The sequence below is a fragment of the Sphingomonas sp. GW821-FHT09B04 genome (genome assembly GCF_059418285.1).
Map to the genome: position 1 here is coordinate 297,934 of NZ_JBWKPO010000004.1, position 111,273 is coordinate 409,206.

Below are 111,273 nucleotides of genomic sequence, written 5' to 3' on the forward strand. Positions count from 1 at the left end.
GCCGAGCCGATTGCCGATACTTTACCGACCGCGCGGCGGTTCAACGTCACACCCATTCTCGAGCTGATCGTATTCGGGATTGCGGTTGGCATGATGCTGACCACCTATCTGGTGATCAGCGGCAATACCGGATCGCAGCGCCTGCTGACCCCACCGTTGGTGGCGCTGTTGCTGGTGGCGAATCTGGTTCCGCTCGTCGCCCTGATCGTGCTCGTCGGCCGCCGCATCGCGATGCGGCGTGCGGCGCGATCTCCGCTGGGCGGCCGCGCGCGACTGCACGTACGGCTGGTCGCGATCTTCTCGATCCTGGCGAGCGTGCCAACGATCTTCGTGTCGATCGTCGCGTCGCTGCTGTTCCAGTACGGCGTCGAGTTCTGGTATTCGGATCGCGCGCGGTCGATGCTGGAGAATGCTTCGGCCATCGCACAGGGCAGTTTCGAGGATCTCGGACAACGCGTCGGTGCGAATACCGAAGCGATGGCAATCGATCTCGCGCTCCGCCTGACCGAGGTCCCCATCGACAGTCAGGAGTTCATCAACACGCTGCTGGTTCAGACCACGCAGCGCGAGCTTTCCGAGGCCGCGATCGTCCGGCAGGCCGAATCGGGTGAATTGCAGACGCTGGCCATCCTCAACCCGTATGAGCGCCTGATCGAAGAGCAGGTCAGCGCCCGGGCGATCAACGAGTTGAAGGCCGGGAAGAAATCGGTCGTGGTGGAGGATGCCGGGGGCCGGATCCGCGCGCTGACGCGCTTTCCCAATAACCCGGGCACCTATCTCTATGCCGCGCGCGTTGTCGATCCTGCGCTGCTTGAGCGCAAAGCACGCGCGGAATCGGTGGTGCGGGACTATACCTCGCTGACCGAACGTTCGCGCAGCCTGCAGCTGCAGTTCAACATCGCGCTGCTGGTGCTGTCGTTGCTGATCGTCGGCCTCGCGGTGTGGGTCGCTCTGGAAATCGCAGACCGCCTCATCCGCCCCGTGGGCGATCTGGTGAAGGCCGCGCGCGACGTCGCCGAGGGCGATCTCGGCACCCGTGTGCCGACGCGCAAATCCGACGACGAACTCGGCATCCTCGGGACCGCCTTCAACCGGATGACCGACCGTCTGCAGGAACAGACCAACGCGCTGGTCACCGCCAACGCAGAGTCCGAAAGCCGGCGCGCGCTGATCGAAGCGGTGATGTCCGGCGTCACCGCAGGTGTGGTGTCGATCGACGCGGACCGGCGCATCCGGGTGATCAACAGCTCGGCGATGGTCCTGCTCAATCCGGGCGAGGCGCCGGTCGGGCGACTGCTCGGCGACGTTGCTCCCGAGCTGGAGGGCTTGCTCGACGGCGAGGCGCGCGAGGATATCGTCCAGCTCGCCAGCGGCGGCGAGGCGCGAACGCTGGCGGTGAAGGTCACCCGCGACGAGGGCGGACAGGTGCTGACCTTCGACGATATCACCCAGCAGCTGCTCGATCAGCGGCGTGCGGCATGGTCCGACGTCGCCCGGCGCATCGCGCACGAAATCAAGAACCCGCTGACCCCGATCCAGCTCGCCGCCGAACGGCTCCAGCGCCGGTACGGCAAGCAGGTCGATGCCGAGGACGGCACCTTCGCCAAGCTGACCGACACGATCGTACGCCAGGTCGGCGACCTGCGGCGGATGGTGGACGAATTCTCGTCCTTCGCGCGAATGCCGAAGCCCGTGTTCCGCGAGGAATCGCTGCTCGACATCGCGCGGCAGACGATGTTCCTGCACGAAGTGGCGAAGCCGGAAATCCGCTTCACCATGACGCACCCCGATCCGGTGCCGGCTTTGGTATGCGATCGGCGCCAGCTGGGGCAGGCGCTGACCAATCTGGTCAAGAATGCGACCGAGGCGGTCGAGGCGGTCGAGACCCGCAAGGACGGCGAACGCGGCGAGGTCGCGATGACGATCCGCGCGGGTGAGCCGGGACAATTGCTGATCGACGTCGACGACAATGGCATCGGCCTGCCCGCCGAGCGCGAGCGGATCGTCGAGCCCTATATGACGACGCGCAGCCGCGGCACCGGCCTTGGCCTCGCGATCGTCAAGAAGATCGTCGAGGAGCATTTCGGGACGATGACCTTTGCCGACCGTCCCGGCGGCGGCGCGCGCGTGACGCTGTGCTTCGACACCGCGGCACTTGAGCGGATGGAGGGAACCGGGGGCGGGGATAGCGAAGAACCCGGCGGGGCAGTGCCCACCGGACTCACCAGAACAAAGAACGGGTAAGGCGTATGAGCTTGGACATTCTGGTCGTCGACGATGAGCGCGATATTCGCGAACTGGTCGCGGGCGTGCTCGAGGACGAGGGCTATGAGACGCGCGGCGCCGCGGACAGCGATTCGGCGCTGGAAGCGATCGCCGAACGTCGGCCGAGCCTGGTGCTGCTCGACGTATGGCTTCAGGGATCGCGGCTCGACGGGCTGGAACTGCTCGATGAGATCAAGCGCCGCGACCCGTCGATCCCGGTGCTGGTGATCTCCGGCCATGGCAATCTCGACACCGCGGTGGCGGCGATCCGGCGCGGCGCGAGCGACTTTATCGAAAAGCCGTTCGAAGCCGAGCGGTTGCTGCTGCTGGTCGAGCGGGCGACGGAGACCGAACGGTTGCGGCGCGAGGTCGCCTCGCTGCGCGCGAGCGTGGGACGCGAGACCGACCTGACCGGCACGTCCGGCTCGATCAACGGCGTGCGCGCGACCCTGAAGCGCGTGGCGGCGACAGGCAGCCGGGTGATGATCACCGGCGGCCCCGGTACCGGCAAGGAAGTGGCGGCGAGGCTGCTTCACGAGTGGAGCAACCGCGTTGCCGGACCGTTCGTGATCGTGAGCGCCGCACGGATGACGCCCGAGCGGGTGGAAGAGGAGCTGTTCGGCGTTGAGGATGGCGATCTGGTCCATCCCGGCCTGCTCGAACAGGCGCATGGCGGAACGCTGTTCCTCGACGAGATCGCCGATATGCCAATCGCGACGCAGGGGCGGATCCTGCGCGTGCTGACCGAGCAGAAGTTCAACCGCGTGGGCGGGCAGCGTCAGGTGAAGGTCGACGTCCGCGTCGTCTCTGCCACGGCGCGCGACCTGATGGCGGAGATCGCCGAGGGGCGGTTCCGCGAGGATCTGTTCTACCGCCTGAACGTGGTACCGGTGGCGATCCCGCCGCTGACCGAGCGGCGCGAGGATATTCCGCCGCTGGTCGAGCATTTTGTCGCGCATTACGCCACCGAACGCCGCGTCCCGACACCCGAAGTCGCGCCCGATGCGATGGTCGCGCTGCAAAGCTATGAATGGCCGGGCAATGTCCGCCAGCTTCGCAACGTCGTCGAGGCGACGGTGATCCTCGCGCCGGGGGACCGGATCGGCCGGATCGACATCGATCTGCTGCCCAACGATGTGCTCGGACGGCGCAGCGGCGATGGCGATGGGGGCGGGGCCACCGCGATGATGGGCGCGCCGCTCAAGGAAGCGCGCGAGACCTTCGAACGCGAGTATCTGCGGATCCAGATCCGCCGCTTCTCGGGCAATATCTCGCGAACGGCGCACTTCATCGGCATGGAGCGTTCGGCGCTGCACCGGAAATTGAAGCTGCTCGGGATCCACGAAGAGCGCGAGGAGTAACGCCTGACGTTCGTCGAAAGGGGATGGCAGGCGGCAGGGTGGGCCTATGGACCTTGCTCTGCCGACCGCCTACATTGCGGCCACGCGCCGCGGGTGGCGCGTCTCCGACGCCGGGAAACGGCGCTCTCGCGGGAAAAATCCTGCCAAGAATAGTGGAAGCCGCATCGTATGGCCGACAAACAGACTTCGCTTCAGGACCTCTTCCTGAACGCGCTCCGCAAATCCAAGACCCCCGTCACGATGTTTCTGGTCAAGGGCGTGAAGCTCCAGGGGATCGTCACGTGGTTCGACAATTTTTCCGTGCTGTTGCGCCGCGACGGCCAGTCGCAGCTTATCTACAAGCACGCGATCTCGACGATCATGCCTTCAAGTTCGGTCGATGTCGCGTCGATCGTCGATGCGGTGCCCGAAGCAACCTCCAAGAACCCGGTTTTGCAGGAAGTTTTCCTGAGCGCGGTCAAGCGCCAGCAGGAAAATGTCACCATGTTCCTGGTCAATGGCGTGATGCTGCAGGGCGGGATCGCGGCGTTCGACCTGTTCTGTATGCTCCTGCAGCGCGACGGCATCTACCAGCTCGTCTACAAGCACGCGGTATCCACCATTCAGCCTGCACACCCGCTCAACCTCGCCGATGACGGCGAGGAAAGCTGAGGGACGAGACGCCTGAACGTATGAGTACCGGTTTCGATCGCGATTCTGACGAGTTCACGCGTGGCGTGCGCGCCGTGGTCGTCTACCCCGACCTCGGCGGCAGCACGCGCGACGCCGAGGCGCGGCTGGAGGAGACCGCAGGTCTTGCGCTCGCGATCGGCGTCGAGGTGATCGAGCGGGTCGCGCTGCGCATCCGTGCGCCCAAGCCGGGGACGCTGATCGGATCAGGTCAGGTCGAAGCGCTGGCGGAAACGGTGCGCGACAGCGAACTGGGGCTGGCGGTGTTCGACGCGGCGCTGACGCCGGTGCAGCAGCGCAACCTTGAGACCGCGCTCGGCTGCAAGGTGATCGACCGTACCGGCCTGATCCTCGAAATCTTCGGCGAGCGAGCACGGACTGCCGAAGGCCGGCTGCAGGTCGAACTGGCGCATCTCGACTATCAGGCGGGGCGGCTGGTGCGCAGCTGGACCCATCTCGAGCGCCAGCGCGGCGGCTTCGGCTTCCTCGGTGGCCCGGGTGAGACGCAGATCGAGGCCGATCGACGCCTGATCCGCGACCGGATGGCGCGGCTGAAGCGCGAGCTCGATTCGGTGAGCCGGACGCGCAGCCTGCACCGTGACCGGCGCCAGCGCGCGCCCTGGCCAGTGATCGCGCTGGTCGGCTATACCAATGCCGGAAAATCCACGCTTTTCAATCGCCTGACCGGTGCGGACGTCATGGCGGAGAACCTGCTCTTCGCGACGCTCGATCCGACGCTGCGACAGATCTCGCTACCCGGTATCGACAAGGCGATCCTGTCCGACACGGTCGGGTTCGTGTCCGAACTGCCCACACAGCTGGTCGCGGCGTTCAAGGCGACGCTGGAGGAGGTGGTGTCCGCCGATCTGCTGATCCATGTGCGCGACATCGCGCACCCGGACACGCAGGCGCAGAAGGACGATGTCGAGACGGTCCTCAAGGAAATCGGCGTCGATCCCGCCACTCCGCGGTTCGAAGCATGGAACAAGCTCGACCTGCTCGACACGGAACAGCGCGACGAGGTGTTCGGCGAGGCCGCCAAACGTGATGACGTGATCGCCGTGTCGGCACTGAGCGGGGAGGGCGTCGACACCCTGATCAGCACGGTCTCGGGCCTGCTTACCCAGGGACATCGGCGCTATACGATCCGGCTCGATCCAAGCGACGGGGCGGGCGCGGCGTGGCTGCACCAGCATGGCGATGTCGTCGAGCACTGGATGGATGGCGACTCCGCCGTCTATGAGGTTCGCATGGCACCCAAGGATTATGAGAGGTTCGAGGTTCGCAGCGTATAATGTTGGATCGGCGTGTTTTTCTTGCGTGTATTGCCCTGCCTCTCGTTTCGGCCGCGCCCCCGCCCGAACCATCGATCATTCGAGTGAAACTCGTCACCTCGGCCGGGGACATCACGCTGGCGCTCGACGCCGGACGCGCGCCAAAGACGGTCGCGAACTTCATGCTCTATGTCGATGACGGACGGCTGGAAGGCACCGAATTCTATCGCACCGCCCGCCGGGCAAGCGATCCGAAACTGGGCTTCGTTCAGGGCGGCATCGGCACCGATGCGCGGCGAATCCTGCCGGCGCTGCCGCTCGAGCCGACCAACCGAACCGGGATCAGGCACCTCGATGGCGCGATCTCGATGGCGCATGGGGCCGATCCGAACTCGGCGAACGGAAACTTTTCGATCATGGTCGGCGATAATCCCTCGCTCGATGCACGGCCGAACACGCCGGGCTTTGCTGCGTTCGGCAAAGTGACCGCCGGAATGGACGTTGTCCGGCGGGTATTGGCGATGCCGAGCGGCGGGGGGAGGGGTGTGATGCGCGGGCAGATGATCCTCAAGCCCGTCCGCATCATCCGCGCCGAGCGGCTCAATGGCATGGCAAGACCAAGCGGACGGCCGAAAACATGGCTGATCACGATGCCCTGGCACAAGAAATAGGACAGCTCGGCCCGCTTTTCGGAGCATCCCGACGATTCTCCTCTTGCTGCAACGCAACATAATCGCCAGATTGTTGCCATGGATACCGCTAACGGGGCCGAATCACCGGCCAACCCGACGCCCATCGTGCTGGAGGGGATTGTCAGGCAGTTGTGCCTGAACGCCATCTATAACCGCACGCGCATGGTGTTGGCGCCGCATATTCTCTACACCCGCGGCGGCGCGCTCTATATCGATGCGCAGGTCATCTCGCGCGATTTCGTGATCCCGCGCGAAGAGAAGATCGGCACCTTCAAGATCGACGGCCTCAAGAACCTGGCGCTCACCGAGCGCAGCTTCAAGATCAGCAAGCTGTTCGAGCCTGAAGCCGAGAAATATGCCGGCGCTACCCTGATGGCAGTGGAAGCCGCCACCGAAGCAGCGTGATCTTCGCGCCCTGCCATTGCCAACTCGCTTCAAAGAGCACAGCGAAAATGACGTTGCTCTGGTCAAACTCGTTTCAGCCAGAACCTGAATGCGCTTTACAAGTCGGTTAGTTAGAAGAACCCCTTGAACGCTCCGAGAGGCGTTCAGGCAGGAACCCGACCATGATCAAGATGAGCGTCTATTATCCGGCTGATGGCGGCTCGAAGTTCGATCACGACTATTATCATACCCGTCATATGCCGCTGATCCGGGAGCGGCTCGGCGATGCCTGCCTGCGCTACGAGATCGATCAGGGCCTTGCTGGCCGCGAAGCTGGAAGTGCGCCGGAGTTCGTCGCGGCGTGCCATGTATACTCGCCGAGCCTGGCGGTATTCGAGGAAGCGTTGACTCCCCACCGCGCGGAGATCGCCGCAGACGTTGCGAACTATACGGATATTCGCCCCATCGTGCAGATCAGCGAAGTTATTGAAGGGTAGGGGTTCCGCGCGTCAGGCATAGCGTCAACCTGCGCGAGATCGGCGCGATGCGCTTGTGACTCGATGACCTAGTCCGGTTGCGCTCGGCACACCAACGCGAGCTTGTTGCCAACCGGATCGCGTACATAGGCAGCATACCAGTTCGGCCCGTAATGCGGGCGAAGACCCGGTGCGCCCTCGTCGCTACCGCCATTGGCGAGCGCGGCAGCGTGGAAGGCGTCGACCTGCACACGATCCGCAGCAAACAGCCCGATCATCGATCCGTTGCCCGAATTCGCATCGCCGCCGTTGAAGGGGCGGGCGACCCAGATCGTGAAACCGTCGCCACTGCCGCCCTGCGAATAGGCGCGCCATCCCGGAAACTCCACATGGCTCGCCCAGCCGATCGCGCCCAGCACGGCATCGTAGAAGCGGTTGGACGCTTCGGAATCATTCGCGCCGATCGTGACATAGGCAGACATTTCAGATCTCCTCTTCGGGAGGGAAGGAGCCTAACCCGCCGATTGGAACGGAACAAGAACAAAATACCTAGCCGCGCTTGACCTGCTGCCAGAGTTCCTCCTGCGCATCGAGGCCGAGCGAGGCGAAGGTGTCGCCTGCCCGGGCTTCCATTGCGCGGAAACGGCCCTCGAACTTGGCGTTGGCGGCGCGCAATGCAGCTTCAGGGTCGATGCCCAGTTTGCGCGACCAGTTGACCGTCGCGAAGAGCAGGTCACCGATCTCCTCGATGCGCTCGGCATTGGTGGCGGCCGCCTCGACCTCAGCGAGTTCTTCATCGATCTTGGCGCGGGCACCCGAGGGATCGGGCCAGTCGAAGCCGGTGCGTGCGGCACGTTTCTGAAGCTTTTCAGCGCGGAGCAGGGCGGGGAGGCCGGTCGCCACACCGTCCAGCGCGCCCGCGACGCCCTTGCTGCCGCGCTCTTCGGCCTTGATTTGCTCCCAGAGGTGATGGCCGCCCTCAACCGCTCCGCGGAAGATATGGGGATGGCGGCGTTCCATCTTGTCGCAAATGCCACTGACGACGTCGGAGAGATCGAAATGGCCGGCTTCCTGCGCGATGCGGCTGTGGAAGATCACCTGGAGCAGCAGATCGCCGAGTTCGTCCCTGAGATCGGCCATGTCGGAGCGCTCGATCGCATCAGCGACCTCATAGGCTTCCTCGATCGTGTACGGCGCGATCGTTTCAAAGGTCTGGACGGTATCCCATTCACAGCCGCTCACGGGATCGCGCAGCCGCGCCATGATCGCCATCAACCGCTCGATACCGGGGGACTCGATCGCGGCGATTGCGGGGGAGTCTTCGCGGTCACTCATTTCGTGTTGCTGCATATCGATCCCATCGTGACCGCGCGGGACGACAGATCGTCGCCAGCCAACCGGTCGGACTTCAAGAGGGTCAACGTACCGCTTTCGCGCTGCGTGGACGGGTTATGTGGGCGAGCGTCATCATGCTCAGGCTCCGGCCATGGCCCTGCCGGATCTTCAGGTCACCCATGACATAGTCGTGATCGCTATAGAAACGGAGATCGGTCACCACCAACCATGTAGCGCGACTGGCACCCCGCGTCGCGGCATTAACCTCGCGCCAGCTCCTTGACCCACGCGCCGGCATGGCACTCCACAGCCATTGCTCCCAGCCCGCGATGCGAGGCGAACCATCCCGTCGACCAACGTGCCGTTGCGTTCCGGACCCGCCAAACACGGCCGACAGCTGTTGCGGCAGGCGACGATGTTCATCGCCGCCGATCACGACCATTGTGCAACGGCTTTCGGTCAGTCCGCCGGGCTTGGAAAGTCGCTCGGCCTTGAACAACAGCGTGCTGCCCTGGGATGTCGCTGTCAGGCCGAATGCCGGCACGTCCGCATCGGTGACGCCGAACTGTTGCCGCGCACGCGCGTCAAGCGGTTCCCAATCGGGATCGTCCGATGGCGGCGCAGGTTTTCCGGTCTTGCGGGTTGGTTCGTAGCAAAGGCGGCGGAAATAGTCGGCCGCATCCAGCCTGGGCGGTGACGCGTCCTTTCTGGCGGTCACCAAGATCTCATCGAAATCGTCCGCCGGTTGTGGCTCGGTCGCCCGGATCGCCTCGGTCGTTTGCAACGCCGCCGCGGGCTGAGCGCCGATCAGCAAGTAGGCGATTGAAGCAATGACGCTCATGGGCTTTCCCGGTCGAGGGGGAGCTATCGGAATCGGTGGTCAGAATGTTCGATAATATACATTATGTTAAATTTATCCTGCCACAGCTTTGGTCTGAGGCTCGAGGATCAGCACATTCCCTTCCACGCGCCAGGCCTTGAGACGCGACAGGAAATTCATGCCGAGCACGTCCAGATCCCCGAAGTTCGACGCGACGAACACGGTGAGATCGTCGGTGCCGAGCGGTCCAACCTGAACCCGCTGCGCACGTGCACGGCGCGCTTCCACCGTCCCATTGGCGGTCGACACGCTGACCGGCATGCCGCGCGTGAAATCGATGCCGGCAGCCTGCGCGGTTTCCTCACTGATCGCGCTGACGGTGGCGCCGCTGTCGATCAGCATGCGGCGCTCGACGCCGTTGATCGTCGCGCGCGCCCAGAAATGACCATCGGGCGAAAGCTGGATGCGGACCGCGTCGCCTTCGGCGACCTGCGGCGCTTCCGACACGCCGATCCGCGCGCCGATCGTATTGAGCTGATCGGCGATCGTGTGGCGATTAATGACGACGAGATAGATGAGACCAGCGATGACCGCCCAGCCGATCACGGTCTTGAGGATGAAGCCGATCCGCAACCGCCGGATGCTGAGCGAGCCCAGCACCAGCACCAGAAAGCCGAGCAGCGAAACCAGCTGAAGAATTTGCGTTTCGCTCAAACCACGATCTCCATGCCGTCATAGCCCGGCTCTACCCCCCCGGGCAGCTCAGCAAGCAGCGTCCTATAGTCCATCGTCTTGTCCATATGCACAAGGATAGTCCGTGGCGAACGGCATTTTCGCGCCCAGCCGAGCGTCTGCGCGAGATGCGGATGCGTCGGATGCGGCTCCCGGCGGAGCGCATCGGCGACCCACAGGTCGAGATCGGTGTAGAGACGCCCCATCTCGGGTGTAAACTCATTGAAATCAGTAGCATATCCGACTGACTTGCCGTCATGCTCAAAGCGTAATCCGGCCGAAATGATGCCGCCGTGCGGCTGATCCACGGCGCGGACCACAATATCGCCGATCGTCATGCCATCGATGAGCGGATCGATCGTCGCGGTGGCGCGATAAGGTCCCCCACCCTCGAAGACATAGCGGAAGCGCGCTGTCAGGCCCGCGATCGTCGCCGGCGGCGCGAAGCCCGGCACCGGCTGGCCACGCGCGTGCATCAGCTGACGCAGGTCGTCGATGCCATGGGTGTGATCGGCATGGTCATGCGTCCAGATCACCGCGTCGACATCGCCGACATCGGCAGCGAGCAGTTGTTCGCGCATGTCCGGGCTGGTGTCGACCAGGATGCGGGTCGTGGCGCTTTCGACCAGGATCGACGCGCGGGTGCGGCGGTTGCGCGGCTCGGCGGGATCGCAGTCGCCCCAGTCATTGCCAATCCTCGGGACGCCCGAGGAAGTCCCGGAACCGAGGATGCGAACCTTCACGCCCCGCCCCTACGCCAGCGTTTTCGCGAACAATTTGTGGAAGTTGGCGCGCGTCGCTTCGGCCAGTTCTTCGGCATCCACGCCGCGCAGCTGGGCGAGGAAGCGGCAGGTGTCGGCGACGAAGGCGGGTTCGCCAGTCTTGCCGCGATGGGGCACGGGGGCGAGGAAGGGAGCGTCGGTCTCGATCAGCAGGCGGTCGAGCGGGAGCCGTGCGGCGGTCTCCTGCAAGTCGCGCGCGTTCTTGAAGGTTACGATGCCTGAGATCGAGATGTAGAAGCCGAGCTCCATCGCCTTGTCGGCGAAGGCGCCGCTGGCGGTGAAACAGTGGATCACGCCGGGATAGGCGCCCTTCCCCATCTCGTCCGCGAGAATGTTGGCGGTGTCTTCCTCGGCATCGCGGGTGTGGACGATCAGCGGGAGGCCGGTTTCGCGGCTCGCGGCGATGTGTGCGCGGAAACTCGCCTGCTGCTGCGCGCGGTCACTGTGGTCGTAATAATAGTCGAGCCCGGTCTCGCCAATGCCGACGACGCGCGGATGCCGGGCACGATCGACGAGCTTGGCGGTGTCGATATGCGGATGCTCGTCCGCTTCGTGCGGGTGGATGCCGACCGTGGCCCAGACATCGGCCTCACGCTCGGCCGTCGCCAGCACCTCGTCCCACTCGCGTTCGCGCGTGGCGATATTGAGCATCGCCACCACGCCGCTTTCGCGCGCGCGCGCCAGTATTTCGGGCTGCTGCTCGCCCAGCCCCTTGTAGTTGAGGTGGCAATGGCTGTCAGCGAGCCTCATGCGGCGGGGTCCGCCGCCAGTTCGAGCCGCGGGAACAGCGCTGCCGGTTGTTCGATGCGGTAATCGCTCTCTGCGAGCGGCGAATACCAGTGCGAGCCGATCGCTTCCGGCGTGCGGAGCGCGGGATCGACACCCATGCGATCGAGCAGCGTCGTCGCACTGGTCGGAATGACCGGCAGGATGCCGACCGCAAGCTGGGCGATGCAGATGTAGAGCGTGGCGAGCACGGTCTGCATCCGATCCGGATCGGTCTTGCGAAGCGCCCAAGGTGCCTGCTCGTCGATATAGGCGTTGCAGGCGAAAACCGCCTGCATCCACGCCTCGACCGCCTGATTCAGCGCCAGCTCCTCGAATGCCCGCGGCATGATTTCGCGAACCGTCTGCCCGACCGTCTCGAACAGGGCATTGTCCGCTTCCGTGTGGCCGTGGATAGCCGGCAGATAGGCATCGCAGTTCTTGAAGATCTGCGCCAGCGTGCGCTGAGCGAGGTTGCCAAAGCTGTTGGCAAGATCGGCGTTGGCGCGGGTGACGATCGCTTCGTCACTGAAGCTGCCGTCGCTGCCGAACGCGACTTCGCGCAACAGGAAATAGCGCAGCGCGTCGACGCCATAGAGACGCGCCAGCTCGATCGGATCGACCACCGGCGGCTTCTCCATCAGCGCGAGCTGCGACTTGGAGATTTTCTCACCCCGGTTGAGGATGAAGCCGTGCGCGAACACCTGTTTGGGCAGCGCGATCCCGGCGGACATCAGGAACGCCGGCCAGTAGACGGTGTGAAAGCGCGTGATGTCCTTGCCGATCAAATGCAGGCTGGCGGGCCAGTAATGCGCGAGATCGCTGCCGGCGTTGGGATAGCCGATGCCGGTGAGGTAGTTGGTCAGCGCATCGACCCAGACATACATGACGTGGCCGGGCGAATCCGGCACCGGCACACCCCAGTCGAAGCTGGTCCGCGAGATCGAGAGGTCGACCAGCCCGCCCTCGACGAACTTGACGATCTCGTTGCGCGAACGCTCCGGCCGGATGAAATCGGGCTGCGCGGCGTAGAGGTCGAGCAACGGCTGCTGATATTTCGAGAGTTTGAAGAACCAGGTTTCCTCGGCGGTCCACTCGACCGGCGTGCCCTGAGGCGAGAGCTTGATGCCCCCTTCCCCGTCGGTCAGTTCCTTTTCCTCGTAAAAGGCCTCGTCGCGGACCGAATACCAGCCCTCATAGCGATCGAGATAGAGGTCGCCATTCGCCTCCATCGCCTTCCAGATCGCCTGGCTCGCGGCATAGTGATCGGCATCCACGGTGCGGATGAAGCGATCATATGAAATATTCAGATCGCGCGCCATGTCACTAAAATAGGCTGACATTTCGTCGGCAAGCTGGCGTGCGGTCAGATCGCGCGCGCGCGCGGTCTGGGCCATTTTCAGGCCATGCTCGTCGGTGCCGGTCATGAAGCGCACGTCGCGCCCTGCCTGACGCTGGAAGCGGGCGATCGCGTCGGCGGCGATCATCTCATAGGCATGGCCGATATGCGGCTTGCCGTTGGGGTAATGGATCGCGGTGGTGATGTAGTAAGGTTCGGCCATGCGGGCGCTCTAGAGCAAGCGCGCGCCGGTTTGAAGCGAAACAGATTATTTGGAAGGCCCTTCGACAGGCTCAGGGCGAACGGTTTGGTTTAGCGGGTGGCCAAGCGCGCGAGGATGCCGCCCATCTCGAACACCGTCGCCTGCGCGTCGAGCGACTGGGCGAGCGCGAGCGGACCGAGTTGCGCAGCCTGCTCATAGGCGGTGAGCGCGTCGGTGAGTGCCCTTCCCTGCCGGTCGCGCGCCTCGACCGCGATGAAGGCCGGGACACGGGCGAGGAACGCTTCGTAGCGTGGCTGTGCGGCCTTTGGCCCCAGCGTCCTGGCGAGGCGCGCGCGGATTGCATTGTCCGGATCGCCGCGGGTGGCGATCGCCGACATCTCGGTATCCAGAGTAGCGAGATCGAGACCGGCAAACCCCAGCGCCTTGCCCGGCGAGCCGCCACCGGCGCGAACCAGCGCGTCGATCTCCGTGGCGCTGGCCTCGGGCAGCTCCGCGCGCAAGATGGAACCCACCTCGGCATCGCTCAGCGGATCGAAGCGCAACAGGCGGCAGCGCGAGCGGATCGTCGGGAGCAGCCGGCCCGGCGAATGGCTGACAAGCAGGAAGATCGTTCCCTCGGGCGGCTCCTCGAGATTCTTGAGCAACGCATTGGCGGCGCCGGGGCGTTCGACATCGTCGATCGCGTCTATCACCACTACGCGGCGCGACGACATGCTCGGCTTGGTCGCGAACATCGGGTTGAGGCTGCGCACCTGCGCGATCGGGATCGAGCGGGCGAGATTCTCACCCGGCTTGTCGGCATCCTTGGGCAGACGCTCCATCACGCGATAATCGGGATGCGCGCCCGCCTCGATCATCCGGCGCGTGGGGTGATCTTCGGGGACATCAAAGTCACCGGCGAGCTCGCCTTTCCCCGACGCCTCAGCCAGCATCCGCATCGCTGCCTGCCGTGCAAAGGCCGCCTTGCCCACACCCTCAGGGCCCGTCAGCAACCATGCATGGTGCAGTTGAGCGCCCGACAGCGCGGCGCGGAATGCGGCCTTTGCCGCGGCATTGCCGGCAAGTGACGTCATGGCAGCAGATCGGCGAGCGCGTCGAGAAGTGACGTCGTGACGTCATCTTTCGCGCGCGAGGCATCGATCACGCGGACGCGGTCAGGCTCGGCAGCGGCGATGCGGCGGAACTGCGCCGCGACCGCAGCATGGAAGTCCGGCCCACGCGCGCCGAAGCGGTCATGCGCGCCACCATCGCGCGCATGAGCGCGCTCCGCCCCCGCCCCGTCGGGCAGGTCGAGAATGAAGGTTCGGTCGGGCAGCAGCCCCTTCGACCCGAAGCCGTGCAACGCGAGGATCGCGGCATCGTCGATATCCTGCGCGCCCTGATAGGCACGGGTCGAATCGATGTAGCGGTCGCAGATCACCCAGCTGCCGGCTTCGACCGCCGGCCGGATCAGCTTTTCAACATGGTCAGCACGAGCGGCAGCGAACAGCAGCGCTTCTGTATGCGCACTCCAGCGGTTGACCGCGCCCTGCATCAGCAAGCCGCGGATCGCCTCGGCCCCTTCGGTCCCGCCCGGCTCGCGCGTCAGCACCACCGGGATACCGCGTGCCTCCAGCGCCTCAGCGAGCCGGCGTACCTGAGTGGACTTGCCTGCGCCCTCCCCGCCCTCAAGGCTGAGGAAGCAGCCCCTCACGCGAAGAACGACATGAGACCGGCCCAGATGCGGCCGAAGAAGCCAGCTTCACCGACATCGGCCTCGGCGACCAGCGGCATCCGCTGCTCAGGCAGGCCCGGCGCGGTGATGACGAGATCGGCGATATGCGCGCCGGCTTTGATCGGGGCCTTGATCGGGCCCTGATAGGACACAGTGGCCTTGAACTGCGGGCTGGTTCCCGCAGGGATCGCCACGGAGAGGTCGCGCGGGGCAACAAGGCCGACTTCAGACGCGTCGCCGAGCTGAACCTGTGCGGCATCGACCTTGCGGCCCTTGCTCACCACCTTCTGCGCCGACCAGGCACGGAAGCCCCAATCCATGAACTTGACCGATTCCTCGATCCGCTGGTTGGTGCTGGTGAGGCCAGCGACAACCATGACGATGCGACGGCCATTCTGGTCGGCTGAGCCGGTGAAGCCATAGCCGGCCTCTTCGGTATGGCCGGTTTTGAGGCCGTCCGAACCCTTGACGCGGCCCAGCAGCGGATCGCGGTTCGCCTGCGTGATCGGCGCGCCGCCCATGGTCGTGCCGAAGGTGAAGCTCTCCCGCGAGTAGAAGCGCTTGTAGAGATCCGGATGGTTGGCAATCGTCGCCTTGGCGAGATGCGCGAGGTCGCGCGCCGTCACATAGGTGCGCCCCTCGTCCGGCCAGCCATTCGAGGTGCCGAAGCGGCTGTTATTGAGGCCGATTTCCTTCGCCTTCTGGTTCATCAGATTGACGAAGGCTTCCTCGGTCCCCGCCACCGCCTCGGCCAGCACGACGCAGGCGTCGTTGCCCGATACGACGACGATACCGTTGATCAGATTCTCGACGCTGACCTTCTGACCCGGCGACAGGAACATGGTCGAACCCGCTGTAGGACCATGCCATTTCCGCCAAGTCTCCGGACGAACATCGACCATCTGGTCGAGCTTGAGCTTACCCTGCTTGATGAGATCGAACGCCACATAAGCGGTCATCATCTTTGCCATCGATGCGGGCGGCATCCGCCGATCGGCATCCTTGGCATAGAGTACCGCACCCGACGACAGATCCTCCATGAACGCAACCGGGGCCACCGTCTCGTACGGCGGCGCCTGTACCGCCGCGCCACCGGCATTCTGAGCGGCGGTCGGCGCGATCACGGTTGCGAGAGCGGCGGCGGAAAGCAGGAACTTCTTCATGAGGCTTTTGGAGTCCGAAAATTGGAGATCAGGGAGTGGTGATGATGCGTGCGTCGCCATAGCCGCGTTTGGCGGCATCCGCACGCGCGCGTTCAGCGGACGCCCTGTCGGCGAACGGGCCGAGCTGGACGCGATGAATCTTGCCTGCACTGCGCACGCTGCCGCCGAGCTGATTGGCCAGCCCACGCGCACGCTCGGCGTTCGAGAGCGCCGCGACTTGAACGATCAGGTTACCGCGAGCGGCAACAGGCGCCGGTTTGGGTGCCGGCTTTGACGTCGGCTGAGCGGGTACAGCCTTCACAGGCTGCGGCTTGGTCGGCGCCGGCTTTGCCAATGGCGTTGCGGCCACGCGCGACGGTGTGGGCCTGACGGCTGCCGGCACGGGCTTGATCGCTGCGGGCGTTTGCTCCGCCAGCATCCGGCGCAGACCGACGAGCAGCGCCTGAGGTGCATCGGCGCGCGTCGGCGCCGCCTTTCCGGCGGACAGCAGTACCGTATCCTGCGGCGTCACGGTGACGCGGCGGATGCGGACCGGTGCGTTGTCCGCAACGCCAAGCTGAGCGGCGGCGGCCGGCGACAGTGCGACCAGTCCGGTTCCTTCGCGGACCTGCACAAGGATGGTCCGGCCAGTGTCGAGCGCGGTGACCTCGGTAAAGCTGCCGACGGCGAGTTCGCCGCTGAGCGCGAACGTTCCCTCGCCCTCCGCCAGCGTGATGCGGCCCACCCGGTCGAATCGCGCCTCGCCCGGACGGAGCTGAGACGAGCCCTGCGGCGCGGAGCTGGGCGGCGGTACGCCATAATCCGCACCGGCGCGCGGCGGTTCCTGTGCTGCGCTCGCGCTTGATGCGGCGAGCAGGAGCAGAACGAGACTAGTTTGCGACTTCATCGGCGAGCAACCCCACGGACAGCGCGTAGAAATTGGAGCAATTATAGTCGAGAATCACGCGATAGTTCCCGGTCAGCAAATAAGCGGTCCGCCCCGGGCCGTCCGGCTCGAGCAAGGTCGCCTGAATATTGGCGTCGGGCCAGTTGCCCGATTGCGGCGCGACCCCCAGCGCACGCCATTCGGCCATCGTCTTCCAGCCCGAATGCCGGTCGAACACACGCCCGCAACGTGGCGAGCGGGTACGATTGGCCACGCTGTTGCGGTTGAAGCCTGAGGGCACATTGACCGCGACGCCCCAGGGTTGCCCCGGCCGCCACCCGGCATTGACGAAATAATTGGCGATCGAGGCAAGCGTATCGGCCTCGTTCGACCAGATGTTCGCGACCCCGTCACCATCGCCGTCCCGCGCGAGGCGGAGGTAAATCGAGGGCAGGAATTGCGGATAACCGAACGCACCGGCCCAGCTGCCCTTGAGCCGTTCGCGCGGGACGCCGCGGTCGACCATTTTCATCGTCGCGATGAACTCGCCTGAGAACAGCGCGCGGCGGCGTCCTTCATAGGCGAGCGTGGCCAGGCTGCGGGGCAGATCGAAATCGCCGGTGTAGCTGCCATAGTTTGTCTCATGCCCGAAGATTGCGACCATGATCGATTCGGGGACACCCGTCTCGCGCTCGACCCGTGCGAGCTGCGGACGCAGGCGGCTATAGGTAGCACGGCCGCGATTGATCCGCGCGGCATCGACATGGCGCGCCTTGTAGGGTGCGAAACTGGGGATCGACGCTGTCGCGGTCGGCGGCCCGCCGGGCTGGGCGCGGTCAAGCTCGATCACGCGCGCATTGTAGGTGAGCGAGGGCAGTACCGCGTCGAGCGTGCGCGCGCTCACGCCCTCACGCAACGCCTGCTGGCGGAGCGGACCGTTGATGTAAGCTTGGAACCCCGCTTCATCCTGAGCCACCGCCGGGGCGTTTGCGAGCGTACACGCCGCAATCACCGTCCCCAACACACCGATACGCCGTACAAGGCCCTGAAAATTCCGCATTCGGCATCTGTGCCACAGCGTTTCGCAGGCATGAACCCCCCGCATCATGAAAACGCTGCCCTCTTGCAGAAAACACGGCGAACGCCCAAAGGCGCTGACCAGCGGAGAGGTGGCCGAGTGGTTTAAGGCAGCGGTCTTGAAAACCGCCGTGGGTTTACGCTCACCGTGGGTTCGAATCCCACCCTCTCCGCCAATGATCAAACAGGGTAAAGGCGGCGTTGACGAACCTGTCGCGCCGCGCCAGCCTCCGTTCCCGGGGGAGGCGTGGCTATGCGGTCGGCTGTTCTGGTGTTGGCGTGTCTGCTTGCGGGATGCGGTAGCAAGTCCGGCGGGTCTTCCGCGACACCGTCTCCGACGCCCACGATCACACCATCCCCATCCCCATCCCCATCCCCATCCCCGTCTCCGTCGCCATCCCCGACGCCGCGATCGGGCGCGGTGATACCGACGGGTGCCAATGATCCGATCCTGATCCACGGTACGACACCAGACGGGGTAAAGATCGAGGTGGTGGGCGAGCGAACGAACGCGGGTCAACCCGCGGTCGCGACCGCATTCACGGTTTCGGATGCCAAAGGCGCCGTGACCTTTCGGTATGACAGTAACGGCCGCCTCACCGGCTTCAGCGACGACCAGACGAGCTACGCGCTGAAATATGAGGGCGCAAAAATCTATACCGAGGTAAGGCTCGCGACCGGCGAGGTGACGCATCTCGAGTTCGACGCATCGACCATCGCGGCGGTCAGAGAGTCGCCGATGGCGGCAGCCCAGACCGTCGCTGCAGCGAACATACCCCGGACGGGCCGCCTCGCGACCATCCAGACGAGCGAATGCGGGCAGCCCGCAGATGCGCAGGTCGATGTTCAGATCTTTACCGGGGCCAGTGGCGTGGTGACCCGGACCATCCCGGCCTACCCGGTGGGAAACGGCGTTTATCAGGCACTCGTGCCGGTTTCCGAAACCTCGCTCAACGTTGATATTCGCGCGCAGGACACGCTGACCAATCTGAGAAACGTGTTTCGCCCGCTATGCGAATCGAGCACGCCCAACCGCCAGGCGGTCATGACCATCTGCTCAGCGCTGGCGATTGCGGCGAGCGTTCCCGGAATGCAGGCGTTCATCGCGCCAGCGGCGGTCTGCCTCGCGAGATACTCGCTGATGACCCTAGCCTGCTCCGTCCTGCAATCGGACCGGGTGTCCGACTGGGTGATCAACGCAGCTCCCGAAACCATCCCGGTCTATCGTCCCGACCTCTATGTGCGGGCACGGTGGATGGCATGGCCGACCTCGCGCCTCTCAGGCGTCTATGCGTTCAATGGTCCCGCCAGCTATTCCTTCGACATGAAGGGCAAGGCCAACTGCCCGACGCTGAAACTGATGAACCGCAGTAGCGCGGGCAGTTTCGAGCGGGCCGTGGGCGGCGTGGGAACGGTGTACATCCCGCCCATGTCGCTCGCCTATTATCTGAACGGACGCCCGATCGCGACGGTCGCCCCGGGGCGGACCGTCGACGTCAAGCTCACCGACTATCGAAACGGCGACCGGCTGGTCGCGCGCGGCGGCAGCGTATTCATCCGGACTTATTACGATCCGGTCGGCCAGTATAATGGATGGTGCCCATCCGCATCGCTGTCCGGACCGGCGATCTTCAGTCCGTCGATCTCACGCAACACGAGTTCGAAGGCGATCTTTGTCGCCGGTAACCCGATCTGCCAGAGCGGAAACCCCGGCACCTCCTTCGATCTCGGATCGATACATCCCGTGGCGGAATAGCCCGACGCCCGGAGGTCTTCGGCACCGTGAGCTACCCTTGTTCCAGCAGCCGGCGGTAGCTTTCGACCGATTGTTCGAGCGCGGCGGCGATGTCCGGCCTGCCCTCAACCACGCAGAGGAGTGCGGTGCCCTCGATTAATGCGAGGCAATGGTCGGCGATGGCCTCTGGAGGGAGCGCGGTGGAAAGGGTTCCCCGCTTCTGATCCAGCTCGGCGGCGGCGATGAGCCGCTTTCGGGTCTCCGTGATCTGGCTGCCGATGTGATTCTTCACCTTCGGCAGGATGGAGAAGACGAAGCGGTAATAGGCGGCGCGATCGGGCACGACCGTCGAGACCGTATCCATCAGATGGACATAGCCCGCGCACAGATCGTCAAGGACTACGCCCAGCCCCGCATCGGCTGCCGGGGGCTGCACATCCTCCCCGAAGAAGCGAAGGAAGAAATGCCCGATCGCCGCGTCGTGCAGCGCATCCTTATCCTTGAAGTGATGGTAGACGGCGCCCTTGGACAGCCCGGTCACGCTGACGAGGTCAGCCATGCTCGCGCCTTCATAGCCGCGCTCGATGAACAGCCGGAAGGCGCTTTCGACGATGGCTGCGCGCGTATCCTTCACACCGGCTCTCCAAAGGGCAGGAACATGCAATGGGCATGAACCCCGCCAAGGTCCAGCGACGCCGTCTTCCGAAACCCGCAGCGCTGGTAGAGGCCGACATTGGCTTCGTTCTCGGTATCGAGCGCGATCCCGGTCGCGCGCGGATTGCGACGCGTTCGTTCGATCGCGTCCTCGACCATCTTGCGCCCGAGGCCACGTCCCTGCGCCTGCGGCCGGACGCCGACCATGACCAGATAGCCATGCAGACTGTGCGGCGCCGCGGCGCGCGTGCGCTTTGTATAGGTGTTGAGAAAAGCAGTCGCGCGCGCGGGAAGCGTGCAGGCCACCGGGAGGAAACGGAGCGCGGAGGCAAATGCGCCGACAGCCGATGCCAGCCGCGAGACGGGAGGCTCGAGAAGCGCGCAGGCAGAGAGCCGCCCGTCGACGAACACGCCGCGCGGGGTTCCCCGCATCAGGCGGTTCATGTCGAACATGAAGGACAGGAACGCGGTGACGCGACGGTCCCAACGCGCTTCCCCGCGGATACCAAAGATCGCGAGGAACAGCGGGTCCGCTTCGAATGCCTGCGCCATGACCGCGATGAAATCGGCCCGATCGCTGGCCCGCAGGTCGCGAATGAGCATTGCGTCAGTCATGACGGTAATGATCGACCGCGAAGCTGAAGAGCACCTTCAGCATGAACAGCGCGCAGACGGCGGTCATGAACGGCGACAGGCTTGGCCACAGCGCGATCCCGGTCAGCCCGATCGCCAGCAGCAGCCCTCCGGCGAAGGCCTGCGACGGCCTTCCGGCGAGCAGGTTGACGAGGATTGCCCCGGCAATGGTGTAGCCCCAGACAAGGACGGGCGCGGTCAGGTCGGTGCCCAGCAGCGCGGCGACCGCGACGATATGGACGTGGATGGCGATGAAGACCCAGCGATTGCGAGGCCGCTCGGCATAGAAATCACTGGTTCCGCGCGTGAAGTTGGCGACGCACCCAGCTGCGATATCGAGCACGAGCAACAGTGCCGGCACGCTGCGCCATAGCGGCACTGACCTGATCAGCTCTGGCGTTGTCGCGGCAAGGATTACAGGCGCAGTGATCCCGAACGCGAGGATCGCGATCAACTGGCCTCGCCGCTGCGCCTCGCCGAACACATCATGCAGATGCCGGTGCATATGAACCACGCTCAACCTCACCTCCCGAATCAAACCGAACGGTCGGTTTGTGCGTAGACGCGGCACGCGCCCTGTCAATCCGCGCGAAGATCACCAACGAAAAACACCCCGGCCACGTGATGTGGCCAGGGCGTTCATTCTCGAATGCGAATACCCGGCGAGGCCGGGTCCGGATCAGCCGCGGCCGATCAGCCGCTTGGCGATCGTGTCCGCGACCTCGCTCGCCGGAGCGCCGATGCGGGCGCTTTCGTCCCACACCTCGTTGAGGCGATCGGGGATGCGCGCGATGCGCGCCTCGACCTCGGCGCGGTTGCCCATGCCGAGATATTCGAGACCGACATTGATGATACCGCCGGCGTTGATGACATAATCGGGCGCATAGAGAATGCCACGCGCGTGGACCCGGTCGCCATCGCCGCGGGTCGCGAGCTGGTTGTTGGCGCCACCCGCGACGACCTTGCAGTCGAGCGCGGCGATCGACTCTTCGGTCAGGATCGCGCCGAGCGCGTTGGGGCTGACGATGTCGGCGGGGACGCGCAGGATCGCATCAGCCGCGACGACATCGGCGCCAAGTTCCTTTGCGAGCGCCGCCGCCTTGTCCGCATTGACGTCGGCCAAAGTCAGCCTGGCGCCATCCGCCGCGAGGCGACGGGCGAGACCGCCGCCGACGCTGCCCACGCCCTGCACTGCGACGTGCACGCCAGCCATCGAATCGACCCCGAGCGCACGCTTCGCCGCGGCCTTGACGCCCAGATAGATGCCGAGCGCGGTGAACGGGCCGGGATCGCCGCCCGCTTCGCCGCCCTCGACCGGCAGGCCGGAGACGTGGCGGGTGCGGGTCGCGATGACCTTCATCCGCTCTTCGGACATGCCGACATCCTCGGCCGTGACATAGCGTCCGCCGAGCGATTCGACCGCGTCGCCGAACGCGAGCAACTGGGCTTCGGTGATCGTGGCGCCACGTTCGGGCGCGAGAACGACCCCCTTACCGCCGCCGAGCGGAAGTCCGGCCATCGCATTCTTGAAGGACATACCGCGCGACAGGCGCAGCGCGTCGGTGACTGCAGCAGCGCTGTCGGCATAGTGCCAGAAGCGTACGCCGCCCGCCGCCGGGCCAAGCTTGGTCGAGTGAATCGCGATGACAGCCTTGAGACCGCTCTGCGGATCGCAGATCAGGTGCACGCCCTCGTGCTCGTCAAAATCGGGAAGATCCCAAACCGCGCTCATTCCGCCTCTCCAATGACGCTAACAATATTTCCGGGGCGCGTAATATTGTTCCGCGCGCCAGAGCGCCAGCCCCAAATTGAGGGTGCGGTATAACCGTGTGGGAAAATGGGGCGACCGACGGGACTTGAACCCGCAACTTCCGGCATCACAAGCCGGTGCTCTAACCAATTGAACTACGATCGCCGTGGAGGGGCGCGCTTAGCGGCACCACGGGTCAACCGTCAAGCCAATCCCGGCCCACTCCTTGCGGAATGCAAAATATGCGGGTGGTTCGCGCCGACTGCCGGCCCGCCTGCGCTGGCGCGCGCAATGCGAATCGCTTCGTCGGCGGTAATCACACCCTCCCGCGCGAGGGTACGTGCCGACGCGGCGAGCGTCGGCGCGGCAAGAAAGGCCTGACGGGCAATCAGGGCGGTATCGGCATCTTTTGCAAGCAAACCGTGAAGCGGACCGTCCACGATGATCGATTCAAAGACCAGGGCGGTGCCGCCATAGCCGGTTCCGTCGCACGCGCCGCACCCCGCCGCGCGGTAGATCACCGTGCCGGGATCGATACCGAGCAACGCCGATTCGGACGTCTGGGCCTGTACCGGCAGGCGACAGTCGGGGCAGAGCCGCGGCGAGGGGTGCGCGGCGACGGCTGCGTGCAGCGCCGCTCCCAAAAGGTGCCGCTCGACCTTGAGCGCGCGTAGCTGCCCGATTGCGGCGACCGCGTTGATCGCATCGACCGCGATGACGATGCGCTGCCCTGCCCGCGCCAGATCCAGCGCCAGCGCTGCGGTCGCGCGGTCCGCGAGGCCGTCGATCAGGATCGCATCGCAATCCATCCGTGCAGCGGATTCGAGTGCATCGCGATCACCGGCGATCCACGGCGCATAGCTGGCGGGTGCGGCGAGCGCTTCGACGAGGTTGCGCCGACTGTGGGCCGAGCCTCCCGCCACAAGTACCGCGCCACCCGGACGACCAAGCGCGGTGTGGAGTTGCACGCGCATACGGCCCGGCATCCCCAGCCCGGCCAGCGAATCGCGCGCCACGCCATGCGCGTCGATTCGAATCACGATACGATTGTCGAGACGGGCCGCACCAGGGTGCCGATGCGCGCCGTCGAGCCATGGCGTCGTCACCTCGAACCGGCCCAGCGGCGCCAATGCCCGCCCCTGTCGCGCCATTGCGGCGACCGAGCGGCCCTCAAGGTGGAGATGCAATGCGGTCGCCCCGTCGCGGACGGCAGTGCCGATCAGGTCTTCGAGTGCGGGAACCGATGTCATGTGTCGCAGCTATGGCGAAGACATGACAAATCAGCTTCGTTTTGATGACAGTTTGAGGACGATCGGGACGGCTGGCGATGCCCCTGCGCTTCTGGCATCTACCCCGCATGATCGCACCATCAGGCTATCCCATCGAACCGGTCATCGAACGACTGTCTGCGCAGCCGGGCATCCAGAAGGTGCCTAGCCCGAAGCTGACGCTGTTCGTGCGCAAGAGTTTCCTTGAGCCCGAATTGTGCATCGGGTTGATGAAGCTGATCGACGAGAACCGCCGTCCTTCGCTGATCTCCGACTATAATGGCGATCCTGTCTTCCGGACGAGCGAGACCTGCGACCTGTCGAGCGACCTTGCCGTAACGCAAGAGGTGGACCGGCGTATCGCTGAGTTCGCCGGCCTCGATCCTGCGCATGGCGAGCCGTTGCAGGGCCAGCGCTATGAGATCGGGCAGGAGTTCAAGGCGCATACCGACTATTTCGAGCCGACGGGTGTCGACTTCGAGAAATTCTGCTCGGTCGCGGGGCAGCGCACCTGGACGGTAATGATCTACCTCAACGAGGTGGAGGCCGGCGGCGCGACGCGGTTCAAGGCGATCGACAAGATCGTCCAGCCGGAGACGGGCAAGCTGCTCGCCTGGAGTAACCTGCGCCCCGACGGAACGCCCAACCCGACGACGCTGCACCACGCGATGAAGGTACGGGCGGGGCTGAAATACGTCATCACCAAGTGGTTCCGCGAACGCCCCTGGGGTTGAGACGCGCGTTCGGGGAATGAAAAAGCCCCGGCCGCATAGGGGCGCGACCGGGACTTTCCCCCTTTTGTCCTGACCGGGGGGTACCGGTCAGAATCTCACATTCAGAATTTCGCGCTGGCGCCGACGCTGAATACTCGGCCCAGGCGATAGCGGTTGATGTAGACCAGCCCGTGGTCGCCGAAGTCCTGATATTCGTTGTATTTGGTGCCGGTGAGGTTGCGCGCTTCGAACTTAAGCTCGAACTCGCCGCCCGCCAATTTCACGCCCTGACGCGCGACCAGATCGAGACGAAAGCCGGGCTTCTCGATGATGTCGGGCAGCAGATTGGGGCCACGGTTGGTCACCCGCTCGCTGGCGTAGTTGACCAATAAGGTCAGCTGCGAGAGCGACTCGGTATCCTCGATCCCGAACTGGAAGTTGACGAGATGGTCCGACTGACCGGTCAGCGGCGCACCGTCGCGGAAGATCAGGTTGGCGGGCAGCATCACCGGGGTGCCGCTGCCATTCTGGATCGGGCTCGGCACCAGCGTGCTGTCCGCCTTAATCTTCGACTTGGTGTAGGTGTAGTTGAGCGAAAGCATCAGGCGGCGGGTCGAGAAGAACCCTTCCCCCAGCGTGTCGAGCGGGATGTACTTCACCGCCTCGAACTCGGCGCCATAGAGCTTTGCCGAGGGGGCGTAGGAAAAGCCGGTCTGGAGTGGCGATTCGTTGGTCGGGAAGAACGCGACCTGCTCGGTCGGGTTCTTGATGTCCTTGTAGAAGCCCGCGACCGTGATGCGCTGCCCCTTGGGCATAAAGAACTCGTAGCGCGCTTCGAAGTTCTTGAGCTCGGAGTCGCGCAGCTGCGGGTTGCCGAAGAACAGGCGATCCGATTCGAAGTCGCGATAGACCTGCGGCGCCAGCTCGCGGAACTGCGGACGGGCGATCGTCTTCGAACCGTGCAGGCGCAGCTGCATGTCTCGCGCGAAGTTCCACGTCAGCGTCAAGGCGGGAAGCCAATAGTCGTTCGAGATGGTGGTCCCAACGAACTGGGCCGAGCTGGTATTCACCGTCTGCCTGGCGTCCTCGTAGCGGACACCGATCGTACCACGCAGCCCGTCGGCCAGTTCGCCCTCGGCCTGCAGATAGCCGGCATGGATACGCAGTTTGGCATCATAGGCCGCCGCACCGTCCGCGCCCGAGACGTTGAACAGCCGGATACAGCCATCGCCAGCCGGATTGGCGCAGGCGTTCATGATCCCGTCCTGCGACAGGATCAGGTCGGGACGCAGATAACTCCACGGCGCCGAGATGCCGCCGCCCAGATACGAGCGGTAGCGGAAATCATAGCGGAACGAGTCGCGCTGCGTGTCGCTGTAGAAATAGCCGGCCGAGACGGTGATCGGACGCGCGGTCGGAAGCTTGTAGGCAACGTCCGCCTGCCCGCTCCACAGCTCTTCGTTCAGCTCACTGAACGCGATCGTGGCGGCCTCACCCAGACCATTGAGGCTGTTGACCCATGCGCCCTGCCCGCCCGCCGCGCCCTTGTCGAAACGGTAGCTGAAGTAGCGCTCATACGGGGCGTTGCGCTCGGTCTTGGCGTAGCTGCCGCGCAGGTCGACCTTGAAGTCGTCGAACTTGAACTCGCCGGTGAGCTGCGTGTTCATCAGCTGGCGTTCGAACCAGCTGGTGTTCTGCTGAAGCACCTGATCGCCGTTGCTGTTCGGATAGACCGTCGCCGCGCCCATCCGCGCCTGCTTGAGCGTGTCGTGGATGTAGACGTTGGTCCAGCGGATCTTGTGCTCGCCGAACTCGGCGCCAAGGCCGAGCAGGCCATTCACCACCGCGCGATTGTCAGTCAGCACCGTACGGAAGTCGCTGCGCAGCGCCCCGTTGGTGTCGGTCGTATCCTGCTGGGTGGCATCGCGGGTGCGGAAGCTGTTGCTGACGCTCGCCGATGCGATGACGCCGAGGCGGACTGAGCCGACATCGACCGAATGGCCAAAGTTGAGATCGCCGTTCCAGTTGGGCGGAATATGGTAGTTCGCCTCGACCAATGTGGTCTCCGCGTTGGTCAGCGAGGCAGCCTGGGCCGAGGTAAAGACCGGCGTGGTCAGCCCGCCAGCACGGATGAACGCCGGCACATCGCGCTCGCCGGTGTCGTAGCCGAGCGTGTCGAGGCGGCCGCCGTCATAGACATAGCCGAACTCGCTCGAAGTGACGGTGTCGAACGCCACCGACCCGCCGAGCTGGATGAAGCTTTCTTCCGGCACGGCGCGGGTGGTGAGGTTGATCACGCCGCCGCCGAACTCGCCGGGATAGTTCACCGAATAGGTCTTCTGCACCAGCGCCGAGCCGATGATCGAGGTCGGGAAGATGTCGAGCGGAACGGTGCGCTTGAGCGGCTCGGGCGACGGCAGCGGCGAGCCGTTGAGCATCGACGAGGAATAGCGGTCACCGAGGCCGCGAACGAAGACGAAGCCGTTACCGACGACGCTGAGGCCGGTAACGCGGGTCAGCGCGCCGGCGATGTCGCCTTCACCCGTGCGGGCGATGTCCTCGGCCGTCAGGACCGAGACCACCTGCGGCGTCGCGCGGATGACGTTGGGGATGTTGCGGCCCGTGACGACGATTTCCTTGCCGGCATCGGCATCGAAGCCGGGTGCGGAGACATCGACGGTCTCTTCGGCCTGAGGTTCGGCTTCAGGCTGGGCCTGCGCCGGAGCGGCAGGGGTCGACGCGGCGTCCTGGGCCAGCGCCGCCGGCGACACCAGCTGGGTCGAGACGAGGAGCAGGGTTCCAAATGCGAGGCGCTTGGTCATGGTCGCGGATCCGAAGTCTTGAGGTCTGTTCTGGTTGGACTTGTGCCGGGGCAGCGGATCAAACCGCCGCCCCGGCACGTGTCCGTCGGGTGCCTGGTGAAGATCAGGCGCCGTTGCAGGCGAAGTAGACCGAGTTGAACTTCGGCGGGCCTTCCTCCTGGAGCGCGGCATTGGCCGCGCGGATGGTCGACTTGCCGCCATTGGCGTCGGTGCCTGCGACGATGTTGAGGCACGGGACCGTCGACTTCACGATGCCGTTGACGAACGTGTAGTCGGCACCGCCGCGCAGGCGGATCGCCGCCGGAGCGTTCGCGGTCTGGATGAAGGTGAAGTTGGCGAGGCGGCCGAACTGACGCGGCAGCGCGTCTTCGTTGCCGTTCGAGTCGATCTCGGTCGAGAAGGAGTCGCTGGTTGCGCCGATGGTCTTCTGGATCACGATCGCGAACTGGATGAAGCCGCGCCAGCCCACATCGGTATCCAGGCCGTCGTCATCCGCGCCGGTGATCGCGAGATATTTGAGGTTGGTGGTGCCGCCGAAGATCTCGATGCCGTCGTCCGAGCTGTTGTGGACCTGGACATGGTCGATCACGGTGCCCGAGCCGGTACCGCCGAGCGTCAGGCCCTGAAGCTCGTTGCCGAGGCTGATCTCGGTGCCCGAGTAACGGATCTGGACATATTGGACGGTGCCGCTGCTATCGGCTGCCACGTTGCCGCCGTAGAGCGCGTTACCGGTGCCCTCGACCACGTTCTCGCAGGTGGTGCTGGTGCCGTCGGCGTTGTTCGAGCCGCTCGAGCAGTTCGAGATCGGCGCGCGGCCGGCCATGATGATGCCGCCCCACTGACCCTGGCTCGAATCCGAGGTGCCGGTCGAGCTGAGGTTCTGGGTCGAGGTGAAGATGATCGGCGCACTGGCGGTGCCGATCGCGTTCATCTTCGAGCCGCGGTTGACGACGAGGAAGTCGTTCGCCGCATCCCCATTATTCGCGACGAAGATCGCGCCCGCACCGATGTTCAGCGTCGCAGCTGCGCCGCCGGCGCCGGTCGCGCCGACATCCGTGCCAACATCGACGCGACCGTTGATCTGATAGGCTACGCCGTCGACCTTGTTGAGCGTGACGGTGCCCGAGACCAGCGCCGGAAGACGGCACAGGCGATAGTTGCTGCTGGTGCCCGCATCGGTGGTGCCCGCCGCGCACGCGCTGGCCGCCGGTGCCGCGGCGCTGCGCGCGAGCGAGGTGACGCAATGGTTGGTCGCGGGGATCGAACCCGCGCCGGTGAAGTTCGCGGTCGACGAGCTGCAGGTCCAGTCACGGAACGCAGTGTCGCCCGAACCGCCGATCGCGCCGATGAAGCTGGTGTTCACGAAGAACGAATTCAGCGTCGAGGCATTGAACGGGGTCACCGAAGCAGCCGCGCCCTGCGCGATCAGGCCGTTGAGCGGGTTCGAACCGGCGACGGCATTGTTGGTGCCGGCATTGAAGACGGTGAGCTGTTCGTCCTTGGTGACCGTGAAGCCGCTCTGCGTCGTTTCCGCGAACGAGGCGGTGGGCGTTGGGGTAGGCGAAGGCGCGGGGGTCGGCGATGGCGTCGGGGTCGGCGACGGGATCACGATCGTGCCCGGACCGGGCGACGCGACGCTCGACGCGCCGTCACAAGCGGCCAAAGTGGCGCCGGCGACGCTCGTCATCAGGATGAGGCTCAAACGCTTGAAGTCGGCCATGAAATTCTCCGTTCCGGTGATCCCGGGCTGTCAGGATTCGGGCGTGCGCCCCGGATCGACTCGGACATCCCCCTGCCGACCACGCCGGTCGCGCTAGGGGCGGCGCATGACGCGCGGATGGGATTTCGGAGAAACTTCGGTGACTCTGATGTTACGTTCTTGTGACGTTTGTTTCAGTGGCGTGAAATGTGGTGCTGCCGGTGGTGGAAGCGGCCGGAGCGCGGACAAGAAAAAACCCGCCAGACTGAACCTGGCGGGTTTTTGGGGTGGTGGGCGCGGCTGGGATTGAACCAGCGACCCCTGCGGTGTGAACACAGTGCTCTACCACTGAGCTACGCGCCCGATACCCTGGCTTGCAAGGCCGTTCCGGCGAACCGGAGCGCCCCGGAGTGGCCCGGGGAGCGGTGCCTCTAAAAGGACGGCACGGGCTTGTCCAGTCCCGCGCGGCCCAAAAGCATCAGATCAGTTGACCGCGTCCTTCAGGCCCTTGCCGGCCTTGAACTTCGGCTGCGACGACGCCTTGATCGGCATCGGCTCGCCGGTGCGCGGGTTGCGGCCGGTCGAGGCCTTGCGCTTCGAAACCGAGAAGGTCCCGAAACCGACGAGGCGGACCTCGTCCCCTTTCTTGAGTGCGGTGGTGACCGCGTCGAAGACCGCTTCCACGGCCTTGCTCGCATCGCCCTTGCTCAGACCAGCGGTGTCAGCGACCGTCGCGATCAGTTCCTGCTTGTTCATGCCCTTAGAACCCCTGCTCTTCTGTGGCTATGTGATGAGAAGACTCAACGGCGCCGAAACGCCGGTGGGGCAGCAAACAGGCTCGCGCCCCCGCTGTAAAGCGGAAAGCGCGCCAACGCGCCGAAACGACGCGAGAATCTGCCCTTACGCGATCTCAACCTAATGGCGAAGCGCGTCGCCACCCGTTGTGGTTACGGGGGGCTGCGCCGCCATCTCGTCCGCCTCGCTCCAGTCGATCGCAGCGAGCGGCCCAGTCAGCGCGAGCTTGAGCACCTCGTCGACATGCGCGACCGGGATAATCGTCAGCCCCTCGCGAATGTTAGCGGGAATCTCGGCCAGATCCTTCTCATTCTCCTGCGGAATCAGCACGGTGGTGATGCCCCCGCGGAGCGCCGCGAGCAGTTTTTCCTTGAGCCCGCCGATCGGCAGCACGCGGCCGCGCAGCGTAACCTCACCTGTCATCGCCACGTCCTTACGCACCGGCACTCCGGTCAAGGTCGAAACGATGGCGGTGACGATGCCGATGCCCGCCGATGGCCCGTCCTTGGGCACCGCCCCCTCGGGCAGGTGGATATGGATATCCTTACGCGCGAAGATCGACGGCTTGATGCCGTAAGCGGGCGAGCGCGCCTTGATGAAGCTAAACGCGGCCTCGACCGACTCCTTCATGACGTCCCCGAGCTTTCCGGTCGTCCGCACCGCGCCCTTGCCGGGCACAGTCACGCTTTCGATGGTCAGCAATTCGCCACCCACCTCAGTCCATGCAAGGCCTGTGACCGCACCGATCTGATGCTCCTCCTCCGACAGGCCGTGGCGATATTTCTGCACGCCGGCGAACTCGTGGAGGTTGTCCGGCGTGATTGTCACCGCTTCGGCCTTGCCCTCCAGAATGCGGCGCAGCGCCTTGCGGGCGAGCTTTGCGATCTCGCGCTCCAGCGTGCGAACGCCTGCCTCACGCGTGTATTTCTGGATCAGGGCGCGCAAGCCCTCGTCGGTCAGCGTGAACTCGCCTTCCTTCAGGCCATGGGCCTCGATCTGCTTGTCGAGCAGGTGCCCCTTGGCGATCTCGACCTTCTCGTCCTCGGTATAGCCTTCGAGCCGGATGATCTCCATGCGGTCGAGCAACGGCTGGGGCAAGTTCAATGAGTTGGCTGTCGTAACGAACATCACGTCTGAGAGATCGACGTCGATCTCCAGATAATGATCGTTGAACTTGCTGTTCTGCTCGGGATCGAGCACCTCGAGCAGTGCCGAAGCGGGGTCACCGCGGAAATCCTGACCAAGCTTATCGATCTCGTCGAGCAGGAACAGCGGGTTCGACGTGCCGGCCTTCTTGAGATTCGACACGACCTTGCCCGGCAGCGAGCCGATATAGGTGCGACGGTGGCCGCGGATTTCGGCCTCGTCGCGCACGCCGCCGAGCGACTGGCGGATGAACTCGCGCCCCGTCGCCTTGGCGATCGACTTGCCGAGCGAGGTCTTGCCAACACCGGGAGGGCCGACGAGGCACAGGATCGGCCCCTTGAGCTTGTTGGTGCGCGCCTGCACCGCGAGATACTCAATGATGCGGTCCTTGACCTTCTCAAGCCCGTAATGGTCCGCATCGAGCACCGCCTCGGCCTCGACCAGATCCTTTTTGAGCTTCGACTTCTTGCCCCAAGGGAGGCCGAGCAGCACGTCGAGATAGTTGCGCACGACGGTCGCCTCAGCGCTCATCGGCGCCATCGACTTCAATTTCTTGAGCTCGCCCTGTGCCTTGGTACGCGCTTCCTTACTGAGCTTGAGCGTGGCGATCTTCTGGGTCAGCTCGGCGATCTCATCGCCCTCGCCTTCCTCGCCCTCATTGCCCAGCTCGCGCTGGATCGCCTTCAGCTGCTCATTGAGGTAATATTCGCGCTGGGTCTTCTCCATCTGGCGCTTCACGCGCGAGCGGATCTTCTTCTCGACCTGAAGCACGCCGAGCTCGCCCTCCATGAAGGCGAACACCATTTCGAGGCGCTTCTGAGGATCGGTCTCGACCAGCAGCGATTGTTTGTCGGCGACCTTGACCGCGATGTTGCCCGCAACCGCATCGGCAAGGCGCGAGGCCTCCTCCAGTTCGCCGAGCTGGACCGCGGTCTCGGCGGGCAGCTTGCGGTTGAGCTTTGCGTAGTTCTCAAACTGATCGACGACCGAGCGCATCAGCGCCTGGACCTCATTGCCCTCGACCGCCTTCTCATCGACCGGCGAGACGGTGGCGGTGAGGAACCCGCCGCTTTCTTCCATCGTCTCGAGCTTGCCGCGCTCCTTGCCCGCGACCAGCACGCGGACGGTGCCGTCGGGGAGCTTGAGCAGCTGCATCACCTCAGCCGAGACGCCGATATCGTAGAGATCGTCGCGGCCGGGATCGTCCTGGGCGGGATCGAGCTGGGCGACGAGGAAAATCTCTTTGTCGTCGTTCATCGCCGCTTCGAGCGCGGCGACCGACTTGTCGCGACCGACGAACAACGGCACGATCATGTGCGGGAAGACGACGATGTCGCGAAGCGGAAGGACGGGATAGGTGGACTTCATGTGTACTCCAGTACCCGCCACAAAGGGCGGATTCGTCCAACTATATGGGGTGCAGGGGCGTCGCATCAATCGGCTGTTGGCCTCGGCACTGATTCTTCTTGCTTCCCCGGCACTTGCGCAGAAGGGCGAACCGCCGATCACGGCGGTGACGATGCGGTCGGGCGGCGAGATCGAGCCCGAGCGCGCGGCGCTGCGAATGGAACATGTCGCGCTCAATGTTTGGATCGCACCGGAACGCAAACGCCTCTCCGGAGTGGCAGAACTGACATTGTCGACAAGCCTCACGCAGACCCGGCTGCTGATCGACCTCGACAAGAATTTCGCCGTGTCGACGATCAGCATCAACGGCACGCCGCTCAAGGCCGGGAGCTGGCGTAACCCCGACGGACGGCTGGTGATCGATCTGCCCAAGCCAATTCCGGCGGGCGACAGGGTGGTGGCGAAGATCACCTATGCGGGTACCCCGCACGAGGCCGTAAATGCACCGTGGGACGATGGTTTCGTGTGGTCGAGCTGGCAGGGCAAGCCGTGGGTGGCGACAACGGCGCAGGGCTATGGCTGCGACCTGTTCTGGCCGTGCCTCGACTTCCCGGCTGGCGAGGTGCCGGAGATACGCATTTCGATCGGCACCACCAGCGGACTGTCGGCAATCGCCAACGGAAAGCTCGAATCCGTGACTCCGCCGCTGCACGGCACCACCGAATGGCGATGGGTCGCAAAGAACATCAACCCCTATCTCATCGCGATCAACATCGGCCCCTATCGTGAGATCAAGGGGAGCTATGACAGCCAGTATGGGAACAAGGTGCCGCTGCATCTGTGGCACCTGACCGGCAAGGACAAGCAGGCCGCGGGGCTGTTCGCCGAGTTCGCCCCGACGCTCGACTTCTTCGAGAGCATGATCGGCCCCTTCCCCTTCGCCGACGAGAAGCTGGGGGTGGTCGAGACGCCGCATCTGGGCATGGAGCACCAGACGGTGAACGCCTATGGCAACGACTATCGCAAGGACGAGACCGGGTTCGACTGGCTATTCCAGCACGAGCTGGCGCACGAATGGTTCGGCAACCAGATGACCGCGGCCAATTGGGACGATTTCTGGCTGCACGAGGGATACGGCCAGTACATGCAGCCGCTCTACGGCCAATGGCGCGAGGGCGAGGCGCGCTACGCCGCGATGATGGCGCACCAGCGCAAGTTCATCCTCAACGGCAAGCCGCTGGTGTCGGGCAAGGTCCGGGCATCCGAGGACGTCTATCAGGCGGAACGGGGCGGGCCGGGGCAGGATATCTACTATAAGGGCGCGTGGGTGCTGCACACGCTGCGCTATTTGATCGGCGATAAGCCGTTCTTCGATGCGACGCGGCGGCTGGTCTATGGCCGCCCCGATCCGAAGCCGGGGAATTTCAAGCCGCGCTTCACCTCGACCCAAGAGTTCGAGAGGCTGATGAACGCCGCGGCGGGGCGCGACCTGAGCTGGTTCTTCGACGTCTATCTGCGCGAGGCAGCGCTGCCCGAGCTGATCGAGACGCGCACGGACGGCAAGCTGACGTTGAGCTGGAGGACGCCGAAGGGCGTGCCCTTCCCGCTTCCGGTCGAGATCGCGGTGAATGGCGAGACGCGCAAGCTGGCAATGGCGGGCGGCAGCGAGACGATCACCGTGCCCGCGGGCGCGCATGTGGTGATCGATCCGATGGCCCGCATCCTGCGGCGGAGCACCGCAATCGAGGCGATGCAGCGGAAATGAGAATGCTCCTATCCTCAATCGCCATCGCGCTGGCGGCTGCCCCGGCCGCGGCGCAGGCGCTGGACCTTTCGGCGATGTCGGCGGAGATCGAAGCGGGCCAGTATCGCAAGATCGAGGCGATCCGGGTGATCCGCGACGGGCGGACGGTGTTCGTGGGCGATTATCGCGGCAACACGCCCGAGAGCCGGATCGACGCGCGCTCGAGTGGCAAGTCGATCACCGCACTCGCCATTGGCATGGCGATCGACGACGGCAAGCTGGCCAGCGTCGACCTGCCGGTGTTCGGCTTTTTCAAGGACCGCGCGCCCTTTGCGCATGACGGCCCGGCGAAACGCGCAATCACGATCCGCGACTTGCTGACCATGTCCTCGGCGCTCGATTGCGACGACTGGACCGACGCCAGCCCGGGCAATGAGGAGCGGCTGTACGAAACGCGCGACTGGACCCGGTTCGCGCTCGATATCCCGATCGCCAGGGATTACGCGCGCGGCGCCGGCGGGCTGGGCCGCTATTCCTACTGCACCGCCGGCGCCTTCCTGCTCGGCCGCATCGTCGAGCGCGCCACGGGCGAGCGGTTCGATGCCTATGTCCAGCGGCGGCTGTTCGATCCGCTGGGGATCACCGGCGCGCAATGGAAGACCTCGCCCAATGGCGAAATCCAGAGCGGCGGCCAGCTGAGCCTGCGCGCGCGGGATTTCGCGGCGATCGGGGAGATGATTCTGGATGGCGGCATGGCGGGCGGGAAGCCAATCGTTTCCCGCGATTGGCTGCGCGAGATGCTGACCGTCCGCGCCAAGGCCACGCCGATCGACGGCTATGGCTATCTGTGGTGGGTCCGCGACTATCGCGAGCCGGATAATTCCCGCCCCTGGCCGGGATTCTACATGTCGGGCAACGGCGGCAACAAGGTGGTGCTGTTCCCGACCCTCAAGACGGTCGTGGTGATCCTGAGCACCAACTATAACCAGCGCGACATGCACCAGCTGAGCAGCGCACTGATCGAGCGGCATATCCTGCCCGCGCTGGTGAAAGCCGAAGGACATGCCGCGACAGGCAAGAATCCCAAATGACGTTCACAGCCTATTTGGCGACTCTGTTCGCTGTCCAGTTCGCGATCAGCCTGTCGGCGGCCCTGATCTGGCGCAGACGCCCGGTCAGGGCGGTCGCGGGTGCGATACTGACCAGCTGTCTGCTGGTGACGGTCTACACGATCGTCTTCGCTCCTGACGCACAGGCGCCGATCGCCCTGTTGTACTTCTGCGTGTCTGCTGGGTTCGCCGGAATCCTTGTCCTCGGACTCTGCCATCTTGTCAGGACATTTTGCCGTCGGCTGGCCCCGAAACGCGGCTAAGGATATCCCGATCTGCAAACCGGAGGGGCAATGCCCCTCCGGCCCTTACTCAGTGCTTATGCTCTTCGGGCTTTCCGTCCCTAGGGCAGCAGCTGCAATCCTTCATGTCCTTGCAGCATTTGCATTCGGTCTTCGCACCACCGGCGGCGAAGGCGACAGAGGGGAAGGCGATGGCAATCGCCACCCCCAGAATGATCTTCTTCATAGGTTTAACTCCGTTTGATGCTTGAACGTCTGAAGTTCAGGCAGCGCGCGGAGGGGGGTAGTCGGGCGGGTCGCGCAGACCCGTGAGCGGCCGGACCGACTGGGGTGCGGCGAATTGCGGGATAGTAGCGAGTTCCGTCGGAGCGGGAATCGCGCCGATAACCAGCACGCAGGGCGCGCGGCAGATCGCGCCCCCCGTCTTCGCCTTGTCGGGCGTCGAATCGCCGGAGGGCATTCCGGGCATCGAGTCTTCGCATTCGCTCATGACCGGCGCGGCGGTCGCGATGCCGCACATCAGCCCGCTTGGACCCGACACCAGCAGAAAAAGCGGTGCGAGCAGGCGGAACCAGCGGGACAGGCTCAGCGAGAACATGGCGGGAGCTTATCCGCGAAGCACGCGCCGATGCAATCGCGGAGCGGCGTCGTCGGAATCCGACGGAAGGCGAGCGACTGGCCAGCGGTTCGGCGGCATTGCCCCGGGGCGGTGTGGATCCCCGCACTAGGCCGGGATGACGATTGGAGTGCGGTTCAGACCTGCGGACGGAGCATCGACCAGAAATGCGGGCCGCCCCCCGGGACATCCCACTCGTCGACAACGCGAAAGCCGAGGCTTTCGTAGAAGCCGAGATTCTTCGGCTTGGACGTCTCAAGATAGACCGGAGCATTACCGACGCGATCGAGGCCCGCCTGCACCGCCGCGCGGCCCAGCCCCTTGCCGTGATGCGCCGGATCGGCGCCGGCGATCTGAAGGTACCAGAAGGGTTGCGGTGGGAAATGCGCCTCGACCGCCTCGCCGACGCGCTTGAGGCGGAAGATCGCGCTGCCGGTCGCGCGCCACATCCGCCACGCTGCGCGCAAGCCGATCTCGCCGGGCGTGTTCGGCGCCTGCCACAGCGTTACCGCAGCGCAGTCAGGGGTGACGAGGCGCATCCCGGGCGGCGTGTTTCCCGCGAAGAACAGGTCGAAGACCTTCGGCACGGACCGCACGCGGGCAGCGGCATCGGGGAAGACCCAGTCGAAGACCGGATCCTTCTCGAACGCGCGGGCCAGGGTGGCGACGACGCGCGGCGCATCCGCCGGCGTGGCGTCGCGGATATCAATGGGCGTCGGCTTTTCCATGGATCAGCTTCCCGATGACGAAGGCGATGACGGCACCGACCGCGAGGCCGACAATGCCCGAACCGGTCGCGGTGACGATCCAGGTGACGACGCCATTGTGCGAGATCGCCTCAGCGGCGTGATGAATTACCTGCTCGGGTGCGTGCCAGCCAAGCTGGGCGGCGCCATGGACGAGGATGCCGCCGCCGACCCAGATCATCGCGGCGGTGCCGATGATCGACAGCGCGCGCATCACCACCGGCATGCCCTTGACCAGGCCGCGCCCGATCGCCTGGGTGAGCTGCGAGGGACGCCGCGCGAGATGCAGGCCGAAATCGTCCATCTTCACGATCAGCCCGACCACGCCATAGACCAGCACGGTGATGCCGATGCCGACGATGGCCAGCACCACGCCGCGTTCCCATAGCGGCTTGCTGGCGACGTCGTTGAGCGCGATCGCCATGATCTCCGCCGAGAGGATGAGGTCGGTGCGGATCGCGCCGGAGACCTTGGTGGCTTCGAGATGTGCGGGGTCGCCGATCGCCTCTTCCTCGGCACCGTGATCGCCGGCACCGAATGCCTCGATCACCTTCTCCGCACCCTCGAAGCACAGGAACGCGCCGCCGAGCATCAGCAGCGGCGTGATCGCCCAGGGGATAAGCCAGCTGAGCAGCAGCGCGCCAGGGAGCAGCAGCAGCAGCTTGTTGCGCAACGATCCCTTGGCGATCTTCCAGATGATCGGCAGTTCGCGGTCTGGCGAAAGGCCGGTGACGTAACGCGGGGTGACCGCGGCATCGTCAACCACCACGCCCATCGCCTTGCTGCCCGCCTTCCCCGCCGCGGCACCGACATCGTCGAGCGAGGCGGCGGCGAGCTTGGTGATGGCGGCAACGTCGTCGAGAAGCGCGGCGAGACCGGACGGCATGCGAATCCTTTCAGGCGAGTGAGTTGTGACTGGCTACGCGGCGCAGTGTGAAATGTCACATGCCCAGACGCAGTTCGCTCAAGACAATGTCACCGTCACTCCCGCGCAGGCGCGGGAGTGACGGGAAAGGCGGAAGTGGCGGGACAGCAGGGAGGTTCGAGCCGCCGGATCAGGCAGCCTTGGTAATCATCTTGCTGGGCGCATCCGCCGGGGCGCCGAGATAGAAGCCCTGGACTTCATCGCAGCCTTCGCTTTCGAGCATCTGGAGCTGGGCGGCGGATTCGACGCCCTCGGCCAGCACCGGCACGTTGAGGCTCTGTCCCAGCGCCAGCACCGCGCGGATGATCGCGCGCGCCTGGGGGCTTTCGCCCGAGCCAAGCACGAACGACTTGTCGATCTTGATCTTGTCGAACGGAAAGGAATGGAGCGTGTCGAGCGACGAATAGCCGGTGCCGAAATCGTCCATCGCGATGCTGATTCCCAGCGCCTTGATCCGGCGCAGCACCTGAAGCGCGCGGATCTTGTCGCTGATGATCGCGCTCTCGGTTATCTCGAGTTCGAGGCGGGACGGAGACAGGCCGGTTTCAAGCAGGATTTCGGTCACCCGCTCGGCAAGATCCGGCTGCATCAGCTGCACCGGGGAGAGGTTGACCGCGATCTTGATATTGCCCGGCCAGCGCCCGGCTTCGGCGCACGCTTCGCGCAGCACCCATTCGCCGATGCGGAAAATCTCACCGGTCTCCTCGGCGACCGGAATGAAGTCCGAAGGCGATATCCAGCCGCGGGTCGAATGGTTCCAGCGCAGCAGCGCCTCATAGCCGCTGAGCTCACCGTCGCGCAGCGAATGCTGCGGCTGGTAAGCGAGCGAGAACTCGCCGCGGTCGATCGCCTGACGCAGGTCGTTGGCGACCTGGCGACGGGCGCGCGCCGTCTCATCCATGCCCGGCTGGTAATAGCAGGTCGCCGCGGTGCCGATGCTCGCCTTGGCGCGGTACATGGCAAGGTCGGCGTTGTTGAGAATCGTCTCGCGATCGTCGCCATCGGCGGGCCAGGCAGCGACGCCGATGCTCGCGCCGACGAGGAAGCTCGCGTCGCGATTCTCGAATGGCGCGGCGAAGCAGATTTCGAGGCGCCGGACAAACGCCTCGAGTTCGGCGTCGCTCGCGAAGGTCTTTGCCGCCGCGAACTCGTCGCCGCCAAGGCGGGCGACCACCTCCCCTTCGCCCAGCGCAGCGCCGAGCCGGGCGGCGAGCGCCTCAAGCAGAAGGTCGCCGGCGGCGTGGCCGTGGGTGTCGTTGATCTCCTTGAACCCGTCGAGATCCATGACGACCACAGCGAGGCGCTTGTCCGTGCGCTTCACCTGCTCCAGCTCGAGGTCGAGCCAGAAGTTGAAGCGTGCGCGGTTGGGCAGGCCAGTGAGGCCGTCGTGCATCGCGAGGAAGGCGATCTTCTCCTCCGAGCGGCGACGTTCGGTGATGTCGTCGAAGGTGCTGACCCAACCGCCGTCGGGCAGCGCGCGGCTGGCGATCGACAGGACGAGGCTGTCGCCGATCTCGGAAATGACCGGGGCGGAATCGGGGTCGGCGAGGTTGACCGAGAGCGCACCGTGCATGCGTTCATACCAGTCCGGCTCAGCCGAAAGCGCATTACGCCCGCGCATCGCGGTGGCGGCAACCTCGCGCAAGGTCATGCCGGGCGTGCAATCGTCCTCGGTCAGGTTCCACATATCCAGGAAGCGCTGGTTGCGCAGGATCAGCCGCGCGTCGCGATCGAACAGGCACAGCCCCTGGTGCATGTTGGACAGAGCGAGGTCGAGCTGGACACGCAGCGCCGCCTGAGTCCGCCGCGTCACCAGCACCGCGGCGCAGGTCAGCAGCAGGATGCCGATGGCGCCCGCGGCGAGCGAGACCGACATAGTCCCCGACGAGAGGAGCATACCGGGCATAGCGTCACCCGGGATGGGGATGATCTTCAGCGCCGTCATCGCGGTGAAGTGGAGCAGCACGATCGCCAGCGTCATCAGCCCCGCCGCCGCCGCGCCGCGCCAGAGCTTGCCGCCGTCGAGCGTCAGCCCCAGCGCGGGATAGATCGGCAGCACTGCGAACAGCAGCGACATCGCGACATAGCCCGCATGCCATGAGAAGGTGCCGGGGAACTCGACCGCCGACATGCCGACATAGTGCATGGTGGCGATCCCGCCGCCGATCATGAACGCGGCCACAGCGCGACGAAACCGGTTACGGCGTTGAATTGCAAAGACAAAACCGGCGGTGGTCAGCGCCATCGCGATCACCAGCGACAACGCCGTGCGCTCAAGCTCATACCCGACGACGATCCCCGGATCATAACCGAGCATCGCGACGAAATGGGTGGTCCAGATGCCGAGTCCGGTGGTGATGCCGGCAACGATCGTCCAGTGGGTGCGCCCGCGCCCACCCGACACCTTGGCCTGACGCAGCAGCAGTACCGCCGATGCTGTCGATACGAGACACACGATCGCCGCCAGGACCACCAGCCGAAGGTCATGCTCGCCAGTGATGCAATAATAGAGATCGAACATGAACGCCCCTCGGAACAGCAGGGCTTCAAGCAACATTCGCGGTAAATATTTCGTCAAACAACCAGAATGGAGCAGACAAATCCGCTGGTTTTGCGACGAACCGAGGTTCCCGCTTACTGAGAATGAGAAACCATATCCATTCCGAGTAGAAGGCATGCGGAAGCCCTCGGACAGATGATCGCCCCGGCGCGCGGTGCTCGTTCGTCTTCAAGAACCCCTGACGCAGAACGGGCGCCGGTTCGACCCGACGCCCGTTCGCATTTCAAAACTGTCCGGCAGATCAGGCGGCGTCGCCCGTGGCCCCCGACTTCTTCTTCTCGGCATAGACGCGGATCGGCTCCTTGCGGCCCTCGACCACGTCCTTGTCGATCATCACCTCGTCCACGCCGTCCATGCTGGGCAGGTCGAACATGGTGTCGAGCAGGATGCCCTCGAGGATCGAACGGAGGCCGCGCGCGCCGGTCTTGCGCTCGATCGCCTTCTTCGAGACCGAAACCAGCGCGTCGTCGGTGAAGCTGAGCTTCACATTCTCCATCTCGAACAGCTTCTGATACTGTTTCACCAGCGCGTTCTTCGGCTCGGTCAGGATCTGGACCAGCGCCGCGATGTCGAGATCCTCGAGCGTCGCGACGACCGGCAGGCGGCCGACGAATTCGGGGATCAGGCCGAACTTGAGCAGGTCTTCCGGCTCGGTCTGGCGCAGCGTCTCTCCGGTGCGGCGTTCCTCGGGTGCGGCGACATAGGCGCCGAAGCCGATCGACTTGCCTTGGAGGCGGTCGCCGATGATCTTCTCAAGCCCCGAGAAGGCGCCGCCGCAGATGAACAGGATGTTGGTCGTGTCGACCTGGAGGAATTCCTGCTGCGGATGCTTGCGGCCGCCCTGCGGCGGGACCGAAGCGGTGGTGCCTTCCATCAGCTTGAGCAGCGCCTGCTGAACGCCCTCGCCCGACACGTCACGCGTGATCGAGGGATTCTCGGCCTTGCGGCTGATCTTGTCGATCTCGTCGATGTAGACGATGCCGCGCTGCGCCCGCTCGACATTATAGTCGGAGGCCTGGAGCAGCTTGAGGATGATGTTCTCGACATCCTCGCCGACATAGCCGGCTTCGGTGAGCGTCGTCGCATCGGCCATGGTGAAGGGCACGTCGAGGATGCGCGCCAGCGTCTGCGCCAGCAACGTCTTGCCGCAGCCGGTCGGGCCGACGAGCAGGATGTTGGACTTGCTCAGCTCGACATCGGCACCTTTGGCGCCGTGGTTGAGGCGCTTGTAGTGGTTGTGCACCGCGACCGACAGCACGCGCTTCGCGCGCGACTGGCCGATGACATAATCGTCGAGGACGTCGCAGATCTCCTGCGGCGTGGGGACGCCGCCGTCCTTCTTGCTGACCAGCGCCGATTTGGTCTCTTCACGAATGATGTCGTTGCAGAGCTCAACGCACTCGTCGCAGATGAACACGGTCGGTCCGGCGATGAGCTTGCGCACCTCGTGCTGCGACTTCCCGCAGAACGAGCAGTAGAGCGTGCTCTTCGAATCGCCGCCACTCAATTTCGTCATTCAATCACCTTTCGCACCAGAAGGGGTGCGTTCCTTTTCCGGGCGCATATCCTAACGCGCACCGGTAAACCCACAATAAAAATCCGGCAGCCCTAGCGAAGCGTCACGTCGTTCTGCCGCATCGCCTCGATATAGTCATGTGCTTCCTTAAGCCCAACCCCTGTCCGATCCCGCACCAGCTTGATCGCCATGATCGGATTGCCGGTGTGAATCAGCTTCCAAAGTTCCTGTTTCAATTCCTCAGGAACCTCGACCTGCCCGGCGGCTGCAGCCGCCGCCGGCGCATGCGATGGAGACGTGGAACGCGCCGATTCGGAGCGGGGCGGAGCGATGAGATCATTCCGCTCCCCTGCCCTCCGGCGCAGTGCCCAGAAGAACACCGCCAGCACGACAAGCGCGCCGCCGATCAGCAGGGGAAGCGGGATGTAGATCGCTCAGCCTCGCCGCTTACGCCGCGCTGCCCTCGCCTTCGGCCGGCTGCGGGCGCTTCTCGTAGACTTCGTCGACCAGACCGAAGGCCTTGGCCTCGTCCGCTTCGAGGAAGGTGTCACGGTCCATCGCGGCCTCGATCTTCTCGAGCGACTGGCCGGTGTACTTGACGTACAGGCCGTTCATCCGATCCTTGATACGCTGGATTTCCTTGGCCTGAATCTGGATGTCCGAGGCCATGCCCTGCGCACCTCCCGAGGGCTGGTGGACCATGATGCGGGAGTTGGTCAGCGCGACGCGCAGGCCCGGCTCACCCGCGGCGAGCAGGAAACTGCCCATCGACGCGGCCTGGCCGATGCACACCGTGCCGACGCGCGGACGGATATACTGCATGGTATCGTGGATCGCCATGCCGGCGGTCACCACGCCACCCGGCGAGTTGATGTACATCCAGATGTCCTTCTTCGGGTTCTCGGACTCGAGGAAGAGCAACTGGGCGGTGATCAGCGAGGCCATATGGTCCTCGACACCGCCGGTGATGAAGATGATGCGCTCACGCAGCAGCCGCGAGAAGATGTCGAAGCTGCGCTCACCGCGGCTCGACTGCTCGATGACGATGGGAACCAGCGCACCGGTGACGGGGTCGGCGGTCATCTGACCGATAAGGGGATGCATGTGCGGGAATCTCGTGCGTTTGTGTTTGCCCGCGGACTACATCGGCGCTCGGCAAGCCGGGCGCAAGGGGGCAAGGTGGTGAACGCGGCTGGTTCCGCCCCGCTTCACGCCCCGGCGCGCGGAAGGCGCACGCGGACGGTGAAGATATCGTTCTCGCGCTCGAAGCCGATTTCGCCGCCATGGCTGCGCACGGCGTCGCGACAGATGGTCAGACCGAGGCCGGTTCCGCCGGTCTCGCGCCCGCGCGAGCTTTCGAGCCGGACGAACGGGGCGAAGGCGCGCTCGGCATCCTCGGGCGAGATCCCCGGCCCGCGGTCGCGGAAGGCGATCGAGACCCAGTCTTCCTCTGCTTCCAGAACGATATGCACCGCCTCGCCATATTTGCAGCCATTGGCGATGAGATTGGCGAATGCACGCCGCATCGCGACGGGGCGGCAGCGAATGTCGAAATGTTCGGCCCCTTCATAGACCACGTCCTCACCCAGATCGTGATGGGTATCGGCGAGGCTGATGAGCATCGTCGCAAGGTCGACCGTCTTGGGCGGCTCCTGGTTCGCCTCCTCGCGCATGAAGGCGAGCGCTTCGGAAACCATCGACTCCATTTCGGCGACATTGGACCGGAGCTGGTCGCGCTGGTCCGAATCCTCGACATATTCGGCGAGCAGCCGCAGCCGGGTGAGCGGCGTGCGCAGATCGTGCGAGATCGCGGCGAGCATCTGGACACGCTCGTCGACGAACCGCTTGAGGCGTAGCTGCATCGTGTCGAAGCTGCTGGCGATCGCCGCGAATTCGGGCAGGCGCATGTCGCCGATCAGCGTCGGCTCGCGATCGCGCCCGAGCCGTTCTGCGGCACTGGCGAGACGGGTGAGCGGCGCGACGATGCTGCGCGCCATCCAGATCGAGAAGATCATCAGGATCAGGAAATTGCCGGCGAAGGTCAGCACCATTCGCATCTGGTGCCAGCGCGCATCGGTCGTCCGCCGGGCCGTGACGACCAGCCATTGCCCGTCAGCGCGGCGCACCGCGACCTCGAGCCGGCCCAGCACGCTGCTGCGGTTGCTAGCCAGTTCCTCCGCCGTCAGCAGCATCGGCACCTTGGGAATGATCGCGACGGCAGTGTCGGAGGAGCGCTCCCACGCATTGTCGCTGAAGGTATCCGCCCAGACGCGGATCTGCTCCTCGGGCCGCTCCAATGCCTCGGCCAGTGACGTTCGCAGCCCGCCGGCAAATGCCGCCCCGCGCCCGCCCTGCTCGAACGGGGGCGCCGTCACCGTCGCGAACACGAGATAGTCGGCGGCATCCGCCGGGCGCCTCGCTCCTTCGGGTGCACGTGCCGCGTCAGCGACGGTCCCGACCAGCCAGTCGCGCTCGACCATGAGGAAGGGCGGCGGCGGAATCATCATCCGCAGCGTCTGATCGAGCAGGAACGAGGCCAGCACCGCGAGGATGATCGCGATACCGAGCCGGACAGAGAGCTTGAGGCGGGGGAGCCGGGGCGTCATGCGACGGGTGCCGCTTCGACCGCGGCCGAGAAGAAATAGCCGCCGTTGCGCACGGTCTTGATCAGCTCCGGTGCCTGCGGGTCGGCCTCGACCTTACGGCGCAGGCGGCTGACCTGGACGTCGATGCTGCGATCAATATTCAGGCTTGAGCGGCCATGGACATAGTCGAGCAGCTGATCGCGGCTGAGTATCTGTTGCGGATGCTGGACGAGTGCGGCGAGCAGATCGAACTCGCCGGTGGTCAGCTCGACCAGCGAGCCACCCGGCGAGACCAGCGTGCGCCGGCCGGTATCGAGCACCCAGCCGGCGAAGTGAAAGCGATCGGCAACAATCTCCGGCGATGTGCTTGCGACCATCGCCGCGCGGCGCAACGCGGCGCGGATGCGGGCGAGCAACTCGCGCGGATTGAACGGTTTGGCGACATAGTCGTCGGCGCCGAGCTCAAGCCCGATCACGCGATCGGTATCCTCGCCGCGCGCGGTGAGCAGGATGATCGGCACATTGCTGCGTGCGCGCAGGCGCTGGCACAGAATGAAGCCATCGTCGCCGGGCATCATCACGTCGAGCACCACGACGTCGAAATTGAACTTGCCGATGAGGTCGGTCATCTGCCGGCCGTCCTCGGCCGCAGTCACGCGCAGGCCATTGTCGCTCAAATAGCGGGCCAGCATCGTGCGGATCTGCCGATCGTCGTCGACGACGAGAATGTGCGGGCTTTCCTGTCTTGCCATGACAACCGGATAGCGCCCGGCAAAAGCCAAGTCTGTAGCCGTAACAATCTGCAACAATCCGATACCGGCGCGAAATCGGGGGCGGCGGGGCGCGGCGTATAGCGCGGCTACCCCAATTCCCGGGTCCAACCCCTTGGCCCCAATCCCCTGGAGTATCCCCGATGCCCGTCATGCTTGCACTCCATTGCCGCGTCAGTCTTCGCAGTGCGCTGCCGCTGCTGATCGTTCCCGCCATCTGCCTGATCGCCACACAGGCGCGGGCGCAGTCCGCCGAGGGCCAGCAGGGCGACTGGCAGGTGATGCTGGGCGCGGGCGGGATCTATGCGCCCGATTTCGAAGGATCGGACGAGTTCGAGTTCCAGCCCTTTCCCTTCGTCTCGGTCGAGTATCGCGACCTTGCCTATATCCGCGGCCCCGAGATCGGGGTGAACATCATCCGCCTGAAGCCCACGGAGGACTTCGCGATCAAGGCCGGGCCGGTGGTGCGCTATCGCCGCGACCGGAAGGAGAAGCGCAACAAGGACCTGCGCGGGCTGGGCGATGTCGGTACCGCGATCGAGGCCGGCGGCGCGCTGTCGTTCGAGTATCGTCAGGCCTGGCTCCGCGTCTCGCTCGCCAAGGACGTCGCTGGCGGGCATGAAGGGCTGGTCGGCGAAGGCGAGGCCGGCATCCGCTTCAACCTGAGCGACACGCTGATCGCATCGGCAAGCGTCAAGGCGAGCTGGGCCGACAAGGACTATATGGGCACCTATTTCGGGGTGACCGCGGCGCAGGCGACGCGAAGCGGGCTGCCGGTCTATCGCGCCGAAAGCGGGCTCAAGGACGTCGGGGCGGGCCTTAACCTCAGCTACATGCTCAGCCAGAACTGGATGGTCACCGCGGTGGGGGGCTATTCGCGCCTGATGGGCGATGCCGCCGATGCGCCGCTGGTGGTGCGGCGCGGATCGCCCGACCAGTGGATGGGCGGACTGTTCGTCGCCTACCGCTTCTAGGAGCCGGCAAGCTCCTCCCTGCCTCCTCCTCCGCCGTACCCCGGCGGGGGAGGTTTTCTATTTGAGGAGCGGCCCCGGTACGGCGAGATAGGCGAGGCGCCGCATCTCGCGCCGCCCGCGCACCACCGTATCGAGGATCAGCCCCGCGAACAGGCTGAGCGCCGACAGGATGACGAGGCCGGTGGCGAGGATCGCCGTCGGGAAGCGCGGAACTAGTCCGGTTTGCACGTAAGTCAGCGCCAGCGGCACCGCCAGCACCAGCGCGAGCAACCCGAGCAGCGCGGCGACCCAACCGAAGAACAGCATCGGCTTTTCGATTCGGTAGAGCGTCAGGATGGTCCGCGCGATACGGAAGCCGTCGCGATAGGTCGAAAGCTTCGACGCCGAACCTTCAGGCCGGGCGAGATAGCGGGTCTCCACCTCCCCTACCGGCATCTTGAGCTCGAGCGCGTGGACGCTGATCTCGGTCTCGATCTCGAACCCTGCCGACAATACCGGGAAGCTCTTGACGAAACGGCGCGAGAAGACGCGATAGCCCGAAAAGATATCGGTGAAGCTGCGCCCGAACAGCCGCGCGAGCAGTCCGGTCATCATGCGGTTGCCCAGCACATGTCCGCGGCGATAGGCGTCGGCGGCTTCGTGGATGCGGGTGCCGACGACCATGTCGAGACCGTCGCTCAAAACCTTGTCGATCATCGCGGGCGCGGCCGTAGCGTCATAGGTCGCATCGCCATCGGCCATGACATAGATATCGGCATCGACATCGGCGAACATGCGGCGGACGACATTGCCCTTGCCCTGCATCCGCTCGCTGCGGACGATCGCGCCGGCCTCGCGCGCCACCGCGACCGTGCGGTCGCGGCTGTTGTTGTCATAGACATAGATGGCGGCGCCGGGGAGCGCGGCGCGGAAGGCCGCGACGGTCTGAGCGATCGCGGCTTCTTCGTTATAGCAGGGTAGAATAACAGCGATGCTGGGCGTCATGGCGATGCCATAGGGATCAAATCGCAAGGATTCGACTAATTTGTGATCCGGCGCCAGCTACGACGCTGATCCGTTGTTCACAGGGTGGGAGGGCTATGTATGAAGATCAGGGAACTCCGCTGGCTTGCGGTTGCTGTGCCGGTGTTGATGTTTGTAGAGGCAGCGAACCGCCCTCTCCTCTTGATCTGGATGCTTCTCGATCTTGAAGGCTATACGACCACGATAATTCCGAGCGCCGCCTATTTCGGCGCGGCAATCACCGGTTTGACACTCCTCACGGTCGTGATGTTCGGGCGCTGGATATATGTCGCCGGCTGCAATTTGCGTGCGGCGGGGATTGCCGGTCTGAAGTTCAGCCCGGCGTCGCGCATCTGGTGGTTTCTGGTCCCATTCGCAAACCTCGTCATGCCCTATCGCGGGATCCGCGAGTTATGGAACGCAAGCCACGGCCAACCCGATCTTTCCCGCCGCAGCGGACTTATCATCGCGTGGTGGGCTACCGCATTAGGAAATCTGGTCCTCGCCTATCTTGCAGGCAGGGTGGCGTGGCAGGATGGTGGCGTATTGCTGTTCACCGAGAGCTTTGCCGGACTCGCGTTGGCGGCGCTGGCCATCGCCTTGATTCGCATCGTCAGCGCCGCACAACACCAGCTTGGTACCGCGCCGCAACCGGCCGAAGTCTTCGCCTGAAACGAAGAACCCCGCCGCGCCGGGGTGGCGAGGCGGGGTCCTCATGTCGCTCGCGCGGGAGAGAGCCTTAGTCGGCCTTCTTCTTGGCCGGGGCCTTCTTCTTCGGTGCTTCCTCGGCCGCATCGTCGGCCTTGGCAGCTGCCTTCTTGGCCGGAGCCTTCTTCGCAGGCGCTTCGGCTTCCTCAGCCGCAGCTTCCTTCTTGGCGGCGGCCTTCTTGGCCGGCTTCACGTCCTCGGCGGCGGGAGCCTCATCCTTCTTGGCCTTGGCCTTCTTCGCCGGCTTGTGATCGTGGTCATGGTCGTGACCGCAGCCCGGGCCGTGCACGTGAGGAACGGCGCCCTCTTCGCTCTCGATCGCGGCTTCCAGCTCCTCGCGGGTCACTTCACGCTCGGTCACGTCGGCCTTCTCGAACAGGAAGTCGACGACCTTGTCCTCGTACAGCGGCGCGCGCAGCTGGGCAGCGGCCATTGGCTCCTGCTGGATATACTGGACGAAGCGCTGCTGGTCCTCGGGGCGGTACTGCTGAGCAGCCTGGGCGATCAGGCGGTTCATTTCCGCCTGAGTCACCTCGACGCCGTTCGCCTGGCCGATCTCCGACAGGAGCAGGCCAAGGCGCACGCGGCGCTCGGCGATCGCCTGATAGTCGCCCTTCTCGGCTTCGAGTTCAGCCTTGGCCGCCTCGGGATCTTCCTCGTGGCTCGCTTCATGCTCGAGCTGAGCCCAGATCTGCTGGAACTCGGCTTCGACCATCGACGGCGGGACCGGGAAATCGTGGCCCGCGGCAAGCTGGTCGAGCAGCTTGCGCTTCATATAGGTGCGCGTCAGGCCGCCGGTCTCGCTCTCGAGCTGACCCTTGAGGATGCCGCGCAGCTGATCGAGGCTCTCAAGGCCGAGATTCTTCGCGAAATCCTCGTCGACCTTGGTCTCGCCCGAGGTTTTCACCGAGATGATCTTGAGGTCGAACGTCGCTGGCTTGCCGGCGAGCGTGTCGACGCCATAATCCTCGGGGAAGGTCACTTCGATCTGCTTTTCGTCGCCAGCCTTCACGCCGACGATCTGGTCCTCGAAGCCCGGGATCAGACGGCCAGTGCCGATCTCGACCGCCATCGCCTCACCGGTGCCGCCGTCAAATGCAACGCCATCGACCTTGCCGACGAAGTCCATCGTGACCTGGTCGCCCTGCTTCGCCTTGTGCTTCGCGGGGGCGTCTTCCCATGCCTTTTGCTGGCCGGCGATCTGCGCGAGCTGTTCATCGATCGCGCTCTCGTCGACGGGGACGAGCAGACGCTCGAGCTTCAGACCCTCGATCGACGGGGTCGGAACCTCGGGGAGTACTTCGAGTTCGACCTTGACCTCGGCATCCTTACCGGGAGTGAAGTCACCTTCGAGGCTGACCGAGGGCTGCATCGCGGGGCGCAGCTTATGGTCGGCGAGCAGCTTCTGCACGCCCTCCTGAATCGTGGTGTTGAGCGCGTCCTGAGTCAGCGCTTCGCCGTGCATCTTGCGAACGAGGTTCGTGGGAACCTTACCGGGGCGGAAGCCCGGCATGCGGATCTGAGGCGCCACGCGCTTCACCTCGGCATCGACGCGCGAGTCGATATCCTTCGCGGTGATCTTCAGGGTGTAGGCGCGCTTCAGGCCCTCGTTCAACGTCTCGACAGTCTGCATTTCTTTCAGGCTTCCTGCTTTGGAAGTGGAATCGATTTCGCGGCGTCGCCATTCGCGCCGGGGCGGAGACTGGTGCGGGCGAAGGGACTCGAACCCCCACATCTTTCGATACTGGTACCTAAAACCAGCGCGTCTACCAGTTCCGCCACGCCCGCATTCAGGGACACCGCAGGTCGGCGCGCTCTATAGCAAGGCAGGTGGCGGGAGCAAGCGATGATGCATATGCGCTGTAACGGACGCAGTGCGTAGCGAGACGCGCATGGATGAACCAGCGCGCGACGTGATGCGTTGACCGGGGCAAAGGAGTTAAACCGATGCCCGTCGAGCCACCGATTCCCCCCGTGAAACCCAGCGTGCCGGCCCCTGAGGCACCGCCGATGCCCCAGCCCGGCCAGCCGACGCCCGGCGGACCTGAGATTCACCCGCCCCAGCCCGACATCGACGTGCCCGCACCGGTGCCGCAGGGCGATCCGCCCGCGACGCCAGTGCAGCCGGTGGCGTAGAACCACGCACGATGGAAACGGCGGACCCTCCGCCGGTCAGCCGGTTACCGCGAAATCATATACGGTCTCCTGCACGTCCTTCTTCCGGGCGGAGGCCGGTGCCACCACGACACTCAGAAATCCATATTGCCCGGGTTCGAGGTCGCGCGCCGGGGTCACGCGATACTGGCCTGGCGTCACCTCCTCGGTCGTGAACGGGATCACGGATTGCGAAACCCTCCCTTCAGGACCGGAGAATCCGCCAACAGCAGCCAGCGTCAATTGCCGCTGATCCCCCTGCACGTCAAAGCGGACCAGCTGATAATCCCGCGGCGAAATCCCCTTCGTAACCCCGACATAGTCGGACGATGCCCCATTGGCGGCTGCCGGTGCGGCAAAGCAGAACCGGAACGCAGGCCGTGCCACGGTCAGCCGGGTCGCTGCGCCCGCCCCGGCCACGACCGTCTTGACCTTCATCTTGTTGCCGCCCACCGGCCCCAGCAACATGCCACCCAGCATGCCCGTGACCTTACGATGGCTCGCCTTGACCAGCGGCAACGCGAGCAGCGTACCATCCGACGCGATGGCGTGGATGCCCGGCGCGCAGGCCGGTGTGACGTCCTGCTGGGGCGAGGCCAGGATCAAAGATTTCAGCAACATTGCCGGGACGAATGACATCATGCTCATTGTCCGGAGTCGATCGGCAGCGCCCGGTTCAGCAACTGACCGGCATGATTGCCGAACCGGGCAGCCACGGTGTAGCGCGCCGTTTCACGGGCGAGGCCACTCATGCCCGCCGGCAGGCTCATCGAATCGCGCCAGGGAAGTACCTGCATCGCTTCCGCCACGGTATAGGCGCGCTCCTCGATATCGGCGGTCGAACGCAGCGGTTTCAGGGCCGCCCAGGGAGAGGAACCGTTCTCCGGTCCGATATAGATCGTGCCCATATCCGTTATGCGGCCGGCGGCGACTTCGAACTGATAGCTGCCAAGGCAGAAGCAGGTCGTCGGTCCGCCCTGAATGACATAGAGACCCGGCGTGACGGCAACGAGATAGGTGCGAACATGATCGCTTTCCGCCACGAACGGCTTGTCGCCGATCGATACGGTGCGATCCGCACCCTTGGCGACGGGATTGGCCTTGGCCCGTCCTTCGCCGCGAATGTCCTGCAAAACCGGATCATAGGGTGCGATCCGCAGCATGTTCCACAGATCCGGCGCACGTTCGCCCATCCGCACCAGGATATAGCCGCTGGCGGGGTCAAGCGTGGCGGGCACCGTCTTCATCACGTTAGAGGCCGACGCGGTGGTAGCGACCGCGAGCAGCACAGCTAGCCCGAGCGCCTTCATGGTTCCATCCTTGTCATGCCGTCGGTCGAAGCGAGCGCGCGATCGGCGAGCTGTTCGCGCATCTCCTTCCATGAACCGGCATAAGTCAGCTTGGCCTGTTCCTTGGTCATCGGATAGCGGGCATAGCCCTTGACGCTCATGCACTTGCGCAACGCGGCATCGAACATGTGCCGTCGCTGGGCGCCCTTCATGAAACCTTGCAACAGACCAACTGCCGCCGCACCAGCCAGACCCTGAGAATAGACATAGCCCGGCTGCGGTGGCTTCACCCCGCTCGCCAGTTCGCGGCACTCGTCAAAGTCCGCCAGAATCTGCGCGCGCGATGCGGTGGGCTGGCTGAAGAAATTATACTTGTCGGCGTCGTCCGGCTCCTGCGTCTGGCCTGCAGCAGCCGGCTCCCGAGCCACCGCAATTCCCGGCAATATCGTCGACACGGCCACAAGCGCGGCGCAAGCACGACGCGCCAATCCACTGGATGGCATCGAGATCCTCCCCCTGTTCAAAGACTTCCCGCGATTCGTCGGGAGGCCGCCCCAAGGGGAGACTATCGCGCGTGCAGGTCCGCGCAAGCAGGAAACCCGAGGGCCGCGTTCGCGCGAACTAGCGCGTGCAGAAGGCGACGAAGCGCTTGATCGCCTGCTTGCCTGCCGCAGTGCCGGTCATGCCGGTCGTCTGCCCCAGCGCGGTCATGCGCAGCCAGCCATTGGCGGCAAAGGCACGGATGAACGGGGAAGCGCCGGGGATCTCCCGCGAGGTGAAATGCGGCGGCTCGTCCTCATTCGCCTCGGTCGTGCCGGGAAGGCGCAGGGTCTGCGGGCCCGAGCTGAGGACGATCCCGCGCAGCGCCGGATCACCGCCGGAAATGCTCGCGAAAATGCGGTTCCCGCCCTGTTCGCAGCTGAAGTTGAGCGGCTGATCGTCGGTGCCGTCGACCTCATAAGCGAGGATCGCGCTCGACACGCGGCCCTCGTCGATGCGGATCGCCCAGTCATAGCCGTCGCTGACCGGTGGCGGGGTGACACGTTGCGCCAGCGCAGGGCCAGCGAAGAGCAGGCCGAGCGCGGACAGGAACGACATCTGCTTCATCAACCGGCGAGCGCCTTCTTGAGCAGATCGTTGACCACGCCCGGATTGGCCTTGCCGCCCATCGCCTTCATCGTCTGGCCGACGAAGAAGCCGAACAGCGCCTCCTTGCCGCCGCGATACTGTTCAAGCTGGCCGGGGTTCTTGGCCAGGACATCGGCGATCACCGCCTCGATCGCGCCCGTGTCGCTCGTCTGCTTGAGGCCGCGTTCCTCGACGATCGCGGCGGGGCTGCCGCCGGTTTCGAGCATGATCTCGAACACCTGCTTGGCGAGGCTGCCCGAGAGGGTGCCGTCGGCGACGAGACCGAGCAGCTCGGCGGCCTGAGCGGGCGAAACCGGGCTGTGCTCGATATCCTTGCCCAGCTTGTTGAGCGCGCCGAACAGCTCCGAGGTGACCCAGTTGGCCGCCGCAGGACCCTTGGCGCCGGCATCGAGCAGCGCGTCGAAATAGCGCGCGGATTCGACCTCGGCGGTGAGCACGCCCGCGTTGTACGGGGTGATGTCAAGCGCAAGGTAGCGCGCGCGCTTGGCGTCGGGCAGCTCCGGAAGCGAGGCGCGGCAAGCGTCGAGGAACGCATCGTCGAGCTCGAGCGGGAGCAGATCGGGATCGGGGAAATAGCGATAGTCGTGCGCATCCTCCTTGGAGCGCATCGACCGCGTCTCGCCCTTGTCCGGGTCGAACAGACGGGTTTCCTGAACGATCTTGCCGCCGCTCTCGATCACGTCGATCTGGCGCAGCGCCTCGATCTCGACCGTCTGCATGACGAAGCGGACCGAGTTGACGTTCTTGGTCTCGGTACGGGTACCGAATTCCTCGCCCGGCTTGCGGACCGAGACGTTGACGTCGGCGCGCATCGAGCCCTGATCCATATTGCCGTCGCACGAACCGACATAGCGCAGGATCGAGCGCAGCTTCGACAGATAGGCGCCAGCCTCCGCAGGCGAGCGCATGTCGGGCTTGGAGACGATCTCCATCAGCGCGACGCCCGAGCGGTTGAGGTCGACATAGGAGAGGCGCGGATGCTGGTCGTGCATCAGCTTGCCGGCGTCCTGCTCGACATGGATGCGCTCGACGCCGATCGTCTTGGTGGTACCGTCGACTTCGATCTCAACCTCGCCCTCGCCCACCAGCGGATGGTAGAGCTGGCTGATCTGATAGCCCTGCGGCAAATCGGCGTAGAAATAGTTCTTGCGGTCGAACCGCGACCATTTGTTGATCTGCGCGTCGATCGCCATGCCGGTGCGGACGGCCTGCCGGATGCACTCCTGGTTCGGCACCGGCAGCATCCCCGGCATCGCCGCGTCGATCAGCGACACCTGCGTGTTCGGTTCCGCGCCGAACTCTGTCGCGGCGCCCGAAAAGAGCTTGGCGTTGGACGTGACCTGGGCGTGGACCTCAAGGCCGATCACGACCTCCCACTCACCGGTTGCGCCTTTGATGCGGTAGCTGCTCTCAGCCATAATCAATTGGTCCGTTTCGTTTCGTGCGCTTCTGTTCGCGCTTGAGCCGACGTTCCTCGCGACGTTCCTTCCAGAGGTCGTAGAAAAGCCAGCCAAAGAACTCGCCGATCGCGCCCACTACGAACTCGACCAGCAATCCCATCTTACCACCATTGCTCCGGCTGCGCCGTGAACCCGGCGCGCTGTTCGAGGGCCAGCGACGCGTTAAGCACGCCCTGCTCGTCGAACGGCTTGCCGATGATCTGAAGGCCGAGCGGGAGCCCGTCCTTGTCGAGCCCGCCGGGGACCGACATCGCCGGGATACCCGCGAGCGAGGACGGCACGGTGAAGACGTCGTTCAGATACATCGCCAGCGGATCGGCCGACTTCTCGCCCAGCGCGAACGCCGCCGAGGGCGCGGTCGGGGTGAGCAGCAAGTCGCACTGCGCCCAGGCCTTCTCGAAATCCTGCGCGATCAGCGTGCGGACCTTCTGCGCCTGCGTATAGTACGCATCATAGAAGCCTGCCGAGAGCACATAGGTGCCGATCAGGATGCGGCGCTGCACTTCCGGCCCGAAGCCCGCAGCGCGGGTCGCGGCGTACATTTCCTGCAGGTTCGCGCCATCGGGCAGGTCGCGCTGGCCGTAACGCACGCCGTCATAGCGCGCGAGGTTCGACGAGGCTTCAGCCGGGGCGATGATGTAATAGGCCGGGAGCGCGTATTTGGTGTGGGGCAGCGAGACCTCGACGATCTCGGCGCCCGCGTCCTTCAGCCAGTCGATGCCCTGCTGCCACAGCGCCTCGATCTCGGCCGGCATGCCATCGACGCGATACTCTTTCGGAATGCCGACCTTCTTGCCGCGCAGATCGGCGGAGAGGCGCGCTTCCCAATTGGGCACGGCCATGTCGAGCGAGGTGGCGTCCTTCACGTCGAAGCCGGCCATCGCCTCGAGCATGATCGCGCAGTCGCGCACGTCACGCGCCATCGGCCCGGCCTGATCGAGCGAGCTGGCGAAGGCGACGACGCCCCAGCGCGAGCAGCGGCCATAGGTCGGCTTGATGCCCGAGATGCCGGTGAACGCCGCAGGCTGGCGGATCGAGCCGCCGGTGTCGGTGCCGGTCGCGGCAGGGACGAGCCGCGCGGAGATCGCCGATGACGAGCCGCCCGACGAGCCGCCGGGCGCGAGCGCGGCGTTACCGCCATCCTTGCGCCGCCACGGGCTGATCACGTTGCCGAAATAGCTGGTCTCGTTCGACGAGCCCATCGCGAACTGGTCAAGATTGAGCTTGCCGAGCATGCCGGCGCCCGCGTCCCACAGTTTCTGCGAGACGGTCGATTCATAGACCGGGGTGAACCCCTCCAGCATGTGGCTGGCGGCGGTGGTCTGCACGCCCTTGGTGCAGAACAGGTCCTTCATGCCGATCGGCACGCCGGCCAGCGGCTTGAGCGTCTCGCCAGCGGCACGCGCGGCGTCGGCAGCCTTGGCCGCGGCGATCGCGTGATCGGGGGTCTCGACGATGAAGGCGTTGAGCTGCTTGGCGGCGCTCACCTTGGCGACGAAGGCGTCGGCGACCTCGACCGCGGAGAACTCGCCCGAGCGAACGCCGTCGCGCAGCGCGGCAACACCGAGGGTGGTAACGTCAGTCATTATTCGATCACCTTCGGCACGGTGAAAAAGCCATGCTCGGCGAGCGGCGCATTGGCGAGCACGTCGTCGCGGATGCCGCCGTCGGTGACGACGTCGTCGCGCAGGCGCAGCGTGTTGGGGATGACGGCGGTCATCGGCTCGACGGACGAGGTATCGACCTCGCCGAGTTGCTCGATCCAGCCCAGGATGTTGTTGAGCTCGGGCACGAGGCGCTCGGCGGCGGCATCGTCGATCGCGATGCGCGCGAGGCTCGCGACCTTCTTCACGGTGGCGGTATCTACGGACATGAAGGGCCGCCTAGCAGCGACGCCCCCATTGCATCAAGCGCGGTTATTCGAAGGGATCGCCGACGGGTTCACCGCCGACGAATATCTGGCGACGCTCGACCTTGCGAATCTCGACGGCGCCGGACTTGAGGCCCGCAATCGAACGGTCGCGCGCCGCCGCGTCAACCGCGGGCCTGGGCTGCTTGTCGCTGGAGATCCATTTGCCGCCCACCAGCACATAGCGGTCCGCGTAAGGCAAGGGGCAGGAGGTGGTGGCGGGCACGGACGCTACCTCAACCGGCGAACCCACCTCCGGCTTCGATGCCGACACCGGCGTCGGTGCGGGGGCAGGTCGGAAGCACGAATCGACGAGCAGCACCGCCTCGCGCCCACCCGGCAGGAAGGCGAGCGTGCAAGCTTCATCGTTGCATCGGAAGTTGCTCACGATCGGTGTGCGCAACTCTGGTGGCAACGGGGTCCCGGCGGGCAGGATGCGCAGCGTCTTGTCCAGCGCCTTCTCGCGCAGCAACGCCCGTTGCCCGTCTGCTACGTCCCAGTGGTCCTCGGCCGCAAACGCCGAAGCGGCGCTGGCGCGGATCGCGGCGTTAGGGGATTTCTTCAGCCGCTCGAGTTCGCGGCGCCCGGGTTCGCCGAAGTCGAAGGCGAGCGCGCGCCAGTCGAAGTCCTCGGGCGCAATCTTCCCCGACTCGAGCCGCGCGACCTGATCGCGGGTGGAAATGGCATTGAAGCTGGCGATCGGCGTTGCCAGCAACAGTGCGACACCGCAGGTGATCATCGCGAGATGCAGATTGGCGGGCCGCACGCGCTCCGCCCACTGCCCCCTGCCCCGGATCACGCTGACAAGATACGCGACCGTGGCGATGTTGGTGAGGATGACAAAGATCAGCGCCCAGAGCCGTTCCGGCGTGAAGCCATATTGGCCGATGCGAAGGCCCGTGGCGACAGCGGCGATCGCGGCGAGCGGGACGATCACCAGCGCCAGCACCAAAGCGGCCCAGCGCAGCACGCGGTTCCGCGGCACGTCGTCGGCGCCATTGCCGATCACCGCGTTGACCAGCAGCAGCGCGCCGACGACGCAGCCGAGCAGGATCGGGGTGGTGGACTTGGTCGCATCCCATAGCGGCTGAAGCCCGGTGAAGGGCAGGAAAAGCAGGAACAGGCCGAGGCCGATCGCCAGCACCGGCGCGAGCACGCCCAGCACCAGCATCACGACATTCTGAAGCAGCGAAACGATCCGGCTATGCTCGCGCAACAGCGCGAGGCCAACGCCGAAGACGAGTCCCACCGCACCCCGCCCGAACCACTCCTTGGTCAGCAGATTGCCCAGAAACTCGATCCCGATTAGCTGGAACAGCAATGCCAGCAGGGCGGACAGCAGGATCGTCACGGCGACGAACGCCCAGCCGAGACACCACAGGATCGCGTTGGTCCACGCGTGATCATAGGCGGCAGAGTAGGAAATCGGCCGGAAACCCGATTCGCGGCCCGCCTGGAACAGCGGCGCGGCGATTCCGATGGCGAGCGCAAGGCTGAACACGCGCCAGCCCTCGGTCTCACTCCAGCCCGATGTCGCGCCGTTGAAATAGAGGATCAGCGCCGCGACCGCGCCGCAGCCGAGCGCGAAGGCGATCGAGCGGCGCAGGTCTTCGCGGATCACGACGAAGCCGAAGACCAACGCCGAGACGCTGACGAAGCTGAGCAGCGCCAGACGGATCGCGCTGATATGCTGCCCCTGATAGACCGGACCGATGATCCAATGGGCGGCCAACCCGGTGGCGAGACCCAGCCCTGCCAGCAGGAACGGTAGCAGCGGCCAGCGTTCGTCCTGATCCTCGACGCGAATCGTCATTCCCCTGCCCCTCCCCGTCGGTGCCACGTCATCAAGGTTGCATCCTTCGCAACCATCGCGCAACGGAACGCGATTGCTGGGCAGCAAGTTATGCTGCAATGCACAACGGGAGCCCTGAGTGGCACGCAAGTTCCTCTATATTGTGGCGGTATTGATCGTGCTCGCGATTGCAGCAACCTTTGCCTATCGAATCTGGGGCGCCGAGCTACTGCGGCAGGCGATGGTGCCGGGCGGGCGATTCGAATCGCAGGCGGCTCTTCCCGCCGACAGCTACCAGCGCGCGGAAATGTGGCTCGCGCGGCCAGACGAGCCGGGCAATCCTGCGTTGTGGGTGCCCGCGGGCTATGAAGCGGCGAAGGACCCGGTGGCGGCGGTGTTCTTCATCCATCCGACTTCGTACCTCAATCGCGCGCACTGGAATGCGCCGCTGGAGGACAAGGAGGCAAACGACCGCGCCGTGCTGTTCCTGCGCGGACAGGCAAGCGCGTTCAACGGTGCGGGCGCAGTGTGGGCGCCGCGCTATCGTCAAGCGACCTTCGGCGCGTTCCTGACCAGCAAGGAAGATGCGCAGCAGGCGCTCGATCTCGCCTATCGTGACGTTTCGGCCGCGTTCGACCAGTTCCTTGCGGAGGCAGGCGAGCGGCCGATCATCCTGGCTGGGCACAGCCAGGGCGCGCTGCACCTGACGCGGCTGCTGCACGACCGGGTCGCGGGCCAGCCGCTCGCGAAGCGCGTGGTCGCGGCCTATGTCGTGGGCTGGCCGGTCTCGAAGACCGCGGATCTGCCGAAACTCGGCCTCGGCGAATGCACTTCGGCCGACCAGACAGGCTGTATCCTGTCATGGCAAAGCTTCGCCGAGCCGGCCGATCCCTCGCTGCTGCTCGATACCTTCGACGCCTCGAACGGCTTCACCGGAGCGAAGCGTGCGGGTACACCGATGATCTGCACCAATCCGATCACCGGCACGCCCGGCGTCCGCGCGGACGCCGCGGCCAATCTGGGAACCCTCATCCCCTCCGCCGATTTCTCGAGCGCCGTGCTCCAGAAGAATGCGGTGGGCGCGCGCTGCGAGGGGCGCGGCGTGCTGATGATCGGCAGCCCGCCGGAGGGGATCGGCGGGCAATATGTCCTGCCCGGCAACAACTATCATGTGTTCGACTATTCGCTGTTCTGGGCGAATGTCCGCGCCGATGCCGAGCGACGGCTGAAGGCGTACAAGCCATGATCACCACCGACCGCGACACGTTCCGCGAGGCGCTGCCGCAGGGCGGCCGGCTGCTCGGCCTCGACGTAGGCACCAAGACGATTGGGACCGCGCTGTGCGATGCGGGCTGGTCGTTTGCCAGTCCCGCGCACCTCGTCAAGCGGACCAAGTTCACCGCGGACAAGGCCGCGCTCGCGGTGCTGATCGCCGAACAGCAGGTGAAGGGGCTGGTGATCGGCCTCCCCCTCAATCTCGACGGTACCGACAGTCCGCGCACCCAGTCCACCCGCGCCTTTGCCCGCAATGTCGAGGACCTGGGCCTGCCGGTGCTGCTATGGGACGAGCGCTGGTCGACCGCGGCGGTCGAACGCCAGATGATCGCCGAGGACCTCTCGCGCGCCAAGCGTGCCGAGCGCGTGGACAAGCTCGCCGCAAGCTATATCCTGCAGGGAGCGATCGACGGACTGGCCACCGGCTGAAGCGGTTTCCCGAGTGACGATGTTGCGAAGTGCCGCCGGAACGGGCAGCGTCGCACGCATCCAGACTCGGGGGACATTCATGCGCCAGTTGCTTCTCGCCGCCACCTTCCTTGCCATGCCCGTTCTCGCGCAGGACAAGCCCGCTGCGCCCAAGGACGCCAAGGCCGAAGCCGAAGCCGCGCAGGTGCGCGCGCCGGTCGAGGAACAGAGCGCGGTGAGCAAGGGCAGCGTCACCGTGGGCGGGCAGCGCATCGCCTATACCGCGACCGCGGGCACGCTGACGATCCGCGACGACGAGGCGAAGCCCAGCGCGAGCTATTTCTACACCGCCTATACGAAGGACGGCGGCGGTAGCGATCGTCCGGTCACCTTCTTCTACAATGGCGGGCCGGGATCGCCGACGATCTGGCTGCATATGGGCAGCTTCGCGCCGGTGCGGGTGACCACCGCCAATCCCGAATATATCCGTCCCGCCCCCTATGGCTTCGGACCCAACCCCTATTCGCTGATCGACAAGAGCGACCTCGTCTTTGTCGACATGATCGGCGCGGGCTGGTCACGGCCGCTGGGCGAGAAGAGCGGCAAGGATTTCTGGGGCGTCGATCAGGACGCCGAGGGCTTTGCGCGGGCAATCAGCCGCTACGTCGCCAAGAACAACCGCTGGCGCAGCCCCAAAATCCTGTTCGGCGAAAGCTATGGCACGCTGCGCAACCCGGTGGTCGCGGCGAAGCTGGAGCAGGCGGGAATCAGCCTCAACGGCATGGTCCAGTTCTCCACCATCATGAACTACGGCGTGCGCCAATCGGGGTATGACCAGAATTACCTGACGCTGTTCCCGACGATGGCGGCGACCGCCTGGTATCATAACCGTCTGCCTAATCGCCCGGCGGATCTGCGGGCATTCCTTGACGAAGTACGCGGCTTCACCACCGGGGCCTACGCCGCGGCGCTTGCCAAGGGATCGAACATCCCGGTCGCGGAGAAGCAGTCGGTGGCAAAGCAGATGGCGGCCTATATCGGCCTCAGCGAAGCCTTCATCCTGCGCGCCGACCTGCGCATCGACCTGTCGCACTTCCAGACTGAGCTGCTGCGCGACCGGCGGCTCGCGGCAGGGCGGCTCGATTCGCGCTACACGCTCAACATGACCGATGCGAATGCCGACAGCCCGGGCGACGACCCGTCGTCGACCGCGATCTCGGGCGCGTTCGTCGCGACATTCCAGGATTATGCGGTGCGCGTTCTGGGGTACAAGACCGACCTGCCCTATCGCATGACCGCGCGCGGGCCGGGATTCAACTGGGACTGGAACCACCGCCCGCCCAATGCAAATCAGCCGCAGACCACGCCCAATTCGGGGCTGGATCTTGCCTGGACGATGCGCACCAACCCGTATCTCAAGGTGATGTTCGTCAACGGCTATTACGACTTCGCGACGCCGTTCTTCGGCGCGGAGTTCGATGCCTCGCATATGCTGCTCGACGAAGCGCTGCAGCGGAACATTGACTTCACTTACTATGAGGCGGGGCACATGGTGTATTTGAACCCGGACGAGCTGGCGAAGATGCACGCCGACCTTGGCCGCTGGTACGACAAGGCGCTAGCCGCCCCTGCCCGCCCCGCCCCGCGGGCGGCGACGCAACCGGGGCAATGAGCGCGCTTGCGCCCCTGCCCCGGCCTCGCTAACCGCAGGGTTTAATGCAACCGCCGATCGATCATCGCCCCGGCGCCCAGATTCAGGGGCGCGCCGTGTTTCCGCACGCGCACCTGACGGGTATTTCCGGGCTTCAGCCGCACGAGATACTGTTCCTCCTCGACGAGGCGGAACAATGGATCGAAGCTAATCGCAGCCGCGCCAAGAGTGACCACCGGCTCGCCGGCCTTACCCAGATCAACGCGTTCTTCGAGAATTCGACGCGTACCCTGCTATCGTTCGAGATCGCGGGAAAGCGGCTGGGTGCGGACGTCGTCAACATGCACGCCGCGCAATCGAGCGTGAAGAAGGGCGAAACGCTGATCGACACGGCGATGACGCTCAACGCGATGCGCGCCGACGTCATCGTCATCCGCCACATGTCGTCCGGCGCGGTGCAACTGATCGCCGACAAGGTCGACTGCCCGGTGCTCAACGCCGGCGACGGCAGCCATGAGCACCCGACACAGGCCTTGCTCGACGCGCTGACGATCCGGCGGCGGCGGGGCGAGATTGCCCATCAGCGCGTGGTGATCTGTGGCGACATCCTGCACAGCCGCGTCGCGCGCTCGAACATCCTGGCACTGACTGCTCTGGCCGCCGAGGTGCGGGTAGTCGCGCCTTCGACGCTGATGCCCGCGGCGATCGAGAAGATGGGTGTCACGCCCTTCACCGATTTCGATGCGGCACTGGAGGGAGCGGACGTGGTGATGATGCTGCGCCTGCAGAATGAACGCATGTCGGGGGCCTACATCCCCTCGACGCGCGAATATCACCTCAATTATGGGCTTACCCCTGAGCGGCTGGCGCGCGCCAAGCCCGATGCGCTGGTGATGCACCCCGGCCCGATGAACCGCGGGGTCGAGATCGACTCCTCGGTCGCCGACATGCCGGGCCGCTCGGCGATTACCGAGCAGGTCGAGATGGGCGTGGCGGTACGCATGGCGTGCCTCGACGTGCTGACCCGGCGCGCACGCGGTGTGGAGGGCTGGGCATGAACCTGATCTTCCGCAACGCCCGACTGGTCTGCCCCGAGGGCGGCGAGCGCGATGGCGAGCTGTTCGTCGCCAATCACGAGATCGTCGCCGATGCCCCCACGGACGCGCAGGTAATCGATTGCGGCGGCAAGCTGCTCGCCCCAGCCCTGATCGATCTCGGCGCCTTCGCAATGGACAAGGCGGCTTGCCGCGCGGGCGGGATCGCACGCATCGGGCTGATGCCCGACCAGTCGCCGGTGCTCGACGGCCCGGGTATCGTCCAGCGCGCCGCCGACATGGGCAAGCCCGAGCTGTGGGTCCATCCGATCGCCGCGGCGACACGCGGGCTGGAAGGCACCGACCTGGCCGAATTCGCGATCAATGCCGAGGCCGGCGCGCGCGCGGTATCGACCGGTCGGCACTGGATCGCCGATTCCGGGGTGATGCGCCGCGTGCTCGCCTATGCCCGCGACTGCGGCCTTACCGTCATCGCCCATGCCGAGGATGGCGGGCTGACAGGACAGGCGGTCGCGACCGAAGGCGAGACCGCGACCCGGCTGGGCCTGCCGTCCGCGCCCGCGGTCGCCGAAGCGCTGGCGATCGCGCGCGACCTGATGCTCGTGGAACAGACCGGCGCTTCGATCCATTTCCGACAGGTGACCACCGCCACAGGCTTTGACCTGATCCGGGCAGCCAAGGCGCACGGGATTGCCGTCACCTGCGGCATCAGCCCGGCGCACCTGCTGCTGTCGGATATCAACGTCACCGATTTCCGTACCTTTGCCCGCCTCTCGCCGCCGCTTCGCGACGAGAGCGACCGGCGCGCTGCGCTGGCGGCACTGACGGACGGGACGATCGACGTGCTCTGCTCAAGCCACGATCCGCGGGGACCGGAAGAGAAGCGCCTGCCGTTCGTCGACGCAACGCCAGGCATGGCGGGCGCGCAGACGTTGCTGACGCTGGGCCTGGGCCTTGTGCGCGACGAACGCGTCACGCTCGACCGACTGTTCGCACTGGTTGCGAGCAATCCTGCCAACCTGCTTGGAATCGAAGCCGGAACGTTGGCGACCGGGATGCCGGCAGACCTGATCCTGATCGACCCGGAAGCGCCGTGGCAGATCAACTCGGACCGGATGGCGGGCAAGGCGGGCAACACCCCGTTCGACGGCCTGCCGGTTCAAGGCAAGGCGGTTCGGCTGTTCAAGGGCGGCGCGGAGATCGCCTGAAACGGAAAAGGCCGGGCGAGATGCCCGGCCTTCCCCCTTGTTCCTGAAATCTGCTGGCTTAGCGCGAGGCGACCTGCACGCGCGACGGCCTGACCCAGCTCGCGGCCTTGTCGCCCCCACCCTGACGGACGAAGCAGTTGCCGCCGCCAGCGCGCACCTTTCGGCACAGCGTGTCCGCACCGCTGCGGTCGAAACCGCCCACGGCGAGCCGCTGGAAATTGCCCGCGCCGGTCGTGACGCTGGCGCTGGTCGGGGTCATTGCCTTGAGCAGCGGAGTCCGGCGAACCGCGCGGCCCCACGCATCCTGTGCGACGCCTGCGCTATCATAGGCGCCGAGCTGGACCGACCAGCTGCCCTTACCGGGCTTGAAGTCTTCGACCGGGGCCTTGACCGCAATCGCGAGCGGCTTGCGCGCGCCGACCTCGATGCGAGCGGGAGCCGGCTTGATCGCCGCAGCTGCCCTGACGGGGATCGCCTGGACGACCTCCTGCCGCGGGGCGAACACGATCTGGTTGCCACTGGGAGCGGTGATCGCAGGTGCGATCGGAGTCCCCGTCATCGCGGTATCGACCGCCGTGGCGGCGGGTGCAACCGCGGCGGCGACCGAGGTGGAGGCGCCGGTGTCGGGCATATAGGCCTCGACCGGATCGGCAACCTGCTGCGCAGCAACCGCTGTGGTCATCGAACGGGCGAGCGCGAGTTGTTCGGGCCGGCCGCGATCGTCAATCGGCGTCACGCCGAGCAGGGAAGCGACCTGATCATAGGCGTTCTGCGGGCGCGAGAAGCTGGCCCATTGCAGGATCCGCGCGTCGAGCTGACCGGGCGAGACGTCGAAGCTCGCGACTGCGCGTGCCTGCTGCCAATTGCCGGCAAGCGCCAGGCTGAGCGCAAGATTCTGGCGCGTCTTGGCATCAGCGCCGGGCTGGCGGGCAGCGTTGGTCAGGAGTTCGACCGCCGTGCCCGGATCGCCGGCCAGCGCGATGGCAAGGCCGCGGTCGCTGGCAGGAATGCTGCCGGCATGGGTCTCGAGCGTCTGACGCGCGGTATTCCAATCGCCGACCGCAATCTGCGCGAGCGCGAGATTGAGTGCGGTACGGCCATTGGCCGGGTCGAGCGACAGCGCCTCATTGAGCGCCTGTGTCGCCGAGACGAAGCGCCCGGCAAAGAGGTAGGTTTCACCCAGAAGCTGGCGATACTCGCCATTCCTGGGGTCAAATGCGACCGCCGCTTCGGCATGGGTCACGGCCTTTTGCGGGTTCCCGCCCTTGAGCGCCTTACGCGCCGACTGAGCTTCCTTCGCGGCCTTCAGCGTATCCTGCGCGACGGCGTCACTGGCGACAGCGAGGCCACCGATGAGCGACGGACCGCCGACAATCGGCGCGCCAAGCACCAGGGCCGAAACCCCGATGGTAAGAAAACGACGTGCGTTCATGGCCCAAATCCCCTTGATTCAGCGAGCCTTGCCCGCAGGGAGCCGGTCAGCCAGCGCCCCCACTTCGGGCAATGTGTCGAGAAATGCGTCGAGCGCTTCGGTGACGAGCAACTGGGCCGAGCGGCCGGACAGCGCCGAAGCGAGACGCAGCTTGAGATGACGTTCGGTGTCGAGCCGCAGCGTAAATGCGGCCTTCCCTTTCTTGGCCGAGACCTCGCGCCCGATACGGGCTGCGGTGGCGGTAGAGACCGGGCGCGATGCCGGTGCTTCGGCCACAGCCGCCTCGATCGGCTGCGCGACCGGAGCAGGCTGGACGACTGGCGCGGGCTCCACGACCGGTTCCGGCTGGATCTGCTGCTGTACGGCGACGGGCTGCGGTTCGGGATGAACCTGCGGCTGCGTCACTACAGGCTGCGGTTCGGGATGAACCTGAGGCGCCTGCGCGAACTCCTCGGCAAGCGCATGGCGCTGTGCGAGAACCTGCGGCATCTCATGCGACACCGGCGGCGCGGACTCGAAGCCCTCGAACCCCATGTCATTCCAGCCAAGATCGTCGAGCGACGTACCCGGATTGAGGCCGACGAAGCCCTGCGGGCGCATCGCGGGACGCGCCTGACCCTTACGAGCCAGCAGGCCCGACGAGAGCGAAGCGGTCGGTTTTGCGGAACCGAACATCAGCTCACCACCCGGCGGCCGAAGCCACCCTGTGTGCGGCCCGTGAACGCGACATGGGTCGCGGCGGGCGCAGTAAAGACGGTGCGGCGGAAATTCTTTTCGAGCCGGTCGCCGATATATTGCCAGAGCGCGGTGACCTCAGCCGCCGACTTGCCGTTCGGGTCGATCTCCATGACCGTACGGCCGTCAATCATCGACGAGGCAAAATCGGTGCGCTGATGGAGCGTGACCGGGGCGACGGTGCCGTGCTGCGACAGTGCGACCGCGGCCTCACTGGTGATCTTGGCCTTGGGCGTCGCGGCGTTGACCACGAAGATCAGCGGCTTGCCCGCGCGGTCGCACAGGTCGACTGTGGCGCCGACGGCGCGCAGATCGTGCGGCGACGGGCGCGTCGGGATGACGATCAGTTCGGCGACCTGGATCACGCTCTGGATTGCCATGGTGATGGCAGGGGGCGTGTCGATCACCGCGAGGCGGAAGCCCTGCTGGCGCAGCACCTCCAGATCGGCGGCGAGCCGGGCGACCGTGGTCTGGGCGAAGGCGGGAAAATCCGTCTCGCGCTCGTTCCACCAGTCCGAAAGCGATCCCTGCGGATCGATATCGATCAGCACGACCGGGCCATGGCCCGCGCGCTGCGCCTGCACCGCAAGGTGCCCGCTGAGCGTGGTCTTACCCGATCCGCCCTTTTGTGATGCCATCGCGAGTACGCGCATCTACCCCTCTGAAAATCCCGGTTGCCCAACACTGGGATGCCAGTGGGAAGCTAAGAAGCCGTTAATGAAGGGGTTAATGGCGAGGTGGAGGGATGCGGTTCGTTCCGGATGCGATCCGGAGGGCGTTTAACGCTTGTTCAAGCATTGCTTGGCCAGATGTTGGTTAACTGGCATTATCCAATGGATGCCGATGCGAACAGGGATTGGCGGTATGCGTAAGATTTCCTTGGCGATATTGCTGGCTGCAACGGTCCTTTCCGGTGCGCCCGCGCTGGCCGACGTGAAGGCCGGCGTCGATGCCTGGCAGCGCGGCGACTATAAGAAGGCGCTTTCCGAATGGCGCGGCCCCGCCAATTCGGGCGATGCCGATGCACAGTTCAACATGGGCCAGGCTTATAAGCTGGGCCGCGGAGTTCCGGTGGATCGCGCTATCGCGGAAGAATGGTATCGCAAGGCAGCGCTTCAGGGTCATCCGCAGGCTGAAGAGAGCTATGGCCTGACGCTGTTCGAGAACAACAAGCGCACCCAGGCCGAGGAATGGCTGCTGAAGGCCGCGGGCCGCGGAGAGCAGCGTGCGCAATACGTGCTGGGCACGATGTACTTCAACGGCGACGGTGTGGCGCGCGACTGGGTGCGCGCCTATGCGCTGACCGTGCGTGCGGCGGCGCAGGGAATGACGCAAGCATCGACGGCACAGGCGCAGATGGATCGTCATATCCCACTCGCCGATCGGCAGCAGGGGCTTGAGCTCGCCCGGAAATATGAACGCGAAGCCGGCAGGCCGCAGATTGCGGCGGCGATGCCCCCGCCTTCCTCACGTCCCGGAAATCCGATCGCGCGCGTTGATATCCCCGCGGGCCCGGTACCTGCATCACCCACCGTTCGCGAATCGCGGGTGGCAGAAACACACCCTGCCCCGCCAATCGTGCGGCCAGCACCACGTCCGACTGCGCAGCCCGCTGCAACCCGTCCGGCGCCGGTGCGCGATGGCGGCTGGAAGCTTCAGCTGGGCGCGTTCGGCGATCCCGGCAATGCCCGGCGACTCGGCGCACAGATGAGCGGGCGCTTCCCGGGACGGCAAATCTCCTATGTGAAGGCGGGTAACCTCACCCGCGTGCTGGTCGGCCCCTTCGCCTCCAATGCAGAAGCAAGCGGTGCGTGCCGCGGGGTCGGGTCCTGCGTGCCGGTGCGGAACTAGGCGCTCAGGCCACCCACTCGCTGCGCGGGATGCCCTGCGCATAGAGCAAGGCCGTCAGATCGTTGTGGTCGATCCGCGCACCTGCGGCCGCGGCGACGATCGGCTTGGCGTGATAGGCGACGCCGAGGCCGGCCTTCCTGATCATCGCGAGATCGTTGGCGCCATCGCCCACTGCCAGCGTCGCATCGGTATCGAGACCGAGTTCAGCCATCGCGCCGAGCAGAGTCGTTTCCTTGGTCCCTGAGTCGACGATCGGCTTGGTGACCGCGCCGGTCAGTGCATCGGCCTCGATCAGCAGTTCATTGGCGATCACCCGGTCGAAACCGATCTGCGCGCCCACCGGCCCGGCAAAGCGGGTGAAGCCGCCCGAGACCAGGATCGCGGTCGCGCCATTGGCCTTCATCGTCTGCACCAGCGTGCGGGCACCCGGCATCAGCTGGACGCGTTCAGCGAGGCAGCGGTCGATCGCATCCGCGCCGAGGCCCTTGAGCAGCGCCACGCGCGCGTCGAGCGCTTCGGCGAAGTCGAGTTCTCCGCGCATCGCCGCTTCGGTGACTTCAGCAATCTGCGGCTTGATCCCGGCGTAATCGGCAAGTTCGTCGATGCATTCGACGGTGATCATCGTCGAGTCCATGTCGGCGACGATCAGACGCTTGCGGCGGCCTTTGACGGGTTGAACGACGATGTCGACACGATCGAACGCACCTTCGAGTGTGGCACGCGCCTGATCGGGGTTCGCGGCAAAGGCGAGGTCGACTGCCTTGCCGGGTTCAAGCTCGGTTACGTCCGCCGGTGCACAACCCGCATCGCGCAGCTTGCTCTGTGCGGAGGAAATAACGCCCGCCTCAAGCCGATCCGCTGCTATCAGCGTAACGATGAACATGCCGCACTCCCACAAGCCAAGGGTGGCGCTCATTGCAGGGCCGACCGCCAGCGGCAAGTCCGCATTGGCGATCGCGCTTGCGCAGCGCACGGACGGGACGGTGATCAATGCGGATTCGGCTCAGGTCTATGCCGAGCTGCGGGTGCTGAGCGCACGGCCATCGCCCGGGGAAGAAGCGCAGGCGCCGCACCGACTGTTTGGGCATGTCGCGGGGATCGAGGACTATTCCGCCGCGCGCTGGGCCGAGGAAGCTAAGGCCGAGATCGCGGCGGCGGATGCACGCGGCAGCTTGCCGGTGCTGGCGGGCGGCACCGGCATGTATATCCGCACGCTGCTCGACGGGATCGCGCCGGTGCCCGAGATCGATCCGGCGGTTCGCGCAGAGGTGCGCGCGCTGCCGGTGGCGGAGGCGCATGACCTGCTCCGGCAGGCTGACCCGGACGCAGCGGAGCGGCTGAACGCTGCCGACACGACGCGCGTTGCCCGTGCGCTCGAGGTCGTGCGTTCGACGGGGCGGACTCTCGCTGACTGGCAAGCAGAGCGGGTCGGCGGGATCGGCGACGCGATCGAACTTACGCCGCTGATCCTGCTTCCCGACCGCGCCTGGCTCGCGGAACGTTGCGATCGTCGCCTAGGCGCGATGTTCGACGACGGCGCAATCGAGGAGGTCGAAAGCCTGCTGCAGTGCAGCGACATCGCCGCCAGTGCGCCGGTGCGCCGTGCCATCGGTGTTGCAGAAATCGCAGCGTTTCTAGAGGGTTCGCTCAGCCGGGAGGCGGCGCTTCAACGCGCGCAGGCGGCAACCCGGCAATATGCCAAGCGGCAATATACCTGGCTTCGGCACCAGCCGCCCGGACATTGGCCGCGGACTGAATCGACAGATATTACCAAACAAGTCAATCATTTTGCACGATTATTATAATCTTTATGCTTGACACGTAGTTTTAATACGCATAGCAGCGCCCTTCCCCAACTGCTATTGCAGTGCGGAAAAACCAGAGGAGACGACCAGTGGCCGAGAAGAGCGGAGCAGACATCCTGATCGAGGCGTTGAGCGACCTCGGTGTGGAAGTCATCTTCGGCTATCCCGGAGGCGCCGTACTTCCCATTTACGACGCGATCTTCAAGCAGAAGAAGATTCGCCACATTCTGGTCCGCCATGAGCAGGCGGCAACGCACGCAGCGGAGGGCTATGCCCGCTCGACCGGCAAGCCGGGCGTGGTGCTGGTCACCTCGGGTCCCGGTGCGACCAATGCCGTCACCGGCATCACCGACGCGCTGATGGATTCGATCCCGATGGTTGTCATCACCGGACAGGTGCCGTCGCATCTGATCGGATCGGACGCCTTCCAGGAGGCGGACACGGTCGGCATCACGCGTCACTGCACCAAGCATAATTATCTGGTGAAGGATCCGGCGCAGCTCGGCAGCGTCATCCACGAGGCGTTTCACATCGCCACATCAGGCCGCCCCGGCCCGGTGGTGATCGACATCCCCAAGGACGTCCAGATCGCCACTGCGCGCTACACCAAGTCCGGCCCGATCCAGCACAAGACCTATCGCCCGCAGGTGAAGGCGGACAAATCGCTGATCGAATCCGCGGTCGAGATGCTGGCCGCGGCCGAGCGTCCGGTCTTCTACACCGGCGGCGGGGTCATCAACTCGGGTCCGGGCGCGTCGCAGCTGTTGCGCGAACTGGCGAAGATCACCGGCGCACCGGTCACCTCGACGCTGATGGGCCTCGGCGCCTTCCCGGCTTCTTCCGATCAGTGGCTGGGTATGCTGGGCATGCACGGCACTTACGAAGCCAATTACGCGATGAATCAGGCCGACCTGATCATCGCGATCGGCGCGCGGTTCGACGATCGCGTGACGGGGCGGCTGGATGCGTTCGCCCCGCATGCGCGGAAGATCCATATCGATATCGACCGGTCGTCGATGAACAAGACGGTGCGCGTCGATCTGCCGATCGTCGCCGATGTCGGGCATGCGCTCGAGGATATGATCCGCATCTGGAAGGCACGGCAGCATCCCAAGCCCGACCTGTCCGAATGGTGGCGGCGCATTGAGGGCTGGCGTGCGGTCAAGTGCCTCGACTTCCCCGAGGACAGCAACGAGATCATGCCCCAGCGCGCGATCCGTGCGCTGTGGGAGGCGACCAAGGATCGGGCGCCGATCATCACGACTGAGGTCGGGCAGCACCAGATGTGGGCCGCGCAGCATTTCCACTTCGAAAGCCCCAACAAGTGGCTGACGAGCGGCGGTCTCGGCACGATGGGCTATGGCCTGCCCGCAGCGATCGGAGCGCAGCTGGGCAATCCGGGCGCGCTGGTGATCGACATTGCCGGCGAAGCCAGCATCCAGATGAATATCCAGGAGCTGGCGACAGCCACTCAGTATCGTCTGCCGGTCAAGATCTTCATCCTCAACAACGAGTATATGGGGATGGTCCGTCAGTGGCAGGAGCTGACCTATTCCAGCCGTTATTCCGAGAGTTATAGCGACGCATTGCCGGACTTTGTGAAGCTGGGCGAGGCCTATGGCTGGAAGGGAATCCGGATCGAGGGCAACGACGCGCTCGACGACGGCATCGCCGCAATGCTCGCGCATGACGGGCCGGTGATCGTCGATTGCCGCGTGGCGAAGCTCGCCAACTGCTTCCCGATGATCCCGTCGGGCGCCGCCCATACAGACATGCTGCTCCAGTCCGCCGAAGTTTCCGGCGAAATGGACGACGAAGCCAAGGCACTGGTCTGATGGATGAGAGCACGACGGTTACGGTAGGCGATGCCTATCGTGCGATGTTCGAATTCATCGATGCGTACTGGCGTCGCGGTCTGGAATCGGACGATCAGATCGCCAGCATGCTGGGCTCGATGCAGTTCGCAAGCGCGAGCCCTGTCAACACGATTGATCCCGCCCAGTGGCAAGACTGGCTCGAGGCGGTGAAGAAAGTCACCTGATGCACATCAAGGAAGAGAAAGCCGAACGGCATACACTTGCCGTGATCGTCGACAACGAGCCGGGTATTCTTGCCCGGATCGCAGGCCTGTTCACCGCGCGCGGCTACAATATCGAGAGCCTGACGGTATCCGAGATCACGTCGGACAAGGCGGTGAGCCGGATTACCATCGTCACCTCGGCGAGCCCCGCGACGCTCGAACAGATCGTCGCGCAGCTCGACCGGCTGGTGCCGGTGCACAAGGTCCATGACCTGACCGCCGAGGGCGACCATGTCGAGCGCGAGCTGGCGCTGGTGAAGGTCGCCGGCACCGGTGATCACCGGATCGAGGCGCTGCGGCTCGCCGATGTCTATCGTGCGCGCGTAGTGGATGCGACCACGTCGAGCTTCGTGTTCGAGGTGACCGGTTCGACCGAGAAGATCGACAAGTTCATCGAGCTGATGGGCGAAGTCGGCCTGATCGAGGTCGCGCGGACGGGCATCGTGGCCATCTCGCGGGGCAAAGAGGCGGCCTGACCGCTCTACAGATTAACTGTCGCCCCATCCGGGGGCGGATCGATTATGGCGCGGCGGAATGACGCCGTTCGCGCGGGAATGACGAAAGGGAATTTTCGAAATGCGTGTCTATTACGATCGTGATGCCGACCTGAACCTGATCACGGGCAAGAAGATCGCCATCGTCGGCTATGGTTCGCAGGGCCACGCCCATGCGCAGAACCTGCGCGACAGCGGCGTCAAGGATGTCGCGATCGCGCTGCGCGAAGGTTCGGCGACCGCGAAGAAGGCGATCGACGCCGGCTTCAAGGTGCTGTCGAACAAGGAAGCGGCGCAGTGGGCCGACATCGTCATGATCCTGGCGCCCGACGAGCATCAGGCGGCGATCTGGGAGAGCGATCTCAAGGGCAATATGAAGCCCGGCGCGGCACTCGCCTTCGCCCATGGCCTCAACGTTCATTTCGGCCTGATCGACCCGCCCGCGGATATCGACGTGATCATGATCGCGCCGAAGGGTCCGGGCCATACCGTGCGCAGCGAATATGTGCGCGGCGGCGGCGTCCCCTGTCTCGTTGCGATCCATCAGGATGCATCGGGCAACGCGCATGACGTCGCGCTGGCATATGCGTCGGGCGTCGGCGGCGGCCGTTCGGGCATCATCGAGACCAATTTCCGCGAGGAATGCGAGACCGACCTGTTCGGCGAGCAGGCCGTGCTGTGCGGCGGCATCACCCACCTGATCCAGGCCGGGTTCGAGACGCTGGTCGAGGCGGGCTACGCCCCCGAAATGGCCTATTTCGAGTGCCTCCACGAGACCAAGCTGATCGTCGATCTGCTCTATGAAGGCGGCATCGCCAACATGCGCTATTCGATCTCGAACACCGCCGAATATGGTGACATCAAGACCGGCCCGCGCATCATCACCGACGAGACCAAGGCCGAGATGAAGCGCGTGCTCGCCGACATCCAGTCGGGCCGCTTCGTCAAGGACTTCGTCCTCGACAACCGCGCCGGCCAGCCCGAGCTGAAGGCGAGCCGCAAGGCAGCCGCCGCTCACCCGATCGAGAAGACGGGCGCCGAGCTGCGCGCGATGATGCCGTGGATCAAAGCGAACCAGCTGGTGGACAAAGAAAAGAACTAAGTTCCGCGAATAAGTCCTGCAAAAAGGACGGAGAGGATGACGGGGCGGGGTTGGATTCCCCGCCCCGTCTTCATACACCGGGGCATGTTCCGTTCCGCCCTGCCCTTCGCCGCCGCGCTGGCATTGTTTGTGGGTGGGTGCGACACGCGGCCCGACGATGTCGCGGTGGTGGTGAGCGCAATCGGAGGCGACGCGAAGCTCGCCGATCCGGCGCGCAGCGACCTTGATCTCACCAACCGCCTGATGCTCGATTCCACGGCGCAGGGGCTGGTTCGCTTCGACGCGAGCGGCGGCATCGAGCCGGGGCTGGCCGAACGCTGGATCGTCACCGATGGCGGCCGCAGCTACATCTTTCGCCTTCGCGCAGCCGAATGGCCCGATGGCAAGCAGATCACTGCCGCCGATGTCGTGCGCAGCCTCAATCGTGCAATCGAGCCGCGCAGCCGAATCGCCATCGCCCCATTTGTCGCGGTGATCGACGAGGTGGTCGAGATGACCCCGCAGATCGTCGAGGTGCGCCTGAAACGCCCCCGCCCCGATCTGCTCAAGCTGTTCGCCCAGCCCGAGCTCGCGATCCTGCGCCGTCCCGCACTTGCGGGCTCGGGGCCCTTCCGCGTCGTGCCGGGCTCCGGTCCCGTACTGCTCCGTCCCGGCTTCGATCCGACTCATGCGGATGAGGCCCCGGAAGAACCCGATCCGGCAGACGATGTCCGGCTGCGCGGCGAACGGGCGGCGAAGGCGATCGTGCGCTTTGCCGCGCGCGAGTCCGATCTGGTGCTCGGCGGCACCTATCGCGACTGGCCGCTGCTCGCACCCGCCGAAATCGCACCGACGAACATCACGGTCGACCCTGCGGCAGGTCTGTTCGGCCTCGCCGTGGTCTCGCGCGAGGGGTTTCTGGCCAAGGCGGATAACCGCGCCGCGCTGGCCATGGCGATCGATCGGGTCGCATTGACCGCCTTGTTCCGCCCCGAATGGCAGTCGGTCGACACGCTGCTGCCCGGCAAACTCGATTCAGCGGCCGATCCGGCGGCTCCTGAATGGTCCGTACTGCCGCTCGACGCCCGCAAGGCGACCGCGCGCAACCGTGTCGCCGCCTGGCGCGCCGCCAATCCCGGCGCCTCGCTCGCGATCCGCGTCGCGCTGCCGGGCGACCCCGGCGCGACATTGGTGTGGAGCCGGATCGGACGTGACCTGATCGACATGGGGCTGAAGCCGGTCCGGGTGGCAGAGAGCGCCGACGCCGACCTGCGGCTGATCGACGCAGTCGCGCCCTATGACAGCGGCCGCTGGTACCTCGTTACCGCGTGCCGCGTGTGCAGCGCGCCTTTGACTGCGGCGATCGAAGCGGCGCGTGACGCCCCGACCCTGACCGAGCGCGCGCAGCGGATCGCGGATGCCGACATGGCGCTGACCGCCGAGGCCGCCTATATCCCGATCGCACAGCCGCTGCGCTGGTCGCTGGTCGCGGTGCGGCTGCGCGCCTTCCAGCCCAACGCCCGCGCCTGGCACCCGCTCACGCATTTGCGCGAGGCCGGGCAATGAAGGACGAGCCGATGACCGAAGCGACGCGCATGGATCAGGGACCCGAGACGGTGTCTTACACCGGCAACGATCCGGCTTCGGTGCGATATCGGATCGAGACGATGGAAAAGCTGCTCGAGCGGGTCATCACCGTTCCGGGCACGCGGCAGACGGTCGGCTTCGACGCCCTGATCGGCCTGATCCCGGTCGCCGGTGATTTCGTCGCGGCGGCGCTAGGCGCCTATATGATCTGGGAGGCGCGCAACCTGGGGATGCCCAGGAGCGCGATGGTGCGGATGGCGGGCAATGTCGGGTTCGACTGGCTGATCGGGCTGGTCCCCGGCGTGGGTGATGCAGCAGACTTCTTCTTCCGCTCGAACACGCGCAACCTCAAGATTATCAAGCGGCATCTCGACCGGCACCACCCCGGCACCGCGACGATCGACCGCTAGCGTCCGCGCCAGATTCGTAGCGGCGCGTGAGTCGGAAGGCCGCGCTGGTGCATCGGACAGGCGCGCGGGCGAAACCGGGTGTCGAGACATACCCAGACTTCATCGAGCCAGCGATCGCTGCCCGCCTGCACGCGGAGCATCGCCGGGGTCATCCCGGGATTGGCGCGCGCGACCGCCGCGGCAAGCTGTCCAGCGCTGAGGCTGGGACGGCGCGAGAGCGCGTCCATGTCCGGATAGCGGATCGCGGCATAGGCTTCGCGCGCGCGGTCGAAATAGGCTGCGGGCGGCAGACCCGAGCAGCTACCATGCTTGGCATATTGATAGCGCTGGAGCGCGGGCGAGGGCATCGCGCAGAGGTTGCGCCGCACCACCGCCTCGGGGATGCGCGGGGCAGCGGTGCAATATTGCGGCCAGTTCGCGCCTTGCCCATCGGGCCAGAGACCGTGGAGGACGAAGCCGAAACGGTTACCGGGATCGCACTGGAAACGCCCGCGATTGGCTGACTGGCGGCAGAAGCCGGGGTTCCAGGTGAGCGCCAGCGTATAGCCGCCAACGGGAACAACCCTGCGCGGGCCGGGGCGTCCCACTTGCTCCGAAGCCTCAGGCAGCTGCTCGGGCACCACGCAACGGTCGGCCTGCGCCGCCGCGACGCCGGGCACCGCCAGCGCGAAGGCGAACAGCGCAGCCCGACGGATCATTCGAACGGGGCGGTGTCCGGCTGCGCACCTTCGCCGGCGAACCAGACCTGCGCATCGGGCCGGAACAGCAGCCAGACTGCACAAGCGGTGAGCGCGAAGGTGCCGAGGCTCAGGACCGTGCTGAGTGCGCCGACCACCGGATAGGCCAGCAGCGTAAACGGGAGACCGATCACCGAAAGCCCGAATAATGCAACCAGCGCCCACTTCGCGACCACGCTCGCGCGGCGGGCAGTAAAGTACCAGAGCAGCAGCCACAACACGAGCATGGCGACCGTCGTACCGATCATCATCGTCTCGGCCAGTTGGGCCATTTGCGGGTTGCCGGCGAAGGCAGGGTTCGCGTTGACGGTGTCGAGGCGGGTCTTCCACCCGATTCCCAGATTCACGAGCCAGAGCAGGGTGGCTCCGAGATAGGCCTGCTCGAAACGGACGATCGATTGCGGTCGCATGTAAACTCTCCCCTGTCGCGACCAGCTACGGCTCAAGCCTGTGCGAAGTCCAGCCCGATATCGACCGCGGGGGCGGACTGGGTAAGTCGTCCAACGCTGATGTAGGTGACCCCCGTCTCGGCAATCGCGCGGATCGTGTCGAGCCGGACGCCACCCGATGCCTCGGTCGGCACGCGCCCGCCCACCAGCGTCACAGCGCCGCGCAGCATCGGCGGATCCATATTATCGAGCAGCAGGTGCGTGGCCCCCGCAGCGAGCGCCGGTTCGATCTGGTCGACACGATCGACCTCGACGATGATCCGGTCGATCCCGGCGGCAACGGCACGGCGCACCGCCTCCCCCACCGATCCGGCGACCGCAACGTGATTGTCTTTAATCATCGCGGCATCCCACAGCCCCATGCGGTGGTTCTGCCCGCCGCCCATCCGCGTCGCGTATTTTTCCAGTCGCCGAAGCCCCGGGATCGTCTTGCGCGTATCGAGCAGGGTCGCGCCGGTCCCGGCGATCTTGTCGACATAGCCGCGGGTCATCGTCGCGATTCCCGACAGATGCTGGACAGTGTTGAGTGCCGCGCGTTCGGCGGTGAGCAGCGCACGCGCATTACCGCGCAGCCGCATCAGATCGCTGCCCGTCGCGACGCGATCGCCTTCGTCCGCCAGCAGTTCGATCTCTACCGCCGGATCGAGTGCGCGGAAGAAGGCCGCAGCGATCGGCAACCCCGCAACGACAATTGCGTCGCGGCTATCCATTACCCCGGTGAACACCGCGTCCGCGGGAATCACGGCAGCGGAGGTAACGTCGCCCGCTCCCACATCTTCGGCAAGCGTTGCGGCGACGAACACCGGGAGATCGAAACCGTCGAGCTGGAACGAAGTCATACGCACATCCTTGGCGGGAAACCGTCGCGGCTATAGCCGATGCCGCCCGCGCGCGAAGCCCCCGGCGAAGCACATGACGAATTCTGCCGACCCGTTGCCATGCCGCCGCACCGAACCTATCTGCCAACCGGAACAATCAAGGGATTTTTAGGGATGACCACCTTCGACGATCGTGAACGTGCATTTGAGGCGAAGTTTGCGATGGACGAGGAGATGGCGTTCCGCATCACCGCGCGGCGCAACCGCCTGCTCGGCCAGTGGGCAGCGGCGAAGCTGGGCCTGACCCCCGAAGAGACCGACGCCTATGCAAAAGCGGTGGTGCAGGCCGATTTCGAGGAATCGGGCGACGAGGACGTGATCCGCAAGCTGGTCGGCGACCTGACCGCTGCCGGCATCGAGGTCGAGGAGGCCGAAATTCGCCAGGCCATCGAGGCACAGACCGTTGAGGCACGCCGCCAGCTGATCGAGGCGAAGTAATATGCCGATGGCGGCCGAAGAGATCGAGACGCTGATCCGTCAGGGCATCCCCGATGCCCGGGTCGAGATCACCGATCTGGCCGGTGACGGCGATCACTATGCGGCCCGCGTGGTGAGCGAGACCTTTCGGGGCATGCCCCGGATCCGGCAGCATCAGGCTGTCTATGCGGCGCTCGGCGGGCGCATGGGGGGCGTACTCCACGCCCTCCAGCTCACCACCGCCGTGCCCGCGAACAATGAATGACCTCGGAGCGAGTGACATGACCGACGAAACCCAAACCCATATTCAGAGCATCGTCGATGCCAACGACGTGCTGCTGTTCATGAAGGGAACGCCGCTGTTTCCGCAGTGCGGTTTCTCGAACCGGGCGATCTCGATCCTCAACCATCTGGGTGTCGCGTTCGAAAGCGTCGACGTGCTTCAGGATCAGGCCGTGCGTCAGGGAATCAAGGAATTCTCGGACTGGCCAACCATCCCCCAGCTCTATGTGAAGGGCGAGTTCATCGGTGGTTCGGACATCATGATGGAGATGTACGAGTCGGGCGAGCTGGCGCAACTTCTTGAAGAGAAGGGCGTTTCAGCCGCGTAACAACCGCGCGGTGTTTTGCGCGGTTTTGTAAAGGTAGCGTACCATGTTCGTACAACCTCTGGCTGCGGCGCCTGGCGCCGCGGCAAGGGACAGTGCGTCCCTGACGATTTGTGACCTGACACAAAGTTACTCGCCTGCGGGCGGCGGCGGAATCAGCACCTACCTTCGCGAAAAGCGCGACTATGTGCTCAACCATACCCCGCACCAGCTGCTCCAGATCGTTCCCGGCCCCGAAGACAGGGTGACGATCAACGGCCGGCATATCTTCGCCGAGGTGGGCGCCGGGCCGGTCCGTGGCAGCCCGAACTATCGCTTCATCCTGCGCACCGATGCGGTGCGCGATCTGCTCGCCCACTACCAGCCCGACATCATCGAATCGCTCTGCCCGTGGGTGCTGCCCTGGAGCGCGATCCGGCACCGCCGCGACTTTCCGGAAACGACATTGGTCGCAGGCTACCGCACCGACTTTCCGAATGCGCATGTCCATCGCGTCGTACAGGCCCAAGCAGGCAACCTCGCCGCACGCTTCATGCGGATGCTCGCTTATGGCTATGCCGAGATCACCTATCGCGAGTTCGACCGCGTCTACACGCTGAGCGAGGACGCGCAGCGGACGCTGGCGCGCAAGACGATCACGCGGACCGACGTGATGCCGCTGGGCGTCGATACGACGATGTTCGCGCCATCGAAGCGTGACGCCGGCTATCGCGCATCGCTCGGCCTGCCCGGCGACGGACCGTTGCTGATCTATGCCGGCCGCATCGACAACGAGAAGCGCGCTGACCGGCTGATCACAATGTTCCGCAAGCTACCCGGCGAGCTCGGCGCGGCCATGGTGCTGATGGGCGATGGCAAGCTGCGCGAGCGGCTTATCGGAGAGGCACAGGGGCTGCCGACCGCCTTTCCGGGCTTCGAACAGGACCGGATCGGGCTCGCCCGTGCTCTCGCCTCCTCCGACATCTATGTGTCGGCAATGGCGGATGAGACCTTCGGCATCTCGGTGCTGGAGGCGCAGGCATGCGGTTTGCCGATCGTCGGCGTCGCCAGCGGCGCGATGCCCGATCGCGTCCCCGAAGGCCTGGGTCTGCTCGGCCCGGTGGATGATACCAGCGCGATGGCGGCGAATGTCGTCAAGCTCTGGAACGAAGGCGCGCAACTGGTCGGCGCGCGTGCCCGCGCGATGACGGTCGAGACCTATGGCTGGCGCCGAACCTTCGACCGGCTGTTCAACGAGATCTATCCGGCCGCCCGTGCGCGTGCCGCGGAGCGACTCGAAGAGGATAGCGCGAAGGTCTTTCGCAGGCGCAAGCGCCGCGACGGTTTGCCGGTAATCTACAAGGCCTGAAAACGGGCGAGGCGGGCAGCCCGGTATGGTACTGCCCGCCCCTGAAGCGTTACACGCGCCTTTGTGAACAGCGGTGTGCCGGGAACGTTGCAGCTCGCGTGCCAGAATGGGTAACCCCCGGAATTCCGGCGTTTTCGTGGTTAACCGAATTTCACCAGTTCTCGAACTGTAAGAAGTTTCGACACTCTGACATTCGTTTCGCCCCTGAATACGTTCAGATAGCGTTCAGGCTATTGACTACAGATGTGGTCGAGACGATTACAGGCGTAGTCGAAGGGGAGTGAGATGACCGAACGGATCAGCGATGCCGAGCACGCCGTCATGGAAGTGCTGTGGGATGAATCGCCGCTCACCGCCAACGACGTCGCCGAGCGGGTGGCCCCTTCGCGCGGCTGGAGCGCCAACACGGTCAAGACGCTGCTCGGCCGGCTGCTCGCCAAGAATACCATCGGCGCGGAAGAAGACGGCCGCCGCTACCTCTACCGCCCGCTCGTCGAGCGCGGCGATTATGTGGAGGGCGAATCGCGTCGTCTGATCGACCGGCTGTTCGGCGGCAAGCTGACGCCGCTGGTCGCCCATCTCGCCGAGCGCGACGCGCTCACCGACGAGGACATCGCCGAAATCGAAGCGCTGTTGAAGGAGATCAAGCAATGATCGTCCCCTCAATGACTTGCTGGGTAATCGAGACCTTCGTCGCGACGACGCTGCTGATGCTGCTGGTGCTTGCGATCCGCAAGCCGGTGAGCCGCCATTTCGGCCCCAACATCGCCTATGCGCTATGGGCATTGCCGGTGCTGCGCCTCGTACTGCCACCGCTTCCCGAAAGCTGGCGCGCAAGTGCCGAGACCCCGGTCGCCGCGGCGAGCGAGGTCATCTATTATATCGTCGACCCGATCACCGTCCCGCAGGCGACGGCGACCACCCCTGCCACCGCCCTTCCGATGGAAGCCGCGCCGATCGACTGGCTGCCCATCATCGTTGGGATCTGGGCCGTCGGCGCCCTCGCCTTCCTCACCTATCACCTGATCGCGCATAGCCGCTTCTGCGCCCGGCTGCTGCGCCGTGCGAAGATCGAGCGTACCGTCGCCGAAGGGCGCGTGCACGTGATCGAGACCGATGCGGCCACCGGCCCGCTCGCCTTCGGCATCTGGCGCAAATACGTCGCCTTTCCGCGCGATTTCAGCGAGCGCTACGATCCGCTTGAGCGGAACCTCGCGCTCGCCCACGAGCTCGGGCACCATTTGCGGGGTGACCTGATCGCCAACTGGATCGCGCTGGTCGTGCTCGCGCTCCACTGGTTCAATCCGGTCGCATGGCGGGCGTTCCGCGCCTTCCGCGCCGACCAGGAGATGGCCTGCGACGCCCTGGTGCTCTCGGGCCGCGCACCGGCGCTGCGCCACGCCTATGGCCGCGCCATCGTCAAGTCCGCGCACGGGGGTGCGGTGTCGGCGGCTTGCCATTTGCACACCATAAACGAACTCAAGGGGAGGTTGAGGATGCTTTCCAAGCATAACCGGAAGTCGCGCACGCGGATCACCGCCGGCGTGACGGGCGCCGCGGCGCTGACGCTTGCCGGCCTGGCGCTCACCGCATCGGGCACTCAGGCTGCGGCGAACCTGCGCGCCGATGTCGGCGACGCGATCGGCGTTGACCTGCAGGAACCGCCCGCGGCGCCCACAGCACCTGAAGCAGCCACAGAAGCACCGGCTGCACCCGAGGCAATGGCAGCGCCCGCGCCGGTGAAGAAGATCCGTATCGTCACCCGCGACAAGGACGGGAAAATCACCATCACGCAGGACGGCGACATCAGCACCGTCCAGACCGGGCACAAGCGCATTGTCATCCGCGACGGCAGGGTCGTGAGCGGAGACGGCATCCCGGCCGACATGCCCACCGTGATCTCGGCGCGTTGCGGCCCGCCCAACGATGGCGACGTCAAGCTCGAGCGGACCGATGGCAAGCGCCGCTCGATCACCATCTGCACCGACCGGATCGAGGCGCGCACCGAAGCCGCCGTTGCCCGCGGTATGGCGGCACGCGACGCCGCGCTTGACCGTGCCCAAGCCTCACGCGAGGCGGCACAAGCCCGCGCGGAAGCGTCACGCGAGGCGGCACAGGCCCATGCGGAAGCCTCACGTCATGCAGCCATTGCCCGTAGCATGGCGTCGCGCGACGCCGCGATTGCCCGCGCCGAAGCGTCGCGCGAGGCCGCCGAGATCGCACGGGAAAGCCGCTCGATTGCAATTGCCAGCGCAAACATGGGCAAGCGCCACGCGATGCTGGGGCTCAAAATCGCGCGCAGGTCGATCGAAGAACAGAATAACCTGACCCCGGCACAGAGGGCTGCGGCGCTCAAGGGCATCGACGATGCGATGCGTGAGGTTGAGACCGCCAACAAGGATTGATCGCAACGGTCAACGAGATGGGAGGAGGAGAATCCGCGGTTATGCTGCCCATCGCCGCGGAGGGTGCTCCAACCGGGCCGGTCGCTACCCCTATGGCGGCCGGCCCAATTTATATGTGGCCTTGCCTAGCATGACCCGAGCCGCCATTTCGGCCTTATGACCGATCCCGAAACCGGTGAAGCGATCCGGCTCGAGCCGCTGGTAGCCCGCATCCTCGCGCCAAACCCCTCGGCCTTTACCTATACCGGCACCGAAACCTATCTGGTCGGCGCCAGCGACGTTGCTGTGATCGACCCCGGCCCTGACCTCCCCGAACATATCGACGCGCTTGCCCGTGCGATCGACGGCCGCCCGGTCGTGGCGATCCTGTGCACCCACACGCATCGCGACCACAGCCCCGCGAGCCGCGCGGTCAAGGCTGCAACCGGTGCGCCGATCATCGGCTGCGCCCCGCTCGCACTCGACGATCATGGCCCGCGCGCCGATGCGGCCTTCGACCGCGACTATCGGCCCGACCGCGTTCTGGCCGATGGCGAGCGGGTGACGGGCGATGGCTGGACGCTCACCGCAGTGGCGACCCCCGGTCATACCTCCAACCACCTCTGCTTCGCGCTCGAGGAGAGCGGCGCGCTGTTCACCGGCGATCATGTGATGGGCTGGTCGACCAGCGTGATTGCGCCGCCCGACGGCGACATGGGCGACTATATGGCCAGCCTCGACAAGCTGCTGGGCCGCGAGGATCGCGTCTACTACCCCGCGCATGGCGATCCGGTGGAACGCCCCCAGCGACTGGTGCGCGGCATGATGGGTCATCGCAGGCAGCGCGAAGGGCAGATACTACGCCTGCTGGGCAAGGAGATCGGGGAGATCCCGGCGATGGTCGAAAAGATGTATGTCGGCCTCGACCCGCGGCTCACCGGCGCAGCGGGCCGGTCGGTGCTCGCGCACCTGATCCACTTGCGCGAACGCGGGATCGTCACCGGGACGGAGGGTGGCGCGTGGCGGATGTCGTGAAGCGCGACAAGCTGATCCGCGGGTCGCTGATCGCGGCAGCGCTTCTGGTCGTCGTCGCGACCGGCTGGATCGCATGGGATCGCTATGCCGAGACCCGGATGGCGACGCTGCCCGAGGAGGGCGGCGCGCCGGTGACCCAGATCGTCACAGCCAAACTCGTGGGATCGGGCAAGCTTCAGGTGGCCGAGCTTTCGGGCATCGTCCAGGCGACCGCCTCTGACATTCGCGGCTTTGGCTGGTTGCGCAGCGACCAGGTCGTCAAGATGCCCTATTCGGTCGCCTATCACGTTGACCTTTCGGGTCTGCGCGACCGAGATCTGCAATGGAACGCGCAGACCAAAACGCTGATCGTCGACGCCCCCGATGTCATCGCCGCAGCACCCAATACCGATGAGGGCCGCCGCACGCTGGTCGACACCAGCGGGTTGTTCGTGACGCGCGAGGCGGCCGAAGCGCTCAGCCGGCGCACGTCGGTCCGTGCCGCCGATGTCGCGGGCCGCGAGGCGCGCAGCCCCGAACGCATGGCGCAGGCACGCGAACATGCCCGCAGCGCGCTTGCCCGCCTGCTCGCGCAACCACTGACCGCCGCCGGGCTGGGCGAGGTGCGCGTAGTCGTCACCTTCCCGCCGGAACGCGGCATCCGTGAGCATTGGGACGTCTCGCGCTCGCCAGAGCAGGTCATGAAGGACATCGAGGCACGCGAGAAGAAGTAGTTCGGTTCGCTGCCGATCGATGATAGCCTCCCGTCCGGACATTGTTGTGGGGGCACACGATGGCAACGGCAGCACAGACTTCGGATACTTCACACAGCGACGACGGTTTCTTCCTGTGGGGAGGCCTCGCCATGGCGGCAGTTATCGTCGCCGGCTTCGCCTTCTTCGTCGTCATGGGCATTTCCAGCTTCAACGCGCCGCTCGTAGTTCATGCACATGCGCTGGTCTTCTTCGGCTGGGTCACGATCTACATCGCGCAAACCTGGCTCGCGACGCGGGGCAGTATCGCGCTGCATCGCAAGCTCGGCTGGATCGGCGCGGGCTGGCTCGTGGCGATGGCAATCGTCGGCCCGCTGGTCGCGATCGAGGCGATCCGGCTGGGTCGCGCTGCTCCGGTCTATGAGCCCGCATTCTTCGTAGTGATGGCACCACTCGCCGTCTGGACCTTTGTCGGTCTGTCGACCGCTGCAATCGTGATGCGGCGGCGGACCGACTGGCATCGCCGCCTGCACTTTTCCGGCATGGCGATCCTCACTGGTCCCGGCCTCGGGCGCCTGATCCCCGCACCGCTGGTGATGCCGCACGCCTCGATCATCGAGGTAACGCTGATCCTGCTGTTCCCGCTGGCCGGCGTGCTGTGGGACCTGCGCACGCGCGGCCGCGTCCATCCGGCATGGTGGTGGGGAATCGGCACAATCCTGCTGGTGCGCGGGCTCACCAACCTGATCGCCTACAGCCCGATCGGGCTTGCGATCTTCGAGGCGGTGACCACCGGTCAGCCCGGAGGCGCGCTGGCGCCGTACGAATATCCGCCAATGCCATCGATGGGTTGAACCCGGACCCCGACAAGGCCATGTGGGGCCAAAGATAGAGGGTCCCAGAATGAACGCACCGAGCAACCTGTCCGGCGTTGATATCCGTGCCGAGATCGAGCGTCTGCGCAAGGAGCGCAACGCGGTGATCCTGGCGCATTATTATCAGAAGCCGGAAATCCAGGATCTCGCCGATTTCGTCGGTGACAGCCTTGAACTCTCGCGCAAGGCGGCAGAGACCGATGCTGAGGTGATCGCGTTCTGCGGTGTGCGCTTCATGGCGGAAACCGCCAAGATCCTGTCGCCCGACAAGACCGTCATCCTGCCTGACATGGATGCCGGCTGCTCGCTTGAGGACAGCTGTCCGCCCGAGCAGTTCGCAGCCTTCCGTGCCAAGCATCCGGACCATATCGCGCTGACCTACATCAACTGCTCGGTCGAGGTGAAAGCGCTCAGCGACATCATCGTCACCAGCTCGTCCGCCGAGAAGATTCTGAGCCAGATCCCCAAGGATCAGAAGATCATCTTCGGTCCCGACAAGCATCTGGGCGGATACATCAACCGCAAGATGGGCCGCGACATGCTGCTGTGGCCGGGCGTGTGCATCGTGCATGAGGCGTTCAGCGAGACCGAGCTTCTGAAGCTCAAGGCGCTACACCCTGGCGCGCCCGTCGCCGCACATCCCGAATGCCCGCCGCACGTGCTCGACCATGCCGACTATGTCGGATCGACCAGCGGGATCCTCGCGCTTGCCAAGGACTTCGACGGCGACACGATGATCGTCGCGACCGAGCCGCACATCATCCACCAGATGGAGAAGGCGGTCCCGCACAAGACCTTCATCGGCGCACCCGGCGCAGACGGTAACTGCAACTGCAACATCTGCCCGTACATGGCGATGAACACGCTGGAAAAGCTCTACATCGCGCTGCGAGACCTCGAACCGCGGATCGAAATCGAGGACGAGATCCGGCTCAAGGCCAAGAAGAGCCTCGACCGGATGCTGGCGATGGCGAGCGGCACTGTGGGCCTGGGTGATCTCGGCCCGCTCAAGGTGACCGGGGACTGAAACGATCGGTTTCCCCTGGCGGGATTGATCTGAACCGGCAGGCATGAAAGGTTTCACTTGCGCAACGGCGATCAGCCATTTGGCGCGCAAGGAGATTCAACCATGCCGATCCCTGCCAGCTGGTCCGACAAGCTGCTCGCCGTCCTGCGCATCGTCGCGGGACTTGCCTTCCTTCAGCACGGCACGTCGAAATTCTTCGGCCTGCCGCCCTTCCCCATGCCGCTCAATCCCCTGCTCTATGCAGCGGGCGCAATTGAGCTGATCGGCGGCGCGCTGCTGGTGATCGGGCTGTTCACCCGTCCCGTCGCCTTCATCGCGTCGGGCATGTGTGCAGTGGGGTATTGGCTCGCGCACGGATCGAAGGGCCTGTTCCCTGCGGCCAATGGCGGTGAGGCGATCCTGCTGTTCACCTTCATCTTCCTCTATCTCGCAGCAGCCGGCGGCGGCGCGTGGAGCCTCGACCGCAAGGCCTGAGCGTTCAGCGCCACTCCGGATGGATGGGGAGCGCGGGCGAGTAGAAGTTGACGTACTGCGCCATCCGGGGCCGCGCCGCGCGGTTCGGGCTGGCGCCGTGCGGCAGGTCCTGCCGCCAGATGACCAGATCGCCCGCGCCCGCCGGAATGGGTACCGCCTCCGCGTTCAGATCGGCCTGACGCGGATCGCCCCCGTCCAGTCCGTCCAGCCAGCGTTCCAGCCGATGATGAAGGCCCGGAACCAGCGTCAGTGCACCCTGATCTGCCGCAGTGTCGGTGAGATAAAGAATGCCCTGCGTCGCAAACGGGACGGGCAGCGCCAAGCTCACATCCCAGTGCAGATGCGGCCCCTGAAACGGGTGCCGGGGCGTCTCGGGCGGGTTGAAACTCATCCGGTCGATCGTCGTCCACAGGTCCGCGGTGCCCCAGAGCTGCGCAAACGCCTTGTGGATCCGCGGAGACGTGCGCGCGACATCGAGCGCGGGGTGCTGGAAATACTGCACCATGATCCCATTGCCGCGAGGGGCATACCAGCTGGCCGGGTCGGCCGGGTCGCCACCGACGGTCTGCCATAGCAACGCTTCCACCGCAGCAGCCTCTGCGGGGTTGAGCGCGCCGCGCAGCACGACCCACCCCTCACGGTCCCAATGCGCGAGGTCGTCGGCCTCGAATACCGGCGCCGCGGCATCGATCGCATCGATCCGCGCCTGAACGCTCTCGGGCAGCGGCGCGCCATCCAGCCATGCATGGTAGCGCGCGATTACCTCAGGATCGGGTGGCCCCGCAGTCGCCAGGATCCATTGCGCAAACGCGGCAAGCTCGGGCCGCTCCCAGCCGAGATACTGGATCGCCTGCTCCAGCCCCAGCCCCAGTGCGTCGAACAGCATCCGCTCGCTCTGGTCGCTTGGGAACTGCCGCGGCGCGCGGTGCGTGAACTGGGCCCAGAGATCCTCGAACCTGCGAATGTGGGAGAAGTCGATTGTCGGTTGCATTGCCGGCACCATCCGGCCTGCGGATTTCCGCGTCAACGGCGGATCTGCGAGGATCGACATCCCTCCGGATATCTTCGTCGCGCGCGGGCGTCTAAGCAGACGGCTCGGGCGCGCGATTTGCGTCGAGTGGGGCTTGTAACCGATGAGGAAATTTCTCGCGATCACGCTCGGTCTGATCGCCGGCACTGCAGGGGCGCAGGAGCCGCGTCCGCTCTGCGCGGACCGGCCCGGACTGGGTACGCCAGCCTGCACGGTCGATGCCGGACGCACCGTCGTCGAGCTTGGCGGCGCCGACTGGACGCTCGACCAGGACGAGACTCAGCGCAGCGACAGCCTGATCGCTGGCGGCCTGCTGATCCGTCACGGCCTGACCCCAAATCTGGAGGTGCAGGCGGGCTGGACCGCGTTCGGCACTGTCCGCACGCGCGACAAGGTGACCGGAGCCGTCACCCGCGATTCGGGGGTCGGCGATGTCACGCTCGCGGCGCGTTACAACCTGTCGAACCCGGACGGCTCGGGCTTCTCCGCGGCGATCATGCCCTACGCCACCTTGCCCGTTGGCAGCGACGCGATCGGTGCGGGTGATTGGGGTGCGGGACTGATCCTTCCGATCAGCTACGGCCTGAGCGATACGATCGGGATCGCGCTCACGCCTGCGATCGACGCAGCAGTCGATGGCGATCGGCAAGGCCGTCACCTTGCCTATGGCGCCGTGATCGGGATCAGCGCCGCGCTCAGCGATTCGCTGGGCGGAGCACTCGAACTCCAGATGACCCGCGACGAAGATCCCGCCGGGCACGTCACAGAAGCACTGGCGAGCCTGTCGTTCGGCTGGCTGGCGAAGGACAATCTCCAGCTCGACGCCGGTGCGGTCGCCGGCCTCAATGCCGCCAGCCCCGATATCGAACTCTATTTCGGAATCACGCGCCGCTTTTAGGCGGCGCGTGATCCGGTTCAGCGCGTGAGCTTCTTGTAGGCGAGGCGCGTCGGGCGGTCCGCCGCGTCGCCGAGGCGACGGCGCTTGTCTTCCTCATAGGCTTCGAAGTTGCCTTCGAACCATTCGACATGGCTGTTGCCTTCGAAGGCGAGGATATGGGTCGCGAGACGATCGAGGAAGAAGCGATCGTGGCTGATGACCACGGCGCAGCCCGCGAAATTCTCGATCGCCTCCTCGAGCGCGCCCAGCGTCTCGACGTCGAGGTCGTTGGTCGGTTCGTCGAGCAGCAGCACGTTGCCGCCCTTCTTCAACATCTTCGCGATGTTGACGCGGTTGCGCTCACCGCCCGACAGCTTGCCGACGTTCTTCTGCTGATCCTGGCCCTTGAAGTTGAACGCACCAACATAGGCGCGTGTCGAGGCGTCGTGGCCGTTGACCTTCATGTAATCGAGCCCGTCCGAGATTTCCTCCCACACGTTCTTCGACGGATCGAGGTGATCGCGGCTCTGATCGACATAGCCGAGACGGACCGTGGTCCCGATCTCAATCGTACCCGAATCCGGCTGCTCCTGCCCGGTGATCAGCTTGAACAGCGTTGATTTACCGGCACCGTTAGGGCCGATCACGCCGACGATGCCGCCTGCGGGCAGCGTGAACGAGAGGTTCTCGAACAGCAGCTTGTCGCCATAGGCCTTGGAGACGTTCTCGACCTCGATCACCTTGCCGCCGAGGCGCTCGGGCACTTGAATGACGATCTGGGCGCCGGTCGGCTTGCGGTTTTCCTGGCTGGCGACGAGCTGGTCGAACTTCGCGATACGCGCCTTCGACTTGGTCTGGCGGCCCTTCGTGCCGGCGCGGATCCACTCCAGCTCGTCCTTGATCGCCTTCTGGCGACCAGTGGCCTCGCGGTCTTCCTGCTCGAGGCGCTTGGCCTTCTTCTCAAGATAGGTCGAGTAATTGCCCTCGTACGGGAAATACTTTCCGCGATCGAGCTCGAGAATCCATTCCACGACATTGTCGAGGAAGTAGCGGTCGTGGGTGATCATCAGCACCGCACCGGCATATTCTTTGAGGTGATTTTCGAGCCACTCGACGCTTTCGGCATCGAGGTGGTTGGTCGGTTCGTCGAGCAGCAGGATCGACGGCTTCTGGATCAGCAGCCGGGTCAGCGCGACGCGGCGCTTCTCACCGCCCGAAAGACTGTCGACGCCCCAATCACCCGGCGGGCAACGCAGCGCTTCCATCGCGATCTCGAGCTGGTTGTCGAGGCTCCACCCGTCGACCGCATCGATCTTGGTCTGGAGATCGCCCATCTCTTCCATCAAGGCGTCGAAATCGGTGTCGTCCTGGGGATCGCCCATTTCGGCCGAGATCGCGTTGAAGCGCTCGACCAGATCGGCGGTCTCCCGCGCGCCGTCCTTGACGTTCTCAAGCACCGTCTTGCTCGCGTCGAGCTGCGGCTCCTGCTCGAGATAGCCGACGGTGATGTTCTCGCCCGGCCATGCCTCGCCCGAGAAATCCTTGTCGATCCCCGCCATGATCTTGATCAGGGTCGACTTGCCGGCACCGTTAGGGCCAACAATGCCGATCTTGGCACCCTGATAGAATTGCAGGTTGATGTTGCTCAGCACCGGCTTGGGCGCGCCGGGGAAGGTCTTGGTCATGTCCTTCATCACGAAGGCGTATTGGGCGGCCACGTGCGGGTCTCCAGTGCGATAGCTTTAGGGTCAGGAAGGTTGGCCGCGCATGTAGCGATGCGCCCGCCCGTTGGCAAACTTGTCGCTCGTCGAAAACCGCGCCGATGCGGGTTGCCGCATGCGGGATGCTTCCTCTACCCCTCGCCGCAACAATGTTTCAGCGGAGGATGCGAATGCGCGTGAAGACCCTGGCCCTGGCTGCCGTATTTGGCCTGCCCCTCCCCGCCCTTGCCCAGATCGATCCGGCGACACTGCGCGACGCAGCGCTCAAGGATGAGATCGCGTGGGACATCACCGAAGGCCTTACCACCGAGATCGGCCCGCGCCTTGCCGGGACCGAGGCCGAGGCCCGTGCGCGCGCCTGGTCGGTGAAGAAGCTGACTGCGCTCGGTTTCAGCAACGTCCGCAACGAGCCGTTCCAGATGAAGACCTGGGTCCGCGGCGAGGAGACGCTGGAAGTGCTGGCCCCCTTCCCGCAGCCGCTCCGCCTCACCGCACTGGGCAATTCAGGCGCGACGCCGGCATCGGGGCTGCGCGGCGAGATCGTCTATTTCAAGGATCTCGCCTCGCTCAACGCGGCACCAGACGGGAGCCTGCGCGGCAAGATCGCCTTTGTCAGCCATGACATGACGCGCACGCAGGACGGTTCGCAATATGGTGCCTATGGCGCGGTCCGCCGCAGCGGCCCCGCGGCGGCGGCACGCAAGGGGGCTGCGGCGATCCTGATCCGATCGGTCGGCACCGACTATCATCGCAACCCGCATGCCGGGGGTACCGGGTTCCCCGAAGGCGTCGCGCCGATCCCGGCAGCGGCCCTCTCGCTGCCCGATGCCGAGCAGCTTGAGCGCATCCTCAAGCGCGGCCAGCCGGTCAGCGTGAAGCTGACATTGACCCCCAAGCAGATCGGCATGACCGAATCGGGCAACATCATCGCCGAAGTGCCCGGCAGCGACCCCGCTGCCGGGCTGGTGGTGGTCGCCTGCCACCTCGACAGCTGGGATCTCGGCACCGGCGCGTTCGATGACGGCGCAGGCTGCGGCATCGTCACCGCGGCGGCCAGGCGCATCATGGACGCGGGCAAGCCGCGCCGCACCATCCGCATCCTCTGGGCGGGCGCCGAGGAAGTCGGCGTGTTCGGCGGCAAGGCTTATTTTGAAGCGCATAAAGGCGAACGCCACGCGCTGGCCGCCGAATCCGATTTCGGAGCGGACCGCGTCTGGCGGGTCGATTTCAAGCTGCCTGAGAGCGCGAAGGCTGTAGCGGACCGGGTCGCCGCCACGCTGTCGCCGCTGGGCATCAGCCGCGGACGTGATGCCGCGAGCGGGGGCGCCGATGTCGGCGCGCTGGTCGCATCCGGGGTTGCAGGCATCGACCTGCAGCAGGACGGAACCCGATATTTCGACCTGCATCACACCCCCGACGACACGCTCGACAAAATCGATCGGTCACAGTTGCGCCAAAATGTCGCGGCATGGACGGCAATGCTCGCGGTAGTCGCCAACGCGCCGGAAGAAATCGGTGCCACGCGATGACGCGCCGCGTCATTTCGGCCTGTCGCAAAGCTTGCTGTCAGATGAATTCCCATTGACGGCGGCGTAACGGGCGTTATTCCGACTAACTCGCACGGCAATCGGGCCGACGCGAAACGAATAATTTTGCTTGGGAGCAAAACGAATGAAGAAGGTCCTCATCGTCGCTGCCGCGACCGGCCTGATGTCGCTCGCAGCCTGCAACACCACGCCGGCTGCAAACAACACCGTCGAGAACGTTGTTGATTCGCTCGAGAACGGCGCTGACCTGCTGCAGAACGAAGCTGCTGGCGCGAGCAACGAAGCGGCTGCGATCCTCGAGAACACCGCCGACACGCTCGACAACGCGGCTGCAAACGTCGCCGAGTAATCGGACCTGTTCTTCCTGGGCTCGCAAGAGTCCGGTCGAATCGAAAGGGCGCTCCTCACGGGGCGCCCTTTTTCGTTGCCGGAAGGCGTGCGCGGAACGGCCTTCGTCGCCGACAATCGGTCGTTCGTCGTATCGAACGGTTCCGGTGGATGCGACGCCCCTTCTCGTCGAGCAGCGATAGCCCACACCGAACCGGGGGCGTAGCCGGGATCAGCGTTCGAACAGGACGCACCCCAAACCCCGGAGTGACCCATGTTGTCCAACCTCGCCCGCGCGGCCGCGATCGCCGCCGCGCTTATCGCTGCAGTCCCGGCCATTGCCGGCGGCGCGAAGTCCGTGAAGGTCTCCTACGCCGATCTCAACCTCTCCAGCACAAGCGGCAGAATGATGTTCGCCGAACGCATCGACGCTGCGGTTCAGCGCGTCTGCGGATCGGCGTTCCAGCGGGATGTCGCGACGGCGGCGGAAGCACGCCGCTGCGCCACCGCCACCCGTGAATCCACCGGCCCTGCCATCCAGCTCGCCCACCGTAACGCAGCCAACCGGCAGCTTGCGGCGCGGGACATGAGTGTCACTGTAGCACCCTGACATTCATACCAACTGCCCCGTCCGCCGCAGCCGGCGGACGGGGTTATTTTGCCATGATGGCTTTGGCGGCCGCCTGATAGGTGCGGCCAATCCTGACGAGGTCGCCATCGGCAAGCTCGGCGTGCCAGACGCCCAGGCCATCGTGTCGCAGCTTGGCGATGCGGTCCTTGCGCACGATCGTCGATCGATGAAGTCGGATGAAACGGTCGGGATCGAGCCGCCGTTCGAGTTCGGTGATCGTCTGATGAATCAGATAGCTGCGCCCGCCGACGCCCAGCCGCATATAGTCGCGCTCGGCATCGACACGCTCGATGTCGCCCGCGCTGACCCGCACCATTTCCGAACGGTGCGGCACCCAGAATTCCTCGATCCAGCGTGAACTTGCCACTTGCGGCTCCATCCGCCCCCGTCCCACCGCTTCGATCGCGCGGGCGATGGCGCGAGCAAGCCGCTCCGCGCTCACAGGCTTGAGCACATAATCCACCGCTGCCACGTCGAACGCCGCCACCGCATGTTGCTCGAACGCGGTGCAAAAAATCACTGCCGGACGATTGGAAACGTCAGCCAGCGCGGCCGCCACACCGATCCCGTCACGATGCGGCATTGCGATGTCGAGCAGCACCAGATCGGGATTGAGCGCATCGATCAGGCGCAACGCCGCCTCACCGTCGCTGGCAGTACCAATCAGGTCGATTTCGGAGATACCCGCGCACAGGATCTGCATCCGTTCGACCGCAAGCGGTTCGTCATCGACGATCAGCGTACGCAGCCGTTCAGCAGCCATTGGGCACCAGTGGAAGGGTCAGCATCGCGGTAAAACCGCCTTCGGCCCGCTTGCCGACAGTCAGCCAGGCCGCATCGCCGAACCGGGCGGTCAGCCGGTCGCGCACATTGCGTAACCCGACCCCGGTCCCGTTGGCAGCCCTGGCGCCATCGCCATCGTCGCTCACCGTCACCTCCAGCTTGTCGCCGTTCACGCGTGCGCGAACGCATATCTGCACCGGACGCCGCGCCGGTGCGACCCCATATTTGACTGCATTCTCGATCAATGGCTGCAGGATCAGTCCGGGCACGCAGGCGCCGGAGGCGGCGGGCTCAATCTCGAACGTGGTGCGTAACCGTTCGGGGAAGCGAACCGCTTCGATCTCAAGATAGAGTTTCTGGACGGCGATCTCGTCCGCCAGCGGCACATCGTCGGTGGGCTCGCTGGCCAGGCTTGAGCGGAAGAAGGTGGAGAGGTTGAGGATCATAGCCTCGGCATCCTCGCGCTTCCCTGACATGACGAGCGCCGAGATCGAGTTCAACGTGTTGAACAGGAAGTGCGGATTGACCTGATATCGCAGTGCCCTCAATTCCGCGGTCTGGGTCGCCGCGCGCAGCCGGGCCGTCTCGCGCTCCGACGCGCGCACTGCGCCCGCATAGGACAGCGCGAGGTAGAAGACCGACCATGAGACGAAGAAGAAATACCAGCCGATCGCATTCTCGGCGATCAGATTTGCTGGCTCTTTCTCCTTCTCCTTCGATTTGTCAGGCCGCTGCTCGCCCGCTCGCTTCTGCAGTTCGTACGGCTGCGGATCATATACGTAGAAGGACAGGTAGTTGACGGTCGAATAGGCCGTAGCAGCCACCGCTGAAAACAGGAACGCAGCCGCCACGCGAACACGCAACGTGTGATGGCAGAGCAGCCGCAGTGCCCGATAGAGCACGTAGGTGAAGCCGATCCCGAACAGCGAGACCCATGCCCGGTTGTCAAGCATGAACCAGAAACCTGGAAGGTCTATGATCAACGACCGCAGCGTGATGCTGACATAGTAGAAGACCCAGAACGCGATGATCGAGAGCACCGCGACCCGGTGCGGCACAGTAAAGGGCGTGGATTCCCGGTTATTTTCAACGGCCATTTGCGACCCTAGCGCGATGGTTGCTGAAGAAACCATGTGCCGCGATGCCATTGATCGAACGGCGTGGCACGCTCGTCGAAATGGTGACACAAAATGGTGGGGATGGTCGGGGAGACAGGATTCGAACCTGCGACATCCTGCTCCCAAAGCAGGCGCGCTACCAGACTGCGCCACTCCCCGACGCAGGGCGCGGTTAGGCGGTAATCCGCCGCCGCACAAGACCCGCCGGGGTAAAAGCTGTTTCTACAACCGATATCCGATCAATGAGGGCGACTTGGTTGCCGCCGGTATCGAGGATCATGCCGCTGCACACGACGCGCGAAGCGCTGAGTCACCACGCGAATGTATGAGGAAAAGCGCTGGTGGGCCCGGCAGGACTTGAACCCGCAACCTAGCCGTTATGAGCGGCCAGCTCTAACCAGTTGAGCTACAGGCCCCCAGCGCCTCTGCGCTTACGGGCGAACGCCGCGCCCGGCAAGCGCCGCGCGATCCAGCGCTGCAAGGATTTCGTCGTGCGAAGCGGGTGCGATACCGAGCTTCGCGAGCAGTCCAAACGCCGCTTCCCACCATGCGTGGAACGCGCGCAGATCGGCTGCGTCACGCACATAGGGAGTATAGCCGGGCGCCGCCGAGGGCGAATGATAGGAGAAGAGCAGCGTACGCACCCCCTCCCCCGCCGCGACGCGGATCGCTTCAAGCGCGAGTTCGATCGGCATCTCCTCGGGCGTCAGCGCCACGCGTGAGAGCAGACGCAGCCGCGCCGCCACTCCGCGCCCGTGCGGCACGCGACCCAGCGCACTGTACAACCCCGCTCCGCCCGTCCGCGCAGCGCCGGTGTAGATCGTGGTCAGCGGAAGCTCCGCCAGCCCGTGCTCGCCAGTCCAGAACGCATGATTGCCAATGGCGGTGAAATCGGGGCCACCTTCCGCGCCATAGTCGTAACCGGACCGCATCGAAGTATCGACGCGGTATCCTTCCGCCGCCAGCAGCGACAGCGAATTGGGGCCGACTCCGTAACGGCCTGCGCGGAACATCACCGGCCGCCGCCCGAATGCCGAGGCGATCTCTCCGGTCAGCACAGCCAGCTTCGCCGCCTCAAGTTCGCGCGGCAAATTGCCGACGAAACTGTTGCGCGGCACCACAATCTCTTCGAACGGCGGATTGACCCAGGGGTGGAGCTGCGTGCCGATCGCGGAACATCCATCGCTCAGCATCTCGCGCAGAATGTCGACCGACATCGGGCACGTCACGATCGGATGATCGACCATATAGGTCGCGGGGACGCCATGGGCCGCAAAGAGCGCGTGCATCTGTGGCAAGGCACGCATCGCCTCTGTCGCGCGATTCTCGCGGCGTAGCGGCTGCGACCAGTCAAATTCCTCTTCGGTATCGACGAACACGGTGAAGCGCGTGCCGAAATCATCTGGCCATGCCACGGCGTGTTCCCGCGCCGGTGCAGGCACCAGATAGCTTTTCGGCGGCATAAGCTGTTGTTCCATCCCCATGCCGACGGGTTCTAGCGCACTTGCTCCAAAGACTTGGTTACCGCCGCAGGCAGGCGGATCGTAAGGCTTTCTGCTTCGATCACCAGCGTTCCTGACAGTTCGCGCGTCAGGTTGCGGATCAGGCGCAACGCGAACCCGGTGCCGAGCAGCGCCGCTTCCTCGCGCTCGTCATCGATCGCGAAGATGGAGTCACCCGAATAGGCAGCCAGAGCACGCGGCCGGTCGAAATCGATCGCCACGGCGTCGCTCTCGGCAATCAGGCGCACGCCGATTCGCTCACCCTCGCCCGCCGCGGACAGCAGCGTCGCCAGCGTGCGTGAGAGCAGCCGCTCAATCGCGCGCGCGTCGCCGGCCACGGCAAGCTCATCGGCAGGCAGCGCCACATCGGCCCCGCGCATCACCGCCAGCGGCGCCAGTTCATCCGAAACCCGGTCGAACAATGGCTGCAGCGCCACCTCGCCCGGGTAGAGACGCAACGCCGCAGCATCGATCCGCGCCGCGATGTCGAGGTCGTCGATCGCCGCCAGCAGCGCGCGGGCACGGTCGCGGATCAGCGCGGCCCGGTCGCGATAGACCGGCGCTGCCTCGCCCAGGATCTCACGCTCGATCAGTTCGGAAAAACCCGCGATCGCATTGGTCGGGGTGCGCAGCTCGTGCATCAACTGGCGCAACGAATCGGCGCCCCCGCTGACCGGGGTTGCGGTTTCGTCGGCGCGCGGACGCCGTGCCATGCCGCGGTAGCCGATGAAACGGCCGCTCGCCGTATCAAACGCGGCATTGGCGGAGATGCGCCAGTCGCCGCCCGCATCGCTGTCACCCGCCACGAACAGCCGCGCTCCGGCAAACCGCGCGCGCTGGCGCAGGGCTCCGGCGGCGACCCCATCGACGCGCGATCCGTCGGGCATCGCAGTCATGTCGAGCGAGAGACCGATCAGTGGCGCGCGGGACACGCCATCGACCCATCGGATCACACCCTGTGCGTCGGTCTCGAACCTGAAACCGTCGATCCGCGCCGGTGCGCGTGGCGCAACCGGCAGATCCTGCTGGCGGGTGTAGAAGGCGTCGATACGGGCAACCACATCGGCGATCTCGAAGGGCTCACCTGGCGCATTCGACGCTGCTTCCAGCGCCACATCCGCACGCTTGACCAGCTTGCCGTCTAGCGCAGCCGGCTTCTGCATCGCACCGGCATCGGCTGCCTGCTGGAGCGCCGCAGCGACCAGCGGAATTCCAAGCGCCGCAACCCCAACCGGTACGAACGGCGATGTCGGCGCTGTCACCGATGCCACAGCAGGGGCATCCTCGACCGACTCGACAGGGGGCATCGCATCCACAGCAATCACGTCCTGCGCCACCACCTCGGTGCCGAGCACGAAATCCGCGGCGCGGAAACCGTCGAGAGCCCCGTCCACCCCGACGGGCAAGTCACGCCGTCCCCGCAATACCCCGCGCGCGGGTGAGGAGAGCCACGGCAGCAACTCGATCCACTCGCCTGCGTTCAGGCGGGCCGTGCGCAGGATCGGCGCCGCAACCGCGATGTCGTCAACGACGCACAATTTCACCAGAGCCGCAGGCGGCTCCGCCATTTCGAGCGATCGCGCGCTCATGATTCGCACCGCGACCGGCACGTCACTGCGAATCGATTCGAGCAAGGCGAGCGCGCGCGCGTCGTCCGGGATTCGGCGGCGGCCGATCAGATCAACGAGCTGGCGCCAGGCCGAGGCCTTGCCAAAGGCCGTCGAGACGTCCGCTGCCAGCACCGTTTCAAGAGTATCGTCGAACCGCACCGATCTGTCGTTCCCAGCCGCCGAAAAGCCCGCGGTAATCAAACCTTAACGCGGCAGATCGCCGCCGGAAACCGCAGATTTCGGGCCGTCGCATAGTGGGACAATTGCGCTTGCGCGTAATTATCTTATGTATACGGGACGCACAGCGACTGTTGCTGTCGTCATAGGGGATTGTTCATGGCTTTTGACGAGATCGACCGGCAGATTATGGCTCATCTGCAGGCCGACGGCCGGATGACCAATGTCGATCTGGCCGATCGTGTAGGCCTCACCGCCCCGCCCTGTCTGCGCCGTGTCCGTACGCTCGAGGAAAAGGGCGCGATTCGTGGATATCATGCCGATCTCGATCCCGTCTGGCTGGGCTATACGATCACCGTCTTTGCGATGGTCAGCCTGAAGAGCCAGGCCGAAACCGATCTGGAGGCGTTCGAGGCGCATGTCGCGGATATCCCCGAGATTCGCGAATGCTACATGCTCAACGGCGATATCGACTTCATCCTGAAGATCGTCGCAAGGGACTTGAGCAGCTTCCAGCAGTTTCTGACCACGAAGCTGACCACCGCGCCCAATGTCGCGCACGTCCGCACCTCGCTGACCATCCGTTCGTCCAAGTCGCTGCCCGGCGTTCCGGTCGAGCCCTGATTCAATCGGGAGCCCAACGAAAAAGGGGCGGCAACATGGCCGCCCCTTTCGTTTGTGAGACCAGACCTCAGGCCAGCGGCAGGTCGAGCCAGGTCGTCCAGAACTTCGCGATCTCGCCGCGCGGCGATCCGGTGACGGCGCCGAACGCAGTCTTCGCCTCCGCCTTCTGACCCGACAGCGCCAGCGCGATCCCAAGGCGCGTATTCACAACATTCGTGTCGACGCTGCCCTTCTGGAGCGCCAGCCGGTAAAGCTCGACCGCCTTGGGATAGTTGCGGGTGCCGAGATAGGCGTCGCCGGTCTGCATCGCAACGTCGCCCTTGGCCGCACCCGCCGCGCGCTTCTCTTCGTTCGCAAGCGGGACTTCCGCTTTCTCCTGCGCGCTCGCAGTCGTGTAGAGCTGGTTGATGGTGACGTTGGTCTTGGTGACCTTGCCGTTCGCACGGCCTTCGTCGATCACCGACTTGACCTCGCCCGGCAGACCGCGGCGCTGCGCGACATCAGCGTACTGGAAATAGTCGCTCTCGCCGCCCATCGCCTTGGACGCACGCATCAGGCGCAGCACATCGAGTCGCTGGTCGGGATCGAGCGCGACGCCCTTGTCCTGAAGCTGGTCGAGATAGACGAGCAGCGACGAACGCCACGTCTCGTTGCTCGGATGGGCTGCCAGCTGACGGGTCAGCCACGTCGCAGCTCCAACCTTGTCGCCCGAGGTATAGAGCTTCGAGACCACGACCTTGTACCAGGATTCGGGTGCCTTGCGGCCCGCCGCCTCTTCGGCCTTGATCGCAGCGTCGATCGACACAACGCCCGCCGGAATCTGGCCGCCGTCAAGCTGGACCTGCGCGATCCGCAGGTCGAGATTGCTATCGGTAGGCACATAGCCAAGCTGGCGTGCCTTGGTCAGATGGGTCAGGGCCTCGGCATATTTCTTCTGCTGATAGGCATAGTTGCCGCGGAAGAAGCTATACCGGGCGACATCGGCGGGCGGCGTGTTGGGATTAACCAGCAACGCATCGATCGCGGTCATCGTGCCGGGAATGTCGTTCAGACCCGACGCGACCTGCAGGCGAAACACCGCTGCATAATATTTCTCGCCATCGCTCTGCGCGACCGAATCGAGGCCGGCCAGCTTGGGCTGGGCGCCCGCCCAATCCTTGGCCTTCAGCAGCGTCTCGACTTCGCCGGCCGCCTTGCGGAACGGCTCGCCGATCTTGATCTGGGGGCCAGCGGCCTCTTCCTTCTTCTTTTTCTGGGCCTGAGCCGGCGACGCGGCGAGCAGCGCGGGGGCGCTCAACACAAACGCCGCGGCCAGCGCCGCCTTGGAAACAGACTTCATCCAGGACTCTCCTTACGCGGTTAGCGTAGCAACAATGGGGCGTTTTCGCTCTAGTCTCCCCTTGGCGGGGGTCAAGGCGAAGCGATGCATTCCAGCCGTCGCATCGGCACGCTGAACGCATTTTGAACGATTCGGCTCCATCCCACCCGGCCCGTCTCTACGCGCGCGTACGCGCGTGCGCGGGCTTGGCAGGTGGTCCCCGTCCCGCTAGAGCGGTCACAATCCTGAAACAAGCTCCGAAAGCCCAAAGATTTGACCGACGAGACCGTCCTCGCGGACCCTTCCGATATCACACCCATCTCGATCGTCGACGAGATGAAGACGAGCTACCTCGATTACGCGATGAGCGTGATCGTGGCGCGCGCCCTGCCCGACGTCCGCGACGGCCTTAAACCGGTTCATCGCCGCATCCTCCATGCGGCGCAGGAAGGCGGCTACCTCGCCAACCGGCCGTATCGCAAATCGGCGCGCCTCGTCGGTGACGTGATGGGTAAATACCATCCGCACGGCGACAGCTCGATCTATATGGCGATGGCGCGCATGGCGCAGGACTGGTCGATGCGCGTGCCGCTGATCGACGGTCAGGGCAATTTCGGTTCGATGGACCCCGATATGCCCGCGGCAATGCGCTATACCGAGGCGCGTCTCGCCAAGGTCGCGACATCGCTGATCGAAGACATCGACAAAGACACAGTCGATTTCCAGGACAATTACGACGGCTCCGAGAGCGAGCCGACAGTGTTGCCCGCGCGATTCCCCAACCTGCTCGTCAACGGCGCCGGCGGCATCGCGGTCGGCATGGCGACCAATATCCCGCCGCACAACCTTGGCGAAGTGATCGACGCCTGCCTTGCCTATATGGACAATGGCGCGGTGACGGTCGAGGAGCTGATGGAGATCGTCCCCGGCCCCGACTTCCCGACCGGTGCGCTGATTCTCGGCCGTTCGGGCTGCCGCAACACCTATCAGTCGGGCCGCGGCTCGATCATGGTGCGCTGCCGTCACAATTTCGAGCAGCGTGGCGAGCGCCGCTCGATCGTACTCACCGAAATCCCGTTCCAGCAGGGCAAGAACGCGCTGGTCGAGAAGATCGCCGAGGCCGCAAAGGAAAAGCGCGTCGAGGGTGTGAGCGACATCCGCGACGAATCGAGCCGCGAAGGCGTGCGCATCGTCATCGACCTCAAGCGCGACGCGACGCCTGAGGTCGTGCTCAACCAGATCTGGCGCAACACCCCGGCTCAGTCGAGCTTCCCGGCCAACATGCTCGCGATCCGCGGCGGCCGCCCGGAACTGCTCAACCTGCGCGACATCATCGAAGCGTTCGTCAAGTTCCGCGAACAGGTCATCACCCGCCGCTCGAAGTTCGAGCTCGCCAAGGCACGCGACCGTGCGCACATCTTGCTCGGCCTCGTCATCGCAGTCACCAACCTCGACGAGGTCGTCCGCATCATCCGCGGCTCGTCGAGCCCCGTCGCTGCACGCGAAGCGCTGCTGATGCGCGAATGGCCGATCGCTGAGATCGCGTCGTATATCCGGCTTGTCGAAGCAGTAGAGACCGAGGTCACGGGCGACGTCTATCGCCTGTCGGACATCCAGGTCCGCGCGATTCTCGATCTGCGCCTGCATCGCCTCACTGCGCTTGGCCGCGACGAGATCGGCGAGGAACTCAAGGAACTCGCGGATTCGATCGCGGAGCTGCTCGAAATCCTCGCCAACCGCGTCAAACTCTACGAAGTGATGCGCGGCGAGCTGGTCGCGGTCCGCGACCTGTATGCGACACCGCGCCGCACCGAGATCACCGCAGCAGCGGACGGGATCGAGGACGAGGACCTGATCGAACGCGAAGACATGGTCGTGACCGTCACGGTTCAGGGCTATATTAAGCGCACCACACTCGACACCTTCCGCGCTCAGGCACGCGGCGGCAAGGGCCGCGCCGGCATGGCGACCAAGGACGAGGACGTCGTCACCGAGCTGTTCGTGACCTCGACGCATACCCCGGTGCTGTTCTTCTCGACACTGGGCAAGGTTTACCGGATGAAGGTCTGGAAGCTGCCCGAGGGTGGCGCCAACACACGCGGCCGCCCGATGATCAACCTCCTGCCGCTCGCGGCGGGCGAGACGATCTCGACCGTGCTCCCGCTGCCCGAGGACGAGAATGAGTGGGGCAAGCTCCACGTCATGTTCGCCACCGCCAAGGGATCGGTCCGCCGCAACTCGATGGATGCGTTCACCAACGTGCCTTCGAACGGCAAGATCGCGATGAAGTTCGAAGGCGAAGACGAGGACGATCGCCTGATCGGCGTCGCCCTGCTCGACGAGAGCGACGATGTCCTCCTCGCCACCCGCCAGGGCAAGGCGATCCGCTTCCCCGGCGACGATGTTCGCGAGTTCCAGAGCCGCAACTCGACCGGCGTCCGCGGCATGCGGCTGGCCGAAGGTGACGAAGTCATCTCGCTCTCGATCCTGCACAAGGCGGGGATCAAGGATCAGGACGAGCGCGACGACTATCTGCGCCACGCCCCGTGGAAGGCCGACAAGGACAGCGAACCGCAAATGACGCCCGAGCGGTTCGAGGAGCTCAAGGACCGCGAGCAGTTCATCCTTACCGTCTGTGCCAACGGCTATGGCAAACTCTCTTCGGCATATGAGTATCGCCGCACCGGCCGCGGTGGTCAGGGGATCACCAATATCGACAACATTGCCCGCAACGGCCTTGTCGTCGCCAGCTTCCCCGCGACTCAGGCGCACCAGTTGATGCTCGTCACCGATCAGGCGAAGATGATCCGCCTGCCGCTGACCAGCCTGCGCGTCATTGGCCGCGGTTCGGCGGGCGTTCGTCTGTTTAACGTCGCCGACAACGAGCATGTCGTCTCCGCCGCCCGGATCGAAGAGACCGAGGAGGAGGAAGCGGCGATCGCCGAGGGCGAAGGTGAGATCGTGGAAGCGCCTGATGCGGTTCCTGGAAATGACGACGCGGCTGGCTCGAACGAGGCCGAGTAACCCCAACCCGTCACCCCGGCCTTGTGCCGGGGGTCCACCGGGCGGCAAGCGTCGAGATCGAACCTCGTGTTCTTCGGTCGCGTCATCGTGGATCCCGGCACAAGGCCGGGATAACGCCGGAGTGAGAGCAATGCACCCAACCACCGCCTATAAGGTGCTGACCGCCGACCAGATGACCGCGCTCGAAACCGGCACCTTTGCCGGTGCGCCGGTCGATCTGGCTGACGGGTACATCCATATGTCGACGCGCGACCAGCTCACCGAGACCGTCGACAAGCATTTCGCGGGGCAGAACGACCTGTGGGTTGCCGCAGTCGATCTCGAAGCGCTCGGCGATGCCCTGAAGTGGGAAGTCTCGCGTGGCGGTGCGGAGTTCCCGCATTTCTATGGCAAGCTCACGCTCGAAACGGTGGTCGCTTATTCCCCGCTTGAGCGCGAGGACGACGGCACGGTCCGGCTACCCGTCGCGGGCTGATCTACCCCGTCACGGTCGGGTAGAGCGAACCCACCAGCAGCACCGCCGCCGCGACGTTGAACTGCCGCAGCCGCCGCGCATCGCCGAGCCAGCCACGCAGCTTCACGCCCATCGCTGCCCACAAGCCGACACAGGGGAGGTTGATGGCGCCGAACAGCGCCGCCACCACTGCCAGTCCAAGCCACGGGTCGATGGGCGGCATGTAAACCGTCACGCCGGTCAGCGCCATCGTCCACGCCTTGGGATTGACCCACTGGAACAACGCCGCCTGCACGAAGGTCATCGGCGCACCCTTTGCCGCGCCTCCCTCGCCCGGAGGGCGCGCGGTCGCGATCTTCCATGCGAGGTACAACAGATAGGCGACGCTCACCCATTTCAGAACCTCATGCGCCACCGGATAGCGCGCGAACAACTGCGCCAGCCCGAGTCCGACCAGAACGATCATCAACGCGAACCCCAGCGAAACGCCCAGCATGTGTGGGACGGTTCGCCGGAAACCGAAATTGGTGCCGGAGGTCATCAGCATGATATTGTTCGGCCCCGGCGTGATCGACGAGGCGACGGCGAACGCGGCAAGCGCGGGCAAGGTCTGCATCCATAACATGCCGCAAGAATATGCGATGTCACACGGAATGAGCTTGCAAACACATCAGCCATTCGCCGATAGATAGCAATCGATGAGCGATCTCGATCGAATTGACCGCAATATATTGCGCGAACTGTCTGCCAATGCGCGGATCACCAACCTCGCTCTCGCCGAGCGAGTCGGTCTTTCTCCCTCCGCCTGTCTCCGCCGCGTACAGGAACTTGAGCGGATTGGCGTCATCAAAGGGTATCGCGCAACTCTCGACCGCGTAGCCCTCGGGGTCACCTTCACCGCCTATGTCGCGGTCGGCCTCTCGCGCCATACCAAGTCGGAGCAGGAGGATTTCGAGCGCGCGATCGAGACTGCGCCCGAAGTCCGCGAATGCCACAACGTCACCGGATCGGTCGAATATCTGCTGCGGGTCGAGGCAAGGGACCTCGAATCCTACAAGCGCTTCCACACCGACGTGCTCGGTGCCCTGCCCCAGGTTTCGACGCTGACCTCGTACATCGTGATGGGATCACCCAAGGACGAACGCGCCTGAGATCCTGCCGCTGGCCATCCTGAAAATGGACAGTACAGGCTCAACTACATGATCCATAAGCTTTCTCCCGAGCATTTCTATCGCGTCCGGCCGCTGCTCGGCCCCGATGACAGCGTCAACGCGCTCAGCCTCAACGCCATCCTCGACGGCACCAACCTCGGCGCGGTCTATGTCGACGACCCCGAACAGCCGCGCTCGGCGTTGATCGACCAGACCGGGATCGTCAGCTTCTTCATCGGCGAACCCGACAACGCAGCCTTTCTCCGCGACTTCGACCGTTTCCTGAGCGAGCAGCTCGCGCCCGACACGCTCGCGGCGTGCGGCGGCGACACCTTCATCGCCGTGCTGCACAACCCCGCATGGCAGCAAGCGCTCACCCCCGTCCTTGCCGCGCGCGCGCCGGAGGCCGACGAGGAGTGCTATTTCACGCAGGAGGCGGATGCGCCTGCGCAACACGCATTACCCACGGGCTTTGACATCGCGCGCATCGACGCTGTCCTCGCCGCCAACGACGATATTGCCGAATGCCTGCTCGAAAGCTGGCCGGATACCGAGCGCTTTCTTGCACATGGCATCGGCTACGCCGTGATGCAGGACGAGCGCGCGGTGAGCCTCGCCTTCTCGTGCGCCGTCTGGAACGGACGCCACGAAATCAACGTGCTGACCTTCGACGACGACGATCAGGGCCGCGGCTTTGCAACCTCGGCCTGCATCGCCTGGCTGGCCGAGGCGCAGCGCGCCGGTATCGTGCCGCACTGGACGGCGATGGCGAGCAACACGGCCTCGCTCCACCTCGCGCGCAAGCTGGGTTTCATCGAAACGACGCGGCGCCCGACGATCGAGTTTCTATTCTAGTCCGACGCCGGCGGTGAATGCGGTCCAGTCACTCCGGTTTGTGACATACCGCCTCGACGTTGATCCCGTCGGGATCATAGACGAACGCACCATAATAGCCCGGATGATAGTGCGCGCGAATGCCCGGCGCACCATTGTCGCGTCCACCTGCTGCCACCGCGGCGGCGTAGAAGGCGTCCACCTCCGACCGGTTCTCCGCAACGAACGCGATATGGATGCCGCCGCCCTTGGGGCCGCCGTTGCTCAGCCAGAAATCTGGTTTGCCATGCTTACCGTATCCGATTCCGTGGTAGGTTCCGCCCGACATAGCGGGCGTGACCTCCATCACCACCGCCGCACCGATTGCCCCCAGCGCCGCGTCATAGAAACGGCGCGAGACGTCGAAATCGCTCGCGGAAACACCCATATGGTCGATCATCGTATCCTCCTGAAGAAGCTCAATCCTACCAGCTCGCTTCCCCTCCGCTGTCAGCAGCCGGCGGCGGCCGCGTCACTCCATACGGGTGGCATAGTGGCGGGATTTCCGCCCGAATGGCAGCAGTCATCGCACCCTTCAGCGAATCACGCAGGCCGGTGACACACCGCTTCGACGTTCATCCCGTCGGGATCGATCACGAACGCCGCATAATAATTGGGGTGATAGTTTTCGCGGATTCCCGGCGTACCATTGTCCCGCCCGCCCGCCGCCAGCGCCGCGACATGAAAGCCGTCCACCGCCGCCCGGCTCTCGGCGCGAAACGCGTGATGCACGCCGGTACTCACCGGCTCGCCATCGGCGATCACGAAATCGACCTCATCGACACCGAACAGGACGATGTTGTTGCCCAGCCCGTTGGTCTCTTCGCCCATCACGCGGTAGCCGAGCGGCGCCAGTGCAGCCTCGTAGAAACGCCGCGACGCCCCGACATCGCCGACCGGAATCCCAAGATGGTCGATCATCGTTGACTCCTTCAATTTCTGTAATTACAGAAATAACCAACATGACCCGCTTCGCAGAACATCCCGACGCCAAGGCGTTCATCCTCCACTGGGGCGAGATGGGAACGCAATGGGGCGTCAATCGCTCCGTGGCGCAGGTCCACGCGCTGCTTTACCTCGCCGATCGCCCGCTCCATGCCGAGGAGATCGTCGACACGCTCGGTCTCGCGCGCTCCAACGTCTCGACCGCGCTCAAGGAGCTTCAGGGCTACGGCATCGTCCGTCGCGTCCATGTCGAGGGCGATCGCCGCGACCATTTCACCGCCGAGACCGATCTGTGGGAGATGCTCATGCGCATCGTCGCCGAGCGCAAGCGGCGCGAAGTCGATCCGACGATCCAGCTGCTCGGCGAGCTGGCCGCGCGTCTCGCCGCGGACGAGACCGCCCCGCTGCAGGTGCGCGAGCGCGTCGGCCGGATGCACGAATTCATCGGCACGCTCGGCGGCTGGTACGACCAGGTCCGCGTGCTGCCCAAGCCGACCCTCGTCACCCTCATGAAGCTCGGCGGCAAGGTCGCCCGCTTCATCCCCGGCTCCCGCAACAAGGATTGAGCAGGCACCGCGTCGACCATCTCGCCTTTCCGTATCAATCTATTTCTGAAATTTCCGAAATAACCGTAGAAAAGATCAGAAGGGGTCAGCCATGGCACAGCAACGCACCCGTCGCAGGACCGCCGCGATCCGTATCGCGGGCGCAGTCGCATTCGGCCTTGCCTTCGCGCTCGGTGTCTATCTGCTGATCGAGGCGGTGGACCCATCCGGCCTGATCAGCTTCACTTTCCTGCTGGTTCTCCCCGCCGCGGTCACCGCCTTCGTTACCTATGTCGGTGACCCACTCGCTGAGCGGTCCAGCGGTTTCTATATGGGCATCGTCCCGCTCTTCCTGTTCCTCGCCGTGGTCGTGGCATCGATCCTGTTCCTGCGCGAGGGGGTGGTCTGCATCCTCATGCTCGCGCCGTTCTGGTTCGCCCTCAGTTCGCTCGGCGGCTACCTCACCTGGCGCCTGCGCAACCGTAAGGAGCCGGTCGAGAACGTGTTCCGCGCGTCCACACTGCTCCTGCTCCCGCTGATGTCGATGCAGGTCGAGCCGATGATTCCGCTCACCCGCGATGCCGGCAGCGTGACCCGCTCGATCGTCATCAATGCCGATGCTGCCACCGTCTGGCACTATGCCCGCGGTGTGCGCCAGATCCGCCCCGATGAGGGCAAGTGGAACATCTCGCAGGACCTGATCGGTCTTCCCCGCCCTACCGGAGCACGCCTCGATCGCGAGGGCGCGGGCGCAACCCGCCACGTGGTGTGGCAGGAGGGAATCCGCTTCAAGGAGGTCGTGACCGATTGGCAGCCAGGAAAGCGCCTTTGGTGGGACTTCCGTTTCGACGCTACCAATATGGACGCATGGGCGATGCAGGATCGTCACCTTCTGCCCGACAGCCCGCACTATCGCATCACCGACGGCGGCTATCTGCTCGAGCCTTTGGGCGAAGGCCGCACCCGGCTCACGCTCACCACCCGCTATTGGGTCCAGACCCCGGTCAATTGGTACGCGCATTTGTGGGGCGAGCTGTTTGTCGGCGACGTCTCAGCGAATGTCCTCGCAGTCATCCGCCAGCGGTCGGAAAGCAACAAATAGCCACCAAGCCACGAACCAAGGGAGAAGCGACATGGCCCGCCACCATCCCACCACCGATCCGGCACTCCGCCATGTCGTGTGGCGAGATCTGGTATCGATGCGCCGGCGCGACGGTCTGACCGAGTGCCTCCATCCCCTGCCATGGCTGGTCCTGTCCTTCGCTCTTGCCGGCGCCGGCCTATGGCTACTCGCCATTCCTGCGACCTTCATGTTCTTCCTCACCGCGCTGCGGCTGAACCATGAGGCGATCCACCACAATCTCGGTTTCGGCCCGCGCGGGCATCGCCGCGTGCTGCATGGTCTGAGCGCACTGATGCTTGGCTCCAACAGCTCGATCGCGTTCAACCACCTCCACCATCACGCGAAGATCGGCACCCCAGACGATATCGAGGGCAAATGCGGGAACATGAAATTGTGGCAGGTGCTGCTCTATGGCCCGCGCTTCCCGGTCGAAACCCACCTCTATGGCTGGCGGCACGGCGGCCCCCGGCTGCGCCGCAGGATGGCGATCGATCTGGCGCTGAACGCCCTCGTGATCGGCATCGCCCTGAGCAGTCAATGGGCGCCCCTGCTCTATCACATCGCCGCGATGCTGGTGGCGCAGTGCCTCACCGCCTTCTTCGCGGTATGGATCACGCATCATGACTGCGAGGAGGGCGTCGTCGCCCGTACCCAGCGCGGCTGGCTGCTCAACCGGGTCAGCTACAACATGTTCTTCCACCTCGAGCACCATCTGTTTCCCGCAGTGCCGGTCAGCCGCCTCCCCCGCCTCGCCGCCCGTATCGACACCGCCGCACCAAAACTCGCGAAGCGGCTGCGGATGGTGCTACCCGTCACAAGTCTCTAGCAAGGAAAACTCGAAGATGCCCCCATTTCGCTATGGCTTCGGCGCCGGGTTGGCCTTGCTCGCGGCTGGTCCGGTTTTCACTCTGCTGTTGATGCTGGCTATGTCCACCAGCTCCAACGGAACAGACAACACCACTAACTGGTTCGTTCTATTGCTGATGATGCTGCCGTTCGCGCTGATCTTCGGCTTGATACTTGGTATCCTTCCGATCGTACTCGGTGGCCTGCTGATGGGATGGCTGGGAGCCCGCGCCATCTGGACCCGACATCCGATGATCTGGGCAACCGTTGGCGGCGCTATCGGCTTGTTGATGGGGCTGGCGCTCAACGAGCGCGATACCCAATTGGGCATCATGTTTGCGTTAACCGGAGCGATCTGCGCCCTGATCGTCCGCTACGGCACCCGCTGGTCGGACGACAGCGTCTGAACCACGCCCCAAGCGATCAGCGCCTGCGCCGCGAAATAAGTGGGCCAGATCAGCAGGCCCGGCACCACCGACTCCTTCATCACCCCGAAGCGCGCGAAGATCAGCAAGTCGGAGATGACGAACAGCACCGCGCCTATGCCCACACGATAGCGCGGAAACCGGCTGGTCCACGCCGTCGCCGCCATGACACCGAGAAATGCGGCATAGGCGCCCACCGGCAGCGCCTGCCCCGCCGGTGCAGCGAGCAGGGCGCTGATCAGGATCGTCGCCGGCGCGAGCAGATAGCCCAGCAGCCTCTGGCTCGATGACGGGTTCACCCGGCGGTTGCGCAGATACAGCACGATCGCCACCGCATGCCCCGCCGCGAATGCCGCGCCGCCGATGGTGAAGCCATGCGTCTCGAGCAGCAGGTCGCCCAGCGCGCCGAGCGCCAGCGCGCCGGCGATCAGCCAGCCATCGGTGCTCCGCGCCTGTGTCGCCGCCCAGAGCGCGAGCAAGGCCACCCCGCTGGTCTTCCACGCCGCCTTGAGCGCGCCGCCGTCGGCGAGTCCCCACGCCGTTAGCGAGTAGCTCGCCCCCACCAGCACCGCGATCCAGAACAGCCCCCGCATGCACTTTCCCTTTTCCTACAGCCCCACCCTTGGCGTAAGGGCTTTGACAGGGGCGTCCGGCACCACCGGTCGCGTGTCAAGCAGGCGCGAAAAATCCCTGCATATGTGTCAACTTCCCGAGAGAGCCGTGTCAACTTCGCTCCCCCACCAAGTCCATATCATCGGCGGCGGTCTCGCCGGTTCGGAAGCCGCCTGGCAGCTCGCCAATGCCGGCATCCGCGTGAAGCTTTCCGAAATGCGCGGCAGCGGCGACATGACGCCCGCACACCAGACCGACGGCCTCGCCGAGCTCGTCTGCTCGAACAGCTTCCGCTCCGACGATGCCGAACGCAACGCCGTCGGTCTGCTGCATCAGGAGATGCGCGACCTCGGCTCGATCATCATGGCGCAGGGCGATGTCCACAAAGTGCCCGCTGGCTCGGCACTCGCGGTCGACCGCGACAATTTTTCCGACGGCGTCACCGCCGCGCTGGCGGCACACCCCAATATCACCATCGTTCGCGAACGGGTTGACCAGCTTCCCGCGGAGGGGCTGACGATCGTCGCCACCGGCCCCCTCACCGCGCCGGGCCTCGCCGACAGCATCGGCAGCGCGACGGGCAAGGACAGCCTCGCTTTTTTCGACGCGATCGCTCCAATCGTGCATCGCGAGAGCATCGACATGGACGTGGCGTGGATGCAGTCGCGCTGGAACAAGGTCGGCCCCGGCGGCACGGGCAAGGATTACATCAACTGCCCGATGACCAAGGACCAGTATCTCGCCTTTCATCAGGGCCTAATCGACGGGGAGAAGGCCGAGTTCAAGGAATGGGAGAACGTCCCCTATTTCGAGGGCTGCATGCCGATCGAGGTGATGGCCGAGCGCGGCGTCGATACGCTGCGCTATGGCCCGATGAAGGGCGTGGGGCTGGACGACCCGCGCACCGCCTGCGCGGAGTTTCCGAACGGCCGCTGGCCCTATGCCTGTGTGCAGCTGCGCCAGGATAATGCCAATGGCACACTCTGGAACATGGTCGGCTTCCAGACCAAGCTGAAGCATGGCGCGCAGGTTGCCCTGTTCCGGACGATTCCGGGGCTTGAGAATGCCGAGTTCGCCCGTCTTGGCGGTCTTCACCGCAACACCTTCATCCGTTCGCCCGAACTGCTCGATGCGACGCTGCGGTTGAAATCGCGTCCCCACATCCGCTTCGCCGGGCAGGTGACGGGATGCGAGGGTTATGTCGAAAGCTCGGCGATCGGCCTGCTCGCGGGTCGTTTCGCCGCCGCCGAGATCCTTGGCCGCACGCTCGCCCCGCCGCCGGTCGAGACCGCGCTCGGCGCGCTGCTCGGCCACATCACCGGCGGTGCGGAGATCGAGACCTATCAGCCGATGAACGTCAATTTTGGCCTGATGCCGCCGATCGAGGGGCGCACCAAAAAGGCGGACCGCAAGCTCATGTACACCACCCGCGCCCGCGAAGCGTTCGCGGCGTGGATCAAAGCGGCCTGAACTACTCCTCCGCCGCCTCGGCCAGCGCCTTGGCGACCTCGGCGCGGCAGTCGCATTGTGGCCGTCCGGGAGTCTTGCGCTTGGGCGCGGTAGTGGCGAATTCGGCGCGGGTCAGCCCACCCGACTTGTCCTTGTCTGCCTCGGCGAATTTGGTCGAGGTCCGCGCCGTCCACTCCTCGAACGACAGCTTGCCGTCGCCATTCGTGTCGAGCTTGGCAAAGGCCTTGCGCCGTGGCTGCTGGAGTTCGGCGAGCGTGACCAGGCCATTCCTGTCCTTGTCGCTGCGATCGAAGCGCTTTTCCTCCCGGCTGCGGTCAGCCCGCGGCGCGTCGGCTGGCGCTGCCGGATCGACCGCCGCCTCGGTCTGCGCTGGTTTCGGTGCCGGCGGTACGGGTTCAGGCGTAGCCCTGCTCTGGAACACGAAGACCCCAGCTCCCGCCATCAGCAACGCCGCGATGCCGCCCACGAAATAGCGCCACATTTCGACTCTCCCCCCAGCCAGGGGTCAGCCTACGCTTTCCATCAGCGGCAGCAAGACGTCACCTGCCGGTCAGGCGGTGCCATAGCGCTCGGCCCGTTCGCCGCGGCGCCCCGAACGGAACCCTTGCAAGGTCAAGCCGGGCGAGATGCGCCATCGCACCCAGCGCACGGCCCTTGCGGCTCCATTTGACCGCGCAGGCTTGCGCCAGCGCCTGTTCCGCGATCATTCGCGCCGCCGCCGCCTCCCCGCGATCGCTGAGGCCTCCGGCAAGGTCGGCAAGCGCCCAGCCCTCGCCAGCGAGCGCCAGCGGATCGC

At 65.1% G+C, this 111,273-nt stretch carries 115 protein-coding genes and 6 tRNA genes (2 of these 121 cut by a window edge); 54 read left to right on the plus strand and 67 right to left on the minus strand.

Going from position 1 to position 111,273, the window contains the following annotated elements:
* The 7 genes from AC07NK_RS14405 to AC07NK_RS14435 form a co-directional block, all read left to right on the plus strand.
* Positions 1-2,244: the 3' portion of a sensor histidine kinase gene (locus AC07NK_RS14405; protein WP_495171292.1), read on the plus strand. The gene continues 12 nt to the left of window position 1, outside the view; 2,244 of the gene's 2,256 nt are visible here — the last part of the coding sequence; the start codon falls outside the window, past its left edge; its stop codon occupies positions 2,242-2,244.
* A gap of 5 nt (positions 2,245-2,249) precedes the next feature.
* A complete protein-coding gene (ntrX, locus tag AC07NK_RS14410) occupies positions 2,250-3,626 on the plus strand; it encodes a nitrogen assimilation response regulator NtrX (protein WP_495171293.1) in 1,377 nt (458 codons plus the stop codon).
* A 168-nt stretch (positions 3,627-3,794) separates the two neighbouring features.
* Positions 3,795-4,277, plus strand: a complete 483-nt coding sequence (hfq, locus tag AC07NK_RS14415) for an RNA chaperone Hfq (RefSeq protein ID WP_495171294.1) — start codon at positions 3,795-3,797, stop codon at positions 4,275-4,277.
* Between the two features lie 20 nt (positions 4,278-4,297).
* A complete protein-coding gene (gene hflX / locus AC07NK_RS14420; RefSeq protein WP_495171295.1) occupies positions 4,298-5,590 on the plus strand; it encodes a GTPase HflX in 1,293 nt (430 codons plus the stop codon).
* Positions 5,590-6,240, plus strand: coding sequence for a peptidylprolyl isomerase (locus tag AC07NK_RS14425; protein WP_495171296.1), 651 nt, complete (start codon positions 5,590-5,592; stop codon positions 6,238-6,240). The genes hflX and AC07NK_RS14425 overlap by 1 nt, the downstream gene beginning before the upstream one ends.
* Positions 6,241-6,318: 78 nt before the next feature.
* Entirely contained in the window at positions 6,319-6,666 is a 348-nt protein-coding gene (locus AC07NK_RS14430; protein WP_495171297.1) for a hypothetical protein, read from the plus strand.
* 161 nt (positions 6,667-6,827) lie between these two features.
* Positions 6,828-7,142 carry an EthD family reductase gene (locus AC07NK_RS14435; protein WP_495171298.1) on the plus strand — a complete coding sequence of 105 codons (315 nt, stop codon included), beginning with the start codon at positions 6,828-6,830 and terminating at the stop codon, positions 7,140-7,142.
* 68 nt (positions 7,143-7,210) lie between these two features.
* Here the strand turns inward: AC07NK_RS14435 and AC07NK_RS14440 are convergent, their stop codons facing one another.
* The 12 genes from AC07NK_RS14440 to AC07NK_RS14495 all read right to left on the minus strand — a co-directional run bounded on the left by AC07NK_RS14440 (position 7,211) and on the right by AC07NK_RS14495 (position 17,919).
* Positions 7,211-7,603: a VOC family protein gene (locus AC07NK_RS14440; protein WP_495171299.1), complete on the minus strand. Its 393-nt coding sequence runs from the start codon at positions 7,601-7,603 to the stop codon at positions 7,211-7,213.
* 67 nt (positions 7,604-7,670) lie between these two features.
* Positions 7,671-8,456 carry a nucleoside triphosphate pyrophosphohydrolase gene (gene mazG, locus AC07NK_RS14445; RefSeq protein WP_495171300.1) on the minus strand — a complete coding sequence of 262 codons (786 nt, stop codon included), beginning with the start codon at positions 8,454-8,456 and terminating at the stop codon, positions 7,671-7,673.
* Between the two features lie 82 nt (positions 8,457-8,538).
* A complete protein-coding gene (locus tag AC07NK_RS14450) occupies positions 8,539-9,297 on the minus strand; it encodes a hypothetical protein (protein WP_495171301.1) in 759 nt (252 codons plus the stop codon).
* Positions 9,298-9,369: 72 nt separating this feature from the next.
* The gene (locus AC07NK_RS14455; RefSeq protein WP_495171302.1) at positions 9,370-9,990 is read right to left on the minus strand and encodes a retropepsin-like aspartic protease family protein; all 621 of its coding nucleotides are present in this window, start codon (positions 9,988-9,990) and stop codon (positions 9,370-9,372) included.
* Positions 9,987-10,751 (minus strand): MBL fold metallo-hydrolase, encoded by a 765-nt coding sequence (locus AC07NK_RS14460; RefSeq protein ID WP_495171303.1) that lies wholly within the window; start codon positions 10,749-10,751, stop codon positions 9,987-9,989. The genes AC07NK_RS14455 and AC07NK_RS14460 overlap by 4 nt, the downstream gene beginning before the upstream one ends.
* Before the next feature lie 9 nt (positions 10,752-10,760).
* Complete coding sequence (locus AC07NK_RS14465) at positions 10,761-11,540, minus strand: TatD family hydrolase (protein WP_495171304.1); 780 nt, start codon at positions 11,538-11,540, stop codon at positions 10,761-10,763.
* A complete protein-coding gene (gene metG / locus AC07NK_RS14470; RefSeq protein ID WP_495171305.1) occupies positions 11,537-13,117 on the minus strand; it encodes a methionine--tRNA ligase in 1,581 nt (526 codons plus the stop codon). The genes AC07NK_RS14465 and metG overlap by 4 nt, the downstream gene beginning before the upstream one ends.
* Before the next feature lie 89 nt (positions 13,118-13,206).
* Complete coding sequence (locus AC07NK_RS14475; protein ID WP_495171306.1) at positions 13,207-14,190, minus strand: DNA polymerase III delta subunit-related protein; 984 nt, start codon at positions 14,188-14,190, stop codon at positions 13,207-13,209.
* Entirely contained in the window at positions 14,187-14,810 is a 624-nt protein-coding gene (gene tmk / locus AC07NK_RS14480) for a dTMP kinase (RefSeq protein ID WP_495171307.1), read from the minus strand. Before tmk ends, AC07NK_RS14475 begins: the two co-directional genes overlap by 4 nt.
* On the minus strand, positions 14,807-15,994 hold the full coding sequence (locus AC07NK_RS14485; RefSeq protein WP_495171308.1) for a D-alanyl-D-alanine carboxypeptidase family protein: 1,188 nt from the start codon (positions 15,992-15,994) through the stop codon (positions 14,807-14,809). The genes tmk and AC07NK_RS14485 overlap by 4 nt, the downstream gene beginning before the upstream one ends.
* Positions 15,995-16,022: 28 nt before the next feature.
* The gene (locus tag AC07NK_RS14490; RefSeq protein WP_495171309.1) at positions 16,023-16,880 is read right to left on the minus strand and encodes an SPOR domain-containing protein; all 858 of its coding nucleotides are present in this window, start codon (positions 16,878-16,880) and stop codon (positions 16,023-16,025) included.
* Positions 16,864-17,919: a lytic murein transglycosylase gene (locus tag AC07NK_RS14495; protein WP_495171310.1), complete on the minus strand. Its 1,056-nt coding sequence runs from the start codon at positions 17,917-17,919 to the stop codon at positions 16,864-16,866. The genes AC07NK_RS14490 and AC07NK_RS14495 overlap by 17 nt, the downstream gene beginning before the upstream one ends.
* A 103-nt stretch (positions 17,920-18,022) precedes the next feature.
* On the opposite strand from AC07NK_RS14495, the gene AC07NK_RS14500 reads away from it, so the two are divergent.
* Positions 18,023-18,112 (plus strand) — tRNA-Ser (locus AC07NK_RS14500).
* Between the two features lie 245 nt (positions 18,113-18,357).
* Entirely contained in the window at positions 18,358-19,692 is a 1,335-nt protein-coding gene (locus tag AC07NK_RS14505) for a hypothetical protein (protein WP_495171311.1), read from the plus strand.
* Between the two features lie 31 nt (positions 19,693-19,723).
* On the opposite strand, the gene AC07NK_RS14510 is transcribed toward AC07NK_RS14505, so the two are convergent.
* The 6 genes from AC07NK_RS14510 to AC07NK_RS14535 all read right to left on the minus strand — a co-directional run bounded on the left by AC07NK_RS14510 (position 19,724) and on the right by AC07NK_RS14535 (position 23,958).
* Positions 19,724-20,305, minus strand: a complete 582-nt coding sequence (locus AC07NK_RS14510) for a TetR/AcrR family transcriptional regulator (protein ID WP_495171312.1) — start codon at positions 20,303-20,305, stop codon at positions 19,724-19,726.
* Positions 20,302-20,940: a GNAT family N-acetyltransferase gene (locus AC07NK_RS14515; RefSeq protein WP_495171313.1), complete on the minus strand. Its 639-nt coding sequence runs from the start codon at positions 20,938-20,940 to the stop codon at positions 20,302-20,304. Before AC07NK_RS14515 ends, AC07NK_RS14510 begins: the two co-directional genes overlap by 4 nt.
* Positions 20,933-21,478, minus strand: a complete 546-nt coding sequence (locus tag AC07NK_RS14520; protein ID WP_495171314.1) for a hypothetical protein — start codon at positions 21,476-21,478, stop codon at positions 20,933-20,935. Before AC07NK_RS14520 ends, AC07NK_RS14515 begins: the two co-directional genes overlap by 8 nt.
* Before the next feature lie 159 nt (positions 21,479-21,637).
* Positions 21,638-22,690 carry a Leu/Phe/Val dehydrogenase gene (locus tag AC07NK_RS14525; protein WP_495171315.1) on the minus strand — a complete coding sequence of 351 codons (1,053 nt, stop codon included), beginning with the start codon at positions 22,688-22,690 and terminating at the stop codon, positions 21,638-21,640.
* Between the two features lie 106 nt (positions 22,691-22,796).
* Positions 22,797-22,873, minus strand: a tRNA-His gene (locus AC07NK_RS14530).
* A gap of 38 nt (positions 22,874-22,911) precedes the next feature.
* Positions 22,912-23,958 (minus strand): ATPase, T2SS/T4P/T4SS family, encoded by a 1,047-nt coding sequence (locus tag AC07NK_RS14535; RefSeq protein WP_495171316.1) that lies wholly within the window; start codon positions 23,956-23,958, stop codon positions 22,912-22,914.
* 107 nt (positions 23,959-24,065) lie between these two features.
* Here AC07NK_RS14535 and AC07NK_RS14540 point away from each other — a divergent pair, with 107 nt between their 5' ends.
* Positions 24,066-24,710, plus strand: coding sequence for a prolyl hydroxylase family protein (locus AC07NK_RS14540; RefSeq protein WP_495171317.1), 645 nt, complete (start codon positions 24,066-24,068; stop codon positions 24,708-24,710).
* Positions 24,711-24,811: 101 nt separating this feature from the next.
* Here AC07NK_RS14540 and AC07NK_RS14545 read toward each other — a convergent pair whose 3' ends face one another.
* The 5 genes from AC07NK_RS14545 to lon form a co-directional block, all read right to left on the minus strand.
* Positions 24,812-27,511 (minus strand): TonB-dependent receptor domain-containing protein, encoded by a 2,700-nt coding sequence (locus tag AC07NK_RS14545; RefSeq protein ID WP_495171318.1) that lies wholly within the window; start codon positions 27,509-27,511, stop codon positions 24,812-24,814.
* 103 nt (positions 27,512-27,614) lie between these two features.
* Positions 27,615-29,231 carry a beta-helix domain-containing protein gene (locus AC07NK_RS14550; protein ID WP_495171319.1) on the minus strand — a complete coding sequence of 539 codons (1,617 nt, stop codon included), beginning with the start codon at positions 29,229-29,231 and terminating at the stop codon, positions 27,615-27,617.
* 267 nt (positions 29,232-29,498) lie between these two features.
* Positions 29,499-29,573: transfer RNA gene (locus AC07NK_RS14555), tRNA-Val, on the minus strand.
* 120 nt (positions 29,574-29,693) lie between these two features.
* Positions 29,694-29,966: an HU family DNA-binding protein gene (locus AC07NK_RS14560; protein ID WP_066580003.1), complete on the minus strand. Its 273-nt coding sequence runs from the start codon at positions 29,964-29,966 to the stop codon at positions 29,694-29,696.
* Positions 29,967-30,125: 159 nt separating this feature from the next.
* A complete protein-coding gene (gene lon / locus AC07NK_RS14565) occupies positions 30,126-32,519 on the minus strand; it encodes an endopeptidase La (protein ID WP_495171320.1) in 2,394 nt (797 codons plus the stop codon).
* On the opposite strand from lon, the gene AC07NK_RS14570 reads away from it, so the two are divergent.
* The 3 genes from AC07NK_RS14570 to AC07NK_RS14580 are packed head-to-tail and all read left to right on the plus strand — an operon-like array spanning position 32,518 to position 35,614.
* On the plus strand, positions 32,518-34,263 hold the full coding sequence (locus AC07NK_RS14570; protein WP_495171321.1) for a M1 family metallopeptidase: 1,746 nt from the start codon (positions 32,518-32,520) through the stop codon (positions 34,261-34,263). The genes lon and AC07NK_RS14570 overlap by 2 nt on opposite strands.
* Positions 34,264-34,265: 2 nt before the next feature.
* Positions 34,266-35,333: a serine hydrolase domain-containing protein gene (locus AC07NK_RS14575; protein WP_495171322.1), complete on the plus strand. Its 1,068-nt coding sequence runs from the start codon at positions 34,266-34,268 to the stop codon at positions 35,331-35,333.
* A complete protein-coding gene (locus AC07NK_RS14580) occupies positions 35,330-35,614 on the plus strand; it encodes a hypothetical protein (protein WP_495171323.1) in 285 nt (94 codons plus the stop codon). The genes AC07NK_RS14575 and AC07NK_RS14580 overlap by 4 nt, the downstream gene beginning before the upstream one ends.
* Positions 35,615-35,663: 49 nt before the next feature.
* Here AC07NK_RS14580 and AC07NK_RS14585 read toward each other — a convergent pair whose 3' ends face one another.
* The 10 genes from AC07NK_RS14585 to AC07NK_RS14630 form a co-directional block, all read right to left on the minus strand.
* Positions 35,664-35,819, minus strand: a complete 156-nt coding sequence (locus tag AC07NK_RS14585) for a hypothetical protein (RefSeq protein ID WP_495171324.1) — start codon at positions 35,817-35,819, stop codon at positions 35,664-35,666.
* A 36-nt stretch (positions 35,820-35,855) separates the two neighbouring features.
* On the minus strand, positions 35,856-36,191 hold the full coding sequence (locus AC07NK_RS14590) for a hypothetical protein (RefSeq protein WP_495171325.1): 336 nt from the start codon (positions 36,189-36,191) through the stop codon (positions 35,856-35,858).
* Positions 36,192-36,346: 155 nt separating this feature from the next.
* Entirely contained in the window at positions 36,347-36,937 is a 591-nt protein-coding gene (locus AC07NK_RS14595; RefSeq protein ID WP_495171326.1) for a GNAT family N-acetyltransferase, read from the minus strand.
* Entirely contained in the window at positions 36,915-37,841 is a 927-nt protein-coding gene (locus AC07NK_RS14600; RefSeq protein WP_495171327.1) for a DUF808 domain-containing protein, read from the minus strand. The genes AC07NK_RS14595 and AC07NK_RS14600 overlap by 23 nt, the downstream gene beginning before the upstream one ends.
* A gap of 169 nt (positions 37,842-38,010) precedes the next feature.
* Positions 38,011-40,437 carry a putative bifunctional diguanylate cyclase/phosphodiesterase gene (locus tag AC07NK_RS14605; protein ID WP_495171328.1) on the minus strand — a complete coding sequence of 809 codons (2,427 nt, stop codon included), beginning with the start codon at positions 40,435-40,437 and terminating at the stop codon, positions 38,011-38,013.
* Positions 40,438-40,681: 244 nt separating this feature from the next.
* Positions 40,682-41,956: an ATP-dependent Clp protease ATP-binding subunit ClpX gene (gene clpX, locus AC07NK_RS14610; protein ID WP_495171329.1), complete on the minus strand. Its 1,275-nt coding sequence runs from the start codon at positions 41,954-41,956 to the stop codon at positions 40,682-40,684.
* A 92-nt stretch (positions 41,957-42,048) separates the two neighbouring features.
* On the minus strand, positions 42,049-42,192 hold the full coding sequence (locus tag AC07NK_RS14615) for a hypothetical protein (RefSeq protein WP_495171330.1): 144 nt from the start codon (positions 42,190-42,192) through the stop codon (positions 42,049-42,051).
* 211 nt (positions 42,193-42,403) lie between these two features.
* Positions 42,404-43,039, minus strand: coding sequence for an ATP-dependent Clp protease proteolytic subunit (locus tag AC07NK_RS14620; protein ID WP_495171331.1), 636 nt, complete (start codon positions 43,037-43,039; stop codon positions 42,404-42,406).
* Between the two features lie 125 nt (positions 43,040-43,164).
* Complete coding sequence (locus AC07NK_RS14625; RefSeq protein WP_495171332.1) at positions 43,165-44,562, minus strand: sensor histidine kinase; 1,398 nt, start codon at positions 44,560-44,562, stop codon at positions 43,165-43,167.
* The gene (locus AC07NK_RS14630) at positions 44,559-45,293 is read right to left on the minus strand and encodes a response regulator (RefSeq protein WP_495171333.1); all 735 of its coding nucleotides are present in this window, start codon (positions 45,291-45,293) and stop codon (positions 44,559-44,561) included. Before AC07NK_RS14630 ends, AC07NK_RS14625 begins: the two co-directional genes overlap by 4 nt.
* Before the next feature lie 161 nt (positions 45,294-45,454).
* On the opposite strand from AC07NK_RS14630, the gene AC07NK_RS14635 reads away from it, so the two are divergent.
* Complete coding sequence (locus tag AC07NK_RS14635; protein WP_495171334.1) at positions 45,455-46,285, plus strand: MipA/OmpV family protein; 831 nt, start codon at positions 45,455-45,457, stop codon at positions 46,283-46,285.
* 57 nt (positions 46,286-46,342) lie between these two features.
* On the opposite strand, the gene AC07NK_RS14640 is transcribed toward AC07NK_RS14635, so the two are convergent.
* A complete protein-coding gene (locus tag AC07NK_RS14640) occupies positions 46,343-47,269 on the minus strand; it encodes a glycosyltransferase family 2 protein (RefSeq protein ID WP_495171335.1) in 927 nt (308 codons plus the stop codon).
* Between the two features lie 99 nt (positions 47,270-47,368).
* Between AC07NK_RS14640 and AC07NK_RS14645 the strand changes: the two genes are divergently transcribed.
* Entirely contained in the window at positions 47,369-47,959 is a 591-nt protein-coding gene (locus AC07NK_RS14645; RefSeq protein WP_495171336.1) for a DUF4328 domain-containing protein, read from the plus strand.
* Positions 47,960-48,026: 67 nt separating this feature from the next.
* Here AC07NK_RS14645 and tig read toward each other — a convergent pair whose 3' ends face one another.
* Complete coding sequence (gene tig / locus AC07NK_RS14650; RefSeq protein WP_495171337.1) at positions 48,027-49,628, minus strand: trigger factor; 1,602 nt, start codon at positions 49,626-49,628, stop codon at positions 48,027-48,029.
* 70 nt (positions 49,629-49,698) lie between these two features.
* A tRNA-Leu gene (locus tag AC07NK_RS14655) sits at positions 49,699-49,783 on the minus strand.
* 159 nt (positions 49,784-49,942) lie between these two features.
* Here AC07NK_RS14655 and AC07NK_RS14660 point away from each other — a divergent pair.
* Entirely contained in the window at positions 49,943-50,131 is a 189-nt protein-coding gene (locus AC07NK_RS14660; RefSeq protein ID WP_495171338.1) for a hypothetical protein, read from the plus strand.
* A gap of 36 nt (positions 50,132-50,167) precedes the next feature.
* Here AC07NK_RS14660 and AC07NK_RS14665 read toward each other — a convergent pair whose 3' ends face one another.
* The 9 genes from AC07NK_RS14665 to AC07NK_RS14705 all read right to left on the minus strand — a co-directional run bounded on the left by AC07NK_RS14665 (position 50,168) and on the right by AC07NK_RS14705 (position 57,769).
* Positions 50,168-50,797 carry a hypothetical protein gene (locus AC07NK_RS14665; protein WP_495171339.1) on the minus strand — a complete coding sequence of 210 codons (630 nt, stop codon included), beginning with the start codon at positions 50,795-50,797 and terminating at the stop codon, positions 50,168-50,170.
* Complete coding sequence (locus AC07NK_RS14670) at positions 50,794-51,459, minus strand: hypothetical protein (protein ID WP_495171340.1); 666 nt, start codon at positions 51,457-51,459, stop codon at positions 50,794-50,796. Before AC07NK_RS14670 ends, AC07NK_RS14665 begins: the two co-directional genes overlap by 4 nt.
* On the minus strand, positions 51,456-51,866 hold the full coding sequence (locus tag AC07NK_RS14675) for a hypothetical protein (protein ID WP_495171341.1): 411 nt from the start codon (positions 51,864-51,866) through the stop codon (positions 51,456-51,458). The genes AC07NK_RS14670 and AC07NK_RS14675 overlap by 4 nt, the downstream gene beginning before the upstream one ends.
* Before the next feature lie 193 nt (positions 51,867-52,059).
* Entirely contained in the window at positions 52,060-52,545 is a 486-nt protein-coding gene (locus tag AC07NK_RS14680) for a hypothetical protein (protein WP_495171342.1), read from the minus strand.
* The gene (gene gatB, locus AC07NK_RS14685; protein WP_495171343.1) at positions 52,545-54,005 is read right to left on the minus strand and encodes an Asp-tRNA(Asn)/Glu-tRNA(Gln) amidotransferase subunit GatB; all 1,461 of its coding nucleotides are present in this window, start codon (positions 54,003-54,005) and stop codon (positions 52,545-52,547) included. Before gatB ends, AC07NK_RS14680 begins: the two co-directional genes overlap by 1 nt.
* Positions 53,998-54,147 (minus strand): hypothetical protein, encoded by a 150-nt coding sequence (locus AC07NK_RS14690; RefSeq protein ID WP_495171344.1) that lies wholly within the window; start codon positions 54,145-54,147, stop codon positions 53,998-54,000. The genes gatB and AC07NK_RS14690 overlap by 8 nt, the downstream gene beginning before the upstream one ends.
* Before the next feature lies 1 nt (position 54,148).
* The gene (gene gatA, locus AC07NK_RS14695) at positions 54,149-55,633 is read right to left on the minus strand and encodes an Asp-tRNA(Asn)/Glu-tRNA(Gln) amidotransferase subunit GatA (protein ID WP_495171345.1); all 1,485 of its coding nucleotides are present in this window, start codon (positions 55,631-55,633) and stop codon (positions 54,149-54,151) included.
* The gene (gene gatC, locus AC07NK_RS14700; protein WP_126003604.1) at positions 55,633-55,920 is read right to left on the minus strand and encodes an Asp-tRNA(Asn)/Glu-tRNA(Gln) amidotransferase subunit GatC; all 288 of its coding nucleotides are present in this window, start codon (positions 55,918-55,920) and stop codon (positions 55,633-55,635) included. Before gatC ends, gatA begins: the two co-directional genes overlap by 1 nt.
* A gap of 43 nt (positions 55,921-55,963) precedes the next feature.
* Positions 55,964-57,769, minus strand: coding sequence for a DUF4153 domain-containing protein (locus AC07NK_RS14705; RefSeq protein WP_495171346.1), 1,806 nt, complete (start codon positions 57,767-57,769; stop codon positions 55,964-55,966).
* Between the two features lie 118 nt (positions 57,770-57,887).
* Between AC07NK_RS14705 and AC07NK_RS14710 the strand changes: the two genes are divergently transcribed.
* The 5 genes from AC07NK_RS14710 to AC07NK_RS14730 all read left to right on the plus strand — a co-directional run bounded on the left by AC07NK_RS14710 (position 57,888) and on the right by AC07NK_RS14730 (position 63,345).
* Positions 57,888-58,994 carry a DUF3089 domain-containing protein gene (locus AC07NK_RS14710; RefSeq protein ID WP_495171347.1) on the plus strand — a complete coding sequence of 369 codons (1,107 nt, stop codon included), beginning with the start codon at positions 57,888-57,890 and terminating at the stop codon, positions 58,992-58,994.
* Positions 58,991-59,452 (plus strand): Holliday junction resolvase RuvX, encoded by a 462-nt coding sequence (gene ruvX, locus AC07NK_RS14715; RefSeq protein ID WP_495171348.1) that lies wholly within the window; start codon positions 58,991-58,993, stop codon positions 59,450-59,452. Before AC07NK_RS14710 ends, ruvX begins: the two co-directional genes overlap by 4 nt.
* A 79-nt stretch (positions 59,453-59,531) precedes the next feature.
* Entirely contained in the window at positions 59,532-61,103 is a 1,572-nt protein-coding gene (locus AC07NK_RS14720) for a S10 family peptidase (protein WP_495171349.1), read from the plus strand.
* A gap of 44 nt (positions 61,104-61,147) precedes the next feature.
* A complete protein-coding gene (locus tag AC07NK_RS14725; protein WP_495171350.1) occupies positions 61,148-62,140 on the plus strand; it encodes an aspartate carbamoyltransferase catalytic subunit in 993 nt (330 codons plus the stop codon).
* Positions 62,137-63,345: a dihydroorotase gene (locus AC07NK_RS14730; RefSeq protein ID WP_495171351.1), complete on the plus strand. Its 1,209-nt coding sequence runs from the start codon at positions 62,137-62,139 to the stop codon at positions 63,343-63,345. Before AC07NK_RS14725 ends, AC07NK_RS14730 begins: the two co-directional genes overlap by 4 nt.
* Positions 63,346-63,403: 58 nt before the next feature.
* Here the strand turns inward: AC07NK_RS14730 and AC07NK_RS14735 are convergent, their stop codons facing one another.
* The 3 genes from AC07NK_RS14735 to AC07NK_RS14745 are packed head-to-tail and all read right to left on the minus strand — an operon-like array spanning position 63,404 to position 66,165.
* Positions 63,404-64,777 (minus strand): SPOR domain-containing protein, encoded by a 1,374-nt coding sequence (locus tag AC07NK_RS14735; protein ID WP_495171352.1) that lies wholly within the window; start codon positions 64,775-64,777, stop codon positions 63,404-63,406.
* An 18-nt stretch (positions 64,778-64,795) separates the two neighbouring features.
* Positions 64,796-65,452: a hypothetical protein gene (locus AC07NK_RS14740; RefSeq protein ID WP_495171353.1), complete on the minus strand. Its 657-nt coding sequence runs from the start codon at positions 65,450-65,452 to the stop codon at positions 64,796-64,798.
* Positions 65,452-66,165, minus strand: a complete 714-nt coding sequence (locus AC07NK_RS14745; RefSeq protein ID WP_495162425.1) for an AAA family ATPase — start codon at positions 66,163-66,165, stop codon at positions 65,452-65,454. The genes AC07NK_RS14740 and AC07NK_RS14745 overlap by 1 nt, the downstream gene beginning before the upstream one ends.
* A gap of 211 nt (positions 66,166-66,376) precedes the next feature.
* On the opposite strand from AC07NK_RS14745, the gene AC07NK_RS14750 reads away from it, so the two are divergent.
* On the plus strand, positions 66,377-67,363 hold the full coding sequence (locus tag AC07NK_RS14750) for an SPOR domain-containing protein (protein ID WP_495171354.1): 987 nt from the start codon (positions 66,377-66,379) through the stop codon (positions 67,361-67,363).
* A 4-nt stretch (positions 67,364-67,367) separates the two neighbouring features.
* On the opposite strand, the gene serB is transcribed toward AC07NK_RS14750, so the two are convergent.
* The gene (gene serB / locus AC07NK_RS14755; RefSeq protein WP_495171570.1) at positions 67,368-68,246 is read right to left on the minus strand and encodes a phosphoserine phosphatase SerB; all 879 of its coding nucleotides are present in this window, start codon (positions 68,244-68,246) and stop codon (positions 67,368-67,370) included.
* On the opposite strand from serB, the gene miaA reads away from it, so the two are divergent.
* The 7 genes from miaA to AC07NK_RS14790 all read left to right on the plus strand — a co-directional run bounded on the left by miaA (position 68,245) and on the right by AC07NK_RS14790 (position 74,820).
* Positions 68,245-69,168, plus strand: coding sequence for a tRNA (adenosine(37)-N6)-dimethylallyltransferase MiaA (miaA, locus tag AC07NK_RS14760; protein ID WP_495171355.1), 924 nt, complete (start codon positions 68,245-68,247; stop codon positions 69,166-69,168). The two genes, serB and miaA, sit on opposite strands and share 2 nt — an antisense overlap.
* Before the next feature lie 89 nt (positions 69,169-69,257).
* The gene (locus AC07NK_RS14765; RefSeq protein ID WP_495171356.1) at positions 69,258-71,003 is read left to right on the plus strand and encodes an acetolactate synthase 3 large subunit; all 1,746 of its coding nucleotides are present in this window, start codon (positions 69,258-69,260) and stop codon (positions 71,001-71,003) included.
* On the plus strand, positions 71,003-71,209 hold the full coding sequence (locus AC07NK_RS14770) for a hypothetical protein (protein WP_495171357.1): 207 nt from the start codon (positions 71,003-71,005) through the stop codon (positions 71,207-71,209). Before AC07NK_RS14765 ends, AC07NK_RS14770 begins: the two co-directional genes overlap by 1 nt.
* Positions 71,209-71,724 (plus strand): acetolactate synthase small subunit, encoded by a 516-nt coding sequence (gene ilvN, locus AC07NK_RS14775; protein ID WP_495171358.1) that lies wholly within the window; start codon positions 71,209-71,211, stop codon positions 71,722-71,724. Before AC07NK_RS14770 ends, ilvN begins: the two co-directional genes overlap by 1 nt.
* Positions 71,725-71,824: 100 nt before the next feature.
* Positions 71,825-72,844, plus strand: coding sequence for a ketol-acid reductoisomerase (ilvC, locus tag AC07NK_RS14780; protein WP_495171359.1), 1,020 nt, complete (start codon positions 71,825-71,827; stop codon positions 72,842-72,844).
* Between the two features lie 84 nt (positions 72,845-72,928).
* Positions 72,929-74,389 (plus strand): ABC transporter substrate-binding protein, encoded by a 1,461-nt coding sequence (locus AC07NK_RS14785; RefSeq protein WP_495171360.1) that lies wholly within the window; start codon positions 72,929-72,931, stop codon positions 74,387-74,389.
* Positions 74,390-74,400: 11 nt separating this feature from the next.
* Positions 74,401-74,820 carry a DUF4112 domain-containing protein gene (locus AC07NK_RS14790; RefSeq protein WP_495171361.1) on the plus strand — a complete coding sequence of 140 codons (420 nt, stop codon included), beginning with the start codon at positions 74,401-74,403 and terminating at the stop codon, positions 74,818-74,820.
* Here AC07NK_RS14790 and AC07NK_RS14795 read toward each other — a convergent pair.
* Genes AC07NK_RS14795 through nadC form a run of 3 tightly spaced genes read right to left on the minus strand, consistent with a single transcriptional unit; the run spans position 74,817 to position 76,845 of the window.
* The gene (locus tag AC07NK_RS14795) at positions 74,817-75,518 is read right to left on the minus strand and encodes a ribonuclease T2 family protein (protein WP_495171362.1); all 702 of its coding nucleotides are present in this window, start codon (positions 75,516-75,518) and stop codon (positions 74,817-74,819) included. The genes AC07NK_RS14790 and AC07NK_RS14795 overlap by 4 nt on opposite strands.
* Complete coding sequence (locus AC07NK_RS14800) at positions 75,515-75,967, minus strand: hypothetical protein (protein WP_495171363.1); 453 nt, start codon at positions 75,965-75,967, stop codon at positions 75,515-75,517. Before AC07NK_RS14800 ends, AC07NK_RS14795 begins: the two co-directional genes overlap by 4 nt.
* A 32-nt stretch (positions 75,968-75,999) precedes the next feature.
* Entirely contained in the window at positions 76,000-76,845 is an 846-nt protein-coding gene (gene nadC, locus AC07NK_RS14805; protein WP_495171364.1) for a carboxylating nicotinate-nucleotide diphosphorylase, read from the minus strand.
* A 153-nt stretch (positions 76,846-76,998) separates the two neighbouring features.
* Here nadC and AC07NK_RS14810 point away from each other — a divergent pair, with 153 nt between their 5' ends.
* From AC07NK_RS14810 to AC07NK_RS14860, 11 genes are all read left to right on the plus strand, one after another.
* Positions 76,999-77,322, plus strand: coding sequence for a DUF1476 domain-containing protein (locus AC07NK_RS14810; RefSeq protein WP_495171365.1), 324 nt, complete (start codon positions 76,999-77,001; stop codon positions 77,320-77,322).
* 1 nt (position 77,323) lies between these two features.
* Positions 77,324-77,566, plus strand: coding sequence for a BolA family protein (locus tag AC07NK_RS14815; RefSeq protein WP_495162412.1), 243 nt, complete (start codon positions 77,324-77,326; stop codon positions 77,564-77,566).
* A gap of 16 nt (positions 77,567-77,582) precedes the next feature.
* Positions 77,583-77,912, plus strand: coding sequence for a Grx4 family monothiol glutaredoxin (grxD, locus tag AC07NK_RS14820; RefSeq protein ID WP_495171366.1), 330 nt, complete (start codon positions 77,583-77,585; stop codon positions 77,910-77,912).
* A 43-nt stretch (positions 77,913-77,955) separates the two neighbouring features.
* Positions 77,956-79,257, plus strand: a complete 1,302-nt coding sequence (locus tag AC07NK_RS14825) for a glycosyltransferase (RefSeq protein WP_495171367.1) — start codon at positions 77,956-77,958, stop codon at positions 79,255-79,257.
* Between the two features lie 285 nt (positions 79,258-79,542).
* Entirely contained in the window at positions 79,543-79,911 is a 369-nt protein-coding gene (locus AC07NK_RS14830; RefSeq protein ID WP_495171368.1) for a BlaI/MecI/CopY family transcriptional regulator, read from the plus strand.
* A complete protein-coding gene (locus tag AC07NK_RS14835) occupies positions 79,908-81,662 on the plus strand; it encodes a M56 family metallopeptidase (RefSeq protein WP_495171369.1) in 1,755 nt (584 codons plus the stop codon). Before AC07NK_RS14830 ends, AC07NK_RS14835 begins: the two co-directional genes overlap by 4 nt.
* Positions 81,663-81,818: 156 nt before the next feature.
* Positions 81,819-82,676, plus strand: a complete 858-nt coding sequence (locus AC07NK_RS14840) for an MBL fold metallo-hydrolase (protein ID WP_495171370.1) — start codon at positions 81,819-81,821, stop codon at positions 82,674-82,676.
* Entirely contained in the window at positions 82,661-83,389 is a 729-nt protein-coding gene (locus AC07NK_RS14845) for a DUF4230 domain-containing protein (protein WP_495171371.1), read from the plus strand. Before AC07NK_RS14840 ends, AC07NK_RS14845 begins: the two co-directional genes overlap by 16 nt.
* A 59-nt stretch (positions 83,390-83,448) precedes the next feature.
* A complete protein-coding gene (locus tag AC07NK_RS14850) occupies positions 83,449-84,222 on the plus strand; it encodes a hypothetical protein (RefSeq protein WP_495171372.1) in 774 nt (257 codons plus the stop codon).
* Positions 84,223-84,271: 49 nt separating this feature from the next.
* Entirely contained in the window at positions 84,272-85,270 is a 999-nt protein-coding gene (nadA, locus tag AC07NK_RS14855; RefSeq protein WP_495171373.1) for a quinolinate synthase NadA, read from the plus strand.
* Positions 85,271-85,372: 102 nt separating this feature from the next.
* Entirely contained in the window at positions 85,373-85,744 is a 372-nt protein-coding gene (locus tag AC07NK_RS14860; protein WP_495171374.1) for a DoxX family protein, read from the plus strand.
* A gap of 4 nt (positions 85,745-85,748) precedes the next feature.
* Here the strand turns inward: AC07NK_RS14860 and AC07NK_RS14865 are convergent, their stop codons facing one another.
* Positions 85,749-86,735: a phytanoyl-CoA dioxygenase family protein gene (locus AC07NK_RS14865; protein ID WP_495171375.1), complete on the minus strand. Its 987-nt coding sequence runs from the start codon at positions 86,733-86,735 to the stop codon at positions 85,749-85,751.
* A 142-nt stretch (positions 86,736-86,877) separates the two neighbouring features.
* Between AC07NK_RS14865 and AC07NK_RS14870 the strand changes: the two genes are divergently transcribed.
* Positions 86,878-87,672 (plus strand): transporter, encoded by a 795-nt coding sequence (locus tag AC07NK_RS14870; RefSeq protein ID WP_495171376.1) that lies wholly within the window; start codon positions 86,878-86,880, stop codon positions 87,670-87,672.
* Between the two features lie 17 nt (positions 87,673-87,689).
* Here AC07NK_RS14870 and ettA read toward each other — a convergent pair whose 3' ends face one another.
* Complete coding sequence (ettA, locus tag AC07NK_RS14875; RefSeq protein ID WP_495171377.1) at positions 87,690-89,369, minus strand: energy-dependent translational throttle protein EttA; 1,680 nt, start codon at positions 89,367-89,369, stop codon at positions 87,690-87,692.
* A 173-nt stretch (positions 89,370-89,542) separates the two neighbouring features.
* On the opposite strand from ettA, the gene AC07NK_RS14880 reads away from it, so the two are divergent.
* From AC07NK_RS14880 to AC07NK_RS14890, 3 genes are all read left to right on the plus strand, one after another.
* Positions 89,543-90,901 (plus strand): M28 family peptidase, encoded by a 1,359-nt coding sequence (locus AC07NK_RS14880; RefSeq protein ID WP_495171378.1) that lies wholly within the window; start codon positions 89,543-89,545, stop codon positions 90,899-90,901.
* Positions 90,902-91,043: 142 nt separating this feature from the next.
* A complete protein-coding gene (locus AC07NK_RS14885; RefSeq protein WP_495171379.1) occupies positions 91,044-91,268 on the plus strand; it encodes a hypothetical protein in 225 nt (74 codons plus the stop codon).
* Between the two features lie 252 nt (positions 91,269-91,520).
* Positions 91,521-91,856: a UrcA family protein gene (locus tag AC07NK_RS14890; RefSeq protein WP_495171380.1), complete on the plus strand. Its 336-nt coding sequence runs from the start codon at positions 91,521-91,523 to the stop codon at positions 91,854-91,856.
* Positions 91,857-91,899: 43 nt separating this feature from the next.
* Here AC07NK_RS14890 and AC07NK_RS14895 read toward each other — a convergent pair whose 3' ends face one another.
* The 6 genes from AC07NK_RS14895 to AC07NK_RS14920 all read right to left on the minus strand — a co-directional run bounded on the left by AC07NK_RS14895 (position 91,900) and on the right by AC07NK_RS14920 (position 97,049).
* Positions 91,900-92,640, minus strand: a complete 741-nt coding sequence (locus AC07NK_RS14895; RefSeq protein ID WP_495171381.1) for a LytR/AlgR family response regulator transcription factor — start codon at positions 92,638-92,640, stop codon at positions 91,900-91,902.
* Positions 92,630-93,757, minus strand: coding sequence for a sensor histidine kinase (locus tag AC07NK_RS14900; protein ID WP_495171382.1), 1,128 nt, complete (start codon positions 93,755-93,757; stop codon positions 92,630-92,632). Before AC07NK_RS14900 ends, AC07NK_RS14895 begins: the two co-directional genes overlap by 11 nt.
* Positions 93,758-93,860: 103 nt before the next feature.
* A tRNA-Pro gene (locus AC07NK_RS14905) sits at positions 93,861-93,937 on the minus strand.
* 180 nt (positions 93,938-94,117) lie between these two features.
* A tRNA-Ile gene (locus AC07NK_RS14910) sits at positions 94,118-94,194 on the minus strand.
* A gap of 15 nt (positions 94,195-94,209) precedes the next feature.
* Complete coding sequence (locus AC07NK_RS14915; protein WP_495171383.1) at positions 94,210-95,193, minus strand: polysaccharide deacetylase family protein; 984 nt, start codon at positions 95,191-95,193, stop codon at positions 94,210-94,212.
* Between the two features lie 80 nt (positions 95,194-95,273).
* Positions 95,274-97,049 (minus strand): sensor histidine kinase, encoded by a 1,776-nt coding sequence (locus AC07NK_RS14920; RefSeq protein WP_495171384.1) that lies wholly within the window; start codon positions 97,047-97,049, stop codon positions 95,274-95,276.
* 177 nt (positions 97,050-97,226) lie between these two features.
* Between AC07NK_RS14920 and AC07NK_RS14925 the strand changes: the two genes are divergently transcribed.
* A complete protein-coding gene (locus AC07NK_RS14925) occupies positions 97,227-97,691 on the plus strand; it encodes an Lrp/AsnC family transcriptional regulator (protein WP_495171385.1) in 465 nt (154 codons plus the stop codon).
* Between the two features lie 67 nt (positions 97,692-97,758).
* Here the strand turns inward: AC07NK_RS14925 and AC07NK_RS14930 are convergent, their stop codons facing one another.
* A complete protein-coding gene (locus AC07NK_RS14930; RefSeq protein ID WP_495171386.1) occupies positions 97,759-99,030 on the minus strand; it encodes a tetratricopeptide repeat protein in 1,272 nt (423 codons plus the stop codon).
* A gap of 252 nt (positions 99,031-99,282) precedes the next feature.
* On the opposite strand from AC07NK_RS14930, the gene gyrA reads away from it, so the two are divergent.
* On the plus strand, positions 99,283-102,033 hold the full coding sequence (gene gyrA, locus AC07NK_RS14935; RefSeq protein ID WP_495171387.1) for a DNA gyrase subunit A: 2,751 nt from the start codon (positions 99,283-99,285) through the stop codon (positions 102,031-102,033).
* A 130-nt stretch (positions 102,034-102,163) separates the two neighbouring features.
* The gene (locus AC07NK_RS14940; protein ID WP_495171388.1) at positions 102,164-102,508 is read left to right on the plus strand and encodes a DUF952 domain-containing protein; all 345 of its coding nucleotides are present in this window, start codon (positions 102,164-102,166) and stop codon (positions 102,506-102,508) included.
* Position 102,509: 1 nt separating this feature from the next.
* On the opposite strand, the gene AC07NK_RS14945 is transcribed toward AC07NK_RS14940, so the two are convergent.
* On the minus strand, positions 102,510-103,103 hold the full coding sequence (locus AC07NK_RS14945; RefSeq protein WP_495171389.1) for a LysE family translocator: 594 nt from the start codon (positions 103,101-103,103) through the stop codon (positions 102,510-102,512).
* Between the two features lie 82 nt (positions 103,104-103,185).
* Between AC07NK_RS14945 and AC07NK_RS14950 the strand changes: the two genes are divergently transcribed.
* Entirely contained in the window at positions 103,186-103,638 is a 453-nt protein-coding gene (locus AC07NK_RS14950; protein ID WP_495171390.1) for an Lrp/AsnC family transcriptional regulator, read from the plus strand.
* A 48-nt stretch (positions 103,639-103,686) separates the two neighbouring features.
* On the plus strand, positions 103,687-104,493 hold the full coding sequence (locus tag AC07NK_RS14955) for a GNAT family N-acetyltransferase (protein ID WP_495171391.1): 807 nt from the start codon (positions 103,687-103,689) through the stop codon (positions 104,491-104,493).
* A gap of 28 nt (positions 104,494-104,521) precedes the next feature.
* Here AC07NK_RS14955 and AC07NK_RS14960 read toward each other — a convergent pair whose 3' ends face one another.
* Together AC07NK_RS14960 and AC07NK_RS14965 are read right to left on the minus strand one after the other, a co-directional pair.
* On the minus strand, positions 104,522-104,911 hold the full coding sequence (locus AC07NK_RS14960) for a VOC family protein (RefSeq protein ID WP_495171392.1): 390 nt from the start codon (positions 104,909-104,911) through the stop codon (positions 104,522-104,524).
* A gap of 143 nt (positions 104,912-105,054) precedes the next feature.
* Positions 105,055-105,432 carry a VOC family protein gene (locus tag AC07NK_RS14965; RefSeq protein ID WP_495171393.1) on the minus strand — a complete coding sequence of 126 codons (378 nt, stop codon included), beginning with the start codon at positions 105,430-105,432 and terminating at the stop codon, positions 105,055-105,057.
* Between the two features lie 41 nt (positions 105,433-105,473).
* Here AC07NK_RS14965 and AC07NK_RS14970 point away from each other — a divergent pair, with 41 nt between their 5' ends.
* The 4 genes from AC07NK_RS14970 to AC07NK_RS14985 all read left to right on the plus strand — a co-directional run bounded on the left by AC07NK_RS14970 (position 105,474) and on the right by AC07NK_RS14985 (position 108,377).
* Positions 105,474-106,022: a GbsR/MarR family transcriptional regulator gene (locus tag AC07NK_RS14970; RefSeq protein ID WP_495171394.1), complete on the plus strand. Its 549-nt coding sequence runs from the start codon at positions 105,474-105,476 to the stop codon at positions 106,020-106,022.
* A 91-nt stretch (positions 106,023-106,113) separates the two neighbouring features.
* Positions 106,114-107,103: an SRPBCC family protein gene (locus AC07NK_RS14975; RefSeq protein WP_495171395.1), complete on the plus strand. Its 990-nt coding sequence runs from the start codon at positions 106,114-106,116 to the stop codon at positions 107,101-107,103.
* Between the two features lie 31 nt (positions 107,104-107,134).
* Positions 107,135-107,950, plus strand: coding sequence for a fatty acid desaturase (locus AC07NK_RS14980; protein ID WP_495171396.1), 816 nt, complete (start codon positions 107,135-107,137; stop codon positions 107,948-107,950).
* Between the two features lie 16 nt (positions 107,951-107,966).
* A complete protein-coding gene (locus tag AC07NK_RS14985) occupies positions 107,967-108,377 on the plus strand; it encodes a hypothetical protein (RefSeq protein WP_495171397.1) in 411 nt (136 codons plus the stop codon).
* Here AC07NK_RS14985 and AC07NK_RS14990 read toward each other — a convergent pair.
* Entirely contained in the window at positions 108,344-108,988 is a 645-nt protein-coding gene (locus AC07NK_RS14990; RefSeq protein WP_495171398.1) for a lysoplasmalogenase family protein, read from the minus strand. The genes AC07NK_RS14985 and AC07NK_RS14990 overlap by 34 nt on opposite strands.
* Before the next feature lie 127 nt (positions 108,989-109,115).
* On the opposite strand from AC07NK_RS14990, the gene trmFO reads away from it, so the two are divergent.
* On the plus strand, positions 109,116-110,477 hold the full coding sequence (gene trmFO / locus AC07NK_RS14995; RefSeq protein WP_495171399.1) for a methylenetetrahydrofolate--tRNA-(uracil(54)-C(5))-methyltransferase (FADH(2)-oxidizing) TrmFO: 1,362 nt from the start codon (positions 109,116-109,118) through the stop codon (positions 110,475-110,477).
* Between the two features lies 1 nt (position 110,478).
* On the opposite strand, the gene AC07NK_RS15000 is transcribed toward trmFO, so the two are convergent.
* Both AC07NK_RS15000 and AC07NK_RS15005 read right to left on the minus strand, forming a co-directional pair.
* On the minus strand, positions 110,479-110,958 hold the full coding sequence (locus AC07NK_RS15000) for an EF-hand domain-containing protein (protein ID WP_495171400.1): 480 nt from the start codon (positions 110,956-110,958) through the stop codon (positions 110,479-110,481).
* Positions 110,959-111,016: 58 nt separating this feature from the next.
* A protein-coding gene (locus tag AC07NK_RS15005) for a squalene/phytoene synthase family protein (RefSeq protein ID WP_495171401.1) crosses the window boundary here: on the minus strand, positions 111,017-111,273 show its 3' end. It continues 391 nt past the right edge of the window; only the last 257 of its 648 coding nucleotides appear in the window; its start codon lies beyond the right edge, outside the window; it ends in the stop codon at positions 111,017-111,019.

Bases quoted from the DNA above. Each gene is read 5' to 3' on its own strand.
- ntrX (WP_495171293.1), top strand. From the start codon at position 2,250: ATGAGCTTGGACATTCTGGTCGTCGACGATGAGCGCGATATTCGCGAA.
- hfq (WP_495171294.1), top strand. From the start codon at position 3,795: ATGGCCGACAAACAGACTTCGCTTCAGGACCTCTTCCTGAACGCGCTC.
- hflX (WP_495171295.1), top strand. From the start codon at position 4,298: ATGAGTACCGGTTTCGATCGCGATTCTGACGAGTTCACGCGTGGCGTG.
- AC07NK_RS14425 (WP_495171296.1), top strand. From the start codon at position 5,590: ATGTTGGATCGGCGTGTTTTTCTTGCGTGTATTGCCCTGCCTCTCGTT.
- AC07NK_RS14430 (WP_495171297.1), top strand. From the start codon at position 6,319: ATGGATACCGCTAACGGGGCCGAATCACCGGCCAACCCGACGCCCATC.
- AC07NK_RS14435 (WP_495171298.1), top strand. From the start codon at position 6,828: ATGATCAAGATGAGCGTCTATTATCCGGCTGATGGCGGCTCGAAGTTC.
- AC07NK_RS14440 (WP_495171299.1), bottom strand. From the start codon at position 7,603: ATGTCTGCCTATGTCACGATCGGCGCGAATGATTCCGAAGCGTCCAAC.
- mazG (WP_495171300.1), bottom strand. From the start codon at position 8,456: ATGAGTGACCGCGAAGACTCCCCCGCAATCGCCGCGATCGAGTCCCCC.
- AC07NK_RS14450 (WP_495171301.1), bottom strand. From the start codon at position 9,297: ATGAGCGTCATTGCTTCAATCGCCTACTTGCTGATCGGCGCTCAGCCC.
- AC07NK_RS14465 (WP_495171304.1), bottom strand. From the start codon at position 11,540: ATGAGGCTCGCTGACAGCCATTGCCACCTCAACTACAAGGGGCTGGGC.
- metG (WP_495171305.1), bottom strand. From the start codon at position 13,117: ATGGCCGAACCTTACTACATCACCACCGCGATCCATTACCCCAACGGC.
- AC07NK_RS14475 (WP_495171306.1), bottom strand. From the start codon at position 14,190: ATGACGTCACTTGCCGGCAATGCCGCGGCAAAGGCCGCATTCCGCGCC.
- AC07NK_RS14485 (WP_495171308.1), bottom strand. From the start codon at position 15,994: ATGAAGAAGTTCCTGCTTTCCGCCGCCGCTCTCGCAACCGTGATCGCG.
- AC07NK_RS14490 (WP_495171309.1), bottom strand. From the start codon at position 16,880: ATGAAGTCGCAAACTAGTCTCGTTCTGCTCCTGCTCGCCGCATCAAGC.
- AC07NK_RS14495 (WP_495171310.1), bottom strand. From the start codon at position 17,919: ATGCGGAATTTTCAGGGCCTTGTACGGCGTATCGGTGTGTTGGGGACG.
- AC07NK_RS14515 (WP_495171313.1), bottom strand. From the start codon at position 20,940: ATGACTGACGCAATGCTCATTCGCGACCTGCGGGCCAGCGATCGGGCC.
- AC07NK_RS14525 (WP_495171315.1), bottom strand. From the start codon at position 22,690: ATGAGCGCGGTTTGGGATCTTCCCGATTTTGACGAGCACGAGGGCGTG.
- AC07NK_RS14535 (WP_495171316.1), bottom strand. From the start codon at position 23,958: ATGACATCGGTTCCCGCACTCGAAGACCTGATCGGCACTGCCGTCCGC.
- AC07NK_RS14540 (WP_495171317.1), top strand. From the start codon at position 24,066: ATGATCGCACCATCAGGCTATCCCATCGAACCGGTCATCGAACGACTG.
- AC07NK_RS14545 (WP_495171318.1), bottom strand. From the start codon at position 27,511: ATGACCAAGCGCCTCGCATTTGGAACCCTGCTCCTCGTCTCGACCCAG.
- AC07NK_RS14550 (WP_495171319.1), bottom strand. From the start codon at position 29,231: ATGGCCGACTTCAAGCGTTTGAGCCTCATCCTGATGACGAGCGTCGCC.
- AC07NK_RS14560 (WP_066580003.1), bottom strand. From the start codon at position 29,966: ATGAACAAGCAGGAACTGATCGCGACGGTCGCTGACACCGCTGGTCTG.
- AC07NK_RS14570 (WP_495171321.1), top strand. From the start codon at position 32,518: ATGTGTACTCCAGTACCCGCCACAAAGGGCGGATTCGTCCAACTATAT.
- lon (WP_495171320.1), bottom strand. From the start codon at position 32,519: ATGAAGTCCACCTATCCCGTCCTTCCGCTTCGCGACATCGTCGTCTTC.
- AC07NK_RS14575 (WP_495171322.1), top strand. From the start codon at position 34,266: ATGCTCCTATCCTCAATCGCCATCGCGCTGGCGGCTGCCCCGGCCGCG.
- AC07NK_RS14580 (WP_495171323.1), top strand. From the start codon at position 35,330: ATGACGTTCACAGCCTATTTGGCGACTCTGTTCGCTGTCCAGTTCGCG.
- AC07NK_RS14585 (WP_495171324.1), bottom strand. From the start codon at position 35,819: ATGAAGAAGATCATTCTGGGGGTGGCGATTGCCATCGCCTTCCCCTCT.
- AC07NK_RS14590 (WP_495171325.1), bottom strand. From the start codon at position 36,191: ATGTTCTCGCTGAGCCTGTCCCGCTGGTTCCGCCTGCTCGCACCGCTT.
- AC07NK_RS14595 (WP_495171326.1), bottom strand. From the start codon at position 36,937: ATGGAAAAGCCGACGCCCATTGATATCCGCGACGCCACGCCGGCGGAT.
- AC07NK_RS14600 (WP_495171327.1), bottom strand. From the start codon at position 37,841: ATGCCGTCCGGTCTCGCCGCGCTTCTCGACGACGTTGCCGCCATCACC.
- AC07NK_RS14605 (WP_495171328.1), bottom strand. From the start codon at position 40,437: ATGTTGCTTGAAGCCCTGCTGTTCCGAGGGGCGTTCATGTTCGATCTC.
- clpX (WP_495171329.1), bottom strand. From the start codon at position 41,956: ATGACGAAATTGAGTGGCGGCGATTCGAAGAGCACGCTCTACTGCTCG.
- AC07NK_RS14620 (WP_495171331.1), bottom strand. From the start codon at position 43,039: ATGACCGCCGACCCCGTCACCGGTGCGCTGGTTCCCATCGTCATCGAG.
- AC07NK_RS14625 (WP_495171332.1), bottom strand. From the start codon at position 44,562: ATGACGCCCCGGCTCCCCCGCCTCAAGCTCTCTGTCCGGCTCGGTATC.
- AC07NK_RS14630 (WP_495171333.1), bottom strand. From the start codon at position 45,293: ATGGCAAGACAGGAAAGCCCGCACATTCTCGTCGTCGACGACGATCGG.
- AC07NK_RS14635 (WP_495171334.1), top strand. From the start codon at position 45,455: ATGCCCGTCATGCTTGCACTCCATTGCCGCGTCAGTCTTCGCAGTGCG.
- AC07NK_RS14640 (WP_495171335.1), bottom strand. From the start codon at position 47,269: ATGACGCCCAGCATCGCTGTTATTCTACCCTGCTATAACGAAGAAGCC.
- AC07NK_RS14645 (WP_495171336.1), top strand. From the start codon at position 47,369: ATGAAGATCAGGGAACTCCGCTGGCTTGCGGTTGCTGTGCCGGTGTTG.
- tig (WP_495171337.1), bottom strand. From the start codon at position 49,628: ATGCAGACTGTCGAGACGTTGAACGAGGGCCTGAAGCGCGCCTACACC.
- AC07NK_RS14660 (WP_495171338.1), top strand. From the start codon at position 49,943: ATGCCCGTCGAGCCACCGATTCCCCCCGTGAAACCCAGCGTGCCGGCC.
- AC07NK_RS14665 (WP_495171339.1), bottom strand. From the start codon at position 50,797: ATGAGCATGATGTCATTCGTCCCGGCAATGTTGCTGAAATCTTTGATC.
- AC07NK_RS14670 (WP_495171340.1), bottom strand. From the start codon at position 51,459: ATGAAGGCGCTCGGGCTAGCTGTGCTGCTCGCGGTCGCTACCACCGCG.
- AC07NK_RS14680 (WP_495171342.1), bottom strand. From the start codon at position 52,545: ATGAAGCAGATGTCGTTCCTGTCCGCGCTCGGCCTGCTCTTCGCTGGC.
- gatB (WP_495171343.1), bottom strand. From the start codon at position 54,005: ATGGCTGAGAGCAGCTACCGCATCAAAGGCGCAACCGGTGAGTGGGAG.
- AC07NK_RS14690 (WP_495171344.1), bottom strand. From the start codon at position 54,147: ATGGGATTGCTGGTCGAGTTCGTAGTGGGCGCGATCGGCGAGTTCTTT.
- gatA (WP_495171345.1), bottom strand. From the start codon at position 55,633: ATGACTGACGTTACCACCCTCGGTGTTGCCGCGCTGCGCGACGGCGTT.
- gatC (WP_126003604.1), bottom strand. From the start codon at position 55,920: ATGTCCGTAGATACCGCCACCGTGAAGAAGGTCGCGAGCCTCGCGCGC.
- AC07NK_RS14705 (WP_495171346.1), bottom strand. From the start codon at position 57,769: ATGACGATTCGCGTCGAGGATCAGGACGAACGCTGGCCGCTGCTACCG.
- ruvX (WP_495171348.1), top strand. From the start codon at position 58,991: ATGATCACCACCGACCGCGACACGTTCCGCGAGGCGCTGCCGCAGGGC.
- AC07NK_RS14720 (WP_495171349.1), top strand. From the start codon at position 59,532: ATGCGCCAGTTGCTTCTCGCCGCCACCTTCCTTGCCATGCCCGTTCTC.
- AC07NK_RS14725 (WP_495171350.1), top strand. From the start codon at position 61,148: ATGCAACCGCCGATCGATCATCGCCCCGGCGCCCAGATTCAGGGGCGC.
- AC07NK_RS14730 (WP_495171351.1), top strand. From the start codon at position 62,137: ATGAACCTGATCTTCCGCAACGCCCGACTGGTCTGCCCCGAGGGCGGC.
- AC07NK_RS14735 (WP_495171352.1), bottom strand. From the start codon at position 64,777: ATGAACGCACGTCGTTTTCTTACCATCGGGGTTTCGGCCCTGGTGCTT.
- AC07NK_RS14740 (WP_495171353.1), bottom strand. From the start codon at position 65,452: ATGTTCGGTTCCGCAAAACCGACCGCTTCGCTCTCGTCGGGCCTGCTG.
- AC07NK_RS14745 (WP_495162425.1), bottom strand. From the start codon at position 66,165: ATGCGCGTACTCGCGATGGCATCACAAAAGGGCGGATCGGGTAAGACC.
- AC07NK_RS14750 (WP_495171354.1), top strand. From the start codon at position 66,377: ATGCGTAAGATTTCCTTGGCGATATTGCTGGCTGCAACGGTCCTTTCC.
- miaA (WP_495171355.1), top strand. From the start codon at position 68,245: ATGCCGCACTCCCACAAGCCAAGGGTGGCGCTCATTGCAGGGCCGACC.
- serB (WP_495171570.1), bottom strand. From the start codon at position 68,246: ATGTTCATCGTTACGCTGATAGCAGCGGATCGGCTTGAGGCGGGCGTT.
- AC07NK_RS14770 (WP_495171357.1), top strand. From the start codon at position 71,003: ATGGATGAGAGCACGACGGTTACGGTAGGCGATGCCTATCGTGCGATG.
- ilvN (WP_495171358.1), top strand. From the start codon at position 71,209: ATGCACATCAAGGAAGAGAAAGCCGAACGGCATACACTTGCCGTGATC.
- ilvC (WP_495171359.1), top strand. From the start codon at position 71,825: ATGCGTGTCTATTACGATCGTGATGCCGACCTGAACCTGATCACGGGC.
- AC07NK_RS14785 (WP_495171360.1), top strand. From the start codon at position 72,929: ATGTTCCGTTCCGCCCTGCCCTTCGCCGCCGCGCTGGCATTGTTTGTG.
- AC07NK_RS14790 (WP_495171361.1), top strand. From the start codon at position 74,401: ATGACCGAAGCGACGCGCATGGATCAGGGACCCGAGACGGTGTCTTAC.
- AC07NK_RS14795 (WP_495171362.1), bottom strand. From the start codon at position 75,518: ATGATCCGTCGGGCTGCGCTGTTCGCCTTCGCGCTGGCGGTGCCCGGC.
- AC07NK_RS14800 (WP_495171363.1), bottom strand. From the start codon at position 75,967: ATGCGACCGCAATCGATCGTCCGTTTCGAGCAGGCCTATCTCGGAGCC.
- nadC (WP_495171364.1), bottom strand. From the start codon at position 76,845: ATGACTTCGTTCCAGCTCGACGGTTTCGATCTCCCGGTGTTCGTCGCC.
- AC07NK_RS14810 (WP_495171365.1), top strand. From the start codon at position 76,999: ATGACCACCTTCGACGATCGTGAACGTGCATTTGAGGCGAAGTTTGCG.
- AC07NK_RS14815 (WP_495162412.1), top strand. From the start codon at position 77,324: ATGCCGATGGCGGCCGAAGAGATCGAGACGCTGATCCGTCAGGGCATC.
- grxD (WP_495171366.1), top strand. From the start codon at position 77,583: ATGACCGACGAAACCCAAACCCATATTCAGAGCATCGTCGATGCCAAC.
- AC07NK_RS14825 (WP_495171367.1), top strand. From the start codon at position 77,956: ATGTTCGTACAACCTCTGGCTGCGGCGCCTGGCGCCGCGGCAAGGGAC.
- AC07NK_RS14830 (WP_495171368.1), top strand. From the start codon at position 79,543: ATGACCGAACGGATCAGCGATGCCGAGCACGCCGTCATGGAAGTGCTG.
- AC07NK_RS14835 (WP_495171369.1), top strand. From the start codon at position 79,908: ATGATCGTCCCCTCAATGACTTGCTGGGTAATCGAGACCTTCGTCGCG.
- AC07NK_RS14840 (WP_495171370.1), top strand. From the start codon at position 81,819: ATGACCGATCCCGAAACCGGTGAAGCGATCCGGCTCGAGCCGCTGGTA.
- AC07NK_RS14850 (WP_495171372.1), top strand. From the start codon at position 83,449: ATGGCAACGGCAGCACAGACTTCGGATACTTCACACAGCGACGACGGT.
- nadA (WP_495171373.1), top strand. From the start codon at position 84,272: ATGAACGCACCGAGCAACCTGTCCGGCGTTGATATCCGTGCCGAGATC.
- AC07NK_RS14860 (WP_495171374.1), top strand. From the start codon at position 85,373: ATGCCGATCCCTGCCAGCTGGTCCGACAAGCTGCTCGCCGTCCTGCGC.
- AC07NK_RS14865 (WP_495171375.1), bottom strand. From the start codon at position 86,735: ATGCAACCGACAATCGACTTCTCCCACATTCGCAGGTTCGAGGATCTC.
- AC07NK_RS14870 (WP_495171376.1), top strand. From the start codon at position 86,878: ATGAGGAAATTTCTCGCGATCACGCTCGGTCTGATCGCCGGCACTGCA.
- AC07NK_RS14880 (WP_495171378.1), top strand. From the start codon at position 89,543: ATGCGCGTGAAGACCCTGGCCCTGGCTGCCGTATTTGGCCTGCCCCTC.
- AC07NK_RS14885 (WP_495171379.1), top strand. From the start codon at position 91,044: ATGAAGAAGGTCCTCATCGTCGCTGCCGCGACCGGCCTGATGTCGCTC.
- AC07NK_RS14890 (WP_495171380.1), top strand. From the start codon at position 91,521: ATGTTGTCCAACCTCGCCCGCGCGGCCGCGATCGCCGCCGCGCTTATC.
- AC07NK_RS14895 (WP_495171381.1), bottom strand. From the start codon at position 92,640: ATGGCTGCTGAACGGCTGCGTACGCTGATCGTCGATGACGAACCGCTT.
- AC07NK_RS14900 (WP_495171382.1), bottom strand. From the start codon at position 93,757: ATGGCCGTTGAAAATAACCGGGAATCCACGCCCTTTACTGTGCCGCAC.
- AC07NK_RS14925 (WP_495171385.1), top strand. From the start codon at position 97,227: ATGGCTTTTGACGAGATCGACCGGCAGATTATGGCTCATCTGCAGGCC.
- AC07NK_RS14930 (WP_495171386.1), bottom strand. From the start codon at position 99,030: ATGAAGTCTGTTTCCAAGGCGGCGCTGGCCGCGGCGTTTGTGTTGAGC.
- AC07NK_RS14940 (WP_495171388.1), top strand. From the start codon at position 102,164: ATGCACCCAACCACCGCCTATAAGGTGCTGACCGCCGACCAGATGACC.
- AC07NK_RS14945 (WP_495171389.1), bottom strand. From the start codon at position 103,103: ATGCAGACCTTGCCCGCGCTTGCCGCGTTCGCCGTCGCCTCGTCGATC.
- AC07NK_RS14950 (WP_495171390.1), top strand. From the start codon at position 103,186: ATGAGCGATCTCGATCGAATTGACCGCAATATATTGCGCGAACTGTCT.
- AC07NK_RS14955 (WP_495171391.1), top strand. From the start codon at position 103,687: ATGATCCATAAGCTTTCTCCCGAGCATTTCTATCGCGTCCGGCCGCTG.
- AC07NK_RS14960 (WP_495171392.1), bottom strand. From the start codon at position 104,911: ATGATCGACCATATGGGTGTTTCCGCGAGCGATTTCGACGTCTCGCGC.
- AC07NK_RS14965 (WP_495171393.1), bottom strand. From the start codon at position 105,432: ATGATCGACCATCTTGGGATTCCGGTCGGCGATGTCGGGGCGTCGCGG.
- AC07NK_RS14970 (WP_495171394.1), top strand. From the start codon at position 105,474: ATGACCCGCTTCGCAGAACATCCCGACGCCAAGGCGTTCATCCTCCAC.
- AC07NK_RS14975 (WP_495171395.1), top strand. From the start codon at position 106,114: ATGGCACAGCAACGCACCCGTCGCAGGACCGCCGCGATCCGTATCGCG.
- AC07NK_RS14980 (WP_495171396.1), top strand. From the start codon at position 107,135: ATGGCCCGCCACCATCCCACCACCGATCCGGCACTCCGCCATGTCGTG.
- AC07NK_RS14985 (WP_495171397.1), top strand. From the start codon at position 107,967: ATGCCCCCATTTCGCTATGGCTTCGGCGCCGGGTTGGCCTTGCTCGCG.
- AC07NK_RS14990 (WP_495171398.1), bottom strand. From the start codon at position 108,988: ATGCGGGGGCTGTTCTGGATCGCGGTGCTGGTGGGGGCGAGCTACTCG.
- AC07NK_RS15000 (WP_495171400.1), bottom strand. From the start codon at position 110,958: ATGTGGCGCTATTTCGTGGGCGGCATCGCGGCGTTGCTGATGGCGGGA.